A 109,528-nucleotide genomic window follows, 5' to 3' on the forward strand; every position below is an offset into this window, starting at 1 on the left:
GAAGAAGACGGCCATCTCGTACCTGTGGACGCTGGGAGGGACAGCAGTGCTGGTGGCCCTTGGCATTGCGAATGAGAAAAACGGTTTTGGTTTTGTGTGTTGGCTTGGTAGCCTGTTGGGCCTCCTTTTCGTCTTCGTCGTGACGCTCGAGCAGCTTTGCAGGCTGGGTCCTTCCTGGAAGCAGCGTCGGCATCGCAAGAGCCTGTACGACAAGGTGCAGAGGGGAGAGGTCAAGGTGGACTTCCACGTCCCCTACAAGATGCTGCCCTTCGAGAACTACTTCTTCATCAGCTCGAGGGAGGGCATCGTCTGCTTCAAGGACCGGGTGCTGCCGCTGAAGGATCTTTACCGCACCGCGACGAGGGAGAAGAGCGACGGGCAGGTGAGCCACCGTTACTTGCTTTTGCACTTCCGGAACCTGGGCGAGCCGATCCAGGCCGTCTGGTTCAAGAGCAACTTCCAGCTTGAGCAGCAGTATGAACGGCTGATCAACTACCTGGGATGGACTTAGACCTCCGGGCCAAGGGACGAAAAGGGGCGGAGCAGGTTCCCTGCTCCGCCCTTTTTTTGCCCCGCAGGTGGCCCAAGGCGTTGGAAGCCGTGGGCGGGAAGCCCGGCCCGGGCGCGGTTTCCGTGTGCCCGGCTTCAGCCCTCGCGCGGCAGGCCGCCGCGTGCCGGGCGCAGGCTGCGCAGGCCGTCCGCCGTGTACAGCGCCACCCCGGCCCAGATGAGCAGGAAGGTCAGCATGTGCGCGGAGGTGAAGGGCTCGCGGTAGACGAAGACCCCCAGCAGGAACATGCCCGTGGGTGCCAGGTATTGCAGCACGCCCACCGTGGACAGGCGCAGCCTGCGCGCGGCGAAGGCGAAGAGCAGCAGCGGCGTGGCCGTGACCACCCCGGCCCCGGCCAGCAGCAGGTCCGTGCTCCAGCCCAGGTGCCCCAGGGCGCCCAGGCCCTGGGCCTCGCGCAGCCAGAGGTAGCCCGTGGCGGGCAGCCCGAGGACCAGCGTCTCGAAGAGCAGGCCGTTCAGGGATTCCACGGCGGCCACCTTGCGCGCCAGCCCGTAGAGCCCGAAGGTCAGCGCCAGGACCAGCGCCAGCCAGGGCGCGCGCCCGAAGTGCCAGACCATGTTCAGCACCCCCGCCGTGGCCAGCAGGATGGCCATCGTCTGCACCCGGCGCAGCCGGTCGCGGAAGACCAGGAAGCCCAGCAGCACGTTGACCAGCGGGTTGATGTAGTAGCCCAGGCTGGATTCCACGACGTGGTCGTTGTTCACCGCCCAGATGTACAGGAACCAGTTGGCCGACACGAGCATGCTCGACACGGCCAGCAGCAGCACGTCGCGCCGCGAACGCAGGGCGTGGGCCACCCCGGCCCAGCCCCGGCGCAGCGTGACCACCAGCGCCAGGAAGACCAGCGACCAGACGATGCGGTGGCAGAGCAGCTCCAGGGGCGGCACGGCGCCCAGGGCCTTCCAGTACACGGGCAGCAGCCCCCAGATGAGGAACGCGCACAGCCCGGCGGCGATGCCCGTGTGCGAGGGGGAGAGGGGCGAAGGCATGGTGTTTCCGAGGTGGCTGGGGTTGGGCAGGCGCCTGCACTGTAATCCTTCGGGCCGGGGCGTCAAGGCCCGCGCGGGCCGGGAGCCCTGGCGCGGTGGGAGTTTCGTCCGCCGGGGCGGCCTGCGCGGCGCCCTGGGCGCGTGGCGGCGGGGCGGTTCCCGGCGGGGCATGGCTCTGGGCGTTCTTGTTGCCCACGGGCAGGGTGCCTCGGTCCTCTGTTCTGTGGGGAGTGCTCCGCATCGGACAGGGCTGCCGCTCCTTCCCGGGAGGGCGCGGGTGTACCGGAGGATGCAGGGCAGCGTCATCTGCCCGGAAGGCGTTTGCTCTCGCGGGGAACTCCGCCCGCCGGAGAGCTTCCGCCCGGCAGGACCGCCGGGGAAGCCGCCCGGGCGGCCCCTGCGCGCGGCGCTTTCCCGCCGGGGCGCGGTCTGCTATGAGGGCGCCATGCACAGCTTCGCCCGCCCCGGGGCCGCCCACGTCGCCCCGGACTCTTCCGCTCTTTGCGCCCCGCCGCCTTGGGCCGTGGAGGCCCTTGCGGCCTTCGGCCTGGACTGTGCGCGGCTGCGGCCCGGGCTGCCCCTGGCCGCCAGCCCCGAGCGCTGCGCCCTGCGCGCCGCAGTGGAGGACCGCCACGGCGCTCTGTGGGTCCTGGAGCGGCTGCATCCCGGCCAGCAGGCCCGCCGCGAGGCCGTGGCCCGCGTGCAGCAGGCGCTTGCCGCCGCCGGGCTGGCCGGGGTGCCCGCGTGGCTGCCCGCCCGCGCCGGGGGCCAGCTCTGGCAGGTGGCGCCCTTCGTGCACGGCGACCCGCTGCCGCGCCCGGCCTATGTGGAAGACGCCGCGCGGGGCGCGGCCCCGGAGCACACCGCTCCGGCGGCGGACCTGCCCGCCTTCGCCTTTGAGCTGCGCGCCACCGTGGGCCGCACCCGGCCCGCCCTGGGCGCAGCCCTGGACCCCATCCTGGCCGCCCTGGCGCCGCTGTTCGCGGCCTGGGCCGAGTTGCCGCGCACCCTGGTCCACGGCGATCTGCATCCCCTGAACGTGCTTTGGCGCGGGCAGGAGGTGGCCGCGGTGGTGGACTGGGAGTTCGCCGGGCAGGGGCCGGACCTCTACGACGCCGCCAACCTGCTGGGCTGCGTGGGCAGCGAGGACCCTTCGGCCCTGGGCCGGGGGCTGTGCGCGGCGCTGCTGGCCGGGCTGCGCGCGGGCGGCGTGCTGCGCGCGGACAACGCCCCCTGGCTGCACCCGCTGCTGGTGGCCGTGCGCCTGGGCTGGCTGTCGGAATGGCTGCGCAAGAACGACCGCGAGATGCTGGACATGGAACTGGACTACCTGCGCCTGCTCACGCGCAGCCGTGGGGCCCTGGAGCGGGTCTGGGGGCTGGGGTGATGGCGCGGCGCCGTTGCCCTGGGGTTCGCCCGGGCTGCCGCCAGGAGCCCAGCCGGAGTTGCGCCCGGGGGTTTTGTTCCGTGCTTCGTGTGGGGGCTTCCCCGGGGCTGGCGCCCCGCGCGGCCTCTGTCCCTGCCTCCCGTGCCGTCCACGCCGCCGGGGGCGGCGCCCCCCGGCCATGAAGCAGCCCTGGGACGTGATCGTGGCCGGGGCCGGGGCTGCGGGGCTGTTCTTCGCCGCGCGGGCGGCGCGCCGGGGGCTGGCCGTGCTGGTGCTCGACCCGGGGGCGCCCATGGGCGGGGCGGCGCGCAAGGTGCGCGTCAGCGGCGGCGGGCGCTGCAATTTCACCAACCTGGACATGGACCCCGGGCGGTATCTGTGCGCCAACCCGCATTTCACGCGCTCGGCCCTGGCGCGCTTCACGCCGTGGGACGCCGTGGCCTGGCTGGGCGAACACGGCCTGGGCTACGAGGAGAAGGCCCCGGGGCAGCTCTTTTGCGCCCAGGGCGCCGCCGCCGTGGCCACGGCCCTGGAGGCCGACTGCGCCGGGGCCGGGGTGCGCCTGGAGCTGGGCCGCCCGGTGCGCGGCGTGGAGCGCGCGGGCGACGGCTTTTCCGTGGCCACCGAGGGCGGCGCCCTGGCCGCCCGGGCCGTGGCCGTGGCCACGGGGGGCCTGTCCTGGCCTGCGGTGGGCGCCTCGGGCCTGGGCTTCGAGGTCGCGGCGGCGCTGGGGCTGCGCGTGGAGCCGCCGCGCCCGGCCCTGGTACCCCTTGTTTGTGGGAGCCAGGGGGGCAGCAAGGGGGGCAGTTGGCCCTACGCGGACCTCGCCGGGGTGGCCCTGCCCGCGCGCGTGGCCTGCGCGGGCGCGGCCTTCACGGATGACCTGCTCTTCACCCACAAGGGCCTCTCCGGCCCGGTGATCCTGCAAATTTCAACCTATTGGCGGCGCGGCGCGGCACTCTCCATCGACCTGCTGCCCGGCCAGGACGCCGCCGCGCTGCTCGCCGCCGCCCGCAGCGCCAAGGGCCGGGGCCGGGCCCTGGTGCGCAACTTCCTGGCCGCGCACCTGCCCGCCCGCCTTGCCGCGCGCCTCGCCGCCCAGGTGGCGGCCCCGGCGCCCGCGCCCAGGCCCGGGGCCGCGCCGCTTGCCCTGGCCGACACGCCCCTGGCCGACCTCACGGCCCCGCAACTGCACGCCCTGGCCCAGGCCCTGGGCGCCTGGACCGTCCTGCCCACGCGCAGCGAAGGCTGGGCCAAGGCCGAAGTCACCGCCGGAGGCGTGGATACCGCCGTCCTGTCCTCCCAGACCATGGCCGCCCGCCACATCCCCGGCCTGTATTTCCTCGGCGAAGTCCAGGACGTCACCGGCCACCTCGGCGGCTACAACCTCCACTGGGCCTGGGCCAGCGCGCACGCGGCGGCGCTGGCGGTGGGGTGAGGGGGATGCAGCGTTAGTTGAGCAGTATTTCTGCACGGCTCTTGTGAAAATGTGCCTGTGTGCTTTGACTTCCGGGCATGAACAGCATCGCGCCGACTCCATGCGGAATCGGCGCGGTGTTTTTTGACTGCCGTTTTCATCCTTGCTCCGCCGCGTAACCGCTCGGCTTTTTGCTGTGCGGTTGAGCGGCGGCGTATGGGGGGGAGGAGCCGTTGGCCTCTGGGCGGCGCCCAGGCTTTTCCCCTACTCGAAACGCGAGGCGGAGTTGATGTAGACGGGGTCGCCGGGGACGTCCTGGTGGCCGCCGACGGATTTGGTGCGCACCTTGCGGATCTTGTCCACGGTGTCCAGGCCTTCGACGACCTTGCCGAAGACGCAGTAGCCCCAGCCCTGCTCGGTGGGGGCGCTGTGGTCGAGGAAGGCGTTGTCCACGGTGTTGATGAAGAACTGGGCGGTGGCGGAATGCGGGTCCATGGTGCGGGCCATGGCCAGGGTGCCGCGCTCGTTCTTCAGGCCGTTGTTGGCCTCGTTCTCGATGGGCGCGCGGGTGGCCTTTTCCTTCATCATCCCGGTCATGCCGCCGCCCTGGATCATGAAGTTCTCGATGACGCGGTGGAAGATGGTGCCCGCGTAGTGCTCGGCGTCCACGTATTGCAGGAAGTTGGCGACGGTCTTGGGGGCCTTGTCCTCGAAGAGTTCGACGAGGATGTCGCCCTTGGAGGTCTCGATGAGGACCATGGGGTTGGACATGGGGGTCTCCTTGCGGCTGGATTTTTTGGGGCCCGGCCCGTGGGGGCGGGCATTGGCTGCGGTCGGGGCCGCTGGTTGCCGGTGGGCTGGTCATAGGCAAATTCGGCGCGGCTGTCACCCCCGGGGCGGGGCCGGAGCGCCGCTGGCCATGGCCAGGAAGCCCGCGCGCAGGGCGGGCTCGGGCGTGGTTTCGGCGAAGTGCAGGTAGAGCACGCGCAGCACCGAGCGCAGCAGCGCGCTGGCGCTGGCCTGGCGCGCGGCCACCAGGGCCGGGGCGCCGTGCCGGGTGAGCCAGGCGGAGAACTCGCGGGCGCGGTGGGCGGCGCGGTGGGCGGCGTCGATGCGCGCCAGGCCGCTGGCCCCGGCGCGCTCGCGGGCCCCGGGGTCGGCCAGCAGGGCGCGGGCCGTGGCCAGCAGGGCGTCCATGTCGCCGGGCGGGTAGGTGAACAGGTCGCGCCCGGGGGTGAAAAGCATGTCCTGGCCATGGCCGACCTCGGGGGTCAGCAGGCAGGCCCCAGAGCCCAGGGCCTCGAAGACGCGGAAGTTCAGGTCGCCGCGCTCGCAGTAGTTGAGCACCACGCGCGCCTGGGGGAACAATTCGCCGAAGTCGCCCCGGGCGACGTGCAGCCCCGGGCAGCGCGCGCCGAGCTCGCGCAGGAAGGCGTGGCGCCCGGGGGTGGTGGCGGGGTCCACGGTTCCGGCGAAGAGCAGATCCCACTGCCGGGGCCCGGGGCGCGGGCCGGTGTGGTCCGGCGCCCAGGGCGGCAGCCAGAGCACGCGCCCGGGGTCGCTGCGCAGGGCGGCGAAGCGGGGCAGGTGGTCGCGCAGGCTCACGGAGCACAGGTCGAAGGCCCGGGAGTAGAGCGGGTGCCAGGAGTGGATGTGCGTGTCCACGAAATGCATGACCGTGAGGCAGGGCCAGCGCTCCACGCCGAAAAGCACGGGCGGCAGGCTGGCGTCGCCCATGGCCACGGCGTCGGGCGCGCGCCCGCAGGCGGCCACGACCTCGTCCCAGGTCACGAAGCCGGGGCTGCGGCGCTCCAGGAGCGTGACGGCCCAGCCGTGGGCGGCGAGCCCGGCGCTGAAGTAGGGGTGGCCGATCCAGCACAGATGTTTCATTTTGCCAGTCCTGGCGGGAGGTTCCCGCCTGGGCAGCATACACGCTTTGCCCGGGGTGGGGAAGGGCGGGCCGGGGGCGGGGATGCGTGCGGCGGGTTGAGCCCGGGAGCAAAACGGTTTATGCAACTGCTCCACGGGCCGCGCGCCCGGCAACCGTCAAGGAGGCGACAATGAGCGAACTGCAAGTCAAGCCCGTGCAGCCCAAGCCGGCTTTCGATTTCATGTATTTCCTGGAAATCTGTGGCGAGTCGCGCATCGAGGGCGACCTGCTGGACCGCCTGGAGGCGGCCTGGACCGACTGGCGCGACCGGTTGCACGCCTACCATCTGGTGCCCTCCACCGCCGGGCCCGACGAGGGCTTTCTGCTCGTCTGGCTGACCGAGGGCGTGGAGGAGGCCGTGGAGCAGGGCTGGGCCGAGGGCGAGAAGAGCGGCATGTTCTTCCACAACCTGGCCATCACCCTGGTCATGAGCGCGGCGCGCAGCCTGGTGCCCGAGCTGGAGGAGCACTGCACGCCCCTGCCGCGCCCGGGGGCGGAGGTCCTGGACTTCATGGAGAGCATGGACCTGGAATGGAACCCGCAGCTCGGGGCACTGAACCGCCAGTACGCCGTGTACACGCCCATGCCCTACCGGGGCGGCTGCGAGGTCTGCATGCAGGCCAACACCTGCCCCAACTCGACCCTTGGGTCGCAGGTCCGGCAATGACGGCCCAGGGCATGGACGGGCTGCGCGCGCATGTGCGCGCCGTGGTCCTCGGGCGGCTGGAGCGCCTGGGGCGCGAGGAACTGCGCCGCGAGGCGGTGTCGGAATTTTTGGGCGTGACCCTGGGGGCGGACCCGGAAACGGCCCGGCGCACCGCCGCGCTGGTGCCGCCGCTCATGGACGAGCTCTACGCCCGCTGGGTGGACATGTTCGTGGAGCGCTTCTTCGAGACGGTGCCGCCGGACCAGATCGGGCTGCTGTGCGACGGCAGCGAGCACAACGACGCCACGCTGTGCCTGGTCTACGTGATGTTCCTGGAATCGGCGCGCATGGAGCGGCAGATGGACCAGGACCTGCGCGACTACGCGGCGCGCATGAGCGGGACCGACGACACCGGGGACCTCGCGGCCTCGTACATCCGGGCGCGCATGGCGCGGCTGGGGGCGGCGCTCAAGGGCCCGTCCAACAACTAGGCGCGCGCCCCGGCAAGGGAAAGCCCGCCCCGCCTTGCGGCGGGGCGGGCTTTTTTTGCGGGTTCATGCCCTAGGTGGCGCTACCACCGGCGGGGCGCGCGGGGCGCGCGAGGCTTGGCCTCGTTCACCCGCAGGGTGCGCCCGCCGAATTCGGTGCCTTCCAGGGCCTCGATGGCCTTGGCGGCATCGGCGTCTTCCATTTCCACGAAAGCGAAGCCGCGCGGGCGTCCGGTGTCGCGGTCGGAGACGAGCTTGACGGAGGTGACCCCGCCGAACTGGCCGAACAGGTCGCGGAGTTCCTCTTCGGTGGCACTCCAGGGCAGATTGCCGACATAGATGGACTTGGGCATTTCGCAAAAACTCCTTGCAAAAAGAAAAGTCGCGTGTCCTTTTCACACCGGGGCAAACCCTTCCTCGGCGTTTGGACTATGAATTCCTCATGGATGGTCGCCAATCAAATGTCAAACTTTTTTTTGGGGAATTTTGAACGGTATTGCAGTGCTGTCATTGCAGCGTGCACCCTGGCCCGGCCACTGTTGGCTGGCGCGTGCTGCACGCAGCAGGCGGGGCCCCGCCCGGGGCGGAGCAGGGGGGATGCGCAGCCCGCAGCCACGCGGACAGGGCAGGCCGGGCCCCGCAGCGTGGGCCCGGCGTGGCGTCGCACCCTGGTTGCGGGCGTCGTACTGCTGGGCCTGGCGTGCATGGCGGCCCCGGCCCGGGCCGGGGCGGGCGGCGCGCCGGTGCTTGTGCCGCGCGTTGCGGCAACGCTGCCCCACGACCCCGGGGCCTTCACCCAGGGGCTGTTCTTCACTGGGGGGCGGCTGTTCGAGACCACCGGGCTGCGCGGCGCCTCGCGGATCATGGAGCTGGACCCGGCCAGCGGGCGGGTGCTGCGCTCCCGGGCCCTGCCCGACGCGTATTTCGGCGAGGGCGCCACGGCGGTGGGCGAGCTGGCCGTATGGCTGACCTGGACCTCGGGCCGGGCCTTCGTCCTGGGGCTGGACGATTTCGCCCCGCGCGGGGAGTTCAGCTATTCCGGCCAGGGCTGGGGGCTGACGGGCGACGGGCGCGTGCTTTACATGAGCGATGGCTCGGACGTGCTCACCGTGCGCGACGCGCAGACCTTCGCCGTGCTCGGGCGCCTGGAGGTGCGCGACGGGGACGCGCCCGTGGAACTGCTCAACGAGCTGGAATGGGCGGACGGCGAGATCCTGGCCAACGTCTGGCACAGCGCGCGGGTGGCGGCCATCGACCCCGCCACGGGTCGGGTGCGCCGCTGGCTGGACCTGGGCCCCCTGGTGCCCCCCGGGCTGGGCCCCGAGGCCGTGGCCAACGGCCTGGCCTGGGACGCGGGCGCGCGCAGGCTCTACGCCACAGGCAAGCTCTGGCCGGTGCTCTATGTCCTGGACCTTGGCCCGGCTCCGGCCCCCTGACGCGCGCAGACACGACGGCGCGAAAGCCCGCCGGGCCCGCCTGGCGGTCCCGGCTCCCGGGCGCGCGAAGACGCGACCCTGGCCGCCATTTTTTCTAGACAAAGTCTGGATTCCGTGCTCTAAACAGGAAAGCCTCACGATGGATTGAAGCCCGGGGCGGCCCGTCCGGCCCGGGAAAAGGCAAGGGGGACCAGGAATGCCGCAGGTCGCAGCGCGCGTGTCCGACGAACACGAGCAGTGGCTCAAGGAGTACTTCCGCACCAAGAGCGCGGGGGCCGAGTTCGTGGTGCCCTGGGCGGTGGACACCTTTTTCCGCTCCATCAATTCCATCCGCGGCCAGTTCTCCTCCGCCGAGCTCAAGACCATCCTCGAAGCCCACAAGGACGTGAAGCTGCTGCCGGACCAGTCGCGCCTGGCCTACCTCCAGCTGCGCGTGCAGGACGCCTGCGAGCTGGCCATGGTCAACACCAAAATACGGCGCCAGCAAGGCCAACCTGGAGGCCAAGATCAAGCGCCTGAACGACACCCAGGCCGCCGCGCTGATGATCTGGGCCACGGCCTACTGGGTCTCCAAGGAGTGGAAGGACATCGACATGGACGACTACGTGCGCGACGTGAGCTGACGCCCGGCGTCCCCTGCGTCTCTTTCCGCCGCCAGGCCGCGCCCTGCGCGGCTTTTTTTGTCTGCTGGCCGGGGCGGGGCTGGGTCTGGACCCGGGGCTGGAAAAGTCCTTTTGCGGGCCGCTTGAAAATGGTGGGCTGGTGGCGCGCAGCAACACGGCCGCCGCGCTTCGGGGCCGCCGCGAAGGCCCGGATTTCTTGGGCAACGCGGGGGGCCGCCATTTTTCAAAAAGCTGTTAAGTCCCGGGGCGAGGGGGCCGATAAGATCGGTGAGCCCATGGACGGGGCGCGTGCCGCGTGGCGCCGCCTGCCGGACGGGCAAGGAAGCCGACATGATCAAAGCGTTTCTCGCCGTCCTCGGACTGGCGATGCTGGCGGGCTGCCAGTCGCAGCTGCCCTACGCCACGACCTATCCCATGACCGGGCAGCACAAGATGCAGGCCGCGCAGCACTGGAACGTGCTGGCCGCCGATGTGGCCGGTCGCGTCCACGCCGCCCTGGACGACCGGATGGACCTGCGCCAGCTGGCCATCGACGTGGACACGGACCAGGCCCCCGGGCCGTTCCACCAGGTCTTCCGCGAGCTGCTGGTCTCCAACCTCGTGCAGCGCGGGGTGCAGGTGGCCGACCTGGAGGAGAACCAGCTGGAACTGGTCTACAAGGTCCAGGTGCTGCGCCACGGGGCGCGCATCCAGCGGCCCGTGCCCGGGCTGTTGACGCTCATCGGCGCGGGCATCGCCGTCTCGCGCGACGTGACCACCGAGTTCATCTACGGCGCGGCCCCGGCGGGCCTGCTGGCCGACGTGGCCGCCGGGCACCTGGCCAGCCACTCCAACCAGGAGGTGATCATCACCACCCGGCTGGTGTGGAAAAACCGCTACGTCATGCACGCCTCGGACATCTACTACATCAACGACGAGGACTACCTGCACTACGGCAGGCCCCTGCGCGCCGCCGGTTCCGCAGCGCGCGGGCAGACGGGCAGCCTCGAATCCACGCCCATGGGGGTCCGCAATGAATAGGCAGCCCCGCGCAGCGCGCGCCCTGGTGGCGGTCCTGGCCCTGGCCCTGGCCCTGTGCGCCGCCCTGGCCGGATGCATGAGTTTTGGCATGTCCGACCCCGAAAAGCCCAAGGGCTACCGCCAGCCCCTGAGCGCGTCCTGGGAGGGCGACGCCTTCATCGCCGAGAACCACACCGCCGCCGACGGGCTGGTGGAGAACCTGGAAAACCGCCTGCCCGACGAGGCGCGCATCATGTGCGCGACCTTCGTCAGCCTGGACGACTTCGACAAGACCTCGGGCTTCGGACGGCTGGCCGCGGCGCAGTTCGCCTCGCGGCTGGCCCAGGCCGGGTTCTCGGTCATCGAGTTCCGCCTGCGCAGCGAGATGGGCGTGCGCGTGGGCGAGGGCGAGTTCCTGCTTTCGCGCCAGACCGCCCAGTTCATGCGCGAGAGCTACGACGCCCACGCCGTGCTCGTGGGCAGCTATGTGGTGGACCGCTCGGCGGTCTTCGTCTCCGGCCAGGTGGTGCGCCTGGACACGGGGGTGGTGGTGGCGGCCTACGACTACGCCGTGCCCAACCGGGGGCTGGTGGCCCGGCTTTTGCGCGGCGAGGAGCCCGGGCCGGACTTCGAGAACTTCCTGCGCAGGCGGGCGGTGGCCGAGCTGGCCTCGCCCGAGGTCATCAAGGCCGCCAAGGGCGCCCCGGCGGCGGCCCCGGCCAAGGCCAAGGCCGCCCCGGCTGCGGACGCCACCGCGCCCATCCGGCTGTTCCCGCCCACGCGGGTGCAGTAGGCAACGCGTCAAGCCCGGCTGCGCGCCCATCCGGCTGTTCCCGCCCCCGCGGGTGCGGCAGGGGCGCCCGGGGCCGGGTTGGCCGCGCCGTCCCGGAGCCCACGGGCCTGCCGCTCCCCGCGCGGGGCGCGATTGCGGGGAGCGCACAGGAATAAAACACCAGGAATGCTGCCTCCCGCGCGCGGGGCGGCGGCTGTGGGGCTTCCGGCCCGGGCCGGGGCGTGCTAGGCTGGGGGCAGGAGGCCGACATGCCTGAGCGATTCCCCCTGCGGGCCCTGGCGCTGTGCCTGCCGCTGCTGGCGGCGGCGCTGCTGGCCGGGTGCTCCGTGTCCGTCAACGCCTTTCGTGACTACGACACCCCCCTGCGCGAGCACGTGCTCTCGGGCAGCGCCCGGGAGAAGATCCTGGTGCTGCCCGTGCGCGGTTTCATCGACCTGGAGCCCGACCAGGGCCTGGCGGCGCGCCGGCCCAGCGTGGTCCAGGACGCGGTGGCCATGCTGCGCAAGGCCGAGGCCGACCCCGACGTGCGCGCGCTGCTCATCCAGGTGGACAGCCCCGGCGGCACCGTGGTGGCCAGCGACATCCTCTACGCCGAGATCATGCGCCTGCGCGCGGCCCGCGAGCTGCCCGCCGTGACGCTGATGATGACCGTGGCGGCCAGCGGGGGCTATCAGGCCGCCCTGGCCGGGGACCATATCGTGGCCCACGCCTCCACGGTCACGGGGTCCATCGGCACGGTGTTCCTGCGCCCCGACGTGAGCGGGCTGATGGGCAAGATCGGCGTGGGCGCCGAGGTCACGCGCTCGGGCCGCCACAAGGACATCGGCTCGCCCCTGCGCGGCTCGACCCCCGAGGAGCGGGCCATCTTCCAGGCCATGATCGACGACATGAACGGGCGCTTCCTGGCCCTGGTGGCCCAGCGCCGGGGGCTTGACCGCAAGGCCCTGGACGATGTAGCCGATGCGCGGGTGCTTACCGCCACCCAGGCCCAGGCCCTGGGGCTGGTGGACGCGGTGGGCACGGCCCACGACGCCCTGGCCCAGGCCCGTGCCCTGGCCGGGCTGCCCGAGCAGGCGCGGGTGGTGGTCTACCGCCGCCGCGCCATGCAGGACGACACGCTGTACAATCCGCCCCTGGCGGCGGCAGACGCCGCCCCGGGGCTGGACCTGGGGCTTTCGCATCTGCTGGGCGTGCCGCGCGCGGGCTTCTACGCCCTGTGGGCGCCCGAATACGGGGCCGGACCCCGCTAACGCCGCCGCCGCGCGCCGCGGCCCGAGGAGGATCGCATGGACGACTGGAAGGTCGCGGGCACCTACCCCGACTACAACGACGAAGCCTATCACGAGTTCAAGCGCTGGAGCGACGTCTGCGAGGACATCGCCCTGTACCCCGAGGCCAACGTGCGTCTGGTCAAGGACGAGCAGGGCGGCGTGCGCGTGGAGATCAGCCGGGCGCTGATCAGCTATTTCGAGGGCACCCCGGGCGAATTCTAGGCCCGGCGGCGCCGTGGGGCGCCTCGGGAAGTGGGAAAACGAAAAAAGCCGGAGGCTTGCGCCCCCGGCTTTTTGTCATGGTCCGGCCCCCGGCGGGGCGCCCGGGCCTAGTTGGCCAGGGCCAGGATGGGCTTGATGATCTCGCCCAGGGCGCGGGCGGTGGCGTTGTCCTGCCCGAGCTTGGCGATGGGGTAGCCCTCGTCGCCGGAGCGGGCGACCTCGGGGTCCAGGGGGATGCGGCCCAGGAAGCGCACGCCCGTCTCCCGGGCCAGGGCCTCGCCGCCGCCGGTGCTGAAGATGTTCTCCACATGCCCGCACTTGGGGCAGGCGTAGCCGCTCATGTTCTCCACCAGTCCGAAGACCTTGTTGCCCACCTGCTCGCAGAAGGTCACCGAGCGGCGCACATCGTCAACGGCCACGCCCTGGGGCGTGGTGACGATGATGGCCTGGGCCTCGGGGCCGATCTCCTGCAGGGCCGAGAGGGGTTCGTCGCCCGTGCCGGGAGGGCAGTCCAGGATCAGGTAGTCCAGGTCGCCCCAGGCCACGTCGGAGATGAACTGGCGGATGAGGCCGGTCTTCACCGGGCCGCGCCAGATCACGGCGTCCTTGGGGCTGGGCAGCAAAAAGCCCAGGGACATGACCCACAGGTTGTTGTTGTAGGCCACGGGCTCGATGTAGTCGCGCTCGATGTGCGGCTGGGTGCCCGCCAGGGAGAGCAGGCGCGGCACGCTCGGGCCGTGCACGTCCACGTCCAGCAGGCCGACCTGCTTGCCTGCCAGGGCCAGGGCCACGGCGATGTTGGCCGCCACGGTGGACTTGCCCACGCCGCCCTTGCCGGACATGACCACCAGCTTGTTGCGGATGCGGCCCAGGGTTTTCTTGATCTTTTCGTCCTGCGGGTTGGTGCCGCAGGTTTCGGGTGTGCAGCCGCTTCCGGCGGAGGAGCAGCCTGCGCATGCGTCGCTCATGGGATTCTCCTTGATGCGAGGGTCTGTGTCTGCGCGTATGGCGCGGTCTTTGCGCGTCTGGCGCGCAGCGGGCGCCGCGCCCGGCCCCCGCAGGGCCGCGCGCGGCGCCGATCATGCCAGTGAACCGTGGTCCGGGCAATGGCAAACCCGGGCCGTGGTGCGCCGGGGGCGGCAATGAGGCGCTGCCGCCCCCGGCGCGGGCGGGGCCGGGGAGTTCGGCCCCGGGCCTGCGGCCGGAGGCGGGCCGCCTGCCCCGGAAAGTCGCCCGGCGCCTCAGCGGCCCCGGCGTCCTCCGCCGCCGCGCCGCAGGCCAAGGCCGCAAGGGCCCAGGCCCCGCCCGGAGCCCCGGCCCGCCAGGGGGCCCTGGGCCGGGATGGCTCCGCGCCCTGCCGGGCCGCGCCGCAGGCCAAGGCCGCAGGGACCCAGGCCCAGGCCGGGCACCGTGGCCGGGCCCTGGGCCATGGCCGGGCCGTTGCCGCGCCCGCCGCCGCCCGTGCCCCGGCCTGCGCCAGCGCCCATGGGACGCCCGGCGCCGCCGCCCGGGCCCAGGCCCCGGCCTGCGCCGCCGCCCATGCCGCGCCCCAGGCCCTGGCCGCCGCCGCCGCCCATGCCGCGGCCACCGCCACCCATGCCGCGGCCACCGCCACCCATGCCCCGGCCCAGGCCCTGGCCGCCGCCCAGGCCCCGGCCCTGGCCCGGGCCGGTCCCGGCGCAGCGGGCGCCGGGCATGGCCAGGCTGGCCAGGGCGTCGCGGCCCACGGCGTCGAGCACCTCGTCCAGCGTGCCGCTGATCCAGGGCTGCACGGCGATGCCGTGTTGGGCCAGCAGGCGCCGCGAGGCGCCGGAAATGCCGCCGCAGACCAGGGTGTCCGCGCCCTTGGCGGCCATGGCCGCGCCCAGGGCCAGGGCGTCGCCCACGGGAACGTCAAGCTCGCCCAGGGGTTCGGCCCGGTCGGGAGTCACGTCGAACAGCCGGAAGGACGCCGTGTTCTCGAACAGCGACGCCAGCCGGTCCTCGTAGCATGCCAGACAGACGATCATGATGCTTTCCTCCGGTTTCAGGGCGCGGGGGTGCGCCCGGTACAGCCAGGAGAAAGCAAGAACGGGGCCTGGAATGAAAACCTAATGAATTTGGTTTGTTGTGGGCTTCGTCATGCGCAAGGCGGGGCTTTCGGGCGAAAAATTCGCCCTACGTCAGGCCGTGCGGGCTTATTTCAAGCCCAACTCACTGGCCCGGCGCAGCAGGCGGCGCAGGGTGTCCTTGGAGACGGCCAGCTCGCGGCAGGCGGCCATGGTCCGGCCCGCGTTGCGTTCCATGGCCGCCAGGGCGGCCAGGCATTTGGCCTGTTCCATGGTCCTGGGGCCGGGGGCGGGCGGCGCCCCGGGGGCGGGGCGCAGGGTCTCGGGCAGGTGCCCGGGCGCGATGAGCCCGCCCGGGCAGAGGATGAAGGCGAACTCGATGACGTTCTCCAGCTCGCGCACGTTGCCCGGGAAGGGGTGGCGCAGCAGCGCGGCCAGGGCCCGCTGGTCCACGCCCTGGATGTCCTTGCCGCGCAGGGCGTTGAACTTGCGCACGAAATGGGCGGCCAGCAGGGGGATGTCGCCGCTGCGCTCGCGCAGCGGCGGCAGGCGCAGCCGGGCCACGTCCAGGCGGTAGTAGAGGTCGCTGCGGAAGCGCCCCCCGGCCACCAGCCGCTCCAGGTCCTGGTTGGTGGCGGCGACCACGCGCACGTCGGCCCGGCGGGTGGCCGTGTCGCCCAGGGGCTGGTAGGTGCCGTCCTGGAGCACGCGCAGCAGCTTGACCTGCAAGGCCGGGGGCATGTCGCCGATCTCGTCCAGGAACAGGGTGCCCCCGTCGGCGGCGGCGAAGCGGCCCGGCTTGTCGCGCCGGGCGTCGGTGAAGGCCCCGGCCTTGTAGCCGAAGAGTTCGGATTCCAGCAGGGTTTCGGGCAGGGCCCCGCAGTTCACGGCCACGAAAGGCCCGTCCTTGCGCGGCGAGAGGTTGTGCAGGGCGCGGGCGAACAGCTCCTTGCCCGTGCCCGACTCGCCCGTGAGCAGCACCGTGGACGGGCTGGCCGCCACCTGGGGCAGGATGGCGAACAACCGCTCCAGGGCCGGGCTTTTGCCCACGATGTCCTCGAAGGTGTAGGAGGCCTCCATGGCCTTGCGCAGCAGGTGCAGCTCGGTCAGGTCGCGGAAGGTCTCCACCCCGCCGAGCAGGGTGCCGTCCGCCGCCGTGAGGGGCGCGGCGCTGATGGACACGGGCACCCGCTCGCCGTCGGCGCGCACGATGAAGATGGAGCGGTTGACCACCGCCGTGCCGTCCTGGATGCAGGCGCGCAGGGCGCAGCCTCCGTCGCACAGGCTGGAGCGGAAGACCTCCCAGCACTTGCGCCCCAGGGCCTCGGCGGGCTCGATGCCCGTGATGCGCGCGGCGGCCCGGTTGAAGAACGTGACGTTCCACTGCGGGTCCACCGTGAACAGCCCGTCGGCCAGCGAGTCGAGGATGGCCTCGCCGGGGAGGCCCTTGGGGAACGGCATCGGCCCTCCCGGGGTCAGGCGGCCTTCTTCTCCCGCACGCGGGCGCGCAGCCAGTCGTACCAGGCGCCCATGCCCTCGCGGGTCTTGCAGGACACGGGGAACACGGCGATGTCCTTGTTCAGCGCGCGGGCGAAGCGTTCGGCGCGGGCCATGTCGAAGTCCACGTAGGGCAGCAGGTCCGTCTTGTTCAGCAGCATCACGGCGGATTCCGCGAACAGTAGGGGGTATTTCTCGGGCTTGTCGTCGCCCTCGGTCACCGACAGCAGGCTGACCTTGTAGTCCTCGCCGACCTCGAACTCGGCGGGGCAGACCAGGTTGCCCACGTTCTCCACGAACAGGATGTCCAGCCCGTCGATGTCGATGGACTCCAGGGCGACCTGGACCATGGAGCTGTCCAGGTGGCAGGCGCCGTCGGTGTTGATCTGCACGGCCTGGGCGCCGGTGGCGGCCACGCGGCGGGCGTCGTTGTCCGTGCGCAGGTCGCCCTCGATGACGGCCATCTTGAACTCCGGGGCCAGGTCGGTCAGGGTGCGCTCCAGGGTGGAGGTCTTGCCCGAGCCCGGGGAGCTGATGAGGTTGAGCACCAGCACCTTGCGCTCGGCAAAGAGCTTGCGCAACTGGGCCGAGATGCGGTCGTTGGCTTCCAGGATGTTGCGGACGACGGGAACTTCCATGACGGCTCCTTTGCGGGGCTTGGATGTGCGGTGGGCGGGCCGGGCCCGGGGCGGCTATTCGGCCTCGATGTTGTCCAGGTACAGCTCCTTGCCCTGGAGCACCTCGTGCCCCAGGCCCTCGCCGCAGGCGGGGCAGGGCATGAACAGGTCGCCCTGTTCGGGCGAGAACTCCTGCGCGCACTGCGAGCAGCGCAGCACGATGGGGATCTCGGCCAGTTCGAGGCGCACGCCCTGCATGGGCGTGCCCAGGGTGCAGGCCTCGAAGGCGAAGGCCAGGGCGTCGGGCACCAGGGCGGCCAGGCGGCCGTGGCATACGCGCACGGCGTGCAGCCGGGTCAGCCCGTGCTTCTCCATTTCTTCCTTGATGATGGCCACAAGGCTTTGGGCGATGGACATTTCGTGCATGGCTCTGGCTGTGTACTGGAAAAAGGGCCCGGCGTCCAGACGGGTCCGGCCCCGGGGGCGGCGTCCGCGCGCCCTGAGCCCGGAGTGTGCGTTCCGGCCCCCGGGGCGGGCCGTCATTGCGCGCGCAGACGGTTTCCACCCCGGCTGCCGCAGGGCGCCCGGCAACGCCCGGCGCATGCACCGGCGGCGCAAAAGATGCAGAAAGCTCTTGACTTGCGTCCGCACTTCGGGTTTCCTTGGCCCCACACACCACCATGTTTGCCGTCTTCCTACTATAACGTTTTCCCCCCGGGGCCGGCCGCCGTTTACGGCGCGATTCGGTCCGTTGGCGGAAAAACGGCGGCAAATGTCCTGACTTCTTCTTACGCTCCCGACTGAACCATATCCCCCGGGCCGAGCCGGGCAAGGAGACGCGCCATGTACGTCGGGCTCAAGATGCTTACGGATGTCGTGACCATCACTCCCGCGACGCTGGTCAAGGACGCCGACAGGCTCATGGACGAGCATCGGCTGTGGATGCTCATGGTCAAGCAGGGCGAGCACCTCGTCGGCTCCGTCAGCCGCGAGGACGTGCGCAAGGCTCTGCCGTCCAACGCCACCACCCTGGCGCGCCACGAGCTGAACTACCTGCTGGCCAAGCTGACGGTGGACAAGATCATGCAGCGCGAGGTGGTCCGCGTGCCTCCGGAAACGGAAATCGAGGAGGCCGCCGAGATCATGCACCGCAAGAACCTGCACGGCCTGGCCGTGGTGGATGGCCAGGACCGCCTGCTGGGCTACATCAACCGCAACGTGATGCTCGACGTGCTGGTGGAGGAGATGGGCCTGCGCCAGGGCGGCTCGCGCATCGTCATCGACGTGGAGGACCGCACCGGCGTCATCCACGAGGTCTCGGGCATCATCAAGGATATGGGGGTGTCCATCATCGCCACGGGCACCTTCTTCCACGACGGGCGGCGCATCGTGGTCGTGCGCGTGCAGACCGACGACCCCACGCCCATCGCCAAGCGTCTGGTGGAAGTCGGCTACACCCTGGTCGGCCCCGACCACTTCAAGGGGACCTGGTCGTGAGCGCCGCCGCGGCCCCCCCCGCCGAGGACCGCGTGGCCCAGGCCGCGCCGCTGCTCGAAGTCCGCGACGTGACCCTGACCTTCCGGGGCCTGGCCGCGCTGCTGGGCGTGGGCTTCACCGTGCCCGAGGGCGCCATCGTCTCGCTCATCGGCCCCAACGGCGCGGGCAAGACGAGCATGCTCAACTGCATCAGCGGACGCTACCGGCCCGACCAGGGCGCCATTAGCCTGGGCGGGGTGCCCCTGCTGGGCATGAAGACCCACCAGCGCACGGCTCACGGCCTGTCGCGCACCTTCCAGAACATCGCGCTGTTCCGGGGCCTGTCGGTGCTGGACAACCTGATGGTCGGGCGCCACGGGCGCCTGGGCTACGGGCTGCTGGCCGCCATGCTCTACTGCGGCAAGGCCCGCCGCGCCGAGGACGCCCACCGCCGCCGCGTGGAGGAGGTCATCGACTTCCTGGGCCTGTCGCCCTACCGCCACCAGGTGGCCGGGCGGCTGCCCTACGGCGTGCAGAAGCGCGTGGAGCTGGGCCGGGCCCTGGCCGCCGAGCCCCGGCTGATCCTGCTCGACGAACCCATGGCGGGCATGAACCTGGAAGAGACCGAGGAAATGGCCCGCTACATCCTGGATATCAACGAGGAATGGGGCGCCACGGTGCTGCTTGTGGAGCACGACATGGGCGTGGTCATGGACCTCTCCGACCGGGTGGTGGTGCTGGATTTCGGCCAGGTGCTGGCCAGCGGCACGCCCGCCGAGGTCTCCGCCAACCCCGACGTGGTGGCCGCCTATCTGGGCAGCGACGCCGCCTATGCCGGGCGCTAGACAAGGAGCGCGTGTGAGCAAAGCCTACGAGACGACGCTGCCCCGCCTGCTGCTGGACCAGGCCGAGCGCCACGGCGGGCGCACCGCCCTGCGCGAGAAGCAGTGGGGCGTGTGGCAGGCATTCTCCTGGAACGACTGCCTGACGGCCAGCGCCGAATTCGCCGCCGGGCTGCGCGCCCTGGGCCTTGGCCGGGGCGACATCGTGGTGCTCATCGGCGACAACCGCCCCGAGTGGCTGTGGGCCGAGCTGGCCATCCAGGGCCTGGGCGGCGTGGCGCTCGGGCTCTACCAGGACGCCCCGGCCCAGGAGATCCTCTATATCCTGGAGCTTGCGCAGGCAAAGGTTGTTGTCGCCGAGGACCAGGAGCAGGTGGACAAGCTGCTCTCCCTGCGCGCGGAGCTGCCCGGGCTGGCCCACATCGTCTACCACGACCCCAAGGGCCTGGCGGGCTGCCAGCAGCCGGGGCTGGCCAGCTTCGACGCCGTGCGCGACATGGGCCGGGCCCGGGCCGGGGAGTTCGCCGCCTGGGTGGCCGAGGTGCGCCCCGAAGACCCCTGCCTCATCGCCACCACCTCGGGCACCACCGGGCGGCCCAAGCTGGCCATGCTTTCGCACCGCAACATGCTCTCCATGGCCTGGAACCTGGGCCAGGCCGACCCCAAGCGCCCCGGCGACGAGTTCGTGTCCTTCCTGCCCCTGGCCTGGATGGGCGAGCAGATGATGGCCGTGGCCTCGGCGCTGCTCTTCGGCTTCACGGTGAACTTTCCCGAAGAGCCGGACACCGTGCAGCAGGACATCCGCGAGATCGGCCCGCACCTCATCTTCTCGCCGCCGCGCGTGTGGGAAAAGCTGGCGGCCACGGTGCAGGTGCGCATCATGGAGACCACGCCCCTCAAGCGCCTGCTGTACAACACGGTGTTCCCCTGGGCCGAGGCCCGCGCCGACGCCGTGTTCGCCGGGCACAGGCCCGGGCCCTGGGTGGCCCTGAAGTACCGCCTGGCCCAGTGGCTGCTGCTGCGCGCCCTGCGCGACCGGCTGGGATTTTCGCGGCTGCGCAGCGCCTCCACCGGCGGCGCGGCCCTGGGGCCCGACACCTTCCGCTTCTTCCACGCCCTGGGCGTGAACCTCAAGCAGATCTACGGCCAGACGGAAATCGCGGGCATCTCCTGCATCCACCGCGACGGCGCCGTGGACTTCGACTCCGTGGGCGAGCCCATTCCCGAAACGGAAATTCGCATCGCCCCGGACGGCGAGATCCTCTCGCGCAGCCCGGCGGTGTTCCTGGGCTACTACCGCAACGAGCAGGCCACCAGCGAGACCCTGGCCGACGGCTGGCTGCGCTCGGGCGACGCGGGCTACTTCAACGACAAGGGCCAGCTGGTGGTCATCGACCGCGTCAAGGACGTGATGCACCTGGCGGACGGCACGCGCTTCTCGCCGCAGTTCCTGGAAAACAAGCTCAAGTTCTCGCCGTATGTGCGCGAGGCCGTGGTCATCGGCCAGGGGCGCGAGACCGTGGCGGCCATCGTGTGCATCGACGCCAGCATCGTGGGCCGCTGGGCCGAGTCGCGGATGATCACCTACACCACCTACCAGGACCTGGCGGCCAAGGACGAGGTCTACGAGCTGGTGCGCGGGGCCATTGCCGCCATCAACGCGACCCTGCCCGAGGCCGTGCGCATCGCGCGTTTCGCCCTGCTGTTCAAGGAGCTGGACGCCGACGACGGCGAGCTGACCCGCACGCGCAAGGTGCGCCGCTCCGTGGTGGCCGAGCGCTACGCCGAGGTGGTCGAGGCCCTGTACGCAGGCGGCGCCAGCGTGGCCCTGACCACCTGCATCCGCTACCAGGACGGCAGCGCCCGCGAGATGTGCGGCACGCTGAAACTCATGGACGTCTAGCCGGGGGAACCATGGAATACTATCTCCAGCTCGTCATCAACGGCCTCGTGGTCGGCAGCATCTATTCGCTGGTCGCCCTGGGCTTTGTCATCATCTACAAGGCCACCAAGGTCGTGAACTTCGCCCAGGGCGAGCTGGTCATGGCCGGAGCCTACGTGTGCTTCTCGCTCACGGTGCAGTTCCAGGTGCCCTTCCTGGCGGCGTTCCTTATGACCCTGGTCTTCTCCGTGGTCCTTGGCCTGGCCATCGAACGGCTGGTGCTGCGCCCGCTCATCGGCGAGCCCATCATCAGCGTGATCATGGTCACGGTGGGCCTGTCCAGCGTGCTCAAGGCGCTGGTGCAGCTTTTGTGGGGCACGCAGCTGCGGGCCTATCCGCAGGTGCTGCCCCAGGAGCCGGTGTTCATCGCCGGGCTGCCCGTGTCGCCGGTGTACATCGCGGCCTTCGCCCTGTCGGCGGTGCTGTTCCTCGTGTTCTCGGCCTTCTTCAAGTATTCGCGTCTGGGCGTGGCCATGCGCGCCACGGCCCTGGACCAGCAGGCCGCCCAGAGCATGGGCATCGGCATCAAGAACATCTTCGCCCTGTCGTGGTGCATCGCGGCGGTGGTCTCGTCCATCGGCGGCGTGATCCTGGGCAATATCAACGGCATCAACTCCCAGCTCGGGCACCTGGGGCTCAAGGTCTTCCCGGCGGTGATCCTGGGCGGGCTGGACAGCCTGCTGGGCGCGGCCCTGGGCGGGCTGATCATCGGCGTGCTCGAAAACGTGTGCGACGGCGCCGCCAAGGACCTGTTCGGCCTGGGCGGCGTGCGCGAGGTCGCGGCCTTCGTGGTCCTGGTGGTCATCCTGATGATCCGGCCCTACGGCCTGTTCGGCACCAAGCAGATAGAGAGGGTCTAGGGCATGTCCAACGGCAAATGCGGCTTGTTCTTCACCAGCTACCGGGCCGAGGACCAGCTCCTGCCCAGCCGCTTCCAGAAGGGCTCCCTGGCCCTGTTCCTGGCGGCGCTGTGCGCGGCGCCGCTGGTGCTGGGCTCCTACCACGTCTCGGTGCTGTGCCTGATCAACATCGCCGTCATCGGCGCGGTGTCGCTCAATCTGCTCACGGGGTTCTGCGGGCAGATTTCCCTGGGCCACGGGGCCTTCATGGGCGTGGGCGCCTACGCGGCGGCCCAGTTCTCGGCCATGGGGCTGCCGTTCGCCGCGGCTCTGGGCCTGGGCGGGCTGGTGGCCGCCGTGGTGGGCATGTTCTTCGGCATCCCCTCCCTGCGGCTCAAGGGCATCTATCTGGCCATCGCCACCCTGGCGGCGCAGCTGATCCTCGAATACGTCTTTCTGCACTGGGACGGCGCCACCGGCGGTTCCAGCGGCCTGGCCGTTGACCCGCCGGTGATCCTCGGCCTGGCCTTCGACTCCGACACGCGCATGTTCTACCTGACCCTGGCCGTGGCCGCCCTGGCGGTGCTGGCGGTGGCCAACCTGACGCGCACGCGCCCGGGCCGGGCCTTCGTGGCCGTGCGCGACCACTACCTGTCCGCCGAGATCGTGGGCGTGAACCTGTTCGCCACCAAGCTGGCGGCCTTCGGGGTCAGCTCGTTCATGGCCGGGGTGGCCGGGGGGCTGTGGGCCCACTACACCATGTACATCACCCCCGAGCAGTTCAACATCGGGCTGTCCATCAGCACCCTGGCGATGATCATCATCGGCGGGCTGGGCAGCGTGCTGGGCAGCGTGCTCGGCGCGGCCTTCATCGTGCTGCTGCCCGAGGTGCTCAACTCGGCGGCCTCGGCCCTGGGCGGCGTGCTGCCCGGGGTGGCCATGCACCTCATGGCCATGAAGGAAGGCATCTTCGGCCTGGTGCTCGTGCTGTTCCTGCTCTTCGAGCCCGAAGGGCTGGCGCGGCGCTGGCGGCTGACCAAGGCCTACTGGAAGCTGTATCCGTTCGCCCACTAGGCGCTGTGCCGTGGGCGGGGCGATTCGGGAACGGGATCATATCACGGGAGGAACGCGATCATGAAACGCATGGCAACCATCGTGGCGGCGGCGGTGCTGGCCCTGGCCCTGGGCGGCATGGCCCAGGCCCAGGACATCCGTATCGGCGTACTGTCCGACCTGTCCGGGGCGACCTCGGCTGTGGGCGTGCCCTACGCCGAAGGCATCAAGGCCGCCGTGGCCTACATCAACGGCCAGGGCGGCATCGAGGGCAGGCCGCTGGTCATCTCGCAGGTGGACTACGCCTACAACGTGCAGCAGGCCCTGGCGGCCTACAAGCGTTTCAAGGCCGAGGGCATGGTCGCCCTGCAGGGCTGGGGCACCGCCGACACCGAGGCCCTGACCAAGTTCGTTTCCAAGGACGAAATGCCTACCTGGTCGGCGTCCTACTCCGCGCACCTGACCGACCCGGCCATCGCGCCCTACAACTTCTTCGTGTGCGCCGACTACTCCACCCAGATGCGCGCGGCGCTCAAGTTCCTGCGCGACGGCTGGACCGAGGCCCGCGCGCCCAAGGTCGCCTTCATCTTCCCCGACCACCCCTACGGCCTGTCGCCCATCCAGGCGGGCAAGGACTACGCCGCCGAGCTGGGCTTCGAGATCGTCGGCCAGGAAAACGTGGACCTCAAGGCCATGGACGCCACCACCCAGCTGCTGGCCCTGCAGAAGCTGGAACCCGACTTCTGCTGGATCGGCGGCACCACCCCCTCCACCGCCGTGGTCCTCAAGGACGCCCGCAAGCTGGGCATGAAGACGGTCTTTTTCGTCAACATCTGGGGCAACGACGAGAGCCTCATCGACCTGGCCGGGGAGGCCGCCGAGGGCGTGTACGGCCTGCAAGGGGCGGCGGCCTACGGCGATGACGTGCCCGGCGCCGCGCTCATCCGCGAGCTGACGGGCGGCAAGCCGGTCATGACCCACTACCTGCGCGGCTTCGCCTCGACCCTGGTCATGGCCGAGGCCATGCGCCTGGCGGCCCGGGAGGGCAAGCTCGACGGGCCCGGCATCCGCGCCGCCGCCGAGACCATGCGCGACTACGACCCCATGGGCCTGACCCCGCCGGTGAGCTATTTCCCGGGCGACCACCGGGCGACCATGGCCGCGATGATCTACCGCGTGGAGGGCGGGGCCCTGGTCAAGGTCGCCTCGCCCCAGCTGGAGCGCAAGGCCGAATGGCTGGGCAAGTAGCACGACACGACCCCGGGGGCGGCGGCCCCGCCCCCGGGGCGCAGCAGGCGGAGCAGTGCGTGGAACTCCTGAAGGTCGAGAACGTCGAGGTCGTCTACAACGACGTGGTGCTGGTGCTCAAGGGCCTGTCCCTGGGCGTGGAGCAGGGGCGCATCACGGCCCTGCTGGGCGCCAACGGCGCGGGCAAGTCCACCACCCTCAAGGCCATCTCGGGCCTTCTGGCGGGCGAGGACGGCGAAATCACCGCCGGGGCCGTGGTCTACGACGGCCAGCCCGTGCACAAATGGGTCCCCGAGCGCATGGTCCGCGCGGGCATCTTCCAGGTCATGGAAGGGCGGCGCGTGTTCGAGGACCTGACCGTGGAGGAGAACCTGCGCTGCGGGGCCTTCACCCGCCCGCGCAAGGAGTACGCCGCCGGCCTGGAGCGCGTTTACGGCTACTTCCCGCGGCTGGCCGAGCGGCGCAGGCAGCTGGCGGGCTTCATGTCCGGCGGCGAGCAGCAGATGCTGGCCATCGGCCGCGCGCTCATGGCCAGCCCGCGCCTGTTGCTGCTCGACGAGCCCTCCCTGGGCCTGGCGCCGCTGCTGGTGGAGGAAATTTTCACCATCGTGCGCCGGGTCAACGAGGTCGAGGGCGTGACCGTGCTGCTGGTGGAGCAGAACGCCCGCGCCGCCCTGGGCATCGCCGACCGGGGCTACATCATGGAGACCGGGCGCATCGTCATGGAAGGCAGCGCCGCCGAACTGCTGAACAACCCCGACGTGCAGGAATTCTACCTGGGCATGGGCCACGCCGGGCAGAAGCGCAGCTACCGCGACGTCAAGCATTACCGCCGACGCAAACGCTGGCTCGGCTAGCACAGGGCGGGGGGCGGATCTTTTTCCGCGGGGCGGCGTCAGGGCGCCGAGGGGGTTGTGCGGCGTATGGGAATACGCCTCCGCCCCCCTGCGGCCCCCTTCCTTGCCGCGCGAAAAAATCTCCGCCCCCGGCCCTGCGCGTCGTGCGCGTCCTGGGGGAGGGGAGGGGAAGGGGAGTGCTTGGGGCGGTGCTGGTCCCTTTGGGCGGGTTTTCGCGGGGGAGGGGGATTGCGCGGGGCGGCGCTGGGGCCTTGGGGCGGGTGTTTGCGGGCGGGGCTGGGCGCAGAAGTGTTCGTGTCGGCGTGGAGTTTGCCGCTTTGCGGGGCCTGCGCGGGGCGGCGCGTGTGGGCCGGAGGGCAGCGGGCGTAGCAGGCCGCTATGACCTTTTTCCACGGGGCGGCGTCAGGGTGCCGAGGGGTTGTGCGGCGCAGGGAACACGCCTCCGCCCCCGGCCCTGCGCGTCGTGCGCGTCCTGGGAGAGGGGAAGGGAGCGCGCGGGGCGATGGTGGTCCTTTTGGGCGGGTGCGTGTGGGCGGGGCCTGCGCCTTGCCCGTGCCGTCGCGAATATCTTGGATTTTTTGGCGGCCCCGTGCTAGGGGCTGGTGGGGGCCCGCGCCGGGCGCGGGGCCGGGAACGGTGACGCACGCTATGCCTGGAGGAGGGCCCATGACCTTGTTGTCCGAGCGGATGAACGGCCACTGGAGCGCGCTGGAGACCCTGGGCGCGCAGGAGCGCGTCGCCCATGTCTGGGGGCGGCTGGAGCGGCTGCTGGAAACGGCCTGGGAGCACAGCGCCGAGCTGCGCGAGCGCATGGACGGCGCGGGGCTGACCCTGTCGGACATCGGCGCGCTGGACGACTGGGCGCGCATTCCCGTGCTGCGCAAGAAGGACCTCGTGGCCCTGCAAAGCCGGGGGCCGCGCCTGGGCGGGCTGCTGGCCTGCGAGCTGGGCGATCTGGCGCGCATCTACCAGTCGCCCGGGCCCATCCTGGACCCCGAAGGCTCCGGCCCGGACTACTGGGGCTGGACCGAGGGCTTCCACGCCGCCGGATTCCGCCGCCGCGACGTGGTGCAGATGACCTTCTCCTACCACCTGACCCCGGCGGGGCTGATGCTCGAACAGCCCCTGCGCGCCATCGGCTGCGCCGTGATCCCCGCCGGGCCGGGCAACACCGACAAGCAGATCGAGCTGCTGACCACGCTGCCCGTCACCGGGTTCGTGGGCATGGCCAGCTACCTGCGCGTCATTGCCGACAAGGCCGTGGCCCAGGGCCTCGACCTGCGGCGCGATTTCAAGCTCCAGGTGGCCTTCGTGGCCGCCGAGCGGCTGCCCGAGAGCCTGCGCCAGGGCCTGGAGGCCGATTTCGGGATGCTCGTGCGCCAGGGCTACGGCACGGCGGAACTGGGCTGCGTGGCCTACGAATGCCCGGCCCTGGGCGGGATGCACGTCGCCAGCCGCTGCCATGTGGAAATCTGCGACCCGCAGACCCACCAGCCCCTGCCCCCCGGCGAGGTCGGCGAGGTGGTGGTCACGCCGTTCACCGACGCCTACCCCCTGGTGCGCCTGGCCACGGGCGATCTGTCGCGGCTGGTGGCCGAGCCGTGCGCCTGCGGGCGCACCTCGCCCCGGCTGACGGGCATCCTGGGCCGCGTGGACGATACGGCCAAGGTCAAGGGCCAGTTCGTGTACCCGGCCCAGGTGGCCGGGGTGCTGGCGGGCTTCCCGGCGGTGGCCGCGTGGCAGGTGGTGGTCACCAACCCCGGCGGGCGCGACCGGCTGGCCCTGCGCCTGGACATGCGCGCCGAGGTGGACCGCGAGGCCCTGGTCCGGGCCTTCCAGGACGTCATCAAGCTGCGCCCGGAGCTGGAGATCGCCGGGCCCGGGCAGGCCATCGAACCCGGTGCGCCCCCCCTGGTGGACCGCCGGACTTTCGGGTAGAAGGGCCCCATGAGCGACGACACCCCCAAAGCCACCGGCCCTGCCCCTGCCCCCGACCCCATGACCCTGGCCGAGGCCCTGGACCTGCTGGGTGTGGACGCCCTGCCGGGGCTGGACGGTGCCTCGGGGCGGGAATTCCTGGAGAGCATGGCCCGCATGCGCCAGGACGAGGGCGAGGCCTGGATCCGCGACAACCGCGAAGACCTGGTGGCCCTGTGGGCGGCCATGCTCGCCGCCCCGCCCCTGGACGACCCGCAGTAGCCTTTCGGTGCGCCAACACAAAGGGCGACCCCTTGCGGGGCCGCCCTTTGTTGCGTGCGCGAGGGGCGCGGCTCAGCCGCAGCCGCAGCCGCCCGAACCGGCGGAGCCGCACGAGGACGCCGAGGAGCAGCCGCAGCCGCCGCCCAGTTGCAGGCTGGAGTCCACGGTGAAGCCGGTGTAGGTCACGTCCACCTTCACGGGCTTGGCCTCCTCCAGCAGCGCCTTGTTCATGACGAAGGTGATGCCGCCTTCGAAGTCGAAGCTCGCGTCGTCGTCACGTTTTTCGTCCAGCGCCAGGGAGAGGCGCGGGCCGGAGCACCCGCCCGGCGCCAGGAACACGCGCACGGCCTCGGGAGTTTTGTCCTTGAAATAGTTGACGAGTTCGGTGCGGGCCGCGTCGGTCAGTTCGAGCATGGATGCCTCCTGGGTGGGAACCCGGGGTTGGTGTTGAGGCTTCAAACTAACCAGGGTTCGGCGATTGTCAATGCTATTGATAGGAATCATCGATTGGGCCGCCGGGCATAGGGCGGCAACGAAAAAGGCGGCCCCGGGGGGCCGCCTTGATGGCTGGTGCTTGGCCGGGGGCGCCTAGCAGCTGCAACTGCCGCTGGAGCAGGAGCCCGAGGAGCCGCAGCCGCCGCCGCCCAGCTGCAGGCTGGAGTCCACGGTGAAGCCGGTGTAGGTCACATCGACCTTCACGGGCGCGGCGCTTTCCAGCAGCGACTTGTCGATGACGAAGGTGATGCCGCCGTCGAAGTCGAACACGGAGTCGGTTTCTTTTGGCTCATCCAGAGCCAATGACAGGCGCGGGCCAGCTCAGCCGCCCGGGGCGAGGTAGACCCGGATGGGGGAGATGCTCTTGTCGCTGAAATAGGACAGCAGCTCCTCGCGGGCCTTGTCGGTCAGTTCAAACATGGGTCCTCCAGATGGATGGGCAGAGTGGTCGAGGCAGACCGGCGCAGGGCGGGGCCGTTGCCGGGCCAGTGGGCAGATGTAAGGGCCCGGGCCCGGGTTGTCAAGATATATAGATAGAAATAATCCTATTCGATAGATATATCAAATAACACGGCTGCCCGGTTGCGGGCCCGTGTTGCAATGCCCGCAGAGATTCCGTATCGTCCAGGGATGTTGCACCCGGCGCCTTGCGCCGCATTCCACCAGGAGACACGCATATGAGCAAGACCAGGGTCGTGATGAACGCCACGGAGATCGGGCGGACCATGGACCGCCTCGCCACCGAGATCATCGAGCGCCATGCGGACTGCGAGAACCTCGTGATCCTGGGCATCCAGCGGCGCGGGGTGGACCTCGCCCGGCGCCTCAAGGCCGCCCTGGACGCCAAGCTCGGGCGCGACATCCCCCTGGGCCTTCTGGACATCAACCTCTACCGCGACGACTGGACGACCCTGGACGTGCAGCCCCAGATCAACAAGACCGAGATTTTCTTCGACATCGACGACACGCGCATCGTGCTGGTGGACGACGTGCTCTTCACCGGGCGCACCATCCGCGCGGCCCTGGAGGCGGTGCTCGACTTCGGGCGGCCCGAGCGCGTGGAGCTGCTCGTGCTGGTGGACCGGGGCCACCGCGAGCTGCCCATCCACGGCGACTACGTGGGCGCGCGCGTGGAAACCCGGCGCGGCGAGCATGTGGACGTGTTCCTGGACGAGCGCGACGGGCGCGAGGAAGTGGTCCTCGTCGGCTAGGCGCAGCGTTTCCCGCAGCCGGGCCCCGGGCCCGCGACCGGAAGGCACCATGCCCCTGATGGCGGATTGTTCCCTGACGCGCCGGGCCCTGGCGGCGCTGCTGGCCCTGGCCGTGGGCCTGGGCTGCCTGCTGGCGCCTGCCCCGGCCCGGGCGGCCCTGTTCGGCTCCTTCAGCATCGAGGACGAGCGCGAGCTGGGCAAGAAGTACCACACCATGATCCGCGCCCACTACCCGGTGGTGGACGACCCCGAGATCGTGTCCTACGTGCGCTCCCTGGTGGAGCGCATCTACGAGCAGTTGCCGCCCCAGCCCTTTCCGCCCAACACCACGGTCATCCGCAACTCGGCCCTCAACGCCTTCGCCACGCCCGGCGGCTACGTCTACGTGTTCACCGGGCTGATCACCGAGCTGGAGCACGAGTCCGAGCTGGCGGGCGTGCTGGCCCACGAGCTGGCCCACGTTTCCCAGCGCCATGTGGCCAAGCGCATCGAGCAGATGCAAAACGTCCAGCTCGGCATGCTCGCCGGAATGCTGGCGGGCATGTTCCTGGGCACCGCCGGGGGCGGCTCGAACATGGGCGAGGCCAGCGAGGCGCTGATGATCGGCTCCATGGCCGCCGGGCCCACGGCCATGCTCAACTACAGCCGCATCGACGAGCGCGAGGCCGACCAGGTGGGCATGAACTTCCTGGTGGCCTCGGGTTTCCGCCCCGACGGCATGATCGGCTCCTTCGAGAAGATCCGCCGCAAGCAGTACCTGGCGGGCAGCTCCGTGCCGCAGTACCTGTCCACCCACCCCGACGTGGCCGAGCGCATCGGCTACCTGCAGGACCGCGTGAACCGCCTGGAGCCCGAGGTGCGCGACCGGCCCCAGCAGGACGCGCGCTTCACCCGCATCAAGACCCTGGTGCGCGCCCGCCACGCCGACCCCGAAGCCGCCCTGGGGGCCTTCGCCCAGGGCCAGGGCGACCCGGGCCTGTTGGCCATGGGCCGGGGCATCGTCCACTCGCGGCGCAACCGCGTGGCCGAGGCGGCGGCGGCCTTCGACGAGGCCCTGGCCGTCTCCCCCGAAGACGCGCTGGTGCTGCGCGAGGCCGGGGCCTTCCACTACCGCAGCGGCGACGCGGCCAAGGCCGCCCGCTACCTGACCAAGGCCAGCATCCTGAACCCCCAGGACCTCATGGCCCTGTTCTACCTGGGCCGCCTGCAGGCCGACGCGGGCCAGACCGAGCGCGCCGTGGGTTACTTCCGGCGCATCCTGGAGGCCCTGCCCGAGGACTCCGAGGTCCACTTCCACCTTGGGCGGACCCTGGGCGGCGCGGGCGACCCCTTCTCCGGGCATCTGCACCTGGCCTATGCGGCCATCTACGGGCTGGACCGCAAGCAGGCCGAATTCAACCGCAAGAAGGCCCAGGCCCTGGCCAAGACCGACGCGCAGAAGAAGGAGCTCGAAAAGCTCGAAGAGGTCTACAAGTCGCGCGAAGAGTTCTGGAAGCGCGGCTGAGGGCGGCCATGGACACCGTGCTGACCGCGTGCGTTGGCCCCGGGGAGCTGGCCGTGTGCGTGGGCGATCTGGCGGCCTCGCCAGCCGGGGCCGTGGTCAACGCCGCCAATGCGCAGCTGGCTGGCGGCGGCGGGGTGGACGGCGCCTTGCACCGCGCCGCCGGGCCCGGGCTGCTGCTGGCCGGGCGGGCCTGGGTCGCGGCCAACGGCCCGCTGCCCACGGGCGAGGCCATGGTCACCCCGGGGTTCGGGCTGCCTGCCGCGCGGGTCATCCACACCGTGGGGCCCGTGTGGCGCGGCGGCGGCCACGGCGAGGACGGCCTGCTGGCCCGGGCCTACCGCAACTGCCTGCTCGCGGCCCGGGCCTATGGCGTGGGCTGGGTGGATTTTCCCGCCGTGTCCTGCGGGGTGTACGGCTTTCCGGTGCCGCGCGCGGCGGCCATCGCCGTGGCCGAGCTGGAGCGCGGGCTGCGCGGGGGGCTGGTCAAGCGGGCGCGCATGGTTATATTCTCCCCCGGCGCCGCCGGGGCGTGGGCCCTGGCCGCCCGCGAGCACCTCGCCGGCCCCGGGCGCTAGGGCGCACCGGGCCGTTTTTCCCCAACCCCCACGAGGAGTTCCATGGAACTGCGCGGAACCACCATCCTGGCCGTGAAGGACGACCACGGCGTGGCCATGGCCGGCGACGGCCAGGTCACCTTCGGCCAGAACATCGCCCTCAAGCACACGGCGCGCAAGGTGCGCCGCCTGTACAAGGACCGCATCCTGGCCGGGTTCGCCGGGGCCACCGCCGACGCCTTCACCCTCTTCGAGCGCTTCGAGGCCAAGCTGGAGCAGTTCGGCGGCAATATCACCCGCGCCAGCGTGGAGCTGGCCAAGGAGTGGCGCATGGACAAGTACCTGCGCCGCCTGGAGGCCATGCTCGTGGTGGCCGACGCGCAGACCGTGCTGATCCTCTCGGGCACGGGCGACGTCATCGAGCCCGACGACGGGCTGGTGGGCATCGGCTCGGGCGGGCCCTTCGCTCTGGCTGCGGCCCGTGCCCTGCGCCGCGAGACGGCCCTGTCCGCCGAGGAGGTGGCCCGCAAGGCCATGGCCATCGCCGCCGAGATGTGCGTCTACACCAACGAGCACGTCACCCTGGAAAAAATCGAGAAATAAGCAGGCCGCCCGGTGCGGCCCGCCCCAGGGCCGCCGCGCCGCGCCGCCGGGAGCCCCCCGTGCAGCAGTTCACGCCCCGCGAGATCGTCTCCGAACTGGACAAGTTCATCATCGGCCAGCAGGACGCCAAGCGCATGGTGGCCATCGCCATGCGCAACCGCTGGCGCCGCCAGCAGGTGCCGCCCGAGCTGCGCGACGAGATCGCGCCCAAGAACATCATCATGATCGGCCCCACCGGCGTGGGCAAGACCGAGATCGCCCGCCGCCTGGCCAGGCTTTCGGGTTCGCCGTTCTTCAAGGTCGAGGCCTCCAAGTTCACCGAGGTCGGCTACGTGGGCCGCGACGTGGAATCCATGATCCGCGACCTGATGGAGATCGGCGTGGGCATGGTCCGCGCCGAGGAGACCGAGCGCGTCCATGTGCAGGCCCGCAGGAACGCCGAGGAGCGCCTGCTCGACCTGCTCTACCCGCGCAAGGCGCCCGAGCCGGGCCTGGGCTTCATGGCCGGGGCGGGCGGGGCCGCGCCCCAGGAGAGCGCCCCCGACGCCACCCGCGAGAAGCTGCGCAAGCTCTGGCGCGAGGGCGCGCTCAACGAGCGCCAGGTGGAGATGGAAGTCACCGTGCAGGGCGGCGGGCCCGTGGGCATCATGGCCATGCCCGGCATGGAGGACATGGAGATGCAGGTGCGCGACATGATGGGCCGCCTGTTCCCCGGGCAGAAGAAGACGCGCCGGGTGTCCGTGCCCGAGGCCTACGACCTGCTCGTGGAGCAGGAGGCCGCCAAGCTGGTGGACATGGACAAGGTCACCGAGGCCGCGCGCGAGCGGGTGGAGCAGAGCGGCATCGTGTTCCTGGACGAGATCGACAAGATCTGCACCGGCACGGCCAGCCAGGGCAAGGGCGGGGCCGAGGTTTCGCGCGAGGGCGTGCAGCGCGACCTCTTGCCCATCGTCGAGGGCAGCGTGGTCAACACCAAGTACGGCATGGTGCGCACCGACCACATCCTGTTCATCGCCGCCGGAGCCTTCCATCTGACCAAGCCGTCGGACCTGATCCCCGAGCTCCAGGGGCGCTTCCCGCTGCGCGTGGAGCTTTCGCCGCTGGACAAGGCGCAGTTTTTGCGCATCCTCACCGAGCCGCACAACGCGCTGACCGTGCAGTACACGGCGCTTCTGGCCACCGAGGGCGTGACCCTACGCTTCACCCCCGACGCCCTGGACGAGGTGGCCGGGTTCGCCCAGCAGGTCAACGAGGAGACAGAGAACATCGGCGCCCGGCGGCTGTACACCATCATGGAGAAGGTGCTCTCGGACCTGTCCTTCGAGGCGCCGGACAAGGGCGGGGCCACGGTGGTGGTGGACCGTGACTACGTGCGCGCCCACCTGGCGGACGTGACGGCCAACCGCGATTTGTCGCGCTATATTCTTTAACGTTGGACGGCCCGGGAAGGGAATTTTTGCAACAGACAACCAACCCGGCAGCGCCAAGGGAGCCCGCCGTGAAAGATCTGAGACGCGAAAGCAAGGTCGCCAAGCTGCTTCTGGAGTCTTTGCCGTACCTGCGCGAGTTCTACGGGGAGACCATCGTCATCAAGTACGGCGGCCACGCCATGAAGGACGAGGAGCTGAAGAACGCCTTCGCCAAGTGCGTGATCCTGTTGCGCTACATCGGCGTGAACCCGGTCATCGTCCACGGCGGCGGGCCGCAGATCGGGCAGATGCTGGAAAAGCTGGGCATCCGCTGCACCTTCCGCGAGGGCTTGCGCGTCACCGACGAGGCGACCATGGACGTGGTGGAAATGGTCCTGGCGGGCACGGTGAACAAGCAGATCGTGAACCTGGTCAACCAGAACGGCGGGCGGGCCGTGGGCCTGTCCGGCAAGGACGGGCGGACCATCCGCTGCCGCAGGCTGGAGATCGCCGTGACCCCCGAGGACCCGGCCATGGCCCCGGAGATCATCGACATCGGGCAGGTGGGCGAGGTGGTGGAGATCAACCCGGCGCTGATCCGCACCCTGGAGCGCGAGGGCTTCATCCCGGTCATCGCGCCCGTGGGCGTGGACGACGAGGGGCGCACCTACAACATCAACGCCGACTCCGTGGCCGCCGCCGTGGCCGGGGCCCTGGGCGCGCGCAGGCTGATCCTGCTCACCGACGTGGCCGGGGTGCTGGACAAATCCGGCGAGCTGATCTCGACCATGAGCGCCCGCGAGGCCGTGCGGGCCATCGAGGACGGCACGGCCCAGGGCGGCATGATCCCCAAGCTCAAATGCTGCCTGGAGGCCGTGGACGCGGGCGTGGAAAAGGCCCAGATCATCGACGGGCGCATCGAGAACTCGCTGATCCTGGAGCTGTTCACCCGCGAAGGCATCGGCACCCAGATCGTGCGCTAGGCGTTGGCGCGCCGCCTGGGCCGCGAAAGGAGGCCGCCGCCCGGAAGGGCGGCGGCTTTTTCGCGGGCTGCGGGCCGCAGGGGCCGGGCGCGCGGCGCGGTGTGGCGCGCGGGCCCCGGCGCTGGCGGCGGCGCCGGACACGAAAAAGCCGACCCCGGGGGGTCGGCTTTTCGCCCTTGCGGCGCGGGCCGGGGCGCCCGCAAGCGCATCCGGACCGGCCAGCGCGCCCGGGCTGCCGGGCGCGCCGCGCTGCGCGCTACTTGTTCATCATGTCCAGGAAAATCTTGTTGTTCTTGGTGCCCTTCATCTTGGAGAGCAGAAAGTCCATGCTGTCGATGGTGTTCATGGGCGAGAGCAGCTTGCGCAGGATCCAGACGCGGTTCAGCACATCGGGTTCCAGGAGCAGCTCTTCCTTGCGGGTGCCCGAGCGGTTGATGTCGATGGCCGGGAAGACGCGCTTCTCGGACAGGTGGCGGTCGAGCTGGATCTCGCTGTTGCCCGTGCCCTTGAACTCCTCGAAGATGACCTCGTCCATGCGCGAGCCGGTGTCCACCAGGGCGGTGGCGATGATGGACAGGCTGCCGCCTTCCTCGATGTTGCGCGCGGCGCCGAAGAAGCGCTTGGGGCGCTGCAGGGCGTTGGCGTCCAGGCCGCCGGAGAGCACGCGGCCCGACGAGGGCGTCACGGCGTTGTAGGCGCGGCCCAGGCGGGTGATGGAGTCGAGCAGGATGACCACGTCCTTCTTGCGCTCCACCAGGCGCTTGGCCTTCTCGGAGACCATCTCGGCCACCTGCACGTGGCGCGCGGGCGGCTCGTCGAAGGTGGAGGAGACCACCTCGGCCTTGACCGTGCGCTCCATGTCGGTGACTTCCTCGGGCCGCTCGTCGATGAGCAGCACGATGAGGTAGGCGTCGGGATGGTTGGCGTTGATGGAGTTGGCGATGTTTTGCAGGAGCATGGTCTTGCCGGTGCGGGGCGGGGCGACGATCAGGCAGCGTTGGCCTTTGCCGATGGGCACCAGCAGGTCGATGATGCGCGAGGAGTAGTTCTGTTCGCCGTTTTCCAGGCGGAAGCGTTCGTTGGGGTAGATGGGGGTCAGGTTGTCGAAGAGGACCAGGCGCTTGGTGGCTTCGGGCTTTTCCATGCCGATTTCGCTGACGCGTAGCAGGGCGAAGTAGCGTTCGCCTTCCTTGGGCGGGCGGATCTGGCCGGTGATCATGTCGCCCTTGCGCAGCCCGAAGCGGCGGATCTGCGAGGGCGAGACGTAGATGTCGTCGGGCCCGGGCATGTAGCTGTACATGGGGGAGCGCAGGAAGCCGAACCCGTCGGGCAGGATTTCCAGGACCCCTTCGCCGTAGATATTGCCGTTTTGCGAGGCGCAGGCCTTGAGGATGGCGAAGATCAGTTCCTGCTTGCGCAGGCTGCTGGGGTTCTCGATCTTGAATTCCTGGGCCAGCTCCATCAGCTCGGCCATGGACTTCATTTTGAGTTCGGCTTGATTCATGTGTCTCTCCGCAGAAGCGCTGTTCCTGGTCCTGTGCCTGGACATTTGAGGATTGCTTGGATGCGGCCCGGCTCCGGCAGGGCGCACGCCCGGCCCCGGGCCGTCGCCCGGGAGGGTGAGCTGGGATGCAAAAAGAAAGAGCCTTGGATTGGTTGCGGGTACTGGGCACCGCAGGCGTGTTGCCCGCCAGGGATGCAACACGAGCGTACTACGACCGTGGCCGTTCTATCGACTTCGCTGCAATGGGCGAATATGCGGACTTAGGGGTGTTGTCGAAGCGGGTTGCTGTTTTGGAACGGACCCGCAAGAAACCATGCAAACGGTTGCCGACTACTACCGCAGGAAAAAGGCGTTTGCAAGGGCTTTCTAGGGGCCTTCTACTGTTCTTCCCTGGTCCGGATCACGTCGGCGAAAATCGCCTCGACGTCGGCGCGCACGGTATCCTGGTCGCGGCCCAGGGCATGGGCCAGCTCCAGGGTCATCAGCCCCATGGCCTGCTCAAGCAGGCGATGTTCGCCGAAGGACAGTTCCTTGTCCTTGCCGATGAGCAGCAGTTCCTTGAGCACGTAGGCCACGTCGGCCAGGTCCTGGCTCTTGAGTTTTTCGGAATATTCGCGGTAGCGGCGGTTCCAGTTCTGCCCGGAGTAGCCGGTGAAGTCCGCCCGGTCCTGGAGGGTCTTGATGATGGACTGGGCCTTCTTGCGCGAGCACACGGGCCGCAGCCCGACGTTCAGGGCGTTGAGCACCGGAACCATCAGCGTCACGTTGTTGGACAGGATGCGGACGATGTAGAACTCGGCGCTGACTCCGCCGATTTCCTGGATTTCTATGCGTTCGACCTTGCCCACGCCCTGGGCGGGGTAGACTACGAGGTCGCCTATTGCAAAATGGGTCGGCACACTACCACACACCTTGAGAAATTGCACACACAGAGGAACAGCATAGCCCAGGTCCAAGAATTAGTCTAGGTTTCATCGGCCTTTTCACCGGGGCGGGCGTCGAAGGCGTTCAGGTACTGCACGGCAGGGGTGAAGCCCCGGCGCAGATACAGGGTCAGGCCCTTGACCGCCGCCCGGGCCACCTGGGCCACCAGCTCCAGCTCGTCGCGCTCGAAGGGGTCGAGCACGTAGTCGCGCGCGCCGCCCCGGCCCTCGGGCCGCCCGATGCCCAGGCGCAGGCGCAGGAAATCCGGCGTGCCCAGATGCTCGGCGATGGATTTGATGCCGTTGTGGCCCGCGTCGCTGCCGCCCTTCTTGAACTTCATGCGCCCCAGGGGCAGGTCCAGGTCGTCGTGGACCACGATGACCTCGCCGGGGGCCAGGGCGAAGCGCGCGGCCAGCTTGCCCACGGCCAGGCCCGAGAGGTTCATGTAGGTCTGCGGCTTGGCCAGCAGCAGGGGGGCGGCGCTTCGCACCAGGCGGCATTCGCGGGTCACGCAGTCGCCGCGCAGTTGCACGGCGGGGCAGCGGGCCTCGCCCCCGGCCTCGTCCACCAGGGCGTCGATGGCCAGGAATCCGAAATTGTGGCGGGTCAGCTCGTACTCGGGCCCGGGGTTGCCCAGCCCGGCGACGAGGGCGCTGTAGTGTGTCATGCGGGTTCGGGTGTCCGGGGTCGGGGTGCAGGAGCGGGCCGCCGGAGGGCGCCCGGGTGAGCCTACCTGAAGTGGGGCCCGTGGCGCAAGGCGCCGCAGGCGGCAGCGCACAAAGGCCCCGGGGAACGCTCCCCGGGGCCCGGTGTGCAGTCTGCGTGGGAGCCGGGGGCGCTACTCGGCGGCTTCGCCGGCGCCCTCGCCCTCTTCGGCTTCGGCGGTCGGGGCCACCAGGCCCACCACGGCGAAGTTCTCGTCGTACAGCGCCTGGACGCCCTGGGGCATGGCGATGTCCGTGATGTGGATGCTGTCGCCCACGTCCAGGTCCGACACGTCCAGGGTGATCTTGTCCGGGATGTCGGTGGGCAGGCATTCGACGTCCAGGCCGTCGCGGAACACGGCCAGCTTGCCGCCCATCACCGCGCCCTTGGGCTTGCCCACGGTCTCGATGGGCACGCGCACGCGCACGGCCTTCTTCAGGTCAACGCCGAAGAAGTCCACGTGGGTGATCTCGGTCTTGAAGGGGTGGCGCACCAGCTCCTTGATCAGGGCCGGGCGGGTCTCGCCGCCCTCGATGTTCAGGTACACGAGCTGGGAGCTGCCGGCCTTGGCGTAGGCCTTGTTCAGCGGCAGGGGCTCCACCTGGATGAGCACGTTCTCGCCCTTGGCGTAGTAGACGCCGGGAACGAGGCCCTTGCGGTGCAGTTCGCGCATGGCGCCCTTGCCGGTCACTTCGCGCTTCTGGACGGTGAGGGTGATCTGGTCGGACATGGTCGGGTTTCTCCTTGGGCCCCGTTCTTGCCCGGGCGCCGATGCGGCCCGAGGGACGGTGCAGGTGTGTTTAAACGAAAAGTACGCTCACGGAGGATTCCGTGTGGATGTTGTGGATGGCCTTGCCCAGCAGGCTGGCCAGGGAAAGCACCTGCAGCTTGGGGCATTTCTCGGCCTTGTTGCCCACCGGGATGGAGTTGGTGACGATGACCTGGGAGTAGTGGGACTTCTGCAGCCGCTCGGTGGCCGGGCCGGAGAGCACGGCGTGGGTGGCGCAGGCCATCACGTCCTTGGCGCCGCTCTCCATGAGCACGTCGGCGGCGGCGGTGATGGTCCCGGCGGTGTCGATCATGTCATCCAGCACGATGGCAGCCTTGCCCTTCACGTCGCCGATGACGTTCATGGCCCGGGCCTGGTTGGGCGCGTCGCGGCGCTTGTCGATGATGGCCAGGCTGGCGCCCAGGCGCTTGGCATAGGCGCGGGCGCGCTCCACGCCGCCCGCGTCGGGCGAGACCATGACGATGTCGTCGTTGGTCTTGCGCAGGTGCTCGAGCAGCACGGGGGCGGCGTAGATGTTGTCCACCGGCAGGTTGAAGAAGCCCTGGATCTGGCCCGCGTGCAGGTCCACCGTCACCAGGCGGTCGATGCCCGCCACGGTGAGGAAGTCGGCCACGAGCTTGGCGCTGATGGGCGCGCGCGGGGCGACCTTGCGGTCCTGCCGGGCGTAGCCGTAGTAGGGCACCACGGCGGTGACGCGGCCCACGCTGGCGCGCTTGAGGGCGTCGAGCAGGATGCACAGCTCCATGAGGTGGAAGTTCACCGGCGCGCAGGTGGGCTGGACCACGAACACGTCCGCCCCGCGGACGTTGGAGCCGATCTCCACGCGGATCTCGCCGTCACTGAACGTGTCGGTGAGGCATTGGGTCAGCTCGCAGCCCAGGTGGTTGCAGATTTCCTTGGCCAACCCGGGGTTGGCGGAGCCGGTCATGATCTTCAGTTCGCCGATGGCCATTGGCACTTCCTCGAAAAGATGACGTGGCTGGGGCGGTAGGACTCGAACCCACGGATGACGGGACCAAAACCCGTTGCCTTACCAACTTGGCGACACCCCAGCGCTAGAAACAATGCACGAACGCGCGAACCGAGGCCTCCCGGAACCCGCGTGCGCAGTTTTCCGCCTGGAGGGCGTCGCGGAACAGTCCGAGCACACTGGCCCCGCTTCCGCTCATCACCGCCCCGCATGCGCCGTCGAGGAGCAGTTTTTCCTTGTATCGCCGCAGGTTGGGGTGGGCGGGAAAAACGACTTCCTCGAAGCTGTTGTACAGCGGGGGCAAAGAGCAAGGGGAGCTTTTAAACCGCTCCTTGGTCCATGTCAAGGAACAGTGGGGGTCGGCGCCGCCGGGGTGGGCGGCGTCCCACGCGGCGTAGGCCCACGCGGTGCCCACCTGCTCGGGCGGGCACAACACTACCAGGGCCAGCCCGGCCAGGGCAAGCTCCACGGGGGCCAGGGCGTCGCCGATGCCCTCGGCCCAGGCCGGGCCCCGGCCCAGGAAGAAGGGCACGTCCGCGCCGATGGACGCCCCCAGGCGCGCCAGGGCCGCCGGGGCCAGCGCCCGCGCCCCGGCCCGGGCGTTGAGCTCGCGCAGCACCAGGGCCGCGTCGGCGCTGCCGCCGCCCAGGCCCGCACCCGTGGGCACGCCCTTGTCCAGGCGCACGGCCAGGGCCGGGGCCAGGCCCGTGGCGGCGCAAAAGGCCCGCCAGGCCCGGGCCACGGTGTTGGCCTTGCCCTCCAGGGCCGGGTCGCTGCATGTCAGGGCAAAGGGCCCGCCCTGGGGCCCGAAGGTCAGGGTCAGGGTGTCGGTGGGCGCGGCCAGGGGCACGAACAGCGATTCCAGGCTGTGGTAGCCGTTGTCCAGCCGCCCGGTCAGGCGCAGGTGCAGGTTGACCTTGCAGCCTGCGGCCAGGGTCACGGTGTCGGGGGCGCTCATGGGCGGCAGGGTGGCCGAAAACGGCCCCCGAGGCAAGGGCGGGGGCGAAAAAAACGGGGGGCCTGTGGGCCCCCCGTGGTGTCTGCGGCGGGTGCTGCGCCGGGCCTACTGCCCGGGTAGGGTGATGGTGCGGAACACCGTGCGGCCCTGGCGCTGGATGAGCAGCAGCAGGGCACCCTTGTCGCTGGCGTCGCCCGTGTGGATCTTCTCCAGGTCGGCCACGGAGGCCACGTCCTTCTGGTTGGCCTGCAGGATCACGTCGCCGGGGCGGACTTCGCTTTCCTGGGCCGGGGAGCCGTTGTCCACCTCCAGCACCAGCAGGCCCTTGCCCGGGGTCACGCCCAGGGCCTCGGCCTCCTGGGCGGTCACGGCGCGCACGGTCATGCCCAGCAGGGCCTTGGAGCCCTTGGGGGCGCCGGGGGCGTCGCCGCCCTGGCGGGCCTGGAGCTGCTCGCTGCGCTCACCCAGGGTGACCTTGACGCTGCGCTGCTTGCCGTCGCGCCACAGGCCCAGGGTGATGGTCCGCCCCGGGGGCAGGGAGGCCACGGCGCGCACCAGGTCGCCAGCCTCGGCGATGTCGGTGTTGTCCACCTTGAGGATCACGTCGCCGGGCTTGATGCCGGCCTTGGCGGCGGGCTGGTCGGCGATGACCTCGTTGACCAGCGCCCCGCGCGCGGGGGCCAGGCCCAGGGCCTTGGCGGTCTGCTCGTCCACGGGCTGGTAGGTGATGCCCAGCCAGCCGCGGTGCACGGCCTGCTCGGTCTTGAGCTGGTCGATGATCCGCCGGGCCATGTTGCTGGGGATGGCGAAGCCGATGCCCTGGCCCGAGGCGATGATGGCGGTGTTGATGCCCACGACCTCGCCGTCCATGTTGAGCAGCGGGCCGCCGGAGTTGCCGGGGTTGATGGAGGCGTCGGTCTGGATGAAGTCATCGAAGGCGCCGGAGCCGATGATGCGGCCCTTGGCGCTGATGATGCCCGCCGTGACCGAGTGGTCCAGCCCGAAGGGGTTGCCGATGGCGATGACCCACTGGCCGACCTCGGCCTTGTCGGAGTCGCCGAAGGGCAGGGTGGGCAGGGTGCCGTTGGGCGGGGCGATCTTGAGCAGGGCGAGGTCCGTTTCGGGGTCGCGCCCGACGATCTCGGCCTCGATGAAATCCTTGCTGCCGCGCAGCTTGATCTGCACCTGGTCGGCGTTCTGGATCACATGGTTGTTGGTGACGATGTAGCCGTCCTTGGAGATGATGAACCCCGAGCCCAGGGAGCGCTCCTTGCGGGGCTGCTGGTTGGGGTTCTGGTTGAAGAACTGCTCGAACTGGTTGAAGAAATCGTCGAAGGGCGTCCCGCGCTGGTGGAACTTGAAGAACTCGCGCATCTGCTGGGACTGGGCCACGGTCTTCACCGTGCTGATGTTGACCACGGCGTCGCCGGTGCGCCGGGCGAGGTCGGTGAACTCGGGCAGACCCGCAGCGGCCAGGGCGGGGATGGTCCAGGCCAGGGTGAGCAGGGCCGTCAGCAGGGCGGCCTGTGCCTTCTTGTGCAGCATCCGTATCCTCCATGGGGCGGCGCAGGTTTGGGCTGTGCGCCGCCATGGCCAGAACTATAATGCATCCTGGCCGGGTGTAAACCGCTTGTGCCAATATTGGCACAGCTTTTCGCGCCCCCGACACCGCGCCCCTGCGCCCCTGGCGCCGGGCAGGCGGGGAGCGGCGGCGGGCGGCGGCGGCGGGGGAATAACGGTTGCATTTTCGCCCGGCCTTGGCTAGGAATATTGCCCCTCCGGCCCGCAGGGCCGGCCCGTGCGCTCGTAGCTCAGTCGGATAGAGCGATAGCCTCCTAAGCTGTAGGCCGCAGGTTCGATTCCTGCCGGGCGCACCAAATTATCAGCATATGCTGCTGGAATCATTAAGGAACACTTCCTGCGCGGAATGCCCCGGGGAGGGTTCCTTGCGTGGGGGGAGTCCCACGTTCAGGCCTCGTGTGCTTCCTTGGGCTCCAGGAGGTCCACGGCGGCCCTGATGGACGCATCGTCACCCTGCACGCCACAACGCGGCAAGGCTTTGGCCTTGCCGCGTTGTGGCGTTTCATGGCCGCGCGCCCCTGCGCGCCGCCTACCCCGCCAGGGGCAGGGTGATGTCCACGCGCAGGCCGCCGTGGACGGTGTTGCTGGCGGTGATGGTGCCGCCGTGGAGCAGCACGGCGCGCTGGGCGATGGCCAGGCCGATGCCCGAGCCGCCGGATTTGTGCCCGCGGGTGTCGTCCACGCGGTAGAAGGGCAAAAAGAGTTTGTCCAGGGCTTCGTCGGGCACGCCGGGGCCCATGTCGAGGACGGTGACCCGCGCCTGGGGCCCCAGTTCGCCCGGCTCCACGCTCTGGGTGACCTGCACGGTCTTCCCGGCGGGGGTGAAGCGGATGGCGTTGCGGATCACGTTCTCCATGGCCCGGCGCACCAGCTCGGGCACGGCGTCGATCATGGCCGGGGCGCCGGTGTTCACCTGCACGGACACGCCCTTGTACTGCGACTCCAGGTCCGTGTCGCGGACCACGCTCATGAGCAGTGCGCCCAGGTTGACGCGGGTGGTGTCGCGGCATTCCTGCATGTGGTCCAGGCGGGTGTAGGTCAGCATCTGGCCGATGAGCTCGTCCAGGCGGGCGGCGTCGAGCTCGATGCGATCCAGCTCGGCCCGGGCCGTGTGCCCCGCGCGCTTGCGCGCCAGCTCCAGGGCCACGTTGAGGCGCGTCAGCGGCGAGCGCAGCTCGTGGGAGATGTCGCGCAGCAGCCGCCGCTGCGAGAGCACCAGATGCTCCACGCGCTCGGCCATGCGGTCGAAATCCTCGGACAGGGCGTTGATCTCCTCGTAGCCCCGGTCGCTGCTGGTGCCGATGCGGTGGGTCAGGTCGCCCCCGGCCACGCGGCGCGTGGCCTCGCGCAGGCGGCGCACCGGGCCGCTCAGGTGCCGGGCCAGCAGCAGCGCCAGCACCCCGCCCGCCACGAGCATGGGCACCAGCCGCTTCCAGAACATCCACGAGCCCAGCAGGCTGGGCGGCGGGGGCAGGCGCGGGAACTCCAGGGCCAGGTAGAGCGGGCTGCCGTCGGCCAGGGTCCGCGAGGCCAGGAAGAACGGCGGCAGGGAGCCTTCGGCGTGGTCTCCCGGGCTGGGCGGGGCGGCCAGGGCGGCCCGCATGGCATCGAAAAACTCCTCGCCGATCTCCGGGTGCGGCCCGAAGCCGGTCAGCTCGCGGCCCTGGGCGTCGAACAGGCGCAGGGAAAAGCGCAGGCCCGGGGCGATGTCCACGCAGCGGCGCAGGCCCGCCTCGCCCTCGTGGATGTAGGCGTCCAGCAGCAGCTGGCCTTGCAGGGCGAACATCCCCCGCGCCTCGGGATGGTCGGGAACCCGGATGTGGCGCGTGTCCAGCAGGTCCATGAGCAGCACGTTGCCCAGGGTGCCCGCGGCCAGGGCCAGGCAGAACCACAGGAATATCTTGCCGAAGAGCGAGTTGGAGAGCCGCCTCACGCGGGGAGCCCCTGGCCGTTGTCGGCGTGCTCGGGGCGGCAGAAGATGTAGCCCTCGCCGCGCACGGCCTTGATCACCGGGTGGGCCCCGGCCTCGGAGAGCTTGCGGCGCAGGTTGGAGACATGCACGGCCAGGCTGCGGTCCTCGGGCGCCGCCTCGCGGCCCAGGGCCACGCGGCACAGCTCCTCGCGCGGGACCACGCGCCCGGCCCCGGCCAGCAGGGCGTGCAGGATGGAGAACTCGGCGTCGGTCAGGTGGACCTGGGCGCCGCGCACGCGCAGGGCGCGGCTGTCGGGCACCAGGGTCACGTCGCCCAGGGTCAGGGGCGCGGCCTGGGCCGGGGCCGGGGCGTCGGCCCGGGCCCGGCGCAGCACCGCACGCATGCGCGCCACCAGCTCGCGCGGCAAAAAGGGCTTGGCCAGGTAGTCGTCGGCGCCGATCTCCAGGCCCACGATGCGGTCCACGTCGTCGCCGCGCGCGGTGAGCATGATCACCGGCAGGGGCGAGGCCTCGCGGATGCGGTGCAGCACCTCGAAGCCGTTGGCCCCGGGCAGCATCACGTCGAGAATCGCCAGGGCGTAGCGGCCCGACAGGGCCTCGGTGAGCCCCGTGGCCCCGTCGTGCACGGCGCGGACCACGAACCCCTCCGGCCCCAGGTATTCCGCCAGAAGTCCGCACAGTTCCTCGTCGTCGTCCACCACGAGAATCAGCTTGTCGTCCATGCCGTCTGGTTCCTCCGGTCTGATTCCTAGCCCATGTCGGGGAGTTTGGGAACACGACGGGGCTTTGCTGCGCGTAAAGAAATATTAAGGAACATTTTGCCTCTTTATAAAAGATAACGTGCGCTGACATTGCGAAGGTATTCTTGACCGTGCTGAACGGTAATGAGCCGACTGCGCATTGTTTCGGTTAAGGTGTCTGAATAGATTCCAGTCATAAAAAAATTCCAGGCGCCATGGATGAACGCACGGATGCCGCTCGTATAACGAATCACAATGCGAGCGGGCCGGGCGAAAGCCAGCCTGGAAGGCGAGTTCGGATCTTGAGGGGAGTCAAACCGAATGCAGCTCGACTGGAGTCACGATGCGCGGTTCATGCAGCACTTTCGTCGATGTGGATTCCTGCATCTGCGGAAACAACCAGACCTGGAGAGATTTTGTTGAGAAGTATGCCGGGGTCGTCCATGCGGCAGTGCGCAAGGTGATCCAGGCCAAGGTGTTCAGGGCGAGCCAGGATGACATCCAGGAGGTGGCGCAGAACGTCTTCGTGCGGCTGGTGAAGAAGGACTTCAACCTGCTGCGGCGCTACGACCCCACGCGCTGCTCCATGGCGACCTACCTGACCATCATCGCCAGGAGCACGGCGCTGGACTACCTGCGCTACGGGTTCTTCAACTCCATCCCGCTGGACGATTTCGACCGCGACGCGCGGGTGGAGGCCTTCGAGCCCGACGACTCGCTGGACCTGCCCGAGGGCGTGCTCACCGAGCGGCAGACGACCATCCTGCGCCTGCTCTTTTACAAGGACTACGACGTGTCCATGGCGGCGGAGGCCCTGGGCGTGAAGGCCCAGACGGTACGATCCATCAAGCACCAGGCCCTGGCCAGGCTGCGCGAGCATTACGAGCAGGCCCGGGCCTCGTAGGGACCAGGTTGGGGAGACGACAATGGCCGGACAAGTAATCTGGGGAGATTTCGAAAGCGCCCTGGGGCGGAGGGAAACCGCGCTGCTGAACAAGAGCGGGGAGGCCTTCGGGGAGCGGTGTCCGGGAACGCTTGAACTGGGCGGCTACCTGGACGGCACCGTGCGCGGCGCCGCCAAGGACGCCGTGGAGGAGCATCTGGTGGAGTGCCCGCTGTGCCGCCGGCTGGTGGTGGAACTCTACCTGCTGCTCAAGGACCGCCGCCAGCCGCCGCCCGAGGGGCTCAAGAATTTCGCCAGGGGCCTGGTGCCTGGCGGAGCGGACCTCGCCGGGGTGTAGGGAGACGCCCCGCAGCGGCCAGCGAACGCACGCAACAGCCTTGAACGCCGGGCGGAGGGCCACCTCCGCCCCGGCCCGAACCTTCCGACCGGCACGGCCTGCTCGCAACAACCGTCCGCCGGAACCAGGCGGCCCATGGGGGGCCACCGTCCGGCAGACCATCCCGCAAGGGAGGCCAGCCGCCATGTACGTTGACGTCACCTCGTATCTGAACTCGACCTACGACTCCACGCTCACCGACACCACGGCGTCCAGCGAGCTGGGCAAGGACGCCTTCCTCGAACTGCTCATCGCCCAGCTCCAGTGGCAGGACCCGCTGGACCCCCTGGACGACACGGAGATGGTCGCCCAGCTTGCGCAGTTCTCCAGCCTGGAGTCGCTCCAGGAGATGAACACCCAGCTCGATTCGCTGACCGAGCTGCTCACCAGCCAGATTTCCCTGAGCGCCGCGAGCTACATCGGCAAGGAGGTCGAGGCTGCGGGCTCGTCCATGAGCAAAAGCGGCGATTCCATCAGCACCGTGACCTACACCCTGGGCGCCGACTCGGCCAGCACCTACGCCTACGTCTTCGACACGACGGGCAACATCGTTGCCAGCGTGGACCTCGGCGCCCAGACCAGCGGCGACCACACCTTCGTCTGGGACGGCAAGGACTCCGACGGCGACGAGGCCGCCGACGGCCAGTACGCCATCGCCTTCCTGGCCGAAACCGAGGACGGCGAGAGCTTCTATGCCAGCGCCCAGGTCTCGGGCCTGGTCACCTCGGTCTACCAGGAGAACGGCACGGTCATGCTCGGCCTGTCCGACGGGCGCACCGTGGCCCTGTCCAACGTGACCAAGGTCGTGGATTCGAGCCTCGTGGCCTCGTTGTCCGACGACGGCGACGACGAATAACGCACCAGCCGCCACCAGCAAGGAGCACTTCCATGAGCGTCATGAGCACCATGTACACCGGCATCGCCGGCATGCTCACTTCGAGCACGGGCATGTCCGTGGTCAGCAACAACCTGGCCAACACCAGCACCGTGGGCTTCAAGGGGTCCAAGATCACCTTCGAGGACACCTTCTACCAGGCCATCAACTCCGCCCAGGGCGTGAGCCAGGTGGGCACGGGCGTCACCGTGTCGGCCATCTACGGCGACTTCTCCCAGGGCGCCTACGAGACCACCACCAGCGCCACGGATTTGGCCATCAACGGCAACGGCTATTTCCAGCTCATCAACCCGGTCAACGGCGCGGTGTACTACACCCGCGCGGGCGACTTCACCTTCGACAGCAGCGGCTACCTGGTGGACGCCCACGGCTACAACGTCCAGGGCTGGGTGGTGGACGACGAGGGCAACCCCGTTGGCGCCACCACGAACGTCCGGATCGACAGCTCCCAGTCGCCGCCCAGCGCCACCAGCAGCGTGAGCATGCTCTTTAACCTCGACTCCACCGCCGAAGACTGCTGCGTGGACACCGACAACCCGTTCTTCGCCATGTTCTCGGCCTGGAACGGCACGCAGGACACCCCCCTGGGCTCCGCGCTGTATTCCTACCAGAACTCCATCACCGTCTACGACGAGAACGGCGCCTCGCACACCCTGACCATCTACTTCGACAAGGTCGGCGACGACACCTACACCGACGGCACGGCTGGCACCAGCGTGTGGGAATTCATCGTCACCTGCGACCCCTCCGAGGACGGGCGGACCATCGACGGCACGGCCCTGTCCACGACCTCGGCGGCGGGCCTGCTGATGACGGGCACCATGACCTTCAGCTCCTCGGGCGAGATGAAGGGCATGACCGCCTACACCCTGGCCAGCGGCGCCTCGGGCAACATGAGCAACCTGGCCAACTGGACCCCGGCGGACTTCTCCGACGACGGCTTCCCCGTTTTCACCGCCAACTTCACGGGCGCGGAGAACGCCAGCGCCACCGGCGAGGCCAACGCCCAGCCCATCGAGCTGAACCTGGGCATGGGTACCAAGAACATCACCGGCACGGGCTGGAGCGCGACCATGGCCGCCACGGCGGCAGCCGTGGGCACCAGCTACGCCAACGTGGGCAACTACCTGGAGCCCGACCTGCAAACCTCGTCCACCACCAGCTACGACTCGTCCACCACCACGCGCACCCAGGCCCAGGACGGCTACACCTCGGGCTACCTGCTGGAGATCAGCGTGGACACCAACGGCGTCATCACCGGGCGCTACTCCAACGGGCAGATCGAGGACCTGTGGGTCGTGGCCCTGTGCAGCTTCGCCAACCAGGACGGCTTGCAGCGCCAGGGCGGCAACCTCTTCTCCCAGACCCGCGACTCCGGCGAGGCCATCATGGGCACCCCCGGCACGTCCAGCCTGGGCACCATCAGCTCCAACACCCTGGAACAGTCCAACGTGGATATGGCCACCCAGATGGTCCAGATGATTACCCTGCAGCGCGTCTACGACGGCAGCAGCAAAATCATCACCACGGCCAACGAGATGCTCCAGACGGTGATCGGGCTCAAGCGCTAGCAACACCCCGCGCGCCCGCCCCCCGCCGCGCGCGGCGGGGGCGCGGGCCCCGGGCCGGAGGGCACGACCATGGCCGACAGCCTGCTGACCATCGGCGGCAACACGCTCAGCGTGGCCCAGTACGCCCTGAGCGTCTATTCCAACAACGTCGCCAACGCGAGCACCGAGGGCTACCGCCGCCAGACGGTGAGCCTTGCCGATACCCAGTACCTGACCACCAGCGGCGGGCTGGTGGGCACCGGGGTCAGCGTCGCGGAGCTGCAACGCTGCTTCGACACCTATGTGGAGCGCCAGTTCCTGGCCCAGAGCGCCAGCGCCGCGCGCTGGGAAACGGCTTCGAGCTGGCTGACCAGCATCGAGAACGTCTTCAACCAGTCCTCGGAGTCGGGGCTGGACGCGGCCCTGACCAACTGGTTCTCCGCCTGGGAAACCGTGACCCAGTATCCGTCCGACCTGGCCGTGCGCGAGGCGCTCAACGCCGCCACCAGTACCCTGACCACCGTGCTCTGCGACATGAGCGGCGACCTGGCCCGCCAGGAGGAGCTCATCAACGAGGCCATCGAACAGGGCGTGGACGAGGCCAACGCCCTGATCACGCGCCTGGGCGAGGTCAACAAGAGCCTCATCGCCAGCCCCGGCGACAACGGCCTGCTCAACGAGCGCGACGCGCTGGTGCGCAGCCTCGCCGAGCTGGTGGACGTGAACGTCGTCTACAAGGGCAACGGGCAGGTCACGGTGTTCCTGGGCTCGGGGCAGACCCTGGTGGACGGCGCGTCCACCTTCGAGCTGCGCTACGAGGGACCCAAGGCGTGGTCGTCGCTGACCGCGGCCTCGACCTTCGACGGCGCCGTGTATTTCGACGGCTCCTCGTCCAACGAGATCACCTTGCAGGTGGTCAGCGCGGGCAGCGCCGACGGCGGCGCGGGTGCGGCCACCTATCGCGTGTCCTACGACGGCGGCAAGACCTGGCTCACCGACGCGAGCGGCAACGTGCAGCTGTTCACCGCCGACGACGCCAGCGGCGCCGTGACCGTGGACGGCGTGCAGATCTGGTTCGGCGCCACGGGCGACTCCGGCGCGGCGGCCTCGGGGGCCCTGGCCAAGGGCGACACCTTCACCGTCATGGCCAAGAGCGGGGTCTACTGGTACGAGAACACCTCGTCCTTCATGAACGTGACCAGCGTGTCCAGCGCGGGCACGGACAACACCTCGCGCCTGACCGGCGGCAGCCTGGCCGGGCTGCTGACCACGCGCGACCAGTCCCTGGGCACCTGGCAGAGCGAGCTGGACGCCCTGGCCGCCTCGATCATCTGGGAGACCAACTTCGCCCACAGCCAGGGCGCGGGGCTGACGAACTTCACTTCCGTCACCGGCACCTACGCCGCCACGGATTCCTCCGCAGTCCTGGCCGACAGCGGCCTGGCCTTCGCGGGCCGGGTCCAGTCCGGCGCGCTGTCCATCGCCCTGTACGACGCCGCCAGCGGTGAGGCCCTGGGCGTGACGGACCTGGACTTCTCCTCCATCGTGCCTCCGGGTGTGGCCGTGTTCGACCCGGCGGTGCACTCCCTGGACGACGTGGCCGCCGCCGTCAACGCCAGCTTCCCGGGCCAGCTCACGGCCACGGTGACCAACGGCGTACTGAGCCTTTCCGCCGCCGACGGCGTGGAGTTCCAGTTCGCCGGGGATTCCAGCGGGCTTCTGGCCGCCCTGGGCATCAATACCTACTTCACGGGCTCCGACGCCTCGAACATCGCCCTGAACCCGCTGGTCTCCGACCCCTCGCGGGTCAACGCCACGACGGTGGACGCCACGGGCGACGCCAACGCGGGCGGCAACGCCACGGCCACGGCCATCGCGGCCCTGGCCGACAAGAGCGTGACCGTGACCACCAGCGCGGGCGCCTCGCGCACCTCCTCGCTTCAGGACTATTTCGGCACCCTGGTCTCCAAGGCCGGCTCCGGAGCCTCTACGGCGAAGTTCAACACCACCTACTACACCGCCCTGGCCGATGCCCTCTACGACCAGCAGGAGTCCATCGGCGGCGTAAACCTCGACGAGGAGCTGATCCGCATCGAGCAGTTCCAGCGCATGTACCAGGTGGCATCGACCATGATCCAGACATCCATGGAAATGTTCGAAACGCTCATCGCGTTGAAGTCCTAGGAGGATTGCCCGTGCGTATCACCAACAGCATGGTCTACACGTCGGTCATCCGCAACACCAACGCCGCCCTGGCGCGCTACTATGCCCTGAACGAGCAGAACGCCTCGGAGAAGCGCATCAACCGCCCCAGCGACGACCCGGCGGGCACCGCCACGGTGCTTTCACTGCGCAATCATCTGGCCGTCCTGGAGCAGTACCAGAAGAACATCGACATGGCCTCGGCGGCCCTGGCCGCCGCAGACGACGCCCTGGGCACCGTCAGCGAGCTGATCACCAGCGCCAAGGAGTTGGCCGAGCAGGGCGCCACGGGCACCCTTTCCGCCTCCCAGCGCGAGATACTCGCCGAGGAGGTCCGCCAGCTCATGGAGCAGATGCTGACCCAGGCCAACACCGAGTATCTGGGCGACAGCATCTTCGCGGGCCAGCGCACCGACGGTTCGGCGTATGTGCTGACCCTGGCGGCGGACGTAGCGGGGCCGACCCTGGCCGGGGCCGACGTGCTGGCGGTTTCCGGCGACGCCACGCACACGGTGCAGGTGGAATTCCTGGATTCGGGCACCGTGGGCGGCGCGGCAGACCTTGGATACCGCTGGTCCGCTGACGGCGGCACCACCTGGACCACCGCCACCCTGGCCGCCGGGGACACGACCCTGACCCTGGGCTCCTGTTCCGTGACCCTGGCCTCGGGCGCCGCCGTCAGCGGCGAGGCCGACGCCGCCGGGCAGAGCACGCTCACCGTGCGCCCCGCCGCCCTGTACCAGGGCGACGCCAAGGACGGCGCCGTGGTGCGCCATGCGGGCAGCTCTCCGGTGAATGCCACGGCCAGCGGCGTCTTCGCCTCCAAGGTCGTGGTGCGCATCGACGCCGACGCGGACCTGGGCTCAGCCATCGCCTATTCCTACAGCACCGACGGCGGCGCCTCGTGGGTCACGGGCAACTCGGCCACCGGGGGCGTGCTCACCGTGCCCGGCGGCACCCTGACCCTGACCGCTGGCGGCGGCACCGACCTCTACGCGGGCGACCAGTTCACCCTGGTGCCCGAAGAGGCGGACATTGCCGTGGCCGTGTCCGACGGCACTTCGGTGGTCGTCAACAACGTGGGCAAGGACATCTTCGGCGGGCTCTACCAGGCCGTGGGCAGCACCCAGGCCAGCGCCGTGTCCGGCGGCAACCTCTTCGAGACCATGGGCAGGCTCGTGGCCGCCCTGGAGACCAACGACATGGATGCCGTGGCCCAGTGCCTGGTGGATCTGGACACAGCCCAGGAGACGGTTTTGCGCGGCGCGGCAAGCGTTGGCGCCCGCGAGTCCCGCCTGGCGAGCATCGAGGCCGCTTTAGTCCTGCGCAAGGAGTCCGATACCCAGCTCATGAGCGCCATCGAGGACGCCGACCTGGTGACGCTGATGACCAAGCTCCAGGCGGCCCAGACTGCCTATACCTCGGTGGTGGAAACCTCCGCCGAGATCATGACCCTGTCCATGGTGGACCTGCTCTAGGCCCACCCGGTCCATCGGGCCGCCCGGGCGGCCCAGCGGAGGCGACAATGGCCGAATACTCCTCGGGAGCCATCTATTTCACGGGCCTTGGCAACGGCACGGACTTCGATTCCATCATCGAAGCGACCATGACCGCCGAGAGCTTCCGGCTGACGCAGCTCGAGAGCTGGCGCGACACCTGGGCCGAGAAGGTCGAGGTGCTCCAGGAACTGAACACGGAGCTGCTTGCCCTGCGCACGGCCCTCAAGGCCATGGACACCAAGGCCGAGTTCGTGACCATGGACGTGTCGGTCTCCGACTCCAGCGCGCTGACGGTGACGGCCACGGGCGACGCCGACGTGGCCAACCACACCGTGGTCGTCGGGCAGTTGGCCTGCAACGACATCTGGGTCAACTCAGCCACCGGCGAGGCGTCCTCTTCGGACTCCATCACCGACACCGACGCGACCATGACCTATTCCTACGGCGGGCAGGAGTACACCATCGACGTGCCCGCGGGCACCACCCTGTCCGGGCTGGTGAACATCATCAACAACAACACCCTGTCCAACTCCGGGGTGCGCGCGGCGGTGCTCAACGACGGCAGCGCCTACCATCTGCAACTCTACGGCATGGACCAGGGCGCGGACAACGCCGTGGCCATCACCGACTGCTCCATCGAGGGCTACGCCCCCGAGGACTTCGAGAACACCCAGGTCGCCAAGAACGCCTGGCTCAAGGTGGACGGCTACCCCTCGGGCGAGGACCAGTGGATCGAGCGCGCCACCAACACCGTGACCGACCTGCTGGACGGGCTGACGCTCAACCTGCGCGGGGTGTCCAGCTCCGGCGGGGTCAGCGTGTCCGTGGCCGTGGACACCGACGCCATGTACGAGACCATCGTCTCGTTCATGGACTCGCTCAACACCATCTACGCGCTCATCGACGAACTCACCGCCGTGAGCGACGAAGGCGAAAGCGTGGAAGGCTCGATCATGACCGGCAACTACGGCGTGGACATGATCAAGCAGAACCTCAAGAGCATCACGGCCTCCAGGGCCCTGGGCTTCAGCTACTACGACGAGGCCACCGGCAGCGGCGATCTGTTCACCAGCCTGGCGCAGATCGGCATCGTCACCGACACCGACGAGAGTTCCGAGACCTTCGGCATGCTCGTCCTGGACACCGACCCCGGGGCGGGCCTGACCCTGATCCAGGCCCTGGCCGAGGACCCCCTGGCCGTGGCCGACCTGTTCGTGGCCGACAACGAGGGCGTGTCCATGTCTTCGGACTTCGGGCATGTGTCCAATATCTCGGGCATCACCGAGCCCGGGGACCACGAGGTGGCCTACGAGATTTCGGGCGGGGCCATCATCGCGGCGACCATCAACGGCGAGGCCGCGACGGTCAGCGGCAATAGCATTACCGGCGCCGCGGGCACCGCCGCCGCAGGCATGGTCCTGCAGGTCCACACCATGGATGACGGCAGCTATACGGGCACGGTGCGCATCAAGCAGGGTACCATTGCCGAGATGGTGGCCTCCCTGGCCAACATCACCGATTCCGAAAGCGGCATCCTGAACATCATCGCCGACAACTACCAGACCATCGTTGACAACACCGAAAAGCGTATTGCCGAGGAGGAGGCCCGCCTGGAACTCAAGGAGCGCACCCTGCGCACCATGTATGCCAAGCTGGAGGCGACCCTGTCGTCCTACGAGAGTCTGGACACCTCCCTGGATTCGCTCATCGACCAGTTGCCGAGCACCAGCAGTTGAGCCGCCCCGGGGCGGAGTCTGCGCCAGACAGTTGATCGGCCCCGGCGCGCGCCGGGGTTGCGCCACAATTCCCTCCTGCGCGCCGGGGCCGATCTTCCCTGTGCTCCCTGTGGAAGGGAGCCGGGAGCACGACCGCCCGGCGGGTTTGCCCGCCGGGCGGTTTCGTGTGGCGTGCGGAGGGGGGTGGGGCCGTCAGGAGCGCGGCCCCGGGGTTGCGCCCCGGGCGGCGCCGGACGGCCCGGCGCCCTCGCGCACGTCGAGCACCCGGCCCGTGTCGGCCTCGGGCACAGGGTCCGGCGCGGGCAGGGCCAGGGGCGGCAGGGCTCGGACGTGCGCCACGCGCGGCCCGCCCAGGCCCAGCAGGCGCAGCACGGCGCGCAGGGCCAGGGTCAACCGCAGGGGCGGCAGCCCTGGGGGCGGCCCCGGGGGCAGCCCCGGGGGCGGGCAGGGCGGCAGGGCGGTGGAGGGGGCGCGGCGCAATGCGGCGCGGCGCAGGGCCTGGCGCAGGGCCGCCAGGCGGACGAGGCGTTCGTCCGCCCCGGCGCGGACCATGCGCAGCAGGCGGGGGAAATCGAAGGTCGGCATGGCGCAGGCAGGGCGCGGGCCCGCGCCGCCGCCGGGCGTCCGGGGCTCCGGCGGCGGCGGCGGCGCGCGGGCGGGTTAGCCGCCCAGCAACTGCAGGGCCAGCTGCGGCAGGCTGTTGGCCTGGGCCAGCATGGCCGTGGCCGACTGGGTGATGATCTGCTGGCGCGTGAACTCGGTCATCTCCGTGGCCACGTCCACGTCGGAGATGCGCGATTCGGCGGCCTGGAGGTTTTCGGCCTGGATTTCCAGGTTGGAGATGGTGTTGGACAGCCGGTTCTGCATGGCGCCCAGGTGGGCGCGGATGTTGTCCTTGGAGATGATGGCTTCGTTGATGGCGTCCAGGGTCAGCTGGGCGGACTCCTGGGTGGAGATGGTGTACCCGGCGCTGGCGGGGTCGGCGGAGTTGCCCAGGCCGAAGGCCGAGGCCGTGCACTCGCCGATGCGCACATAGTAGTAGTCCTCGCTGGAATCGTTGCCCGTGCCGAAGTGGATCTTCAGCGGGCCCACGGAGGACAGCCCCGAGCCGTCGTGGTTGGCCTCCATGCCCGAGAGGGTGCCGTCCAGCAGCTGGATGCCGTTGAAGTCCGTGGCCATGGCGATGCGCGTGATTTCCGAGGCCATGGCCTGGTATTCGGAGTCGATGATCAGGCGTTGGTCGGAATTGTAGGTGCCCGTGGCCGCCTGTTCGGCCAGCTCCTTCATGCGGATCAGCTTCTCGTCGATGACCTGCAGTGCGCCGTCGGCGGTCTGGATCATGGAGATGGCGTCGTTGGCGTTGCGCACGCCCTGGTTCAGGGTCGAGATGTCCGCGCGCATCAGCTCGCGGATGGCCAGACCTGCGGCGTCGTCTGCGGCGGTGCCGATGCGCAGGCCCGAGGACAGGCGGCGGGTGGACGTACTGAGCTTGCCGTAGGCCTGGTCGAGGTTTCTGGCCGCGTTCATGGCCATGAGGTTATGGTTGATGACGAGCGACATGGTGCAACCTCCTTGTTGTGCGCGCCCGCCGGAGGGCGGGAGCGTGCGCCGTGGTGTCGTGTCCTTGGGTCGGGCCGGGCCACGGCCCGGGCGCGCCGGAAAGTCCGGCGTCTGTTTGGTGATACGGGCGGCGCGGGGCGGTTCATCCATGGGCCGGGAAAATTTCCTGCCCGCAAGAGGAGCGCCCCCCGCTCGTCAGGCTGAGCAGGGGGCGCGGCTGAAGGTGTGCATGTGCGGTTCGGTTGCGGGCGGCGGCGAGGGCGAATCGCCGCCGTCCTGCATGGATATACGCGCCGGGGGGCGCCCGGCATCCATGCGGCGCGGAAAAAAATCCGCCCCGCCCCCGGGCGGGGGGCGGGGCGGTCCTGGCCGGAAGGCCGGAGCCGGGAGCCCGGATCACGCGGTGGCCGCTCCCGGCAGGGCTACCCCAGCAACTGCAGGGCCAGCTGCGACATGCTGTTGGCCTGGGCCAGCATGGCCGTGGCCGACTGGGTGATGATCTGCTGGCGCGTGAACTCGGTCATCTCCGTGGCCACGTCCACGTCGGAGATGCGCGACTCGGCCGCCTGGAGGTTTTCGGCCTGGATGGACAGGTTGGAGACGGTGTTCTCCAGGCGGTTCTGGACGGCGCCCAGGTTGGCGCGGATGTTGTCCTTGGAAACGATGGCCTCGTTGATGGCGTCCAGGGCCTTCTGCGCGCCCTCCTGGGTGGAGATGCTGTAGCCGTCGCTGGTGGGGTCCGCAGCGTTGCCCACGCCCAGGGCCGAGGCCGTGGCCGAGTTGATCTGCACGTAGTAGTAGTCCTCGGCGCTGTCGTTGGAGGTGCCGAAGTGGACCTTGAGCGGGCCGGAGGACACCAGACCCGAGCCGTCGAAGCTGCTGGCGGAGCCGGAGAGGTTGCCGTTGAGCAGGTAGATGCCGTTGAAGTCCGTGGCGTTGGCGATACGGGTGATTTCCGAGGCCATAGCCTGGTACTCGGAGTCGATGATCAGGCGCTGGTCGGAGTTGTAGGTACCCGTGGCCGCCTGCTCGGCCAGCTCCTTCATGCGGATCAGCTTTTCGTCGATGACGCCCAGGGCGCCGTCGGCGGTCTGGATCAGCGAGATGGCGTCGTTGGCGTTGCGCACGCCCTGGTTCAGCGACGCGATGTCCGAGCGCATCAACTCGCGGATGGCCAGGCCGGCGGCGTCGTCGGCGGCCTCGCCGATGCGCAGACCCGAAGACAGCTTGCGGGTGGAGACGGAAAGGGCCGAATAGGCCGTGCCGAGGTTGCGGGCCGCCGTCATGGCGTTCAGGTTGTGGTTGATGACCAGTGACATACTCTCTTCCCTCCATTGAATGATTGAAGTGCGTCCATGCCTTGTGCCGTCCAGGCGCCGGGGGGAGAGCTGCGCGGGTTTCCCCCGAGGCCTGTGCCAGACCATTCGTCGTGATTGCCAAAGGCTTGAACCGGGGCCTTGAGGGGCCTTGGGGCGGGAATGTGTGTTTTGTTTGCAATCGTCTGGAATGATTGATTGAAAATCTTGATTTTCCCCTGACGGGGGGCGGCGTTGCCCGGCCGGAGCATCCATGGCCGCATGGCCGGAACGGGCCGCAGGGGGGCGAAGCGGGGCAGGGCCAGGGCGGGAGCCGGGCGGCGGAGCAAGGGCGCCCTGCGGGGCGCAGGGCGGACGCAGGGCCAGGGCGGGAGCGTGAGCCAGGCGGGAGCCGGGCGGAGGCGCAAGGGCGCCCGGCGGGGGCGCAGGCCGGGGCGCAGGCCCCGGCGGGGGTGGCGCCGGACGTGCGCGCGTCCGGGTTCAGGGCGCGGGATATTTCTTGGGGTATCTTAACTTGCCCCGGGGCGGCGGGGATGATTCAAGGGAGGTGCGGGCGGCGCGTGGCGCATCACGTTGCACTCCTGATGGCACGGCCCGGTCGCCGCGCGCCGCCCGCCTCCTGCCGCCCCGCCTCCGGGAGCATGGCCCTGCCCGAAACCTCCCCCTCAAGCCCCCACTTGCTGGAAGAACCAAGGCCAGGGCCATGCCCCCGGGGGCGGGGCGCCCGGCGTTCCGAATGCGGTCGGCCGGGCCGGGGAGCGCGGGGCCTCGGCGCCGCCGCCCCGCAGGGTGCGCGCCCCGCCCCGGGGGCCGGGTCGCCCCATGAAGGAAGGGCCCCCACGCTGCGACCGCGCAAGGGCCCTTCCCGGGGAGGAGGAGGCAGGAGCCCCGGCGGACCGTCCGCCGGGTGTCAGTTGCGTACCGTACCTACGTCCAGTCGAGGATCACCTTTCCGGACCTGCCGGAACGCATGACCTCGAATGCCTTGGCGAACTCGTCCGCCGTAAAACGGTGGGTGATGGCCGGGGCCACGTCCAGCCCGCTCTGGAGCATGGTCGCCATCTTGTACCAGGTCTCGAACATCTCGCGGCCGTAGATGCCCTTGAGCAAGAGGCCCTTGAAGACCACCTGGTCCCAGTCGATGGCCGTCTCGCCGGGCAGGATGCCCAGCAGGGCGACCTTGCCGCCGTGGTTCATCAGCGCCAGCAGGCTCTTGAAGGCCGCCGGGCTGCCGCTCATCTCCAGGCCCACGTCGAAGCCCTCGGTCATGCCCAGCTCGGCCATGACGGCGCCCAGGTCCTCGCGGCCGACGTCCACGGCGCGCGTGGCGCCCATGCTACGCGCCAGGTCGAGGCGGTAGGGGTTCAGATCGGTGACGACCACGTGGCGCGCGCCTACATGGCGGCAGACGGCCACGGCCATGGCCCCGATGGGCCCGGCGCCGGTGATGAGCACGTCCTCGCCCACGAGGTCGAAGGACAGGGCCGTGTGCACCGCGTTGCCCAGCGGGTCGAGGATGGCCGCCACCTCGTCGGGCACGCTGTCGGGCAGGCGGAAGATGTTGGCGGCGGGCACGCAGACCAGCTCGGCGAAGCAGCCCGGGCGGTTCACGCCGATGCCCACGGCGTTGCGGCACAGGTGGCGTCTGCCCGCGCGGCAGTTGCGGCAGTGCCCGCAGGTGACGTGCCCCTCGGCGGACACGCGGTCCCCCGGGGCCACGCCGCGCACCTCGGCGCCCACGGCCTGCACCGTGCCCATGAACTCGTGGCCCACGACCATGGGCACGGGAATGGTCTTTTGCGCCCACTGGTCCCAGTTGAAGATGTGCACGTCCGTGCCGCAGATGGCGGTTTTCTTCACGCGCACCAGCACGTCGTTGGGTCCGATCTCGGGTACGGGCACGTCCTGCATCCAGATGCCGGGCCGGGCCTCGGCCTTGACCAGGGCTTTCATGGTCGTCATGGCGTTGTGCTCCTGTTCCTAGCTGACGACGCCCAGCTCGCGCCCCACGCGGGTGAAGGCGTCCACGGCGCGGTCCACGTGCTCGTCGGTATGCGCGGCGCAGAGCTGCACGCGGATGCGCGCCGCGCCCTGGGGTACCACCGGGTAGGCGAAGCCCACCACGTAGATGCCCTCGTCCAGCAGCCGCGCGGCCATGCGCTGGGCCAGCACCGCGTCGCCCAGCATCACCGGGACGATGGGGTGGACCCCGGGCGGCACGCGGAACCCGGCCCCCGTCATGCCCGCGCGAAACCGCGCGGCGGCGGCGTGCAGCCGCGCGCGCAGGGCCCCGGAGTCGGCCAGGATGTCCAGCACCGCCAGCGACGTGGCCGCGATGACCGGGGCCAGGGTGTTGGAGAAGAGATAGGGCCGCGAACGCTGGCGCAGCCAGTCCACCACCTCGGCCCGGCCCGAGACGTAGCCGCCCGAGGCCCCGCCCAGGGCCTTGCCCAGGGTGCCGGTGATCACGTCCACCCGGCCCAGGACCCCGCAGTGCTCGTGGGTGCCGCGCCCGCCCGCGCCCAGCACGCCCACGCCGTGGGAGTCGTCCACCATGGTTAGGGCCCCGAACTCGGCGGCCAGGTCGCACAGGGCGCCCAGGTCGGCCAGGGTGCCGTCCATGGAGAACACGCCGTCGGTGGCCACCAGCACATGCCGGGCGCCCTGGTCGCGGGCCTGGGCCAGCCGGGCGCGCAGGTCGGCCATGTCGTTGTTGGCGTAGCGCAGGCGCGCGGCCTTGCACAGCCGGATGCCGTCGATGATGGAGGCGTGGTTGAGCGCGTCGCTGGCCACGGCGTCCTCCGGGCCGAGCAGGGCCTCGAACAGCCCGCCGTTGGCGTCGAAGCACGAGCCGTAGAGGATGGTGTCCTCGGTGCCCAGAAAAGCGGAGATACGTCCTTCCAGCTCGCGGTGCACGTCCTGGGTGCCGCAGATGAAGCGCACCGAGGACATGCCGAAGCCGTAACGGTCCAGCGCGGCCTTGGCCGCCGCCACCAGCCGGGGGTCGTTGGCCAGCCCGAGGTAGTTGTTGGCGCAGAAGTTCAGCACCTCGCGGCCTCCGGCCAGGGTGATGGCCGCCTGCTGGGGCGAGGCGATGACCCGCTCGCGCTTGTACAGGCCCTGGTCGCGCAGGGCGGCGGCCTGCCGGGCCAGGGAGTCGAGCAGGGGGTGTGGCATGGGCGTTCTCCGGTTGAAGGGCTGTTCGCAAAGCAAGAAATACCGGCTTTGAAAATTCGTTGTCAAGAAATTGTTAGCCATGTTATTGCGCAAAACGCAAGGCCAAGGCGGGGCGGCCCGGGGCCGGGCGCGGAGCAAATTGACGCCGGGCGGCTGCGGAGGATACGGTGGCCCCTTGCGCAAGGGACCACAGCCCCAAGGAGGGTGCGAGTTGAACGGCAAGACCCTGACCCTGGATGCCACGGACTACGGCATCATTGCCGAATTGCAGAGGAATGGGCGCGAGTCCTACAAGCGCATCGCCCAGCGGCTGGGGGTGTCCGACGGCACGGTGCGCCTGCGCACCGAACGCATGATGCGCGCCGGATACCTGCGCGTCACGGCCTCGGTGGACCCGCTGTTCTTCGAAAGCCAGATTTCGGCCATGGTCGGCATCTGCCTGGACCATCCGGCCAACGAGGAGATCATCCGGCGCATCGCCGCCATGTCCGGGGTGCAGTCGGTGATCAACGTCACCGGGCGCTTCGATCTGCTGGTGGAGGTGTCCGTGGGTTCGCGCAAGGCCCTGCGCCATTTCCTGGTGGACGACCTGGCCGCCGTGGGCGGGGTGACGTCCACCGAGAGCTTCGTGTACCTGGAGGCCGATGGCAAATGGGTGGAGCTGCGCGAGCACGCCCTGGCCGGAGTGGTGCCCGAGTGAGCGCGCCCGGCGCCGGGGCCGCGCGGTGACGTTTTCGCGCCGGGGGGTTGCCAAGCCCGGGGCCGATGCGTATCAGCCCGCCATGTTCTGCAATACCGATATCTGCAAGCGCTGCGGCGCGTGCGTGGCCGAATGCCCCTTCGAGGTCGTCGTTCCCGACGCCCAGGGCTTTCCCGGGCTGCGCCGCGCGGCGCGCAAGATGTGCATCGGCTGCGGGCACTGCGTGGCCGTGTGCCCCGTGGGCGCCCTGACCCTGCCCGAGCTGCCCGTGACCCCCGGGCTGGCCCCGGCCGACTGCCCGCCGCTGCCCGCCAGCCAGCGCCTGGCCCCCGAGCGGGCCGAACTGTTCCTGACCTCGCGCCGCTCGGTGCGCACCTACCGGCCCGAGCCCCTGGAGCGCGCGGTTCTGGCGGGCCTGCTGGCCGTGGCCGCCCACGCCCCCAGCGCCCACAACCGCCAGCCCGTGCGCTGGGTGGTCAGCGCCACGCCCGGGCGCACCCGCGCCCTGGCCGGGATGGTGGTGGAGCACATGGCCGCGCGCGGCCTGTTCCCGGGCATCCAGCGCCACTGGGCCGCCGGGGAGGACCGCGTGCTGCGCGGCGCCCCCCACGTGGCCGTGGCCACCGCGCCCCTGGACGGGCTGAACCCCGCCGAGGACTGCTGCGCCGCCGCCGCCTACCTGGAGCTGGCGGCCCATGCCCGGGGCCTGGGCGCCTGCTGGGCCGGGTTCCTCATGGAGGCCGCGCGCGAGCATCCGCCCCTGGCCCGGGCCCTGGGCGTGGCCCCCGGGCACGGCGTGTTCGCGGCCATCATGCTCGGCAAGCCGCGCTTCCGTTACCGCCGGGTGCCCCTGCGCCGGGCCCCGCTGGTGGACTGGCTGGAGTAGAGCGGGGTGGATTCCGACGGCGCATGTTTTTCGAAAGAGAAATTCAAGGAGTAAAAATTTTCGTATTGCCAAAAATCATGGCGTCGATTATGCCAATTGTGCCTTTTGTGTGACATGCGCCGCGCGCCGCGCGCAAGGCCGCCCCAAGGAGGAGCCCGCACCGTGACCGTCCTCGACCTGACGCACTCCTGCGACATGCAGTTCGTGGCCGAGGTTGCCCGCGAGAGCGGCCAGAACCTCACCTTGTGCTACCAGTGCGGCAACTGCACCGCCGGGTGCCCCTTCACCTTCGCCTACGACCTGCCGGCCTCCAGCGTCATGCGCGCCCTGCAATGGGGCCAGCGCGAGACGGTACTCGCGTGCAGCTCCATCTGGATCTGCGCCACCTGCAAGACCTGCACGACCCGCTGCCCCAACAACATCGACGTGGCCCGCATCATGGAAGTGCTGCGCCACATCTCGCGCCGCGAGGGCTACGCCCCCGAAAAGCAGATCAAGCAGTTTCAGGACAGCTTCCTGCAGTCGGTGATGCGCCATGGCCGGGTGTTCGAGCTGGGCACCATGATGAGCTTCATCGCCCGCTCGCGCCGCCTGGCGGACATGGACCTCGGCCCCAAGGCCCTGACCCGGGGCAAGCTGGCCCTGCGCGCGCGCGACATCCATGGCCGGGACGAGGTCGAGAAGATCTTCCGCCGCTACCGGGAGGGCCTGGAGAAATGAGCCCCGCCTTCGCCTACTACCCCGGTTGCTCCCTGGAAGGCACCGCAGTGGAATACGACCGTTCGGGGCGCGCCTGCTGCGCGGTCCTGGGCATCGAGCTGACCGAGATCCCCGACTGGAGCTGCTGCGGCTCCTCCCCGGCCCACGCGGTGGATACGGTGCTTTCCGGAGCCCTGGCCGCGCGCAACCTGGGCCTGGCCCGCCAGGGCGGCTTCGGCGGCGTGGTCACCCCGTGCCCCAACTGCCTGGTCAACCTGCGCACGGCCTCGCGCGACCTGGACGACCCCGACCGGCGCGCGCGCATCAACGCGCTGCTGTCCACGCCCTGCGAAGGCGGGCTGCCCGCCGTGTCGCTGCTCCAGGCGCTGCATGAGCAGGCCGGGCCCGCGGCCCTGGCCGCTGCCGTGGTCCGGCCCCTGGCCGGGCTCAAGGTCGCGCCGTACTATGGCTGCATCCTGCACCGCCCGCCGGGGCTGATGGCCTTCGACGACCCCGAGAACCCCGTGGCCATGGACCAGCTCCTGGAAGCCGCCGGGGCCGAGGTGGTGGCCTTCCCCTTCAAGACCGAATGCTGCGGCGCGTCCTACGGCGTGCCGCGCAAGGATCTGGTCATGGAGCTGTCGGGCCGGCTGCTGGAGGCCGCCGCAGACCTGGGCGCCGACGCCCTGGCCGTGGCCTGTCCGCTGTGCCAGATGAACCTGGACCTGCGCCAGGACCAGATCGCCGCCAGCCGCCGCCGGGCTTTCGGCATTCCGGTGTTCTATTTCACGCAGCTTTTGGGCCTGGCCCTGGGGCTGGGCCGGGCCGACCTGGGCCTGGACCGGCTGGTGGTGGACCCCGGCCCGGCCCTGCGCAAGCTCGGGACGGGGGGCTGACCATGCGCCTGGGCGTCTTCGTCTGCCACTGCGGCAGCAACATCGCCGCCACCGTGGACTGCGCCGCCGTGGCCGAGGCCGCCCGCGCCATGCCCGACGTGGCCTTTGCCGCCGATTCCATCTACACCTGCTCCGAGCCCGGCCAGGAGGCCATCGTGGCCGCCGTGGCCGAGCACGGGCTGGACGGCGTGGTGGTGGCCTCGTGCAGCCCCCGGATGCACGAGCGGACCTTCCGGCGCACCGTGGCCCGCGCGGGCCTGAACCCCTACATGTTCGAAATGGCCAACATCCGCGAGCACGTCTCGTGGGTCGGGCGCGACAAGGAGCGCAACACGGCCAAGGCCACGGACCTGGTGCGCATGGCCGTGGAGAAGCTGCGCCGCAACCGGCCGCTGACGCCCCGGGAGTTCCCGGCCACGCGCCGCGTGCTGGTCATCGGCGGGGGCGTGGCGGGCATCCAGGCCGCCCTGGACTGCGCCGACGGCGGGCTGGAGGTGGTGCTCGTGGAGCGCACCGCGTCCATCGGCGGCAAGATGGCCCAGCTGGACAAGACCTTTCCTACCGTGGACTGCTCGTCGTGCGTGCTCGGCCCGCGCATGGTGGACGTGGCCCAGCACCCGGACATCACGCTGTACGCCTACAGCGAGGTGGCCGCCGTGTCCGGCTGGGTGGGCAATTTCGAGGTCAGCATCCGCCGCAAGGCCACCTATGTGGACTGGAATAAATGCACCGGCTGCGGCGAATGCATAAAGAAATGCCCGGCCAAGGACGCGCCCGACCCCTTCAACGCGGGGCTGGCCCCGGCGCGGGCCATCAACATTCCCTTCCCCCAGGCCATTCCCAAGAAGGCCGTCATCAACGCCGCGCACTGCAAGCAGCTGACCACGGGCAAGTGCGGGGTCTGCGCCAAGGTCTGCCCCTCGGGGGCCATCGACTACGCCATGACTGACACCACCGTCACCGAGAAGGTCGGGGCGGTCATCGTGGCCACGGGCTACGAGCTGTTCGACCCCACGGTCTACGGCCAGTACGGCGGCGGGCGCTACCCCGACGTGATCACCTCCATGCAGTACGAGCGGATGCTCTCGGCCAGCGGGCCCACGGGCGGGCACGTCGTGCGCCCCTCGGACGGGCGCGAGCCGCAAAGCGTGGTCTTCATCCAGTGCGTGGGCTCGCGCGACCGGCACATCGGCCGGCCCTACTGCTCGGGGTTTTGCTGCATGTACACGGCCAAGCAGGCCATCCTGACCCGCGACCACGTGCCCGGGGCCCAGACCTACGTCTTCTACATGGACATCCGCTCCCCCGGAAAGGGCTACGACGAGTTCATCCGCCGGGCCATGGAGGAATACGGCGTGCGCTACGTCCGGGGCCGCGTCTCGCGCATCTTCCCCAAGGGCGACCGGCTGGTGGTGCGCGGGGCGGACACGCTCATGGCCGCCCAGGTGCAGGTGGAGGCGGACCTCGTGGTCCTGGCCGTGGGCGCCGAGCACGCCCCGGGCGCCCAGGAGCTGGCCGCCACCCTGCGCGTGTCCATCGACGAGCACGGCTTCTTCCTGGAAGGCCACCCCAAGCTCAAACCCGTGGAGACCAACACGGCGGGCGTGTATCTGGCCGGGGCCTGCCAGGGGCCCAAGGACATTCCGGCCTCCGTGTCCCAGGCCAGCGCGGCGGCGGCCAAGGTGCTCGGGCTGTTCGCCCGGGGCACGCTGGCCAGCGACCCGCAGGTGGCCCTGGTGGACCCGCGCCGCTGCGTGGGCTGCCTCAAATGCCTGAAGACCTGCCCCTTCGGCGCCATCCGCGAGGAGCAGGGCCGGGACGGGGCCGTGCGCGCCCTGGTGGTGGAGACGGTCTGCCAGGGCTGCGGCGTGTGCTGCGTGACCTGCCCCCAGGGCGCCGTGCAGCTCCAGCATTTCACCGACGACCAGATCCTCGCCGAGGTGGAGGCCCTATGCCGGACCCCGTTGCCGACCTGCGGATAGTCGGCTTTCTGTGCAACTGGTGCTCCTACGGCGGGGCCGACACCGCCGGGGTCGCCCGGCTGGCCCAGCCTACGGACCTGCGCATCGTGCGCGTGCCCTGCTCGGGGCGCATCGACCCGCTGTTCATCGCCAAGGCCTTCTACGGCGGGGCCGACGGGGTGCTGGTCTCCGGCTGCCACCCGCGCGACTGCCACTACTCCGAGGGCAACTACCACGCCCGGCGGCGCCTGGAACTCTTCCTGCGCCTGCTGCCCGCCCTGGGCATCGACCCGGGCCGCTTCCTGTACACCTGGGTCTCGGCCTCCGAGGGCCAGCGCTGGCAGCGGGTGGTGGCCGATTTCACGGCGCGCATCCACGCCCTGGGGCCCATGCCCCGGCTGCGTGAAACCGATCTTGCTGCTGCGGCCTGCCATCCGGTGGCCCCCGGGGAGGGCGCATGAGCGGCCAGCCCGGCATCACGAACTCCGACGCCCTGCGCGAGGCCCTGCGCCGCGCGGCGCGCGAGGCCCTGGCCGGGGGCGCCGAGCTGGTGCTCGGCTGGGGCCCGGGGCCCGGCCCCGCGACCCTGGCGCCCCTGTTCGCCGCCAGCCCCGAGGAGTGCGACCGCCTGGACTTCGGCCCCGGCGCCGTGCAGAACCTGGCGGGCTCCCTGCGCGGGCTGGCCGGGCGCAAGGTGGCCGTGTGCGTCAAGGGCTGTGACAGCCGCAGCGTGGTGCAGCTGCTGGCCGAGGGGCTCCTGCGCCGCGAGGAGCTGTTCCTCATCGGCCTGCCCTGCGCCGGGGTGCTGGACCGGGCCAGGCTGGCCCCCGGCGCCGCCGCACCCGGCGACTGGGCCGCCGGGGCGCCCGACGAACTGCTGGACGCCCGCTGCCTGCGCTGCCGCTTCCCCAACCCCGTGCTGGCCGACGTGACCATCGGCCCCGCGCGCGCCCCGCGCGCGCCCGAGGGCGGGCCGGACGCCGACCTGGACGCCTTCCTGGCCCGGCCCGCGCTGGAACGCTTCCGCCACTGGGAGCACGAGCTGGGGCGCTGCCTGCGCTGCTACGCCTGCCGCAACGCCTGCCCGCTGTGCGTGTGCCGCGACCATTGCCTGGCCGAGACGCGCCGCCCGGGCTGGCTCAGCCAGTCGTCGTCGGTGCGCGAGAAACTGCTGTTCCAGGTCATCCACGCCGTGCACACCGCCGGGCGCTGCACCGAGTGCGGCGAGTGCCAGCGGGCCTGTCCCATGGGCATTCCGCTGCTGACCATGAAGCGCGTGCTGGCCCGCGAAGCCGAGGCCCTGTTCGGCCACGTGGCGGGTACGGACCCGGGTCAGGTGCCGCCGCTGCTGACCTTCCGGGCCGAGGAGCCGACCATCCCCGACCACGGGACCGAGGAGGGCCGATGAGCGCGAGCGAACTGCTGTTCCTGCCCCGGGAGGCCGTGGGCCCGTGGCTGCGGGCCCTGGCCGGGGCGCGGCGCGTGCTGGCCCCGGTGCGGCGCGGCCCCGTGGTGCTTTTCGGCCCGCCGGATTTCGAGGCCCCGGAAGGGGGGCAGGGCGCCCTGGTGCTGGACCGGCTTGCCGCCCAGTCGCCCCGGGGCGCCGTGCTGCCGCAGACCGAGGACCTGTTGCACCTGCATTTCACCCGCGACCCCGAGACCGGGCAGGCGCGCACCGAGGTGCGCGTGCCTCCGGGCCCGCAGCCCGCCGTGCTCTTCGCCGCGCGGCCCTGCGACGTGCGCGGGCTGGCGGAGCTGGACCGCGTGTTCACCGCCGGGCCGGTGGCGGACCCGTACTACGCCGCGCGGCGCGCGGCCACGGCGGTGGTGGCCCTGGCCTGCGCCGGGCCGCAGGACGCGGCCTGCTTCTGCCACTGGTCCGGCGGGCCCTGCGCGGCCCCGGGGGCCGACGTGTGGCTGTTCCCCCTGGCGGACGGCTTCGCGGCCCGGGCCCAGACGCCCCTGGGCGCCGAGTTGCTGGCGGCCAGCGCCGCCGTCCCCGCCCCCGGGCGCGAGGCGGAGGTGGACGCCCTGGCCCTGGCCGCCCGCGAGGCCATGGGCCCGGCGCCCGACCTGACGCGCCTGCCCGAAGCCTTCCAGGCGCGCTTCGGCGACGCGGCCTTCTGGGAGGGCCTGAGCCGCGCCTGCGTGGGCTGCGGAGTCTGCGCCTACGTCTGCCCCACCTGCCAGTGTTTCAATATCACCGACGAGCGCCACGGCGCCACGGGCCGCCGCCTGCGCACCTGGGACCACTGCATGGCCCACGGCTTCACCCTGGAAGCCAGCGGCCACAACCCCCGCGCGGGCAAGGGCCTGCGCTACCGCCAGCGCCTGGGCCACAAATTCGTCTATAACCGCGACCAGCGCCCGGACGGCGTGCCGGGCTGCACGGGCTGCGGGCGTTGCGTGCGCCTGTGCCCGGGGTGCATGGACATCCGCCGGGCGGCCCTGGCCGTGCTGGGAGGCAGCAGTGACTGACGCCGCGAACCCCTATCTGCCCCTGGCGGCCACCGTGGTGGAGGTGGTGGACGAAACCCCGGCCATCAAGACCCTGCGCATGACCCTGGACGACCCGGCGGCCCGCGCGGCCTTCACCTACCGCCCCGGGCAGGTGGTCCAGCTTTCGGTCTACGGCGTGGGCGAGGCGACCTTCGTGCTCAATTCCACGCCCACGCGCCCGGAGTTCTTGCAATGCTCGGTCATGCGCGCCGGGGAGGTCACCGAGGCGCTGCACGCCCTGCGCACGGGCGATCAGGTCGGCCTGCGCGGGCCGCTGGGCAACGCCTTCCCCCTGGACGCCCTGCGCGGGCGCGACGTGCTGCTGGTGGCCGGGGGCATCGGCATGGCCCCGCTGCGCACGCTGCTGCTCTACATGCTCGACAACCGCGCGGATTTCGGGACCATCCGCCTGCTGTACGGCGCGCGCGGCCCGCGCGACATGGCCTATGGCGCCGAGCTGGAGCAGTGGGCCGCCGCCCCGGGCCTGGAGCTGACCCTGACCGTGGACGCGCCCGACCCCGGCTGGCCGCACCGCACCGGGCTCATCCCCAACGTGCTGCGCGAGCTGGCGCCATCCCCCGAGGGCGCCGTGGCCGTAACCTGCGGCCCGCCGATCATGATCCGCTTCACCGTGCAGGCCCTGCGCGAGCTGGGCTTTGCCGACGCGGCCATCGTGACCACCCTGGAGCGGCGCATGAAGTGCGGCATCGGCCTGTGCGGGCGCTGCAACATCGGCCCGCGCTATGTCTGCGTGGACGGCCCGGTGTTCACCATGGCCGAGCTGGGCGAGCTGCCCGCCGAGTTGTAGCCGGGGCGCGTTGCGTCCACTTCCGCTGGGCAAATTGTCCAGCCCGGGCTGACATGGCGCGGGTCCGGCGCCCCGCCCGGGCGGGAGCCGTCCGGCCCCGGGGCGCGGGGTGCGACGGGAAACTTCATGGTTTCCGGCAGGCTGGCGTTGCCCGGCTTCGGGGCGGTGGCGGGCCTGCGGCCCTGGCACGGTTCCTGCTTCATTCCCCCTGTCGGAAGCGCGCCATCCACCTTTTCTGGACGCGCCCTCTCCTGCGGCGGGATGCCTCGGCACCATGTTGTCACGCTCCTGGTCTTCGCCCGCCGAACCGTGTCTTCCGGCTTTGCCTTCAGGTCCTTCCTCCTCCCCCAAGGACACCGAGCGGCCCGCCCCTGGCGGGCCGCTCCCGTTGCGGGCTCCGCCAGGGGCAAGAAGTATCCAACTACGCAGAATGGAAGGTGAATCCTGCCCTGGTTTTCCTTGCCGCAGGGCAGGATTTGGGGCATAGAGAAACATCCCTGCGGGAACCCCGCGCGGGGGCGCCGGGCGCCCCTGGCGTTTCTTCACCGTCTTTCGAGGAGGTTTTTCATGACCGTCGCCAAACGCTTCATGACCCTGGCCTGTGCCCTGACCCTGGCCCTGACCTGCTCCGTGGCCTCGGCCAAGGTGCTCACCGTGGCCACCGACACCAACTTCCCGCCCTTCGAGTTCAAGGACCCCGACACCGGCAAGCACACCGGCTTCGACGTGGAACTGTGGGACGCCATCGCCAAGAAGCTCGGCCTGGAGTACAACCTCCAGCCCATGGACTTCAACGGCATCATCCCCGGCCTGCAGTCCGGCCAGATCGACGTGGGCATCGCGGGCATGACCATCAAGCCCGAGCGCGCCGAGGTGGTGGACTTCTCCGACGGCTACTACAACGCGGGCCTGCTGGTGCTGGTCAAGGCCGCCGACGAGTCCGTCAAGGGCATCGAGGACCTCAAGGGCAAGGTCGTGTCCACCAAGCTGGGCACCACCTCCGAGGACTTCGTGAAGGCCAACGCGGGCGCCAAGGACGTGAAGCTGTTCCCCAACAACGACGCCATGTTCATGGAGCTGCTCTCGGGCGGCGCCGACGCCGTGGTCTTCGACTCCCCGGTCATCGCCGACTTCATGCGCAAGGCCGGCCAGGGGCAGGTCAAGGTGGTCGGCCCGCTGTACCAGGGCCAGTCCTACGGCATCGCCTTCCCCAAGGGCAGCGAGCTGGTGGCCAAGGTCAACGAGGCCCTGGCGGCCCTGCGCGCCGAGGGCGCCTACGCCGACCTGTACATGAAGTGGTTCGGCACCGAGCCCAAGTAGGCCCGGCGGCACGTTTTGCGGTTTGACGACGGGGGCGGCCGCGTGCCGCCCCCGTGTTTCCAAGGACGGGGCAAATGGCTTTCAATTTCGATCCGGGCGTCATGCTCGACACCGTGCCCATGCTCATGCGCGGGCTGAAATGGACGGCGCTGATCACCGTGGGCGGGCTGCTGTTCGGTTTCATCCTCGGGACCGGGGCGGGGCTGATGAAGCTCTCGCGCAACTGGGCCGCGCGCAAGATCGCCGGGGTCTACGTGGAGACCATCCGCGGCACGCCCATGCTGGTGCAGGCCATGTTCCTGTATTTCGGCGTGCCCATGGCCCTGGGGGTGCGCATTCCTCCGCTGGTGGCGGGCACCATCGTCATCGCCATCAACTCCGGGGCCTACATCGCCGAGATCGTGCGCGGCGCCGTGCAGTCCATCAACATCGGCCAGTTCGAGGCCGGGCGCTCCATCGGCCTGACGCGCGTGCAGACCATGCGCTACGTCATCTGGCCCCAGGCCTTCCGGCGCATGATCCCGCCCCTGGGCAACCAGTTCATCATCAGCCTGAAGGACACCTCGCTTTTGGCCGTCATCGGCGTGGGCGAGCTGCTGCGCACCGGGCAGGAGATCGTGGCCGTGAACTTCCGGGCCTTCGAGGTCTACCTCACCGTGGGCCTGGTCTACCTGTGCATGACCATGACCATCGCCCACCTGCTGCGCCGGCTGGAAAAGCGCCTGGCCGCGCGGGTGGCGCGCTAGGAGGGGCCCGTGATCACCATCGAGAACCTGCACAAGAGCTTCGGCAGCCTCAAGGTCCTGCGCGGCATCTCCCTGCATGTGGACAAGGGCCAGGTGGTGTGCATCATCGGCCCCTCGGGCTCGGGCAAGTCCACGGTGCTGCGCTGCATCAACCGCCTGGAGCGCCCGACCTCGGGCCGCGTGGTGGTGGACGGCCACGACATCACCGACCCGGCCACGGACATCAACCTCGTGCGCACCGAGGCCGGGATGGTCTTCCAGCAGTTCAACCTGTTCCCGCACATGTCGGTGCTGGAGAACGTGACCCTGGGGCCGCGCAAGGTGCGCGGCGTGCCGCGCGACAAGGCCGAGGCCCTGGGCCGCGAGCTGCTGGCCAAGGTCGGGCTGGCCGACAAGGCCGCCAACTACCCCGAGCAGCTCTCGGGCGGCCAGAAGCAGCGCGTGGCCATCGCCCGCGCCCTGGCCCTGCAACCCAAGGTCATCCTCTTCGACGAGCCCACCAGCGCCCTGGACCCCGAACTGGTGGGCGAAGTGCTGGAAGTCATGAAACGCCTGGCCCGCGAGGGCATGACCATGGTCGTGGTCACCCACGAGATGGGCTTCGCCAAGGAGGTGGCCGACCGGGTCATCTTCGTGGACCAGGGCGTCATCCAGGAGGACGGCCCGCCCCACGAATTCTTCTCCAACCCCCGCAACCCCCGGCTGCGCGACTTCCTGGGCAAGGTCGTGGCCCACGCGTAAGGGCGCGCCGGGACTGCCCGGCCCACCCCAGGCCCGAGCGCCCGGACTACGAGGCCCCCGCACGGAGCACTTCCGCGCGGGGGCCTTGTTGCTGGCGAAAGGAGGAGGGTGGGGGCCGAAAGAGCGCTTAGACCCGTGCCCCGGCCAGGCGTTCCAGGCGCCGGAGCAGCAGGGGCAGGCGCTGCTGGCTGGCCGCATCCCCGGGCAGGTGGCCGGACAGGGCGTCCAGGAAATCCTCGTTACGCAGCAGGGTGGCGAACTGTTCCGCGAGATAGGCCCGGACATTCCCTGCCGCTGCGGCGACCTCCGCGACGAGTTCCAGACGGCCGTCCAGCACGGCGACGATGTCTTCCATGTCGTGGCTGGCCATGAAATCCCCGCGCCCACGCCCGTGGAAGGCTTCCAGCTTCATGGCCAGGAAATGGGCTGGCGTTGCGGCCCGCAGCCGGACGCCGTCGATTTCCAGTGTCTGGGCGCTACGGGCCGTGTCCGCGCTCCAGCGGTTGGCGAAGCCCAGGATATGCGGGTCCGTAGGCATGACATCGAGGACGATGCGGCCATGGTGGAAGCGGCACAGGACGGTTTCGCCCAGGGCTTCCCGGAAGCCTTTTGCGCGAAGTCGTTCCTGGAGCCGGTAGTAGTCGCCCCGGGTGCCGATTTCCACGATGACGTCGATGTCGAGGGTCGGGCGGACCTCGGGAATCGCCGGGTCGTTGATGAGCAACCCCGCTGCGGCGCCCCCCACGAAGACCACCTCGTCGGCCAGTTCGCCCAGCAGGGCCGCGACCTCAAGCACGCGCTCGACGCACTGGTATCTATGGCGCCGCACGGTCCAGCACCTCCCGCAGCAGTGTCGCGGCCAAGTCGCGCTCGCGGGCGCGCCCGATGCGGATGGCGTCGAGCAGCCCCAGGGCCGCGTACAGCGTCTCGTCGCGCCCGGCGACACTCGGCACGGACCTGTGCAGCGGCGAGAGGGCGACGCCCCGGGCCGCTCCCTGCGGGTGCGGCCAGACGTGGATATCCGCAGCGTCGTCCCCGTGCGCGAACCTGTCGCGGAGCAGGGGCGAGGCCAGTGCCGTGGGCACCCCCCGCGTCACCGGGCCGAGGTCCGCAGGGTAGGCGTACTTCACGCCGTGGACGAGGAATTCCTCCAATGCCTTGCGCCTGGGGCGCCTGAGCTGGCCGTCGAAAAGCCGGGCCTGGGTCGCCCGCCGGACCGCGCTGTGGACCATGGAGGGGCTCAGGCCGAGCTCATGCGCGACCCGGTCATAGGTCCACGTTTGCGGGGCCGCCAGGGCCAGCTTGAGCATGACGAGAACGTCCTGGGGCAGCAGGTTCATGGCTGTTCTGTATTCTAGATTCTAGAACGTAGCAAGAAACTTTTGCGTGCCGGGGGCGGATGGTCTTGTCACGGCAGTCGGGAATACCAGGCGTCACCTTTGCTGGTTATTATTTGGCTGTTTTATTTGTGAATCTCAAGTGAACGGGGACTCGCATAGAAAGTGTCAGGGCCGTCCTTAGGGGAAATATTTCGGGCTGTCCCAACTTTCATCCCCCGCGCTCCCTCACGGCAGGGCGCCCTCGCGGCGCAGCAGGGCGGCGACGGCGCGGGCCAGTTGGTCGTAGCCGCGGGCGTTGGGGTGGAGCATGTCGGACTTCAGGGCCCCGTTGGCCAGGATGGCGGCCAGGGTCTCGTTGTCCAGGGGAGCGCCGGTGTCGGCGGCCACGTCGGCGTACAGCCGGGCGGAGGAGAGCAGGATGTTGGGGTTGGGCACGCCCAGCAGCACCACGTCGGCCCCGGCCTCGCGGCACAGGGCGACCATGGCCCGCAGCTCGTCGCCCAGGACCTCGCGCGAGGAGCCGTGCAGCAGGTCGTTGCCGCCGTGGCACAGGATCACCAGCGCCGGGGCGTGGGCCTTGAGCAGGTGCGGCAGCCGGGCCAGGCCCTGGCGGGCGCGTTCGCCGGGCACCCCCGCGTTGACCACCCGCAGGCCCGTCAGCTCGGCCAGGCGCTCGGGGTAGCCCTGGCCGGGGGCGCCGGTGCCGTAGGTCAGGCTGTCGCCCAGGGCCAGGATCACGGCGCCGGGTGCCAGGGGCCGCAGGGCCGGGGCGGGCCCGGAGCAGGCCCACAACGCGCAGCAAAACGCCACGAGCGCCGCCAGGGCCCTGGCGGGCCCTGGCGGGTGCGTCGCGTTGCCCGGGGCGGGGAGGGGGGTGCGCATGGGTGGAAACCCTCGGGCGGGCCGTGGGCATGGCAGCCGGGCCGGGCCGGGCGCCCGGCGGGCCGAAAGGCCGGGAGCCGCCCGCCGGGGCCCCCGGGATGCGCGCGGCCCGCGCACTGCGCGTCGCGCGCCGCGCGCCACGGGCGCTGTGCGCGCTAGTAGACGAGCCTCTCGTAGCGGCCGCTGGCCACCAGCACGCCGTCGCGGAAGACCAGCGGGGTGCAGTCCTGACGGGTCACGGTGTAGTAGCTCACCGACCCGGCAAAGGCCTTGCCGCCCATCTCGTTGGTGAAGTACCACCAGGTCTGCCGGTTCATGTCGCCAGCCTGGAAGAGGTCCTTGAACGCGGGCTGGCCCATGACCTCGACCACCTGGGCCTCGGTCATGCCCAGGGAAATCTGCTGCATGTGCAGGCGGTTGGTTTTGGAGGACATGGGGCCCGTGCAGGCCGCAAGGCCGAAGGCCAGGATCACAGCCGCAGCGACCAAGAGGTGCTTCTTCATGGAACACTCCTGCGAGATAAGGATGATGGGTGCATTCCCGTGCTGGCCCCCCCAGGCGCGAATGCTGGATGCATCATGCCCTGAACCCGGGCCTTCCATCCATAATGAACCATGTACGCCCGCGCAACAAAAAATTCAAGAGTCTTGTGGCTCTTGGCCTGCCCCGTGCGCCTCTGCGGGCTGACGCCCGAATCATGCGATGATGCATTGCGTTTTGCGCGCCGCCATGGCATGATCCGGTCATCGGACAAACTCCAGGGACAAGAGAGAAGACCATGCCAGCCATCTCCATGCAGGCACCCAGCGTGAACTCCGAGTCGGTGGTCACCAACAGCGGCCCCCGGCTGACCAAGGCCGCGCTTCAGGACAAGGCCCAGAACGGGATGCAGTTCACCGTGGCCGACGCCACCGCCGCGTCCTACATGTGGTCCACCCAGGTGGGCGGGCAGTACCCGACCATCCTCGACCTGCCCCGGCGCAGCATGATCGCCTCTGAGCATCTGCTGGGCCTGGTGCGCAGCCTCCAGGTCTAGTCCGCCCCGCATCCCCCCACGCCCCGACGGAGCCCCATGTTCTCCCCCCTCGTGCTCGAACGCTACGCCGACGTGCTGGTCTGGGCGCTGGACGCCTCGCGCCCCGCCCCCCTGCGCCGGGGCGACATCGCCCTGGTGCGCTTCGACATCGCCGCGCTGGATCTGGCCCGCGCCGTGGCCGCGCGGCTGGTGGACCGGGGCCTGCACACCCTGCACCGCCTGAACCGCACCCCGGGCATGGAGCTGGATTTCTTCGAAGCCGCCGACGACGCCCAGCTGGGCTTCGTGGCCCCGGGCAGCGCCGAGCTGCACGCGGCCCTGGGCGCCTCGGTGCACCTGCTGGCGCCCGACGCGCTGACCCATCTGGCGGGCATCGACCCCGCGCGCATCGCCTCGGTGTCGCGGGCGAAAAAGCCCCTGCGCGACATCCTGGAGCGGCGCGAGCAGCAGGGCGTCTTTTCCTGGACGCTGTGCCTGTGGCCCACCGCCGAGCTGGCCGCCAGGGCGGGCCTGAGCCTTGAGGACTACGCCGCCCAGATCGTCCGGGCCTGCCACCTGGACGACCCCGACCCCGTGGCCCGCTGGCAGGAGGCCCTGGAGCGCATGCGCGAGCTGCGCGCCTGGCTGGACGGCCTGGAGGCCACGCAGCTGCACGTGGAGTCCGCCGGGGTCGATCTCGTGGTCACGCCCGGGCAGTCCCGGCGCTGGTTGGGCCTGACGGGCCACAACATCCCCAGCTTCGAGCTGTATCTTTCGCCCGACTGGCGCGGCACGCGCGGGGTCTACTACGCCGACCAGCCCACGTTTCGCAGCGGCAACCTCGTGCGCGGCGCGCGGTTGTGGTTCGAGGGCGGGCGGGTGGTGCGCGCCCAGGCCGAGGAAGGCGAGCGCTTTTTGCGCGACCAGATCGCCATGGACGACGGCTCGGACAAGCTCGGCGAATTCTCGCTGACGGACCGGCGCTTCTCGGCCATCGACCGCTTCATGGCCATGACCCTGTTCGACGAGAACTACGGCGGCGCCAACGGCAACTGCCACGTGGCCCTGGGCGCCTCGTATCCTTCCACCTACGCGGGCGACCAGGACGATCTGACCCCGGAGCGCCGCCGCGACCTGGGCTTCAACACCTCGGCCCTGCACTGGGACCTGGTGAACACCGGGCCCAAGACCGTCACCGCCCACCTGAGCGGCGGGCGGCGGCGCGTGATCTACGAAAACGGCGAGTTCACCTGCTAGGGCCGTCGCGGGCCGCTTTTCGGCGCGGTGCGGCACGGGGCTTTTTTCGCCTAGGGAGCGGGGTTCGGTTTTTCCGTGAAAGGGCTTGATTCGGCAAGGGTTTCCCCGTAGACTTCTCCACTGTCCAGCAATGGCGGCGGGCTTGCCGGTCGTCGCCGGACACATCCGGGCCTCAACCAAGGACATGAGCGAACACAGCACGGCCTCCGGCGGCAATGCCGCCCTCTCGACCCTCGTCGATGCCGCCGCCGCGACGATGCGCACCCTGGGCAAACGCCTCGACTCCCTCATCCAGAGCCGTGAGGAGGAGTTCCTGGCGCTGGGTGCACGGCTCATGGAATACACCACCCAATCTTCCGCCATTTCCGACAGCGCCGCCGAGCTGGCCGCCCTGTGCGCCGGGGACGATATCGCCCAGGGCACGCAGCGCCTGGAGTCCGAGCTCGCGGGCCTGGGCGCGGCCACCGGCGCCGAGGCCGTCGCCCAGGACGCCCTGGCCCTGGCCCGCACCGGCGAGCTCATCGCCAGCCTGGACCAGCAGATCGGCGAATTCGGGCGCATCATCCGCACCTTGCAGATGCTGGGTGTGTCCACGCGCATCGAGAGCGCGCGCCTGGGCGACCAGGGCCTGGGCTTCAGCACCCTGGCCGACGACGTGGAAGCCCTGGCCGGGAAGATCGTCCAGGATTCCGGGATGATCGCCGAGAAATCGCGGGGGCTGGCCACCCTGGTGCAGACCGCGCGCGGGCGCACCATGGCCCTGGGCCAGGAGCAGGCCCGCGAGGCCCAGGCCATGGGCGAGGACATCGCCGAGGCCTTCCAGACCCTGACCACGCTCATGGAAAAGGCCCGTGAGGTGACGGAGGGCATCACCCGCCGTTCGCGGGCCGTGGGCGCCAGCGTGGCCGAGGTCGTGGCCTCGCTCCAGTTCCACGACATCGTCCGCCAGCAGGTGGAGCATGTGGAGGAAGCCCTGCGCGACATGGTCGCGCAGGCCGGGCAGCGCGCCTGCCCCGAGCCCGAAGACGGCCCCGGCGAGGCGCCCGGCGATGGGGCGCAGGCGGGGCAGGCCCGGGCCTGCTGGCGCGACCTGGTGGGCTGGATGGCCGACGTGTCCGAGCTCCAGGTGTCGCAGCTCGAAAACGCCTCGCGGCGTTTCGGCTCCGCCGTGCAGGGCCTGCGCGACGGGCTTGCCGGCATTTCCGGCCAGGCCGGGGAGCTTTTGTCCGACCTGGAGAGCATCACCGCCGCCGGGGACCAGGGCGAGGGCACGGTGTTCGCCCGCGTGGCCCGCAGCACGGGCCGCGTGGTCCGGGCCATGGAGCGCTCCGGCGGCCAGGCCCGCGAGATCGCCGCGCTCATCGGCGAGGTGGCGGCCACGGTGGCGGACATGTCGCGGTTTGTCAGCAGCATCGAGGAGGTGGGCTCGGAGATCGAGCTCATCGCCATCAACGCCAGCATCAAGGCCGCGCATACCGGCGACGAGGGCAAGGCCCTGGGCGTGCTGGCCCAGGCCATCCAGCGCCTGTCGGTGGAGGCGCGCGACCGTACCCGGGGCGTGGCCGACGTGTTGCGCGCGGTGGCCGATGTTTCCCGCGACCTGGAAGGCCGGGCCACGGACACCCGCCAGGCCGAACTGCTGGCCAGCTATTCCGAAAGCCAGGAGGAACTGAGCGCGGTGCTCGCCGCCCTGGACCGCGACCTGGCCGCGCGCATGGGCGACCTGGCCCGGCGCTGCCGCGCCCTGGGCGCCGATGTGGACGCCCTGGCACGCTCGGTGGACCTGGACCGGCGCATCTGCCCCGGGCTGGACGCCGCCGGGCAGGATCTGGCCGGGGTCGTGGCCCGCTGCCGCGAGGCCGTGCCCGTGGCCGACGACGCCGGGCGCCCCGAGCGCCTGAAGCAGCTTTTGTCGCGCTACACCATGGAGGTGGAGCGCGTGGTGCACGAGTCGGCCTTCGGCACGGGCTCCGGCGTCCGGGCCCTGCGCCACGAGGACGAGGGCGGGGTGGAGCTGTTCGACGACGGCCCCGGCGCCCCGGCCCAGGACGGCGAGGACTGGGACAACATCGAACTGTTCTGACCCCCCGGCGCGGGGGGGACGGCGGGCTTTGCCGCCGGGAGGACCCATGGCCTCATACGAACTGCACGGCACCGGCACCTCGGGCACCCTGGCCTTCGCGGGCCAGTGCACCATCGAGCACGCCGGGGTCATGAAGAAGGCGCTGGCCGAGGCCCTGGAGCGCTACGAGGAGCTGGACCTGGACATGACCGCCGTGGAAAGCGCGGACCTGACCTTCCTTCAGCTCATCGTGGCGGCGCAGGCGGAAATGGCAAAGGGCGGCAGGAGCCTGTCGGCCAGCCGGGGCACGCCCCCGGTGGTGGCCGATCTGGCCGACGAGGCGGGCATGTCGCTTGGCAGTTACGAGCAGTGTTTCTGGAAAAAGGGGTAGCCCATGTCGCAGTTGATCATGACGGTGGACGATTCCGCCAGCGTCCGGCAGATGGTGAGCTTCACGCTGAAGAACGCCGGGTACGACGTCATCGAGGCCACGGACGGCAAGGACGCCCTGGCCAAGCTCTCCGGGCCCATCAAGATGGTCATCACCGACCTGAACATGCCCAACATGGACGGCATCACGCTGATCAAGAACATCCGGGCCAACGCGGCCTACAAGTTCATCCCCATCGTCATGCTGACCACCGAGTCGCAGGCCACCAAGAAGCAGGACGGCAAGACCGCCGGGGCCACGGGCTGGATCGTCAAGCCCTTCAAGCCCGATCAGCTGCTGGCCGTGGTCAAGAAGGTGCTGCGCTAGCATTTTTGCGCGCGCCCGGCCCGGGCGCGCCGAGCAGGCAGGGAGGTCCGCCGCATGCCCCAGGACGACATCAACCGCCAGGCGTTCAAGGAGGAGGCCTACGACCTCCTGGGCGAGCTGGAGTCCGCGCTCCTCGAACTGGAGGAGAACCCGCAGGACCAGGAGCTCATCGACCGCGTGTTCCGGGCCATGCACACCGTCAAGGGCTCGGGCGCCATGTTCGGCTTCGACGACATCGCGACCTTCACCCACGACGTGGAGACGGCCTTCGACAAGGTCCGGGGCGGCGAGATCCCCGTGACGCGCGAGCTGCTGGACCTGACGCTTCGCGCGCGCGACCATATCCTGGAGCTTCTGGACGACACCACCGGCACCCGCGCCGGGTCTGCCTCGGCCAAGGAGATCATCGCCGGGCTGCGCAGGCTCTCGGGTGCGCCGTGCGCTGCCGTGGCCGCCCCCGCGGGCGCGGCGCCGCTGCCCGCCGAGCCCGGGGAGCCCACCGATGACACGACCCCCGGCGACGCCGACGCCGTGACCTACCGCATCCGCTTCCGCCCCGGGCGCGACATCCTGCACTGCGGGGCCAGCCCCCTGGCCCTTTTGGCCGAGCTGCGCGAGCTGGGCATGAGCCAGGTGGCGGCGCATATCGGCGAGGTGCCGCCCCTGTCGGAGCTGGACCCCGAGGGCTGCTACGTGTGGTGGGACGTGATCCTGTCCACCGACAAGGGCGAGGACGCCATCCGCGACGTGTTCATCTTCGTTGAGGATGACTGCGAGGTGACCATCCAGGTCATCGACACCCTGGGCGCCCTGGAGGGCGACACGACCTACAAGCGCCTGGGCGAGATTCTGGTTGAGCGCGGCGACATCGCCGCCGACGACCTGCGCCGCGTGCTGGGCGAGCAGCCGCGCCTGGGCGACCTGCTGACCGAGGCCGGGGTCGTCTCGCGCGAGCAGGTGGAGTCGGCCCTGGCCGAGCAGACCGCCGTGCGCCGCATCCGCAAGGACCGCGACGAGCAGGCCACGGCGTCGAGCATCCGCGTGGCCGCCGACAAGCTCGACGACCTGGTGGACCTCGTGGGCGAGCTGGTCATCGTCCAGGCCCAGATTTCTCAGATGGTCAGCACCCGGGGCGACCAGGCGCTGACCGCCCTGGCCGAGGAGCTGGAGCGCCTGTCCGACGAGCTGCGCGACTCGACCCTGTCGGTGCGCATGCTGCCCATCGGCACGACCTTCTCCAAGTTCCGCCGCCTGGTGCGCGACCTGTCCGCCGAGCTGGGCAAGCAGATCGAGCTGAGGACCAAAGGCGCCGAGACCGAGCTGGACAAGACGGTCATCGAACGCCTGAACGACCCGCTGGTGCACCTCTTGCGCAACAGCATCGACCACGGCGTGGAGCCGCCCGACGCGCGCCGCGCTGCGGGCAAGGACCCCTGCGGCGAGATTCTCCTGTCCGCCGAGCATTCCGGCGGCGAGGTGGTCATCACCATCCGCGACGACGGCAAGGGCATGGACCCCGCCGCCCTGCGCGCCAAGGGCGTGGAGCGCGGGCTCATCGCCAAGGACGCCGACCTCTCGGACAAGGAACTGTTCGCCCTGATCTTCGCCCCGGGCTTTTCCACGGCCCACAAGGTCACCAGCGTGTCCGGCCGCGGGGTGGGCATGGACGTGGTCAAGCGCGGCATCGACGCCCTGCGCGGCTCCATCGACGTGGACAGCAAAAAGGGCGAGGGCACGACCATCACCGTGCGCCTGCCGCTGACCCTGGCCATCATCGACGGCCTCCAGGTCCAGGTGCAGGACGAGTTCTACGTGGTGCCCCTGACCCTGGTGGAAGAGTGCGTGGAGCTGATCCAGACCCCCGAGGAGCGCCGCCGCGAGCAGCAGGTGATGAACCTGCGCGGGTCCATCGTGCCCTACCTGCGGCTGCGCGACTGGTTCGACATCCCCGGCGACCCGCCGGAGATCGAGCAGATCGTGGTCACGGGCGTGGAGGGCCAGCGCGTGGGCATCGTGGTCGATCACGTCATCGGCGAGCACCAGACGGTCATCAAGACCCTGGGCCGCGTGTACCGCGACGTGCAGGGCCTTTCGGGCGCGACCATCAAGGGCGACGGCTCCATGGCGCTGATCCTGGACGTGCCCCGGCTGGTGCGCATCGCCGCCGAGGCCCGGGCGTGACGGCGGGGGAAGGGGCCGCGCGCGGCGGCGCGGCCACGCACCGCGAGGCGCCCGAGGCCCCGGGCAGGCCCCGGGCCATGTCCGACAAGGACTTCCAGCGCTTTGCCGAATTCATCGGCAAGGAGTGCGGCATCAAGCTGCCGCCCACCAAGAAGGTCATGCTCGAAGCCCGGCTGCACAAGCGCCTGCGGGCCCTGGGCTTTGCCGACTACGCCCAGTACAGCGAGTTCCTGTTCAGCCCCCAGGGGCTGGAGTCCGAGCTGGGGCACCTCATCGACCAGGTGACCACCAACACCACGGATTTCTTCCGCGAGCCCAGGCATTTCGAGTTCCTGCGCACGCGGGTGCTGCCCGAGTGGCACGCCCGGCACCGGGGCAGGCCGCTGCGCGTGTGGAGCGCGGGCTGCTCCATCGGCGCCGAGCCCTACACCCTGGCCATGGTGCTGTGCGAGTTCCGCGAGGAGCGGCCCGATTTCCGCTTCGAGATCGTGGCCACGGACATCTCGCGCCAGGTGCTGCAAAAGGCCCACGGCGCCGTGTACACCGAGGACCAGGCCCGGGGCGTGCCCGAGGCGCTCATGCGCAAGTATTTCCTGCGCAGCAAGGACCGCACGCGCAGGCTCGTGCGCCTGGTGCCCGAGGTGCGCCGCTGTGTGGAGTTCCGCTGGCTGAACTTCATGGAGGAGTTCGGCTTCCGCGAGCCGCACGACATCATCTTCTGCCGCAACGTCATCATCTACTTCGACAAGCCCACCCAGCACGACCTGCTCTCGCGCTTCTGCCGCAACCTGCGCTCCGGCGGGCACCTGTTCATCGGGCATTCCGAAAGCCTGGCGGGCATGGCCCTGCCCCTGGCCCAGGCCGCGCCCACCATCTACCGCAAACCCTAGGCGCGGAGGAGCAGCATGGCCGACAAGATCAAGGTGCTCGTGGTGGACGATTCCGCCGTGGTGCGCAGCACCATGGCCGAAATCCTGGGGGCGGACCCGGATATCGAGGTGGTGGGCACGGCGGGCGACCCCTTCGCCGCCGCCAAGCGCATGGAGCAGGTCACGCCCGACGTCATCACCCTGGACGTGGAAATGCCGCGCATGGACGGGCTGACCTTCCTGCGCAAGATCATGACCCAGCACCCCATCCCGGTGGTCATGTGCTCGACCCTGACCGAGCAGGGCACCGAGACCCTGCTGCGCGCCCTGGAATACGGCGCCGTGGACATCATCCAGAAGCCGCGCCTGGGCACGCGCCAGTTCCTGGAAGAGTCGCGCATCCGCATCACCGACGCCGTGAAGGCCGCCGCCCGGGCCAACCTGCGCAAGCTCGCGGCCCCGCGCATGACCGTGCAACCCAAGCTCTCGGCGGACGCGGTGCTCTCCGGCCCGGCCCCCCGGCCCATGACCCTGCAAACCACCGAGAAGGTGGTGGCCGTGGGTGCCTCCACGGGCGGCACCGAGGCCCTGCGCGAGTTCCTGGAGGCCATGCCCATGGACTGCCCGGGCATCGTCATCGTCCAGCACATGCCCGAGATGTTCACCGCCGCCTTCGCCAAGCGCCTGGACGGCATCTGCCGCATCACCGTCAAGGAGGCGGCGGACAACGACACCGTGTTGCGCGGTCAGGCGCTCATCGCCCCGGGCAACCGGCACATGCTGCTCAAGCGCAGCGGGGCGCGCTACTACGTGGAGCTCAAGGACGGGCCGCTGGTGCGCCGCCACCGCCCCAGCGTGGACGTGCTCTTCCGCTCCGCCGCGCGCTACGCGGGGCCCAACGTCATCGGCGTGATCATGACCGGCATGGGCGACGACGGCGCGGCGGGCATGAAGGAGATGAAGGACGCCGGAGCCCAGACCCTGGCCCAGGACGAGGCCACCTGCGTGGTCTACGGCATGCCCGGCGAGGCCGTGAAGGCGGGCGGGGTGGACAAGATCCTGCCCCTGGAGCGCATCGCCCCCGAGGTGGTGCGCCGCGCGGCCAGCTAGCGGGCCGCCCCGCACTGGCGGCCTGCCGCATTGCGCAAAAATCCAACCCTCGCATATGCCCTGATACGCGAGGGTTGGATTTTTTGCGTGTCTTGTCTCTCAGCTTTTTTGAACGGCCCGGAAAAAGGATTTTTTCAACAGTCAGCCAGGCCCGGCGGGCCTATTTCCTGCCGTTGTTGTGGCGGTACACCAGCACCTGCACCTGCTCGCGCACCACGAGCCCCTCGCGGATCAGCCCGTCCAGCAGCGGCAGGAAAGCGTCGATCTTCTCCGGGGCGTCCACGATTTCCGTGACCATGGGCAGGTCTTCGGACAGGCGCAGGATTTTTGCCGTATGCACCCGGCTGTTGGCGCCAAAACCCGACACCCCGCGCAGCACCGTGGCCCCGGCCAGCCCGGCCCGGCGGGCCTCCTCGACGATGATCTCGTGCAGCGGGCGGCCGTTCGCCGTGTCGCTCTCGCCGGTGTAGATGCGCAGGCGCTCGGCCTGGGTGGGCAGTTTCATGGCGTTCTCCTTGCGCAGCCTACGGCACCAGCCGGGCCAGGGCCAGCCCGGCCAGCAGGCAGGCCAGGCCGATGAGGTTCTGCCCGCCGATGTTCAGCAGGGCGTAGGCCCATTGGCTGGAGCGCAGCAGCGCCGCGCTTTCGAACATGAAGGTGGAAAAGGTGGTGAAGGCGCCCAGAAAGCCCGTGAGCACCACGGCCCGGGCCTGGGGCCCGAGGCCCGCGCGGTCTTCCGCGAGGCCCCAGACCAGCCCGAAGAGCAGGCAGCCGACCATGTTGACCACGAAGGTGCCCGCCGGGAACGAGCCTCCGGCCAGGCGCTGCACCAGCCCGGCCAGCCCGTAGCGCGACAGGGCGCCCAGGGCCCCGGCCAGGCCGAGCAGGACGAGTTTTTCCACGACGTGGGCCCTCCGGGGGCGTTTGCGGTTTCGCGGCGGGCGGTATACTTTCGGCGGGAGCCCGCGCGGCGGGCCGCAAGGAGCGCACACATGCCGCTGGAAACCGAGCTCAAGTACCTGGGCGCCGATCTGGACGCCGTGGCCCGCAGGCTGCGCGAGGCCGGGGCGCGCCCGCAGCCCGGCCGCCGGGAGCGCAACGAGGTCTACGACGACCCCGAGCGCAGCCTGCGCGCGCGCGGGATACTCATACGCCTGCGCGAAGACGGGCGCAACCTGCTGACCGTGAAGCTGCCGCCCGGGGCCGGGGCCCCGGCGGGGCTCAAGGCCCTGCGCGAGCACGAGACCGAGGTCGCCGACCTGGGGCCCCTGCGCACCGCCCTGGCCGCCCTGGGGCTGGAGGTGGCCTGCGTGTACGAGAAGCTGCGCCAGCAGTGGACCCTGGGCGACTGCCACATCTGCCTGGACCGTCTGCCCTTCGGGGCGTTCGTGGAGATCGAGGGCCCGCCGCAGGCCATCGCCGCCACGGCCACGGCCCTGGGCCTGGACGGCCTGCCCACCTCCGCCGCCAGCTACCACGAACTCAACCGCGCCCACCGCGCCGCCCACGGCCTGTCCGCCGACGACAGCTTCGTCTTCGGGCCCGGGGAGCCCGGCGACCCGCCCGCTGGACAAGACCCGCACAAGCCTTAACTCTTGTGCCGGACCCGAGCCCCTTTACCCCGGGGCGGTTTTCTCGTAATTGTATATCAACGCAGAGGTGTCTTCGACGCCCGGAGCCCTGGCGGCCCCGGGCGCGGACCCGAGGGAGGCCACGACGTGACGACGCCGTTTTCGCGGCCCGGCGAGCCCGGGGTGTATCTGGACGACGAGGTCCGCGAGCCCAGGAAATGCAAGGTGCTTCTGCACAACGACGACTACACGACCATGGAATTCGTCGTGCATATCCTGCGCGACGTGTTCCGCAAGACCGAGGCCGAGGCCACGGAAATCATGCTCAGGGTCCACAACGACGGGATCGGCGTATGCGGCGTCTACACCGTCGAGGTGGCGGAAACCAAGGTGGCCGTTGTGCGCCAGCGCGCGGCCCGCGAGGGCTTCCCCCTGAAATGTACCATGGAAGAGGTGTAAATGCTCTCCAAGCAGCTTGAGACAGTGCTCAGTTCCGCCGTCAAGGAAGTGAAGCGCCGCAGCCATGAATACCTGACCCTGGAACACCTGCTCTATGCGGTGCTCCTGGAGGAGAGCGGGCGCGACATCCTCGTCAATTGCGGGGTCAACGTCATCCGCCTGAAGCATCAGCTGGAGCGGTTCTTCATCGACCACATGGAAACCCTGCCCGAAGACGCCGCCGTGGACGTGGTGCAGACCCTGGGCGTGCAGCGCGTGCTCCAGCGGGCCATCTTGCAGATCCAGTCCGCCGGGCGCGACGAGGTGCGCGTGGGCGACGTGCTGGCCGCGCTGTTCGAGGAGGACGACTCCTACGCCGTGTATTTCCTGAAGTCCCACGGCGTGTCGCGCCTGGACATCCTGGAATACATCGCCCACGGCGCGGGTGGGGCCCCGGGCCCCGGCCCGGGCTGGGAGCGGCCCTCCGGCGCGCCCCTGCCGGGCCAGCCCGGCCCGGGCAAGGCCGCCGAGGCCCCCGAGGGCGGGTCCATGCTCGACCAGTTCACCGTGGACCTCTCCGCCCGCGCCCAGCGCGGCGAGATCGACCCGCTCATCGGCCGCGAGGCGGAAATCCGCCGCACGGTGCAGGTGCTTTCGCGCCGGCGCAAGAACAACCCGCTCTTCGTGGGCGACCCCGGCGTGGGCAAGACCGCCCTGGCCGAGGGCCTGGCCCTGCGCATCCACCAGGGCGACGTGCCCGAAAGTTTCAAGGACACCCGCGTCTTCTCCCTGGACATGGGCTCCCTGCTGGCGGGCACCAAGTACCGCGGCGACTTCGAGGCCCGGCTCAAGGGCGTCATCAAGGAACTGCTGGCCATCCCGGGCTCCATCCTCTTCGCCGACGAGATCCACACCATGGTCGGCGCCGGGGCCACCACCGGCGGCACCATGGACGCCTCGAACATCTTGAAGCCCGTGCTGGCCTCGGGCAAGCTGCGCTGCATCGGCTCCACGACCTACGAGGAATACAAGAACCACTTCGAGAAGGACCGCGCCCTGTCGCGCCGCTTCCAGAAGATCGACGTGGCCGAGCCCGGCGTGGCCGATACGGTGGAGATCTTGAAGGGCCTGCGGCCCTACTACGAGGAACACCACGGCGTGCACTACACCATGGGCGCCCTGCGGGCCGCCGCCGAGCTGTCGGACCGCCACCTGGCCGACCGCTACCTGCCCGACAAGGCCATCGACGTCATCGACGAGGCGGGCGCGGCCTACACCCTGCGGGCCCGGCGCCGCAAGGGCGACGCCATCCGCCCCGAGGACATCGAGGAGGTCATCGCGCGCATGGCGCGCATCCCCTCCGAGCGCATCTCCACCTCGGACCGCGAACGCCTGCGCAACCTGGACGCCGACCTGAAGGCCGTGGTCTTCGGGCAGGACGAGGCCGTGACCGCCCTGGCGCGGTCCATCAAGCGCTCGCGCGCGGGCATGCGCCCCGTGGGGCGGCCCGTGGGCAGCTTCCTGCTCGTGGGCCCCACGGGCGTGGGCAAGACCGAGCTGGCCCGCCAGCTCGCCGCCTGCCTGGGGGTCAACTTCCTGCGCTTCGACATGAGCGAGTACATGGAGAAGCACGCAGTGTCGCGGCTCATCGGCGCGCCCCCGGGCTACGTGGGCTTCGACCAGGGCGGCCTGCTCACCGACGCCGTGCGCAAGAACCCGCACACCGTTTTGCTGCTCGACGAAATCGAGAAGGCCCACCCCGACGTGTTCAACATCCTGCTCCAGGTGATGGACTACGCCACGCTCACCGACAACAACGGGCGCAAGGCCGACTTCTCCCACGTCATCGTGCTCATGACCTCCAACGCGGGGGCCTGGGAGATGAGCGGCAAGACCATGGGCTTCGGCGCCCAGGCCGGGGAGGACCGCAGCGACCTGAGCCTCAAGGCCGTGGAGAAGATCTTCTCCCCCGAGTTCCGCAACCGCCTGGACGCCGTGGTGCCCTTCCGCAACCTGACGCCGGAGGTCATGGAACGCGTGGTGGACAAGTTCATGGCCGAGCTGAACCAGCGCATGGCCGAGCGGCGCGTGCATATCCGCCTCACGGCGGGCGCCCGGGCCTGGCTGGCGCGCCAGGGCTACGACAGCCAGTTCGGCGCGCGGCCCCTGGGGCGGCTGATCCAGAAGGAAGTGGAAGACCCCCTGGCCGACGAGGTGCTCTTCGGCGCCCTGCGCTCGGGCGGCGAGGCCGTGGTGGAGGCCCCGCGACGGGGCGCGGCGGCGGACGGCGGCGCACTGCGCTTCCGCCTGCCCGGCTAGGCGCGGGGCGTCGGGGTGTTTGCGCGGCCTGCGGCGGACGGAGCGGGCGCGCGGCGGCCCGAGAGCCACGGGCCGGGCCGGGAGCGGGCGCGCGCCTGTGGCGCGCCCGGGGCCCTGGCCGGGCGTGGCGGGGACGCTGCATCGCCTTGCGGCGCCCGGGCGTGCTCCATGCGGACCCCGGGGCCGCCGGGGGGCGCGCCGTGACCATCGACTTCATTCCCCCGGGGGCGGACTGGTTCCCGGACCCGGCGCGCGCCGGGGCCGACGGCCTGCTGGCCTTCGGCGGCGACCTGGCCCCCGAGCGCCTGGTGCGGGCCTACGCCCTGGGCATCTTCCCCTGGTACGGCCCTGGCGACCCCATCCTGTGGTGGTCGCCGGACCCGCGCTGCGTGCTGCCGCCCCAGGCGCTGCACGTGCCGCGCTCCCTGCGCCGCACCCTGCGGCGGCGGACCTACGCCGTGACCCTGGACCGGGCCTTTTCCCGCGTCATCCACGCCTGCGCCAGCGTCCCGCGCCCCGAGGGCCAGGGCACCTGGCTGGTGCCCGAGATGATCGAGGCCTACACGCGCCTGCACGCCATGGGCCTGGCCCACAGCGCCGAGGCCTGGGCCGCCGACGGTACCCTGGCGGGCGGCGTCTACGGCGTGGCCCTGGGCCGGATGTTCTTCGGCGAATCCATGTTCCACACCGCGCCCGACGCCTCCAAGGCCGCCTTCGCGGTCCTGGCGCGCCTGCTGGCCCGCTGGGGCTACGGCCTCATCGACTGCCAGCAGACCACCCGCCACATGCTGCGCTTCGGCGCCTACGAGATGCCCCGCCCCCGCTTCCTGGCCCACCTCGCCACCCTGCGCACAACCCGCCCCGCCCCCGACGCCTGGACCCTGCCCGAAGGGTTCGACCCGCTGGGGTGAGGGCTGGGGCGGCGAGGGGGGCTACTAGGACGCGAGGCGGCGGATTGCGATGACGAGGTTCCGGAAGCTGGCAGAACGTGTGTTTTCGAGGTCCAGGTGCGGCCCTATGGCCCGGGAGCCGCTTTTCTTCTGGTAGGCGCCGCGGGTCAGGGCCTGGAGTTCTTTCGAAGGCGAGCCCGTGGCGTCGGGAGCGCGGAATTTCTTTTTCTCTTGCTCTTTGCTGAGGTTCCTGACCCCCAAACCCTGCTCCACGGCTCGTAGGTCGGCGAGGTAGAAGCTTTCCAGTTCGCGGCAGGCGATGCGGACGAGGGTGGTCTCCCGGCGCCCGGATCGCTCGACCAGTTCCAGCAGGCCCGCCTTGAGGGCCATGCAGTCCGGATGGGCGTCTTGGTCGCGCATGACCAGGAACCGAGCCTCGGGGTTGCGGTAGCCCTGAAGCCTGCGGTGCAGTTGTTTTTCCAGGTCCTGCTTTCCGTCGAAGACGACGAACCGCGGGGTCACGTCGGCTGGCAGAAGCCGGGGCAGGAGCCCCCGGAGCATGGCTGCCGCGGACTCCTCCTCCAGCAGGAAGACCAGTTCCCTCATTGCGGGTCCGCCCCAAGGAAGAAACCCTGCTTCCAGAGGTAGCCCATCTTGTCGCCCAGAGCCATGTAGTCGGCGATCTGCGGGTCGTCTTTGGCTCGGCGCACGGTGGTGTAGCCGTTCTCCTTGACGAGCCAGAAGACCTCCTCCAGTTCGCAGGCATTGAGGAAGTCCGGGGAATGGGTGGACACCATGACCTGCCCGCCAGCATTGGCGTAGAGCCTGAATTCCTCGGCCAGTTCGGACATGAGGGTCGGGTAGAGCTGGTTTTCCGGTTCTTCGACGCACAGCAACGGGTGCGGCTTGGGGTCGCGCAGCAGCACGAGATAGGCGAACATCTTGATGGTGCCGTCGGAGACGTAGCGGTCCAGGAAGGGTGTCTTGAAGGAGCCGTCCCGGAATTTGAGCGTCAGGTAGCCGTCGTCCATGAGCAGGGGTTCGACGGCCTCCACCCCCGGAACCCTGCGCGCCATGCGCGCCAGGATGTCGTCGAATACTTCCCGGTGCTGCTCATAGATATATTGGGCCACGCGTGGCAGGTTGTCGCCGCTGGCGGAGAGGTGCTCGGTTTCCCCAACGGCTTCCTTGCGGCCCCGGGCCAGGTTGATGTGGAAGTTGGAGACGTGCCAAGCCTCGATGAGGCGGCGTAGGGCGTTGGCCGCCTTGAAGCGCTCGAACTGCCCCAGGCCCTTGATGGCCAGGATGTCCGGGGAGTCCAGATCCTGGTATTCGCGATCGAGTTCTTCGTCGGGCTTGCTGAAGTCCTCTGCGTTCTTGATGACGAATCCGGAGCCCTTGGCAAAGTCGAGGAAGTGGAACGGGGCGCCGTGGCGTCCCCGCTTGTAGCGCAGGATTTCCCGCGTGACGACGGGGGTTCCGTCCGTCTCACCGATTTCCAGGGAGTAGGTGACGAGCCGGTCCACGCCCAGGATGTCCATGCGGTACTTGATCTCGATGAGGATGGTCTGGTCCTCGGCATCCCGGCTCAGCACTTCCTTGAAGCGCCCCCGGGCGCTCAGCGCCTGCCTGACGTTGCCCTTGAGGGCGTCGTGCAGGAACCCGAACACGTCGAACAGGGTGGTTTTCCCCGAGCCGTTGGCGCCGACGAAGACGCAGAAACGGGGAACGTCCTCAATGAGAACATCCTTGAAGACCTTGAAGTTCTTCAGGCGGATGGATTCGATTCGCACTGGGGCCCTCCCGGGGCTGACGTTGCGGCGCCCGCGCTACCCCTCTTCCAGCAGCGGTTCGTGCTGGGAGAGGTCGTAGAGGCCGTGCATGGGGAAGGGCAGGGGGTAGTTGGGCAGGTCGGAGAAGCGGACCAGGCCGATGCTCTTGCCCTCGGGGATGGCCGAGAGCGGGGTCAGGCCCTTGGGGATGGGGAAGCTCATGGGTCGCGCGGTGGCCTCGGACACGCGGTCGGCGTAGCGCTCCTGGATGTAGGCCAGCACCTGGTCGCGCTCGGCCTTGGTGAAGGCCTCCAGCAGCACGCGCTTGCTGCCCTCGGGGTCGTCCTGGCCGGGCTCGATGGCGTCGCCCAGCAGGTTGTTCCAGGCGTAGGCCGCGTATTCGGCCTCGCCGGCGCCGGGGCGGAAGAGGTGGACCTTCACGTTGCGGCGGCCCTTGAAGGTCTTGATGGTCATGGTCATCACGTAGGCCCGGTCGGCGGGCAGGGGGCGTTCGGAGGCAACGCTGTGGATCTGCATGTCGGCACCTCGGGGGTCGCAGGTGGCGGGGCGGGGGCGCGCGGCGCCCGGCACGGCCCGGAAGTGCCCCTTGCTTACGCCACAACGGCGCCGCTGTGAAGCCCCGGGGCGGGCCTCAACGCAGGCTCAGATTGGCGCGCACCCGGCCCAGCAGGCCCATGAGCGCCTTGCGCTCCTCGCTGGAGAAGCCCTCCAGGGCCAGCTCGGTCAGCTCGCGGGAGATGCGTTCGTAGGCCGGGCGCAGGGCGCGGCCCTTGGGGGTCAGGGAGATGAGCGTCTTGCGCGCGTCGCCCGGCGCCTTGCGCCGCGATACGTAGCCCAGGGCTTCGAGCTTGCGCACCAGGGTGGTGACGGTGGATTTGTCGCGCCGGATGGCGGCGGCGATCTCGGCCATGGCCATGTCGCCGTTCTGGAACAGGCGGCCCAGGATGCCCGCGTGGGAGGGCCCGAGCCCCTCCAGCCCCAGGTCGGACAGTTGCCTGAGCATGTATTCGTTGGCCCGGCGCCGGATGGCCGCGACCATGCTCACGACTGTGGGATGGATCATGTTCCCATGATAGTTTGATATCAAAGCGTCCGTCAAGAGGAAATCCTGCTGCGCGCCTTGCAGGCCTCCCCGGGCGCCCCGGGCCCGGGGAAACGGTTTACCTCCGGCCCCGGGCGGCGTATGTTCGGCCCCATGCCCGCGCGCGACAACGTCTCCCACGACATTCCCTTCCGCATCCAGAGCCCCTTTGCGCCCTGCGGCGACCAGCCCCGGGCCATCGAAGAGCTGGTGACCAACCTCGGCCAGGGCGTGCACGACCAGGTGCTGCTGGGCGTCACTGGCTCGGGCAAGACCTTCACCATGGCCAAGGTGGTGGAGGCCGTGCAGCGCCCGGCCCTGGTCCTGGCGCCCAACAAGACCCTGGCCGCCCAGCTTTTCAATGAGTTCCGCCAGCTGTTCCCCGACAACGCCGTGGAATATTTCGTCAGCTATTACGACTACTACCAGCCCGAAGCCTACCTGCCGCACTCCGACCTCTACATCGAGAAGGACTCGTCCATCAACGACGAGATCGAGAAGCTGCGCCACAGCGCCACCCACGCGCTCTTGACCCGGCGTGACGTGCTCATCGTGGCCTCGGTGTCGTGCATCTACGGCCTGGGCTCGCCGGAATACTACTCGCGCATGGTCGTGCCCCTGGAGCCCGGCCAGCGCATGTCGCGCGACCGGCTGGTGGACCGGCTGGTGGAAATCCACTACGAGCGCAACGACTACGACTTCCACCGCGGCACCTTCCGCATCCGGGGCGACGTGCTGGAGCTTTTGCCCGCCTACAGCAGCCAGAAGGCCCTGCGCATCGAGTTCTTCGGTGACGAGATCGACCGCGTCACCGAGACCGACCCCGTGACCGGCGAAATCCTCGGCGCGGTGCCCAAGACGCTGATCTTCCCCGCCAGCCACTACGTGTCCGACCGCGCCAACCTCAAGCGCGCCATGGGCGATATCCGCGACGAATTGCGTGAACGCCTGGTCTGGTTCCAGGAGCGCAACATGCTCGTGGAGGCCCAGCGCCTGGACCAGCGCACCCAGCTCGACCTGGAGATGATCGACGAGCTGGGCTACTGCAACGGCATCGAGAACTATTCGCGCTTCCTGGACGGGCGCGCCCCCGGCGAGCCGCCGCATACGCTGCTGGACTACCTGCCCGACGACGCGCTGATGTTCATCGACGAATCCCACGTGGCCGTGCCGCAGATCGGGGGCATGTCCAACGGCGACCGCTCGCGCAAGACGACCCTGGTGGACTTCGGCTTCCGCCTGCCCTCGGCCCTGGACAACCGGCCCCTGACCTTCGAGGAGTTCCTGGCCCGCCAGCACCAGACGGTCTACGTTTCGGCCACCCCGGGGCCCTGGGAGCTGGAGCGCGCCCAGGGGCTGGTGGTGGAGCAGATCATCCGCCCCACCGGGCTGGTGGACCCCGAGGTGGAGGTGCGCCCCACGCGCGGCCAGGTGGACGACCTGATGGCCGAGTGCCGCGCCCGGCGCGACGCGGGCGAGCGCGTGCTGGTCACCACCCTGACCAAGCGCATGGCCGAGGACCTCACGGAATATCTCCAGAAAATGGGCGTGGCCACGCGCTACCTGCATTCGGACATCGACACCCTGGAACGCGTGGCCATCATCCAGGCCCTGCGCCAGGGCGCCTTCGACGTGCTGGTGGGCATCAACCTGCTGCGCGAGGGGCTGGACATCCCCGAAGTGACCCTGGTGGCCATTCTGGACGCGGACAAGGAAGGCTTTTTGCGCAGCACGCGCTCGCTGGTGCAGACTTTCGGGCGCGCTGCGCGCAACACCAGGGGCCGGGTCATCCTCTACGCCGACAGCGTGACCCGCTCCATGCGCGAAGCCATGGACGAGACCGCCCGGCGCCGCGCGGTGCAGGCGCAGTTCAACCAGGAGCACGGCATCACCCCGCGCACCATCCACAAGGACCTGGAAAACATCCTGGAATCGCTGTACGCCAGCCAGCAGGAGCAGCAGGCCGCCAAGGCCGCCCCGGCGGCCCCCGGCGACGCCAAGGCCCTGGCCGCGGAAATCAAGCGCCTGGAGCGCGACATGCGCGCCGCCGCCCGCGAGCTGGAATTCGAAACCGCCGCCCGCCTGCGCGATCGCATCGGCGAGCTGCGGGAACTCATGAGGGCACTGTGATGCCGAAGCCTTCCGCCGCAAGGCCCGCCGCCCGCCAACGCGCCGCCATCCGCCGCAACAGACCCGGGGGAGTCGCCTCACGGATCCTGCGGCTCCAGCGCCGCTACGGCGCCCTGTGGCCGCTGGTCACGGGGCTGTTTTCCCTGCTGGTGCTCTTCTTCGGCGGCGTCTACGGCTACATGGTCGTGGAGGGCTGGAGCTACCTCGAAAGCTTCTACATGGTGCTCATCACCCTGGCCACCGTGGGCTTCGAGGAGGTCCGGCCCCTGTCCGACCAGGGCATGGTGCTGACCAGCGTGCTCATCCTGCTCGGGGTGGGCAACTTCGCGTTTCTCATCGGCTCCTTCACGCAGATTCTCGTGGAGGGGCGCATCCAGACCGTCTGGGGGAGGCACAGATTGCAACGCTCCATCGACAAACTGCACCGCCATACCATCGTCTGCGGCTATGGCCGCATCGGCTCCATCGCCGTGCGCGAGATCGTGCGCGAGGGGCTGCCCGTGGTCTGTGTGGAGAAGGACGACGCCCTGGCCCGCAAGATGGAGGACGACGACGTGCTCTTCGTCCACGGCGACGCCACCGACGACGAGATGCTGCGCCGCGCGGGCATCGAGCGCGCCAAATCGCTCATCGCGGCCCTGTCCTCCGAGGCGGCCAACGTCTACGTCACGCTCACCGCGCGGCAGATGAACCCCGATCTGCACATCGTGGCCCGGGCCAACGAGGAGTCGCACATCCACCGCCTGGAGCGCGCCGGGGCCGACCGCGTCATGCTGCCGCACACCCTGGGTGGCGTGCGCATGGCCCAGTCCGTGATCCGGCCCACGGTGACGAGCTTCCTGGAGCTGACGGGCTCGGACAACGGGCTGGACCTGGCCATGGAGGAACTGGCCATCTCCGACCGCTCGGAACTGGCGGGCCTGAACCTCATCGACTCCAAGATCCGCCACCGCTTCAACGTCATCGTCATCGCCATCAAGCGCCCGGACGGCCAGATGCTTTTCAACCCCCCGGCCCAGACGGTGATGCAGGCGGGCGACATGCTGCTGGTGGTCGGCGGCGACGAGGGCCTGCAAGGGCTGTGGGATATCACCAGCTAGCCGCGCGGGCGGGGCGGACGGGCAGGGCATGACGGAGCAGGCGACCGTGGAGCTGGCGCAGTTCGCGCCCGGGGCGGAGCCGGTGGTCTCGGCCATCGTCTCGGTCTACAACTGCGAGCGCTTCATCCAGGGCTGCCTGGACGACCTGCTGGAACAGACCCTGGGCCCGCGCCTGGAAATCGTGGCCGTCATTTCCGGCACGCAGCAGGGCGAGGCGGCCATCATCGACGCCTGCCGCGAGGAGCACGGGAACGTTTCGGTGGTTCGCACCCAGGCCCGCGAGAGCATCTACGCCGCCTGGACCCGGGGCTGCAAGGCCGCCCGGGGCCGCTACCTGACCAACGCCAACGCCGACGACCGCCACCGGCCCGACGCCCTGGAGCGCATGGCCGCCGCCCTGGACGCCCACCCCGATGCGGCCCTGGTCTACGCCAACTCGCTCATCACCGCCACGCCCAACCAGCGGTTCGACGAAGCCACGCCCATCGGGCGCACGGACTGGCCCGCCTTTGACCGCAAGGCCCTGTTCACCTACAACTACGTCGGGCCGCAGCCCATGTGGCGCGCCAGCCTGCACGCGCGCCACGGCTGGTTCGACCGCGATTTCCAGGTGGCCGGAGACTACGAGTTCTGGCTGCGCGTGGCGCGGACCGAGAATTTCCTGTTGCTGCCCGAGGTGCTCGGCCTGTATTACCTGGCCCCCGACACCGCCGAGCGCCGCGACAAACCCCTGGCGCGCAGCGAGACCCTGGCGGCGCGGCGGCGCTACGCCCCGCCCCGGTAGCCCCGCCGCGCCCGGCCAGACGAGGACGATCCGCCCATGACCGACGCTTCCGACGCCCCCGGGGCCCCCGGCCCCGCCGCCCGTGTGGCGGAGCTGCGCGGCCTGCTGGAATACCACAACCACCGCTACTATGTGCTGGACGACCCGGAGATCACCGACGCCCAGTACGACGCGCTGCTGCGCGAGTTGCAGGCCCTGGAGCGCGAGCACCCCGAACTGGACGACCCCAACTCGCCCACCCGGCGCGTGGGTGGCGCCCCGCGCGAGGGCTTCGAGAAGCGCGCGCACTCCCTGGGCATGTTCAGCCTGGACAACGGCTTTTCCCTGGACGACTGGCAGGCCTGGGTGGAGCGCCTGCGCCGCCTGGAGCCCGACGCCGAACTGGCCTTCTGGGCCGACCCCAAGATGGACGGGCTGGCCGTGGAGGTCATCTACGAAAACGGCGCCCTCACGGCGGCGCTGACCCGTGGCGACGGCGAGACCGGCGAGGTGGTTACGGCCAACATGCGCACCGTGCGCAACCTGCCCCTGACCCTGCGCACGGCCCCGGGCGAGGCGCCGCCGGAGCTGCTGGAAGTGCGCGGCGAGGTGGTCATCGCCAAGGCCGACTTCCACGCCCTGAACCAGGCCCAGGAGGAGGAGGGCGGCAAGGTCTTCGCCAACCCGCGCAACGCCGCCGCCGGGTCGCTGCGCCAGCTCGATTCGCGGATCACCGCCGCGCGGCCCCTGCGCTTTCTGGCCTATGGCGTGGGCCTGGCGCGCTGGGCCGGGGGCGCGCGCTCGGCCTTTGAACGCTGGGCCACCCAGGGCGAGGCCATGGCCGAGCTGGAGCGCCTGGGCCTGGGCGTGCCGCCCCGGGCCGGGCGCTGCGAGAGCCCCGAGGCTGTGGCCGCGCGCTACGAGGAAATGGCCGCCGCGCGCGACGAGCTGCCCTTCGAGATCGACGGGCTGGTGGCCAAGGTGGACGACCTGGCCCTGCAACAGGCCCTGGGCTTCACGGCGCGGGCCCCGCGCTGGGCCCTGGCCCTCAAGTTCCCCCCGCGCCAGGCGCGCACGGTGCTCGAAACCATCGAGATCCAGGTGGGCCGCACCGGGGTGCTCACGCCCGTGGCGTACCTGCGGCCGGTGAGCGTGGGCGGGGTCACGGTGGCGCGCGCGACCCTGCACAACGAGGACGAAATCCGCGCCAAGGGCGTGCTGGTGGGCGATACGGTGCTGGTGCAGCGCGCGGGCGACGTGATCCCCGAGGTCGTCGGCCCGGTGGTCGAGGCGCGCACGGGGGCGGAGCGGGAATTCGTCTTCCCCCGGGAGTGCCCGGTGTGCCGGAGCGCGGTGGTCCGCCTGGAAGGCGAGGTCGCCTGGCGCTGCGTCAACGTGTCCTGCCCGGCCGTTTTGCGCCAGGGCATCGTGCATTTCGTGTCCAAGGCCGGGCTGGACATCCAGGGCGTGGGCCGCAAGCTGGTGGAGCAGCTGGTGGCCCAGGGCATGGTCCAGTCCCCGGCGGACCTGTTCGCCCTGCGCCCGGGCGTGCTGGCGCAGATGGAGCGCATGGGCGTCAAATCCGCCGAGAACGTGGTGGCGGCCATTGCGCGCGCGCGCGAGGCCGCGAGCCTGGAGGCGCTCATCGCCGCCCTGGGCATCCGCCATGTGGGCGAGCGCACGGCGCGGACCCTGGCGGCGGCCTTCACGGACCTGGACGCCCTGGGCCGGGCCACGGTGGAGGACCTGACCGCCCTGGACGACATCGGCCCCGAGGTGGCCGGGGCCATCCGCGCCTTTTTCCGCAACGAGAACAACCAGCGCCTGCTGGGGCGGCTGCGCGAGGCCGGGCTGTGGCCCGTGGCCGCGCCCCGGCCCGAGGCCGACCCGGCCAGCCAGCCCCTGGCGGGGCGCACGCTGCTGTTCACCGGGGCGCTGCCCGTGGCGCGCGGGCAGGCCCAGGCCCTGGCCGAGGCCGCCGGGGCGCGCGTGGTCAGCGCCATATCGAAGAAGGTGGACTGGCTGGTGGCCGGGGAGAAGGCGGGCAGCAAGCTGGACAAGGCCCAGACCCTGGGCGTCGCCGTGACGGACTACGCGGGCTTCCTGGCCCTGCTGGAAGGGCGCGGGGCGCAGGCGCCGGGCGGGGCGGGCGGCCCGGGCGCCGCGCAGGGGTCTTTGCTGGATATTTCCTAGAAAATCAACCGTGAAAGGAGCGAGGGCATGAGCATTTCGATCATTGTCATGGGCGCCAAGGGGCGCATGGGCTCGACCATTGCCGGGCTGGTGCGCGCCGACCCGGAGCTGACCCTGGTGGGCGTCGTGGAGCGCGAGGGCTGCGAGGACGGGCTGGACGTCTACGGCTGCCTGTGCGGTACGGAGCTGGCGGCCATGCTGCCCGAGTTCCCCGGGGCCGTGGTCATCGACTTCACCGCGCCGCAGGTCAGCCTGGCCAACGCGCGGACCTGCGCCCGGCACGGCAACCCCATCGTCATCGGCACCACGGGCCTGTCCGCCGAGGAGCAGGCCGAGCTGCGCGCCGTGGCCGCACAGGGTCCGGTGTTCTGGTCGCCGAACATGAGCGTGGGCGTGAACGTGCTGCTCAAGGTGCTGCCCGAGCTGACGCGCGCCCTGGGCGAGAGCTACGACATCGAAATGGTCGAGCTGCACCACAACCAGAAGAAGGACGCCCCCAGCGGCACGGCGCTCAAGCTCGCCGAATGCCTGGCCGGGGCGCGGGACTGGGACCTGGCCGAGGTCGGCGCCTACTGCCGCGAGGGTATCATCGGCGCGCGGCCCAAGAAGGAAATCGGCGTGCAGACCATTCGCGGCGGCGACGTGGTCGGCGTGCACACCGTGTACTTCATGGGCCCCGGCGAGCGCATCGAGGTCACGCATCAGGCCCATTCGCGCGAGAACTTCGCCCGGGGCAGCCTGCGCGCCGCCAAGTGGATGGCGGGCCGTGGGGCCGGGCAGCTGTACTCCATGCAGGACATGTTCTAGGGGCGCGCAAACGGCGAGTTGCCGCGTTGCTCAAAAAGTCCAAGCCCGCGCGCTGCCTTGTTGCGCGTCGGGCTTGGATTTTTTTTGCGTCTGGCGGTGCATGGCTGTTGTGCGGTTGGGGGAGGGGAATATGCCGTGCCGTTCGCGTGGGGTGCGCTGTGCCGCGCGGAGCGGTGCCCCTGGCCGGGGGGGCGGGCAGCTTTTTCAACAGACAGCCAGGGGCGGGCCCTGCGGGCGGCGGGGATTTCAGGCTCCGGGGCGCCGGATGGCGCGCGCCCGGGGCGGGCAGGGTGCGCCTGGCGGGGGGGCACGCGCGGCGGTGGGTTTTCATGGGCGCTGCCGACAACGGCGCGTGGCCCGGGGAGGCGCCGCGCGTATGCGTTGCGCCCGGTCAGCCGGGCCTGCGGCTGCGTGATCGACGAGGATGCGCCGCGCGTGCGGTTGCGCCTGGGGCGCGAGGCAGCTATGCTGGGCGCGGCGCCCGCCGCCGTCCGCGCGGGGCAGGGCGCTGCTGCCAGGGCATGGAACGGCCACAACCGCCGCAAGGCGCGGGGAGGACGACATGGGCCGCAAGGCGCACAGGGAGCCGGTGGACGCGCCGGAGTTGCGGGAGGCCGCCCGGGGCTGGGGCACCACGGTGCTGCGTGTGGCCGACACGGCGCGGCTGGCAGGGCTGGAAACGGAGCCCGCCGACCTGCTGGCGGCCTTCCCGCGCGCGGTGAGCATCGCCGTGCGCCTGTCCGACCCCATGCTCGACGCCATTGTGGACCGGCCCACGCCGCTGTATTCGTCGCATTATACGCGGGTCAACGCCGTGCTGGACGACATCGCCGTGCGCGTGACGAACCTGCTCCAGTCCGGCGGCGCGCAGGCCCTGCCCATCCCGGCCAGCCAGATTCTCGACTCCGAACGCTGGACCTCCTACCTCTCGCACAAGGCCGTGGCCATCGCCGCCGGGGTCGGCTGGCAGGGCAAGAGCCTGCTGGTGGTCAGCCCCGACCACGGCCCGCGCCTGCGCCTGACCACAGTGCTCACCGACGCCCCCCTGCGTCCCGACGCCCCGCTCAAGAACCGCTGCGGCCGCTGCACCAAATGCCGCGACGCCTGCCCCGCCGGAGCCATCCGCGGCGCAAACACCACCACCCACTTTTCCACCCGCGACGAAGCCCTGGACTTCGCAAAATGCGTCACCCAGGTCAGGGATGTTTTCGGGGGATTGCCGCACGTCGCGGGGCTGCTTTGCGGCGTTTGCGTGTCGGTGTGTCCGTGGGGGCGGGGGTGAATTATTGAGTGGGTAATGAGTTGTTATCAGAAAGTGTTGTTCATGGTGTCTTTTTTATTACATATTACATTGAGTGATGACCTCTTATCCGGAGCTGCTGATGTCTGGTCTTGGAGAAGTATGGATGTGGAATGTTGACCCCGTGTGGAGTCATCATGCCTCAATGATTAAGGAGAGTATCCTTTCAACAGAATCTTGTGATGATTTTTCTAGGCATCACCATTTAATGGGGTGCTTGTATTTTGGTATTGGTGTTATTGAGTCATTTCTTAATAAAATGATGCGAAATGTAATGGAAAATGAACTAACTAGTGAGGACGAAATATTTAAGCATCTAAGGAAAACGAGTTTTAATGTAAAAAAAATGAAATGGCCATCGGTTATATGTGGTAGAGAAGTGCATATCCCAGATATGTATATGTCTACAATAGATAGTTGTAACGTCTTGAGAGGAGAGATTACGCATCCAAAAAGGAGAGATCATTCAATATATAGAGATCTTGAGGAAGTTGGTCCTGCTGCTTTTGCCGAGGCTGTTACATGTTTCATTGTATATATTTATCAAGAGAAAGAAGAGGTGTTCCCCTATTGGCTTTTGGGGTGGAATTGTGTTGGGATGAATGGAGATGTGGCTTGCATGGAATTGTCAAATAATTTGAATGGGTTTGTATGGTCTCTTGCCAGGATGGGCCTTCTTGAAGTCCCTGCAGGCGGGCATTTATCAGAAATTTGGGAGAAGGAATACATGACCTCTATTTCTGGTTATTCGGCTATAAAATCACGGCTTGATTCATACCCTGAAGACATAGAGCCATTTAATTCAATTGGGAATATTCCTTTTCCCCGGCTTACAAAGAGGTGGTGGGACAGGAATTACATTTTAAGTAAAACTCCAGATGCTTTTAGGTCAAGAAGGGTGTTCTCATAGTTCGTATTCTTGTAGTTGTGTGGGCGAACTCTCTCGGCTGCTCATATCCCTGTCTTGACAAACGTGCCCCCATGAATAAACTTAGTCCTGGACTTAGTCCACTCCGGGAGGCTCCCCATGCAGCAGGTCAATATCCATGAAGCCAAGACGAATCTCTCCAGGCTGATCGAGAAGGCGGTTGGCGGGGAGGCGTTTGTTATTGCCAAGTCCGGCAAGCCTATGGTGACGGTGAGCGCTTATGCGCCGCCGCCGGACCCGGCCCGGCGGGTCGGGTTTCTCAAGGGGCGGGTGGAGGTGCCGGACGACTTCGATTCCATGGGCGGCGAGGAAATTCGGGGCCTGTTCGAGGGGGCGGAATGAAGCTGCTCCTGGATACGCACATGCTGCTGTGGGCGGCGGCGGGGACGTTGCCGCCCCAGGCCGAGGCGCTGGTGGTGGACGGCGGCAACACGCTGTATTTCAGCCCGGCCAGCATCTGGGAAATCGGCATAAAGAAGGGGCTGGGCAGGAGCGATTTCAGGGTCGAACCCGAAGTGCTCAGGCGCGGGCTCCTGGACAGCGGGTATCAGGAATTGCCCATCACCAGCCTGCACGCCCTGGCGGTCGCCGACCTGCCGCCGCTCCACAAGGACCCCTTCGACAGGATGCTCCTGGCCCAGGCCAAGGCCGAGGGCATCCACCTGCTCACGTCCGACAGCGCCCTGCGCGAGTATCCGGGGCCCATTCTCTTTGTGGGGCGACCCTAGCCTTTCGGGGCTTTCGCCTGCACCCGCTCCGGCACTGCCGGGGCAGCGGCGCCAGCCCGCCGTGTAGCCCCTTGGGCGCCGCAGTGTCGTCCTTGCCCCGTTGGCTTATGGCAACCGTTCCCTCGCCGCCCCCTCACCGCAACCGCGCGTAGCAGATCCACGTATACGACTGCGCCTCGTCCAGGAAAACCTGCTGGGCGGGGGTGCCTGGCGTGGTGAGCAGGGGGGCTGGGGTGGGGGGCCAGGGGGTGTTCCAGCGCGTGGCGGCGGTCTGGAAGACCGGGGGGAATTCGGCGTAGATGTCGAACTGCCCGGCCAGGGCTTCCGCCGCCGCGCCGCCCTGGGCGAAGGCCTGCTTCAGGCTGCGGCAGTCGCCCTGGCCGGGGGGGTAGTTGTCCTCGAAGATCAGGTGCCGCAGCCCTGCCCGGCGGCACTGGTCCAGCCGCGCCACGGCGTCCTGGTGGTCGTCGAAGAAGACCAGGGAGCGGGCGGTGGCCTGGGGCCAGTGCTGGGTGGCGAAATCCTGGTCGGAGTAGGTGGCCCGGGGGGAGATGTAGGCGCGGTTGCGCAGGTTCACGTCGATGCAGACCAGGCGCGCCCCGGGACAGGCCTGCTCCAGCAGCCAAGTGCCCTGGCCGCGCCAGACTCCGCTCTCGATGATCAGGTCCGGCGCCAGCCTGCGGACCATGCACCAGGTCGCGAACATGTGCGGGGCCTTCATGCCGCCCTGGTTGTCGCGGACCGGGCGGCGGGCATAGAGCGCGGCGAAGGCGTCCAGCTCGGCCAGCAGGTCGTCGCGCGTCCAGGGCGGGGTGCCGATTGCCGTAGGCGTCTGCATGGAAGGCCTCCTGGCCCCTGGGGTCCGGGTGGCGGCGCGGGTGCGTGGCGTGGCCTGCCAGCTCCGAACGGCCCGCGAAAGGGCGCCTTTGCGCGCCCCTGCCCCTAGGGCCGCCTGCCGCCCTGCAACTGCTCGATCTTCTTGTCCGTCCTGTATTCGCCCAGGGCGTAGACGGCCCAGAAGGCCGCCGGAATCCAGCCCAGCAGCGTGATCTGCAAAAGCAGGCAGATGATGCCCGCGATGGGCCTGCCGATGGTGAAGAACACCGCGAAGGGAAGGAATATGGCCAGCAGGAGGCGCATGGTGGACCTGCCTTGGGTTGGGGGTGGCGTGGAACGGGCGCGCGCCCGTGGGCGATCGTCTGCCTTTAAAACATGACTGCGGCGGCTTCTGCAACGGGGAAATGCAGCGCTGCGGGATTTCGCGGGCGCGGCGCCGGTGCCGCGCCCGTGTTGCGTCGGCGGCTGTGGCGCTGGCGGTGCCGGGCGGGGTTTCCTGCGGGGTGCTGGCGTCCGGCGCTCCCGGGCGGCTGCCCGGCCCTGGCGCCCCGGCTCCGGGCCCGGGCTACTGCGCGCAGCGCACGCACAGCGTGCTTTCGGGCATGGCCAGCAGCCGGGCCACGGGGATGGGCTCGCCGCAGTCCTCGCACAGGCCGAAATCCGCCTCGTCCACCCGGCGGACCGCCAGCTCCAGGCGCAGCAGGCGGCGGCGCGAGTTGGTCAGCGAGGCCCCCGCGATGGCCTGGCTCTGCATGGTGTCCAGGCGCGAGAGCCGCCCCACGGCGGCGTCGGGCGCCACGGGATCGACCTGGGTTTCCAGGGCGGCGATGGTCTCGCGCAGGGTGGTGATTTCCTCTTCCATGCGGCGGCGCAGTCCGGCGCGTTCCTTGGCGTTCATGGCGGGCCTCCGGGGGCGTGGCGGGCCGGGCGCGGCAAGGAAAAGCCGGGCCCTTGCGGCCCGGCTTCGGGGTGTCTCGTTGCGGGGTCGCGGCGCTACATCGTGTACAGCACGTCGCCGGGGATGATCTTCAGGCCGCCCTTGGTCAGGATCTCGATGGCCTGATCCGTGCGGTCGAAGCGGAAGATCATCACCGCGTTCTTCCCGCTCTGCTGCACGAAGGCGTACATGTATTCCACGTTGACGCCCTGGCCGGAGAGCAGGCCGAGGATGTTGTGCAGCCCGCCGGGCTGGTCGGGCACTTCCACGGCGACTACGGTGGTGCGGCCCACGGTGAAGCCGTTGTCCTTGAGCACCTGCTTGGCCTTCTCGAAGTCCGAGACGATGAGCCGCAGGATGCCGAAGTCGGACGTGTCCGCCAGGGACAGGGCGCGGATGTTGATCTGGGACTCGGCCAGCACGCGGGTGACTTCCGAGAGCCGCCCGGCACGGTTTTCCAGGAAAATGGAAATTTGTTCGCACTTCATGGGAGCCGGTCTCCTTGCTTGCGGTGGCGAAGGGGCGGGCCCGGCCAAGGCCGGGCCTATTGCCCCAGGTGTACTGGATATCCGCCCGGGTGGCAACCGGGCCATGTCAAACGATTATTGCTTGTTGCGCCGGTCCACGATGCGCTGGGCCTTGCCCACGCTGCGCTCGATGCCCTTGGGCTCCACCAGCGTGACCTTGGTGGACACGCCCAGGAATTCCTTGATGGACTTCTTGATCTTGCCTTCCATGCGTTGCAGGCCCTTGATTTCGTCGGTGAAGAACTTCTCGTTGACCTCCACGCGCACCTCCAGGGTGTCCAGGTTGCCCGTGCGGTCCACGATGAGCTGGTAGTGGGGCGCGGTGCCCTCGGTTTCCAGCAGGATGGACTCGATCTGCGAGGGGAACACGTTCACGCCGCGGATGATGAGCATGTCGTCGCTGCGGCCCGTGACGCGCTGCATGCGCACATGGGTGCGCCCGCACTTGCAGGGCACATAGTTCAGCGAGGTGATGTCGCGCGTGCGGTAGCGGATGAGCGGCTGGGCTTCCTTGGTCAGGGTCGTCAGCACCAGCTCGCCCGTGGCGCCGGGGGGCAGGGGCTCGCCGGTCTCGGGGTCGATGATCTCGGGCAGGAAGTGGTCCTCGAACAGGTGCAGGCCGCACTGGGCCTCGTGGCAGCCGATGGCCACGCCCGGGCCCATGATCTCCGACAGGCCGTAGATGTCGATGGCCGTGAGCCCGGCGCGCTCCTCGATCTCGCGGCGCATCTCGTCGGTCCAGGGCTCGGCGCCGAAGATGCCGATGCGCAGCGGCAGTTTGCGGATGTCGATGCCCGCCTGCTCGGCGGCCTCGATGAGCACCAGCATGTACGACGGCGTGCAGCAGATTACCGTGGGCTCGAAGTCGCGCAACAGCTGCACCTGACGGTTGGTGCCGCCGCCGGAGATGGGCACGATGGTCGCGCCCAGCTCCTCGGCGCCGTAGTGCGCGCCCAGGCCCCCGGTGAACAGGCCGTAGCCGTAGGCGTTGTGCACGGTGTCCAGCGAGGTGGCCCCGGCGGCCATGAGGCTGCGGGCCATGAGCCGGGCCCAGTTGCGCACGTCGCGCCTGGTGTAGCCGACCACGGTGGACTTGCCCGTGGTGCCCGACGAGGCGTGGATGCGCACCACGTTGTCCTTGGGCACGGCGAACAGGCCGAAGGGGTAGTGGTCGCGCATGTCCTGTTTCATGGTGAAGGGCAGGCGCGAAAGATCCTTCAGGCTCTTGATGTCTGCGGGGGTGATGCCCGCTTCGTCGAACTTGCGGCGGTAGAAGCGCACGTTGTGGTACACGCGCGAAACCAGCGACTGCAGGCGCTTGAGCTGGAGCGCCTCCAGCTCCTCCCGGGGCAGGGTTTCCAGTTCGACATCGAAGATCATGACGGGGCTCCTTGCTGTGATGTTGCGGGGGCTGCTCCTGCGGCGGCCCGGGCGTTGTCGCATCCTGGCCGCGCGTGATCGATTACATTGCCCGGGGCGGGGCGCGGCGTCAAGCCCGGGGGCGGGGCCGGGGCGGCTGCCCGCGCGCCGGGCGCCCGGGCTGCGCCGGGAGAGGGGGCCCCGCCGACGCTTACGCCGGGGCAGGGGGGCTGTGCGGGCCGCGACCCTGGCCCCGCGCCCGCCCCGGGCGGGAAAAGCCTGCCCGCCGGGGGTTGCTTTTCCCGTCGCCGGAGGTAGAGTGTGCAGCACTGCGGGGCGTGGGCCGTTTCGCCCGTTGCGGGCCCCGCCAAAGCCCGCCCCCGTTGTCCCCAAAGGAGCATGCGCGCATGGATCTGCTTGAATTCGACGACCTGGAAGCCCTGTCGGCCCACGCGGCGGCCCTGGTGGGCACGCTGGCGGCGCAGGCCGTGGCCGCGCGCGGGCTCTTCAGCCTGGCCCTGGCGGGCGGGGCCACCCCCCGGCGAACCTACGAGCTGCTGGCCGCCGACCCGGCCATGCCCTGGGAACACACGCACATCTTCTTCTCCGACGAGCGCGCCGTGCCCGCCGACGACCCGGACAGCAACCTGCGCATGGCCCGCGAGGCGCTGCTCTCCCGGGTGCCCGTGCCCGCGGCCAACGTCCACCCCGTGGTCATCGGCGGCTTCTCCCCGGGCATCGACGCCGCCGGGTACGAGCGCGCCGTGCGCGATTTCTTCCTGCGCCACTGCCCCGGCGAGCCCCAGGACAAGGCCCTGGACTGCGTGCTGCTGGGCATGGGCGCCGACGGGCACGTGGCCTCGCTGTTTCCCGGCGGCCAGGCCCTGACGGCCCGCACGCAGTTCATCCATGCCGTGGAGCCTGCGGGCGACCCCGAGCTGCCCCGCGTGACCATGACCCTGCCGCTCATCAACGCCGCCCGCAACGTGGTGGTGCTCATCCAGGGCCCGGCCAAGCGCGCCGTGCTGGACGCCATCCTGGCCGACCGCGAGGCCGCCGGCGCCGTGTATCCCGCCGCCCGGCTGGACCCGGCGGGCACCCTCACCTGGCTGGCGGCCCGCTGATTTGCCCCCGCCCCGGAAATGGGGTAGGGAACGCCCCGGCCCGCACGGGCCCGAGGAGGAATCAATGCCTTTTGCCGATATCGTCAAGCGCAACCGCAGCTACCGCCGCTTCGACCAGTCCCGCGAGGTGCCCATGGCCGTGCTGGAAGAGCTGGCGGGTCTGACGCGCCACTGCGCCTCGGGCATGAACCAGCAGCCCCTGCGCTATGCCCTGGTGGCGGAGCGCGACAAGAACGCCGAGATCTTCCCGGCCCTGGGCTGGGCGGGCTATCTCAAGGACTGGCCCGGCCCCGCCGAGGGCGAGCGCCCGGCGGCCTACGTGGTCGTGATGAGCGTGGGCAAGTCCGGCCCCTGGACCCGCGCCGATGTGGGCATCGCCGCCCAGACCATCCTGCTGGGCGCCGCCGAGCTGGGCCTTGGCGGTTGCATGATCGCCACCGTCAACCGCGACGTGGTGGCCCGGGCCCTGGACCTGCCGCAGGACTGCGAGATCCAGCTCGTGCTGGCCCTGGGCGCCCCCGCCGAGACGGTGGTGGTGGATGACCAGGAGCCGGACGGCGACTGCAAATACTGGCGCGACGACCAGGGCGTGCATCATGTGCCCAAGCTGCGCACCGCCGACGTGGTGGTGCGCCGTTTCCCCTCCGGCGCCTAGCCGGTTTTTTCGCAGCGGAGTGACCCGATGACCGACAAGAAGATCAAGCCCACCCGCCCCACCGGGCCGGAAACCGAGGCCCGGATGCGCGAAGTGGCCGCCTGGCTGCACGAGAAGCAGGCCCGCAACATCGTGGCCCTGGACGTGGCCGGGCTGTGCGACATCGCCGAGGGCGTCGTGCTGGCCACGGCGGGCAGCGTGCGCCACGCCCAGGCCCTGGCCGACCACGTGCTGGACATGTGCGGCAAGGAGAAGACCGGCTACCTGGGCATGGAGGGCTACCAGGCGGGATCGTGGATCCTGCTGGACCTCAACGACGTGCTGGTGCACGTGTTCCAGGACGGCTCGCGCTCCTTCTACAACCTCGAAGGCCTGTGGGCCGAGGCCCGGGAAGTGGCCCTGGCCCTGCCCGCCGACGCCCTCAGCGACGGCCTGGACGGGCTGGACGCCTAGCCCGGCGCCGCCCGAACCCCGAACCCGGATACGCCCATGACCACCCCGACCCCGACCCTGCTGCTGATCCTCGACGGCTGGGGCGACGCCCCGGCCTCGCCGGGCAACGCCGTGGCCCAGGCCGCGACGCCGACCCTGGACGCCCTACGCGCCACCTGCCCGCAGACGCTTTTGACCTGCTCGGGCCGCGCCGTGGGCCTGCCCGAGGGCTTCATGGGCAACTCCGAGGTCGGGCACATGAACATCGGCGCCGGGCGCATCGTCTACCAGGACATGACGCGCATCGACATGGCCATCGAGCAGGATGGGCTGGCGGGCAACGCCGCGCTGGCCCAGGTCTTCGCCGGGGCCCGGGCGCGCGGGGCCCGGGTGCACCTCATGGGCCTGCTCTCCGACGGCGGGGTCCACAGCCATACCGGGCACCTGTTCGCCCTGCTGGAGCTGGCCCGCGCCCACGGCGCGCCGACCTTCGTCCATGCCTTCCTGGACGGGCGCGATACCGCGCCCACCAGCGGCGTCGGCTTCCTGGTCGAACTGGCCGCGCGGCTGGAGGCCCTGGGCCACGGGCGCATCGCCACGGTCATGGGCCGCTACTGGGCCATGGACCGCGACAAGCGCTGGGAGCGCAACAAGCTGGCCTACGACGCCATGACCCTGGGCCTGGGCCAGGCCGTGGCCGACCCGGTGGCCGCTGTGGCCGAGGCCTACGCCGCCGGGGAGACCGACGAGTTCGTCAAGCCGCGCGTGGTGGTGGACGCCGCCGGGAAGCCCGTGGCCACCCTGGACGACGGCGACGCCGTGCTGTTCTTCAACTTCCGGGCCGACCGCGCCCGGCAGATCGTGCGCGCCCTGTTCGACGAGGGCTTCGAGGGCTTCGAGCGCCAGCGCTTCCCCCGCCTGGACGTGACGACCATGACGCGCTACGAGGCGGCCTTCCCGCTGCCCGTGGCCTTCCCGCCCGTGCCTCTGGACGGGGTGCTGGGCGAGGTCGTCTCCGGCCTGGGGCTTGCGCAGCTGCGCATCGCCGAGACCGAGAAGTACGCCCACGTCACCTATTTCATGAACTGCGGGCGCGAGGAGCCCTTCCCCGGCGAGGAGCGCATCCTCGTGCCCTCGCCGCGCGAGGTCGCCACCTACGACCAGAAGCCCGAGATGAGCGTGCACGAGGTCACGGACAAATTGTGCGCGGCCCTGGCCGGGGGGACGTATCCCTTCGTGGCCTGCAACCTGGCCAACCTGGACATGGTCGGCCACACCGGGGTCATTCCCGCCGTGTGCGCGGCGGCCCGCGCCGTGGACGGCTGCGTGGCGCGAATCCTGGAGGCCGCCCGCGCCGCCGGATACCGGGTCATGGTCACTGCCGACCACGGCAATGCCGAGGAAATGCTCGACGAACATGGCGGCCCGCAGACGGCCCACAGCCGCAACAAGGTGCCCTTCGTGCTGGTGGAGCCGGGGCAGCCGGGGGCGCGGCCCGCCGTGCGGCTGCGCGCGGGCGGGGTGCTGGGCGACATCGCCCCGACCATCCTCGGCCTGTGGGGCGTGGCACGCCCGGCGGGCATGACCGGCACAAGCCTCATCCAGGAGCAGGAGTAGCCCATGGGCGAGAAACGCAAGCCGCTGACCCCGGTCAAGCCCTCGGGCATGGAGATCATCTGCTTCTATCCCTGCCCGTTCTGCTCGCGCGAGGTGCCCCTGGTGTCGCCCACGCAGCCAGCCATGGTCCGCTGCGATGCCTGCGGCAAGGATTTTCCCATCGTGCCCGTGGACGAGCGCGGGGTGCGCTTCTTCAAGGTGATGACTGCCAACGGCCGCGCCGCCGTGGACCCGGATTTCCTCTAGGTGACTGTTGAACCATTCCTTTTTCCAGGCCGTTCAGACATGGTGAGCTGCAAGGCGCGAAAAGAGTCCAGGGCCGACGCGTGGCAAGACCGGCGCGCGGGCCTGGGTTTTTCGCCCGACGCGGCAGGCGCCATTTCGGGGCGGCCTGCGAGCGGGCCAGCGCCGTGCCGCAACTGCTCTTCCTGACCCAGGCCGGGCCCACCCTGCCCAGCGTGCGCTTCCGGGTGCTGCCCTTCGTGGAGGCCGCCCGGGCCGTGGGCGTGGACGCCGCCTGGCGGCGCTACCCCAAGACGGCCCTGGCCCGCGCGGCGTTTTTCGCGGGGCTGCGGCGCACGCCGGTGGTGGTGCTGCAAAAAAAGCTCGTTTCGCCCCTGGAGCTGGGGCTGTTGCGCCGCCGGGCCGGGCGGCTGGTCTTCGACTTCGACGACGCCCTGTGGGCCGCGCACCCGGGGCAGGGCGCCTGCGGCGGCGGCGAGGCCCCCGGGGAGCTGGAGCGCCTGCTGCGCGTGTGCGCCGGGGTGGACGCCGTGGTGGCGGGCAACACGTTTCTGGCCGACAAGGTCCGCGCCGTGGCCCGGCGGGTGGCCGTGCTGCCCACGCCCCTGGACAGCGACGCCTACGTCCCCGGCCCGCAGCGCGCGCCCGGCCCGCCGGTGGTGGGCTGGATGGGCACCTCGTGCAACCTGTTCTTCCTGCCGCCCATCTTCGAGGCCCTGGCGCCCCTGGCCGGGGAGCTGCGCCTGTCGGTGGTGTCCGACGGGAGCATCGACCTGCCGCCGGGGCTGGCGGGAAGCTGCGAGCGCTGGACCCCGGAGACGGAAATCCCCCGCCTCCAGGCCATGGACATCGGCCTGATGCCGCTGACCGACGACGAATACACCCGCGGCAAATGCGGCTTCAAGCTGCTGCAATACATGGCCTGCGGGGCCGTGCCCGTGGCCTCGGACGTGGGCTTCAACCGCGAGATCGTGACCCATGGCCGCGACGGCTTCCTGGCCGGGAATGCGGCGGATTTCGCGCGCTACGTGGCCGACCTGGTGCGCGATCCGGCCCTGCGCGCGCGCATGGCTGCCCGGGCCCGGGCCAAGGTGGTGGAGCGCTTCGGGCTGGCGGCGGCGGCGGCCAGGCTGTGGCCCGTGCTGGGCCTGGGGGGCGGGCCGGTCTAGAAATTTTCTCGGCTGCGAATTTGTTGCGCTTTTTTTGCCGCCCCCGGCCCCGGGGGCGGTTTTCTTTCGGAACGGAAAACGCCCGCCGCCCCTGCTGCGGCATCGGAAAGGGTGACGGGCCGCCGTTTTTCCCGGTCCGTTTTGACAGCCTGCGGCGATCTGCTATGGATCATCTCGGGCCGCGCTGCGGCCCGGGGACCATGCAGCACCAGAAGGAGGCGCCATGCAGACCGCCAAGGTGAAAGAGAAGGCCCGGGGCTCTGCGCCCGCAGGGCAGCGTCCCGGCAAGCCCATTGCGTCCGTGCCCTGCCCGTACTGCGGGGGCCGGGCCTGGTTCAGCTCGCCGGTGCCCGACGAGGCTCCGTGCTCCTGCCAGGCTTGCGGCGGCA

Annotated in this window: 112 protein-coding genes, 2 tRNA genes and 1 pseudogene (2 of these 115 only partly in view); 74 read left to right on the top strand and 41 right to left on the bottom strand. The window is 69.9% G+C overall.

Annotated features, from left to right (window positions below; translation table 11 throughout):
* Positions 1–511, top strand: the 3' portion of a protein-coding gene (locus G495_RS0105690; RefSeq protein ID WP_028587010.1) for a hypothetical protein. The gene continues 158 nt to the left of window position 1, outside the view; the window shows 511 of its 669 coding nt (coding positions 159–669); its start codon lies off the left edge, out of view; it ends in the stop codon at positions 509–511.
* A 134-nt stretch (positions 512–645) separates the two neighbouring features.
* Here the strand turns inward: G495_RS0105690 and rarD are convergent, their stop codons facing one another.
* Positions 646–1,560, bottom strand: a complete 915-nt coding sequence (gene rarD / locus G495_RS0105695; protein ID WP_028587011.1) for an EamA family transporter RarD — start codon at positions 1,558–1,560, stop codon at positions 646–648.
* Between the two features lie 445 nt (positions 1,561–2,005).
* On the opposite strand from rarD, the gene G495_RS17850 reads away from it, so the two are divergent.
* The gene (locus tag G495_RS17850) at positions 2,006–2,947 is read left to right on the top strand and encodes a phosphotransferase (protein WP_084457920.1); all 942 of its coding nucleotides are present in this window, start codon (positions 2,006–2,008) and stop codon (positions 2,945–2,947) included.
* A gap of 178 nt (positions 2,948–3,125) precedes the next feature.
* The gene (locus G495_RS0105705; RefSeq protein ID WP_028587012.1) at positions 3,126–4,385 is read left to right on the top strand and encodes an aminoacetone oxidase family FAD-binding enzyme; all 1,260 of its coding nucleotides are present in this window, start codon (positions 3,126–3,128) and stop codon (positions 4,383–4,385) included.
* A 243-nt stretch (positions 4,386–4,628) separates the two neighbouring features.
* Here G495_RS0105705 and G495_RS0105710 read toward each other — a convergent pair whose 3' ends face one another.
* Both G495_RS0105710 and G495_RS0105715 read right to left on the bottom strand, forming a co-directional pair.
* Positions 4,629–5,135 (bottom strand): peptidylprolyl isomerase, encoded by a 507-nt coding sequence (locus G495_RS0105710; protein WP_028587013.1) that lies wholly within the window; start codon positions 5,133–5,135, stop codon positions 4,629–4,631.
* Positions 5,136–5,249: 114 nt separating this feature from the next.
* Positions 5,250–6,254, bottom strand: a complete 1,005-nt coding sequence (locus tag G495_RS0105715; RefSeq protein WP_028587014.1) for a glycosyltransferase family protein — start codon at positions 6,252–6,254, stop codon at positions 5,250–5,252.
* Between the two features lie 170 nt (positions 6,255–6,424).
* Here G495_RS0105715 and G495_RS0105720 point away from each other — a divergent pair, with 170 nt between their 5' ends.
* Both G495_RS0105720 and G495_RS0105725 read left to right on the top strand, forming a co-directional pair.
* Positions 6,425–6,961 (top strand): hypothetical protein, encoded by a 537-nt coding sequence (locus G495_RS0105720; RefSeq protein WP_028587015.1) that lies wholly within the window; start codon positions 6,425–6,427, stop codon positions 6,959–6,961.
* On the top strand, positions 6,958–7,431 hold the full coding sequence (locus G495_RS0105725) for a hypothetical protein (RefSeq protein ID WP_035251136.1): 474 nt from the start codon (positions 6,958–6,960) through the stop codon (positions 7,429–7,431). The genes G495_RS0105720 and G495_RS0105725 overlap by 4 nt, the downstream gene beginning before the upstream one ends.
* An 80-nt stretch (positions 7,432–7,511) precedes the next feature.
* Here G495_RS0105725 and G495_RS0105730 read toward each other — a convergent pair whose 3' ends face one another.
* The gene (locus G495_RS0105730) at positions 7,512–7,781 is read right to left on the bottom strand and encodes an RNA recognition motif domain-containing protein (protein ID WP_028587017.1); all 270 of its coding nucleotides are present in this window, start codon (positions 7,779–7,781) and stop codon (positions 7,512–7,514) included.
* 291 nt (positions 7,782–8,072) lie between these two features.
* On the opposite strand from G495_RS0105730, the gene G495_RS0105735 reads away from it, so the two are divergent.
* From G495_RS0105735 to G495_RS0105760, 6 genes and pseudogenes are all read left to right on the top strand, one after another.
* The gene (locus G495_RS0105735) at positions 8,073–8,864 is read left to right on the top strand and encodes a glutaminyl-peptide cyclotransferase (RefSeq protein ID WP_169734357.1); all 792 of its coding nucleotides are present in this window, start codon (positions 8,073–8,075) and stop codon (positions 8,862–8,864) included.
* 196 nt (positions 8,865–9,060) lie between these two features.
* Positions 9,061–9,487: pseudogene (locus tag G495_RS22415) on the top strand (hypothetical protein).
* Between the two features lie 330 nt (positions 9,488–9,817).
* Positions 9,818–10,507 carry a hypothetical protein gene (locus G495_RS0105745; protein WP_028587019.1) on the top strand — a complete coding sequence of 230 codons (690 nt, stop codon included), beginning with the start codon at positions 9,818–9,820 and terminating at the stop codon, positions 10,505–10,507.
* A complete protein-coding gene (locus G495_RS20245; protein ID WP_051445111.1) occupies positions 10,500–11,279 on the top strand; it encodes a FlgO family outer membrane protein in 780 nt (259 codons plus the stop codon). Before G495_RS0105745 ends, G495_RS20245 begins: the two co-directional genes overlap by 8 nt.
* 248 nt (positions 11,280–11,527) lie before the next feature.
* The gene (gene sppA / locus G495_RS0105755) at positions 11,528–12,529 is read left to right on the top strand and encodes a signal peptide peptidase SppA (RefSeq protein ID WP_051445112.1); all 1,002 of its coding nucleotides are present in this window, start codon (positions 11,528–11,530) and stop codon (positions 12,527–12,529) included.
* 36 nt (positions 12,530–12,565) lie between these two features.
* Positions 12,566–12,772: a hypothetical protein gene (locus G495_RS0105760; protein WP_028587021.1), complete on the top strand. Its 207-nt coding sequence runs from the start codon at positions 12,566–12,568 to the stop codon at positions 12,770–12,772.
* 107 nt (positions 12,773–12,879) lie between these two features.
* On the opposite strand, the gene G495_RS0105765 is transcribed toward G495_RS0105760, so the two are convergent.
* The 5 genes from G495_RS0105765 to G495_RS0105790 form a co-directional block, all read right to left on the bottom strand.
* Positions 12,880–13,740, bottom strand: coding sequence for an Mrp/NBP35 family ATP-binding protein (locus G495_RS0105765; RefSeq protein ID WP_028587022.1), 861 nt, complete (start codon positions 13,738–13,740; stop codon positions 12,880–12,882).
* 273 nt (positions 13,741–14,013) lie between these two features.
* Positions 14,014–14,781: a NifB/NifX family molybdenum-iron cluster-binding protein gene (locus G495_RS20250; RefSeq protein WP_051445113.1), complete on the bottom strand. Its 768-nt coding sequence runs from the start codon at positions 14,779–14,781 to the stop codon at positions 14,014–14,016.
* Between the two features lie 168 nt (positions 14,782–14,949).
* Positions 14,950–16,281 (bottom strand): sigma-54 interaction domain-containing protein, encoded by a 1,332-nt coding sequence (locus tag G495_RS0105780; RefSeq protein ID WP_035251138.1) that lies wholly within the window; start codon positions 16,279–16,281, stop codon positions 14,950–14,952.
* A 14-nt stretch (positions 16,282–16,295) separates the two neighbouring features.
* Positions 16,296–16,955 (bottom strand): hydrogenase nickel incorporation protein HypB, encoded by a 660-nt coding sequence (hypB, locus tag G495_RS0105785; RefSeq protein WP_028587023.1) that lies wholly within the window; start codon positions 16,953–16,955, stop codon positions 16,296–16,298.
* 54 nt (positions 16,956–17,009) lie between these two features.
* Positions 17,010–17,360, bottom strand: a complete 351-nt coding sequence (locus G495_RS0105790) for a hydrogenase maturation nickel metallochaperone HypA/HybF (RefSeq protein WP_028587024.1) — start codon at positions 17,358–17,360, stop codon at positions 17,010–17,012.
* A 417-nt stretch (positions 17,361–17,777) separates the two neighbouring features.
* Between G495_RS0105790 and G495_RS0105795 the strand changes: the two genes are divergently transcribed.
* The 9 genes from G495_RS0105795 to G495_RS0105835 all read left to right on the top strand — a co-directional run bounded on the left by G495_RS0105795 (position 17,778) and on the right by G495_RS0105835 (position 27,390).
* The gene (locus G495_RS0105795) at positions 17,778–18,431 is read left to right on the top strand and encodes a CBS domain-containing protein (RefSeq protein WP_028587025.1); all 654 of its coding nucleotides are present in this window, start codon (positions 17,778–17,780) and stop codon (positions 18,429–18,431) included.
* Positions 18,428–19,255 (top strand): ABC transporter ATP-binding protein, encoded by an 828-nt coding sequence (locus G495_RS0105800; RefSeq protein WP_245588378.1) that lies wholly within the window; start codon positions 18,428–18,430, stop codon positions 19,253–19,255. Before G495_RS0105795 ends, G495_RS0105800 begins: the two co-directional genes overlap by 4 nt.
* Positions 19,256–19,268: 13 nt before the next feature.
* Entirely contained in the window at positions 19,269–21,155 is a 1,887-nt protein-coding gene (locus G495_RS0105805; protein ID WP_028587027.1) for an AMP-binding protein, read from the top strand.
* 11 nt (positions 21,156–21,166) lie between these two features.
* The gene (locus G495_RS0105810; RefSeq protein ID WP_028587028.1) at positions 21,167–22,054 is read left to right on the top strand and encodes a branched-chain amino acid ABC transporter permease; all 888 of its coding nucleotides are present in this window, start codon (positions 21,167–21,169) and stop codon (positions 22,052–22,054) included.
* Positions 22,055–22,057: 3 nt separating this feature from the next.
* Positions 22,058–23,107, top strand: coding sequence for a branched-chain amino acid ABC transporter permease (locus G495_RS0105815; RefSeq protein WP_028587029.1), 1,050 nt, complete (start codon positions 22,058–22,060; stop codon positions 23,105–23,107).
* 60 nt (positions 23,108–23,167) lie between these two features.
* The gene (locus tag G495_RS0105820; RefSeq protein WP_028587030.1) at positions 23,168–24,334 is read left to right on the top strand and encodes an ABC transporter substrate-binding protein; all 1,167 of its coding nucleotides are present in this window, start codon (positions 23,168–23,170) and stop codon (positions 24,332–24,334) included.
* A 59-nt stretch (positions 24,335–24,393) separates the two neighbouring features.
* Positions 24,394–25,191, top strand: coding sequence for an ABC transporter ATP-binding protein (locus G495_RS0105825; protein ID WP_028587031.1), 798 nt, complete (start codon positions 24,394–24,396; stop codon positions 25,189–25,191).
* 666 nt (positions 25,192–25,857) lie between these two features.
* Entirely contained in the window at positions 25,858–27,129 is a 1,272-nt protein-coding gene (locus G495_RS0105830) for a phenylacetate--CoA ligase family protein (RefSeq protein ID WP_028587032.1), read from the top strand.
* A gap of 9 nt (positions 27,130–27,138) precedes the next feature.
* A complete protein-coding gene (locus G495_RS0105835) occupies positions 27,139–27,390 on the top strand; it encodes a hypothetical protein (RefSeq protein WP_028587033.1) in 252 nt (83 codons plus the stop codon).
* A gap of 72 nt (positions 27,391–27,462) precedes the next feature.
* On the opposite strand, the gene G495_RS0105840 is transcribed toward G495_RS0105835, so the two are convergent.
* Complete coding sequence (locus tag G495_RS0105840; protein ID WP_028587034.1) at positions 27,463–27,804, bottom strand: IscA/HesB family protein; 342 nt, start codon at positions 27,802–27,804, stop codon at positions 27,463–27,465.
* Between the two features lie 174 nt (positions 27,805–27,978).
* Positions 27,979–28,305, bottom strand: coding sequence for an IscA/HesB family protein (locus tag G495_RS17875; protein WP_084457924.1), 327 nt, complete (start codon positions 28,303–28,305; stop codon positions 27,979–27,981).
* A gap of 257 nt (positions 28,306–28,562) precedes the next feature.
* On the opposite strand from G495_RS17875, the gene pyrR reads away from it, so the two are divergent.
* The 6 genes from pyrR to argB all read left to right on the top strand — a co-directional run bounded on the left by pyrR (position 28,563) and on the right by argB (position 34,149).
* Entirely contained in the window at positions 28,563–29,096 is a 534-nt protein-coding gene (pyrR, locus tag G495_RS0105850; protein ID WP_028587035.1) for a bifunctional pyr operon transcriptional regulator/uracil phosphoribosyltransferase PyrR, read from the top strand.
* A 58-nt stretch (positions 29,097–29,154) separates the two neighbouring features.
* On the top strand, positions 29,155–30,600 hold the full coding sequence (locus G495_RS0105855) for a M48 family metallopeptidase (protein WP_035251210.1): 1,446 nt from the start codon (positions 29,155–29,157) through the stop codon (positions 30,598–30,600).
* An 8-nt stretch (positions 30,601–30,608) separates the two neighbouring features.
* Positions 30,609–31,175, top strand: a complete 567-nt coding sequence (locus tag G495_RS17880; RefSeq protein ID WP_035251141.1) for a macro domain-containing protein — start codon at positions 30,609–30,611, stop codon at positions 31,173–31,175.
* A gap of 42 nt (positions 31,176–31,217) precedes the next feature.
* Positions 31,218–31,757 (top strand): ATP-dependent protease subunit HslV, encoded by a 540-nt coding sequence (hslV, locus tag G495_RS21635; protein WP_028587037.1) that lies wholly within the window; start codon positions 31,218–31,220, stop codon positions 31,755–31,757.
* 59 nt (positions 31,758–31,816) lie between these two features.
* Positions 31,817–33,187, top strand: a complete 1,371-nt coding sequence (hslU, locus tag G495_RS0105870; protein ID WP_028587038.1) for an ATP-dependent protease ATPase subunit HslU — start codon at positions 31,817–31,819, stop codon at positions 33,185–33,187.
* A 68-nt stretch (positions 33,188–33,255) separates the two neighbouring features.
* On the top strand, positions 33,256–34,149 hold the full coding sequence (argB, locus tag G495_RS0105875; RefSeq protein WP_245588379.1) for an acetylglutamate kinase: 894 nt from the start codon (positions 33,256–33,258) through the stop codon (positions 34,147–34,149).
* A 256-nt stretch (positions 34,150–34,405) separates the two neighbouring features.
* Here argB and rho read toward each other — a convergent pair whose 3' ends face one another.
* The 8 genes from rho to G495_RS0105915 form a co-directional block, all read right to left on the bottom strand.
* Entirely contained in the window at positions 34,406–35,653 is a 1,248-nt protein-coding gene (gene rho, locus G495_RS0105880; RefSeq protein ID WP_028587040.1) for a transcription termination factor Rho, read from the bottom strand.
* A 377-nt stretch (positions 35,654–36,030) separates the two neighbouring features.
* Complete coding sequence (locus tag G495_RS0105885; RefSeq protein ID WP_028587041.1) at positions 36,031–36,552, bottom strand: CarD family transcriptional regulator; 522 nt, start codon at positions 36,550–36,552, stop codon at positions 36,031–36,033.
* Between the two features lie 65 nt (positions 36,553–36,617).
* Positions 36,618–37,244 (bottom strand): aminoacyl-tRNA hydrolase, encoded by a 627-nt coding sequence (pth, locus tag G495_RS0105890; RefSeq protein WP_028587042.1) that lies wholly within the window; start codon positions 37,242–37,244, stop codon positions 36,618–36,620.
* A gap of 171 nt (positions 37,245–37,415) precedes the next feature.
* Positions 37,416–38,012 (bottom strand): 50S ribosomal protein L25, encoded by a 597-nt coding sequence (locus G495_RS0105895; protein ID WP_028587043.1) that lies wholly within the window; start codon positions 38,010–38,012, stop codon positions 37,416–37,418.
* A gap of 70 nt (positions 38,013–38,082) precedes the next feature.
* Complete coding sequence (locus tag G495_RS0105900) at positions 38,083–39,024, bottom strand: ribose-phosphate diphosphokinase (protein WP_028587044.1); 942 nt, start codon at positions 39,022–39,024, stop codon at positions 38,083–38,085.
* 24 nt (positions 39,025–39,048) lie between these two features.
* Positions 39,049–39,124: transfer RNA gene (locus G495_RS0105905), tRNA-Gln, on the bottom strand.
* Positions 39,125–39,127: 3 nt separating this feature from the next.
* Complete coding sequence (locus G495_RS0105910) at positions 39,128–40,000, bottom strand: 4-(cytidine 5'-diphospho)-2-C-methyl-D-erythritol kinase (RefSeq protein WP_028587045.1); 873 nt, start codon at positions 39,998–40,000, stop codon at positions 39,128–39,130.
* 105 nt (positions 40,001–40,105) lie between these two features.
* A complete protein-coding gene (locus tag G495_RS0105915; RefSeq protein ID WP_028587046.1) occupies positions 40,106–41,545 on the bottom strand; it encodes a Do family serine endopeptidase in 1,440 nt (479 codons plus the stop codon).
* Between the two features lie 255 nt (positions 41,546–41,800).
* Between G495_RS0105915 and G495_RS0105920 the strand changes: the two genes are divergently transcribed.
* A tRNA-Arg gene (locus G495_RS0105920) sits at positions 41,801–41,877 on the top strand.
* Between the two features lie 233 nt (positions 41,878–42,110).
* Here the strand turns inward: G495_RS0105920 and G495_RS20255 are convergent.
* Both G495_RS20255 and G495_RS0105930 read right to left on the bottom strand, forming a co-directional pair.
* Complete coding sequence (locus G495_RS20255) at positions 42,111–43,514, bottom strand: ATP-binding protein (protein ID WP_051445114.1); 1,404 nt, start codon at positions 43,512–43,514, stop codon at positions 42,111–42,113.
* Positions 43,511–44,236, bottom strand: coding sequence for a response regulator transcription factor (locus tag G495_RS0105930; RefSeq protein ID WP_028587047.1), 726 nt, complete (start codon positions 44,234–44,236; stop codon positions 43,511–43,513). The genes G495_RS20255 and G495_RS0105930 overlap by 4 nt, the downstream gene beginning before the upstream one ends.
* A gap of 361 nt (positions 44,237–44,597) precedes the next feature.
* Between G495_RS0105930 and G495_RS0105935 the strand changes: the two genes are divergently transcribed.
* The 7 genes from G495_RS0105935 to fliD all read left to right on the top strand — a co-directional run bounded on the left by G495_RS0105935 (position 44,598) and on the right by fliD (position 53,416).
* On the top strand, positions 44,598–45,158 hold the full coding sequence (locus G495_RS0105935; protein ID WP_028587048.1) for an RNA polymerase sigma factor: 561 nt from the start codon (positions 44,598–44,600) through the stop codon (positions 45,156–45,158).
* Positions 45,159–45,180: 22 nt separating this feature from the next.
* Positions 45,181–45,495: a zf-HC2 domain-containing protein gene (locus G495_RS0105940; protein WP_028587049.1), complete on the top strand. Its 315-nt coding sequence runs from the start codon at positions 45,181–45,183 to the stop codon at positions 45,493–45,495.
* 184 nt (positions 45,496–45,679) lie between these two features.
* Positions 45,680–46,390 (top strand): flagellar hook assembly protein FlgD, encoded by a 711-nt coding sequence (locus G495_RS17890; protein ID WP_035251144.1) that lies wholly within the window; start codon positions 45,680–45,682, stop codon positions 46,388–46,390.
* A 32-nt stretch (positions 46,391–46,422) separates the two neighbouring features.
* Positions 46,423–48,000 carry a flagellar hook protein FlgE gene (locus G495_RS0105950; RefSeq protein WP_028587050.1) on the top strand — a complete coding sequence of 526 codons (1,578 nt, stop codon included), beginning with the start codon at positions 46,423–46,425 and terminating at the stop codon, positions 47,998–48,000.
* A gap of 69 nt (positions 48,001–48,069) precedes the next feature.
* Entirely contained in the window at positions 48,070–50,163 is a 2,094-nt protein-coding gene (flgK, locus tag G495_RS0105955) for a flagellar hook-associated protein FlgK (protein WP_028587051.1), read from the top strand.
* An 11-nt stretch (positions 50,164–50,174) separates the two neighbouring features.
* The gene (gene flgL, locus G495_RS0105960; RefSeq protein ID WP_028587052.1) at positions 50,175–51,659 is read left to right on the top strand and encodes a flagellar hook-associated protein FlgL; all 1,485 of its coding nucleotides are present in this window, start codon (positions 50,175–50,177) and stop codon (positions 51,657–51,659) included.
* Positions 51,660–51,706: 47 nt separating this feature from the next.
* Positions 51,707–53,416: a flagellar filament capping protein FliD gene (gene fliD, locus G495_RS0105965; RefSeq protein ID WP_028587053.1), complete on the top strand. Its 1,710-nt coding sequence runs from the start codon at positions 51,707–51,709 to the stop codon at positions 53,414–53,416.
* Positions 53,417–53,608: 192 nt separating this feature from the next.
* On the opposite strand, the gene G495_RS0105970 is transcribed toward fliD, so the two are convergent.
* The 5 genes from G495_RS0105970 to G495_RS0105990 form a co-directional block, all read right to left on the bottom strand.
* Complete coding sequence (locus G495_RS0105970; RefSeq protein WP_028587054.1) at positions 53,609–54,001, bottom strand: hypothetical protein; 393 nt, start codon at positions 53,999–54,001, stop codon at positions 53,609–53,611.
* A gap of 75 nt (positions 54,002–54,076) precedes the next feature.
* On the bottom strand, positions 54,077–54,976 hold the full coding sequence (locus G495_RS0105975) for a flagellin N-terminal helical domain-containing protein (RefSeq protein ID WP_028587055.1): 900 nt from the start codon (positions 54,974–54,976) through the stop codon (positions 54,077–54,079).
* Positions 54,977–55,398: 422 nt separating this feature from the next.
* Positions 55,399–56,295 (bottom strand): flagellin N-terminal helical domain-containing protein, encoded by an 897-nt coding sequence (locus G495_RS0105980; protein WP_028587056.1) that lies wholly within the window; start codon positions 56,293–56,295, stop codon positions 55,399–55,401.
* A 924-nt stretch (positions 56,296–57,219) separates the two neighbouring features.
* Positions 57,220–58,254 (bottom strand): L-threonine 3-dehydrogenase, encoded by a 1,035-nt coding sequence (gene tdh, locus G495_RS0105985; protein ID WP_211234131.1) that lies wholly within the window; start codon positions 58,252–58,254, stop codon positions 57,220–57,222.
* An 18-nt stretch (positions 58,255–58,272) separates the two neighbouring features.
* Positions 58,273–59,469, bottom strand: a complete 1,197-nt coding sequence (locus G495_RS0105990; protein WP_051445116.1) for a glycine C-acetyltransferase — start codon at positions 59,467–59,469, stop codon at positions 58,273–58,275.
* Between the two features lie 211 nt (positions 59,470–59,680).
* Between G495_RS0105990 and G495_RS0105995 the strand changes: the two genes are divergently transcribed.
* From G495_RS0105995 to G495_RS0106050, 12 genes are all read left to right on the top strand, one after another.
* Entirely contained in the window at positions 59,681–60,169 is a 489-nt protein-coding gene (locus G495_RS0105995; RefSeq protein WP_028587059.1) for an Lrp/AsnC family transcriptional regulator, read from the top strand.
* A gap of 82 nt (positions 60,170–60,251) precedes the next feature.
* A complete protein-coding gene (locus tag G495_RS0106000; RefSeq protein WP_028587060.1) occupies positions 60,252–61,055 on the top strand; it encodes a nitroreductase family protein in 804 nt (267 codons plus the stop codon).
* A gap of 162 nt (positions 61,056–61,217) precedes the next feature.
* Entirely contained in the window at positions 61,218–61,775 is a 558-nt protein-coding gene (locus G495_RS0106005) for a 4Fe-4S dicluster domain-containing protein (RefSeq protein WP_028587061.1), read from the top strand.
* A complete protein-coding gene (locus G495_RS0106010; protein ID WP_028587062.1) occupies positions 61,772–62,650 on the top strand; it encodes a CoB--CoM heterodisulfide reductase iron-sulfur subunit B family protein in 879 nt (292 codons plus the stop codon). Before G495_RS0106005 ends, G495_RS0106010 begins: the two co-directional genes overlap by 4 nt.
* Positions 62,651–62,652: 2 nt before the next feature.
* Positions 62,653–64,632 carry a CoB--CoM heterodisulfide reductase iron-sulfur subunit A family protein gene (locus G495_RS0106015; protein ID WP_028587063.1) on the top strand — a complete coding sequence of 660 codons (1,980 nt, stop codon included), beginning with the start codon at positions 62,653–62,655 and terminating at the stop codon, positions 64,630–64,632.
* Positions 64,602–65,072: a hydrogenase iron-sulfur subunit gene (locus tag G495_RS0106020; protein WP_028587064.1), complete on the top strand. Its 471-nt coding sequence runs from the start codon at positions 64,602–64,604 to the stop codon at positions 65,070–65,072. Before G495_RS0106015 ends, G495_RS0106020 begins: the two co-directional genes overlap by 31 nt.
* A complete protein-coding gene (locus G495_RS0106025; RefSeq protein WP_051445117.1) occupies positions 65,069–66,019 on the top strand; it encodes a 4Fe-4S dicluster domain-containing protein in 951 nt (316 codons plus the stop codon). The genes G495_RS0106020 and G495_RS0106025 overlap by 4 nt, the downstream gene beginning before the upstream one ends.
* Positions 66,016–67,089 (top strand): 4Fe-4S dicluster domain-containing protein, encoded by a 1,074-nt coding sequence (locus tag G495_RS17895; protein WP_035251147.1) that lies wholly within the window; start codon positions 66,016–66,018, stop codon positions 67,087–67,089. Before G495_RS0106025 ends, G495_RS17895 begins: the two co-directional genes overlap by 4 nt.
* Positions 67,082–67,918 (top strand): FAD/NAD(P)-binding protein, encoded by an 837-nt coding sequence (locus tag G495_RS0106035; RefSeq protein WP_028587066.1) that lies wholly within the window; start codon positions 67,082–67,084, stop codon positions 67,916–67,918. Before G495_RS17895 ends, G495_RS0106035 begins: the two co-directional genes overlap by 8 nt.
* 567 nt (positions 67,919–68,485) lie before the next feature.
* The gene (gene glnH / locus G495_RS0106040; protein ID WP_035251149.1) at positions 68,486–69,238 is read left to right on the top strand and encodes a glutamine ABC transporter substrate-binding protein GlnH; all 753 of its coding nucleotides are present in this window, start codon (positions 68,486–68,488) and stop codon (positions 69,236–69,238) included.
* 74 nt (positions 69,239–69,312) lie between these two features.
* Entirely contained in the window at positions 69,313–69,984 is a 672-nt protein-coding gene (locus tag G495_RS0106045) for an amino acid ABC transporter permease (RefSeq protein ID WP_028587068.1), read from the top strand.
* Between the two features lie 9 nt (positions 69,985–69,993).
* Positions 69,994–70,725 (top strand): amino acid ABC transporter ATP-binding protein, encoded by a 732-nt coding sequence (locus tag G495_RS0106050; RefSeq protein WP_028587069.1) that lies wholly within the window; start codon positions 69,994–69,996, stop codon positions 70,723–70,725.
* 127 nt (positions 70,726–70,852) lie between these two features.
* Here G495_RS0106050 and G495_RS0106055 read toward each other — a convergent pair whose 3' ends face one another.
* The 4 genes from G495_RS0106055 to G495_RS0106070 all read right to left on the bottom strand — a co-directional run bounded on the left by G495_RS0106055 (position 70,853) and on the right by G495_RS0106070 (position 73,450).
* Positions 70,853–71,554, bottom strand: a complete 702-nt coding sequence (locus G495_RS0106055) for a hypothetical protein (protein ID WP_051445118.1) — start codon at positions 71,552–71,554, stop codon at positions 70,853–70,855.
* A complete protein-coding gene (locus G495_RS0106060; RefSeq protein ID WP_028587071.1) occupies positions 71,541–72,065 on the bottom strand; it encodes a hypothetical protein in 525 nt (174 codons plus the stop codon). The genes G495_RS0106055 and G495_RS0106060 overlap by 14 nt, the downstream gene beginning before the upstream one ends.
* Positions 72,066–72,290: 225 nt before the next feature.
* Positions 72,291–72,947, bottom strand: coding sequence for a GDSL-type esterase/lipase family protein (locus G495_RS0106065; RefSeq protein WP_084457929.1), 657 nt, complete (start codon positions 72,945–72,947; stop codon positions 72,291–72,293).
* Positions 72,948–73,102: 155 nt separating this feature from the next.
* On the bottom strand, positions 73,103–73,450 hold the full coding sequence (locus G495_RS0106070) for a DUF3192 domain-containing protein (protein ID WP_028587073.1): 348 nt from the start codon (positions 73,448–73,450) through the stop codon (positions 73,103–73,105).
* A gap of 275 nt (positions 73,451–73,725) precedes the next feature.
* Between G495_RS0106070 and G495_RS0106075 the strand changes: the two genes are divergently transcribed.
* The 8 genes from G495_RS0106075 (at position 73,726) to G495_RS0106110 (ending at position 82,198) form a co-directional block, all read left to right on the top strand.
* A complete protein-coding gene (locus G495_RS0106075; protein WP_028587074.1) occupies positions 73,726–73,983 on the top strand; it encodes a hypothetical protein in 258 nt (85 codons plus the stop codon).
* Between the two features lie 36 nt (positions 73,984–74,019).
* Positions 74,020–75,219 (top strand): aminopeptidase, encoded by a 1,200-nt coding sequence (locus G495_RS0106080; protein WP_028587075.1) that lies wholly within the window; start codon positions 74,020–74,022, stop codon positions 75,217–75,219.
* Positions 75,220–75,403: 184 nt separating this feature from the next.
* On the top strand, positions 75,404–77,302 hold the full coding sequence (locus G495_RS0106085) for a methyl-accepting chemotaxis protein (RefSeq protein ID WP_028587076.1): 1,899 nt from the start codon (positions 75,404–75,406) through the stop codon (positions 77,300–77,302).
* Between the two features lie 46 nt (positions 77,303–77,348).
* On the top strand, positions 77,349–77,672 hold the full coding sequence (locus G495_RS20260) for an STAS domain-containing protein (protein WP_051445119.1): 324 nt from the start codon (positions 77,349–77,351) through the stop codon (positions 77,670–77,672).
* A gap of 3 nt (positions 77,673–77,675) precedes the next feature.
* On the top strand, positions 77,676–78,038 hold the full coding sequence (locus tag G495_RS0106095; protein WP_028587077.1) for a response regulator: 363 nt from the start codon (positions 77,676–77,678) through the stop codon (positions 78,036–78,038).
* Between the two features lie 54 nt (positions 78,039–78,092).
* Positions 78,093–80,219, top strand: a complete 2,127-nt coding sequence (locus G495_RS0106100; RefSeq protein WP_028587078.1) for a chemotaxis protein CheA — start codon at positions 78,093–78,095, stop codon at positions 80,217–80,219.
* A gap of 77 nt (positions 80,220–80,296) precedes the next feature.
* On the top strand, positions 80,297–81,109 hold the full coding sequence (locus G495_RS17905) for a CheR family methyltransferase (protein ID WP_051445152.1): 813 nt from the start codon (positions 80,297–80,299) through the stop codon (positions 81,107–81,109).
* 15 nt (positions 81,110–81,124) lie between these two features.
* Positions 81,125–82,198 carry a protein-glutamate methylesterase/protein-glutamine glutaminase gene (locus G495_RS0106110; RefSeq protein ID WP_028587079.1) on the top strand — a complete coding sequence of 358 codons (1,074 nt, stop codon included), beginning with the start codon at positions 81,125–81,127 and terminating at the stop codon, positions 82,196–82,198.
* A gap of 160 nt (positions 82,199–82,358) precedes the next feature.
* On the opposite strand, the gene G495_RS0106115 is transcribed toward G495_RS0106110, so the two are convergent.
* Both G495_RS0106115 and crcB read right to left on the bottom strand, forming a co-directional pair.
* On the bottom strand, positions 82,359–82,703 hold the full coding sequence (locus G495_RS0106115) for a DUF190 domain-containing protein (RefSeq protein ID WP_028587080.1): 345 nt from the start codon (positions 82,701–82,703) through the stop codon (positions 82,359–82,361).
* A 19-nt stretch (positions 82,704–82,722) separates the two neighbouring features.
* On the bottom strand, positions 82,723–83,100 hold the full coding sequence (gene crcB, locus G495_RS0106120) for a fluoride efflux transporter CrcB (protein ID WP_028587081.1): 378 nt from the start codon (positions 83,098–83,100) through the stop codon (positions 82,723–82,725).
* 90 nt (positions 83,101–83,190) lie between these two features.
* On the opposite strand from crcB, the gene G495_RS17910 reads away from it, so the two are divergent.
* The 4 genes from G495_RS17910 (at position 83,191) to aat (ending at position 87,437) form a co-directional block, all read left to right on the top strand.
* Positions 83,191–83,790 (top strand): class IV adenylate cyclase, encoded by a 600-nt coding sequence (locus G495_RS17910; protein ID WP_051445120.1) that lies wholly within the window; start codon positions 83,191–83,193, stop codon positions 83,788–83,790.
* Between the two features lie 126 nt (positions 83,791–83,916).
* Entirely contained in the window at positions 83,917–84,228 is a 312-nt protein-coding gene (locus tag G495_RS0106130; protein ID WP_028587082.1) for an ATP-dependent Clp protease adaptor ClpS, read from the top strand.
* Entirely contained in the window at positions 84,229–86,526 is a 2,298-nt protein-coding gene (gene clpA / locus G495_RS0106135) for an ATP-dependent Clp protease ATP-binding subunit ClpA (protein WP_028587083.1), read from the top strand. It begins immediately after the preceding gene.
* Between the two features lie 200 nt (positions 86,527–86,726).
* The gene (aat, locus tag G495_RS0106140) at positions 86,727–87,437 is read left to right on the top strand and encodes a leucyl/phenylalanyl-tRNA--protein transferase (RefSeq protein ID WP_035251225.1); all 711 of its coding nucleotides are present in this window, start codon (positions 86,727–86,729) and stop codon (positions 87,435–87,437) included.
* Between the two features lie 24 nt (positions 87,438–87,461).
* On the opposite strand, the gene G495_RS0106145 is transcribed toward aat, so the two are convergent.
* The 4 genes from G495_RS0106145 to G495_RS0106160 all read right to left on the bottom strand — a co-directional run bounded on the left by G495_RS0106145 (position 87,462) and on the right by G495_RS0106160 (position 90,272).
* Positions 87,462–88,022: a DUF4276 family protein gene (locus G495_RS0106145; protein ID WP_028587085.1), complete on the bottom strand. Its 561-nt coding sequence runs from the start codon at positions 88,020–88,022 to the stop codon at positions 87,462–87,464.
* Entirely contained in the window at positions 88,019–89,209 is a 1,191-nt protein-coding gene (locus tag G495_RS0106150; RefSeq protein WP_028587086.1) for an AAA family ATPase, read from the bottom strand. The genes G495_RS0106145 and G495_RS0106150 overlap by 4 nt, the downstream gene beginning before the upstream one ends.
* A 36-nt stretch (positions 89,210–89,245) precedes the next feature.
* Positions 89,246–89,725 carry a hypothetical protein gene (locus tag G495_RS0106155; protein WP_028587087.1) on the bottom strand — a complete coding sequence of 160 codons (480 nt, stop codon included), beginning with the start codon at positions 89,723–89,725 and terminating at the stop codon, positions 89,246–89,248.
* A 115-nt stretch (positions 89,726–89,840) separates the two neighbouring features.
* Positions 89,841–90,272, bottom strand: coding sequence for a MarR family winged helix-turn-helix transcriptional regulator (locus tag G495_RS0106160; protein ID WP_028587088.1), 432 nt, complete (start codon positions 90,270–90,272; stop codon positions 89,841–89,843).
* Between the two features lie 132 nt (positions 90,273–90,404).
* Between G495_RS0106160 and uvrB the strand changes: the two genes are divergently transcribed.
* From uvrB to G495_RS0106200, 9 genes are all read left to right on the top strand, one after another.
* Positions 90,405–92,420 carry an excinuclease ABC subunit UvrB gene (gene uvrB / locus G495_RS0106165; protein WP_035251227.1) on the top strand — a complete coding sequence of 672 codons (2,016 nt, stop codon included), beginning with the start codon at positions 90,405–90,407 and terminating at the stop codon, positions 92,418–92,420.
* Complete coding sequence (locus tag G495_RS0106170; protein ID WP_084457933.1) at positions 92,420–93,520, top strand: potassium channel family protein; 1,101 nt, start codon at positions 92,420–92,422, stop codon at positions 93,518–93,520. The genes uvrB and G495_RS0106170 overlap by 1 nt, the downstream gene beginning before the upstream one ends.
* Positions 93,521–93,548: 28 nt before the next feature.
* Positions 93,549–94,304, top strand: a complete 756-nt coding sequence (locus G495_RS0106175) for a glycosyltransferase (RefSeq protein WP_051445121.1) — start codon at positions 93,549–93,551, stop codon at positions 94,302–94,304.
* Positions 94,305–94,340: 36 nt separating this feature from the next.
* Positions 94,341–96,476: an NAD-dependent DNA ligase LigA gene (gene ligA / locus G495_RS17915; RefSeq protein WP_051445122.1), complete on the top strand. Its 2,136-nt coding sequence runs from the start codon at positions 94,341–94,343 to the stop codon at positions 96,474–96,476.
* Between the two features lie 27 nt (positions 96,477–96,503).
* Complete coding sequence (gene dapB, locus G495_RS0106185; protein ID WP_028587092.1) at positions 96,504–97,283, top strand: 4-hydroxy-tetrahydrodipicolinate reductase; 780 nt, start codon at positions 96,504–96,506, stop codon at positions 97,281–97,283.
* Positions 97,284–97,845: 562 nt separating this feature from the next.
* Entirely contained in the window at positions 97,846–98,565 is a 720-nt protein-coding gene (locus G495_RS0106190) for a 4Fe-4S double cluster binding domain-containing protein (RefSeq protein ID WP_051445123.1), read from the top strand.
* Between the two features lie 100 nt (positions 98,566–98,665).
* Entirely contained in the window at positions 98,666–99,493 is an 828-nt protein-coding gene (locus tag G495_RS21640) for a hypothetical protein (RefSeq protein WP_156939598.1), read from the top strand.
* Positions 99,494–99,610: 117 nt separating this feature from the next.
* On the top strand, positions 99,611–99,853 hold the full coding sequence (locus G495_RS0106195) for a type II toxin-antitoxin system Phd/YefM family antitoxin (RefSeq protein ID WP_028587094.1): 243 nt from the start codon (positions 99,611–99,613) through the stop codon (positions 99,851–99,853).
* Entirely contained in the window at positions 99,850–100,239 is a 390-nt protein-coding gene (locus G495_RS0106200; protein WP_028587095.1) for a type II toxin-antitoxin system VapC family toxin, read from the top strand. Before G495_RS0106195 ends, G495_RS0106200 begins: the two co-directional genes overlap by 4 nt.
* A gap of 133 nt (positions 100,240–100,372) precedes the next feature.
* On the opposite strand, the gene G495_RS20265 is transcribed toward G495_RS0106200, so the two are convergent.
* From G495_RS20265 to G495_RS0106225, 5 genes are all read right to left on the bottom strand, one after another.
* Positions 100,373–101,077, bottom strand: coding sequence for a hypothetical protein (locus G495_RS20265; RefSeq protein ID WP_028587096.1), 705 nt, complete (start codon positions 101,075–101,077; stop codon positions 100,373–100,375).
* A gap of 104 nt (positions 101,078–101,181) precedes the next feature.
* Positions 101,182–101,379 (bottom strand): YqaE/Pmp3 family membrane protein, encoded by a 198-nt coding sequence (locus G495_RS0106210; RefSeq protein WP_028587097.1) that lies wholly within the window; start codon positions 101,377–101,379, stop codon positions 101,182–101,184.
* Positions 101,380–101,641: 262 nt separating this feature from the next.
* Positions 101,642–101,974, bottom strand: a complete 333-nt coding sequence (locus G495_RS0106215) for a TraR/DksA family transcriptional regulator (RefSeq protein WP_028587098.1) — start codon at positions 101,972–101,974, stop codon at positions 101,642–101,644.
* Positions 101,975–102,069: 95 nt separating this feature from the next.
* The gene (locus G495_RS0106220) at positions 102,070–102,501 is read right to left on the bottom strand and encodes an ACT domain-containing protein (RefSeq protein ID WP_028587099.1); all 432 of its coding nucleotides are present in this window, start codon (positions 102,499–102,501) and stop codon (positions 102,070–102,072) included.
* 114 nt (positions 102,502–102,615) lie between these two features.
* Positions 102,616–103,920, bottom strand: a complete 1,305-nt coding sequence (locus tag G495_RS0106225; protein WP_028587100.1) for a phenylacetate--CoA ligase family protein — start codon at positions 103,918–103,920, stop codon at positions 102,616–102,618.
* A gap of 386 nt (positions 103,921–104,306) precedes the next feature.
* On the opposite strand from G495_RS0106225, the gene pgl reads away from it, so the two are divergent.
* From pgl to G495_RS0106260, 7 genes are all read left to right on the top strand, one after another.
* Positions 104,307–105,023, top strand: coding sequence for a 6-phosphogluconolactonase (gene pgl / locus G495_RS0106230; RefSeq protein ID WP_028587101.1), 717 nt, complete (start codon positions 104,307–104,309; stop codon positions 105,021–105,023).
* A gap of 64 nt (positions 105,024–105,087) precedes the next feature.
* Positions 105,088–105,678 carry a nitroreductase family protein gene (locus G495_RS0106235; RefSeq protein ID WP_028587102.1) on the top strand — a complete coding sequence of 197 codons (591 nt, stop codon included), beginning with the start codon at positions 105,088–105,090 and terminating at the stop codon, positions 105,676–105,678.
* 27 nt (positions 105,679–105,705) lie between these two features.
* On the top strand, positions 105,706–106,131 hold the full coding sequence (gene rsfS / locus G495_RS17925) for a ribosome silencing factor (RefSeq protein WP_051445124.1): 426 nt from the start codon (positions 105,706–105,708) through the stop codon (positions 106,129–106,131).
* Positions 106,132–106,167: 36 nt separating this feature from the next.
* Positions 106,168–107,727 (top strand): 2,3-bisphosphoglycerate-independent phosphoglycerate mutase, encoded by a 1,560-nt coding sequence (gene gpmI / locus G495_RS0106245; protein WP_028587103.1) that lies wholly within the window; start codon positions 106,168–106,170, stop codon positions 107,725–107,727.
* A gap of 3 nt (positions 107,728–107,730) precedes the next feature.
* Positions 107,731–107,973, top strand: a complete 243-nt coding sequence (locus G495_RS0106250; RefSeq protein ID WP_028587104.1) for a hypothetical protein — start codon at positions 107,731–107,733, stop codon at positions 107,971–107,973.
* A gap of 164 nt (positions 107,974–108,137) precedes the next feature.
* A complete protein-coding gene (locus G495_RS17930; protein WP_035251153.1) occupies positions 108,138–109,139 on the top strand; it encodes a glycosyltransferase in 1,002 nt (333 codons plus the stop codon).
* A 223-nt stretch (positions 109,140–109,362) separates the two neighbouring features.
* Positions 109,363–109,528 carry the 5' portion of a hypothetical protein gene (locus tag G495_RS0106260; RefSeq protein ID WP_028587105.1) on the top strand. The gene runs 38 nt beyond the window's last position, so the window shows 166 of its 204 coding nt (coding positions 1–166); it begins with the start codon at positions 109,363–109,365; the stop codon falls past the right edge of the window.

The organism is Desulfocurvus vexinensis DSM 17965 (assembly GCF_000519125.1).
Lineage (GTDB): Bacteria > Desulfobacterota > Desulfovibrionia > Desulfovibrionales > Desulfovibrionaceae > Desulfocurvus > Desulfocurvus vexinensis.

Excerpts from the sequence above, each read along its gene's own strand:
- rarD (WP_028587011.1), bottom strand. The coding sequence starts at position 1,560 with ATGCCTTCGCCCCTCTCCCCCTCGCACACGGGCATCGCCGCCGGGCTG.
- G495_RS17850 (WP_084457920.1), top strand. The coding sequence starts at position 2,006 with ATGCACAGCTTCGCCCGCCCCGGGGCCGCCCACGTCGCCCCGGACTCT.
- G495_RS0105705 (WP_028587012.1), top strand. The coding sequence starts at position 3,126 with ATGAAGCAGCCCTGGGACGTGATCGTGGCCGGGGCCGGGGCTGCGGGG.
- G495_RS0105710 (WP_028587013.1), bottom strand. The coding sequence starts at position 5,135 with ATGTCCAACCCCATGGTCCTCATCGAGACCTCCAAGGGCGACATCCTC.
- G495_RS0105715 (WP_028587014.1), bottom strand. The coding sequence starts at position 6,254 with ATGAAACATCTGTGCTGGATCGGCCACCCCTACTTCAGCGCCGGGCTC.
- G495_RS0105720 (WP_028587015.1), top strand. The coding sequence starts at position 6,425 with ATGAGCGAACTGCAAGTCAAGCCCGTGCAGCCCAAGCCGGCTTTCGAT.
- G495_RS0105725 (WP_035251136.1), top strand. The coding sequence starts at position 6,958 with ATGACGGCCCAGGGCATGGACGGGCTGCGCGCGCATGTGCGCGCCGTG.
- G495_RS0105730 (WP_028587017.1), bottom strand. The coding sequence starts at position 7,781 with ATGCCCAAGTCCATCTATGTCGGCAATCTGCCCTGGAGTGCCACCGAA.
- G495_RS0105745 (WP_028587019.1), top strand. The coding sequence starts at position 9,818 with ATGATCAAAGCGTTTCTCGCCGTCCTCGGACTGGCGATGCTGGCGGGC.
- G495_RS20245 (WP_051445111.1), top strand. The coding sequence starts at position 10,500 with ATGAATAGGCAGCCCCGCGCAGCGCGCGCCCTGGTGGCGGTCCTGGCC.
- sppA (WP_051445112.1), top strand. The coding sequence starts at position 11,528 with ATGCCTGAGCGATTCCCCCTGCGGGCCCTGGCGCTGTGCCTGCCGCTG.
- G495_RS0105760 (WP_028587021.1), top strand. The coding sequence starts at position 12,566 with ATGGACGACTGGAAGGTCGCGGGCACCTACCCCGACTACAACGACGAA.
- G495_RS0105765 (WP_028587022.1), bottom strand. The coding sequence starts at position 13,740 with ATGAGCGACGCATGCGCAGGCTGCTCCTCCGCCGGAAGCGGCTGCACA.
- G495_RS20250 (WP_051445113.1), bottom strand. The coding sequence starts at position 14,781 with ATGATCGTCTGTCTGGCATGCTACGAGGACCGGCTGGCGTCGCTGTTC.
- G495_RS0105780 (WP_035251138.1), bottom strand. The coding sequence starts at position 16,281 with ATGCCGTTCCCCAAGGGCCTCCCCGGCGAGGCCATCCTCGACTCGCTG.
- hypB (WP_028587023.1), bottom strand. The coding sequence starts at position 16,955 with ATGGAAGTTCCCGTCGTCCGCAACATCCTGGAAGCCAACGACCGCATC.
- G495_RS0105790 (WP_028587024.1), bottom strand. The coding sequence starts at position 17,360 with ATGCACGAAATGTCCATCGCCCAAAGCCTTGTGGCCATCATCAAGGAA.
- G495_RS0105795 (WP_028587025.1), top strand. The coding sequence starts at position 17,778 with ATGTACGTCGGGCTCAAGATGCTTACGGATGTCGTGACCATCACTCCC.
- G495_RS0105810 (WP_028587028.1), top strand. The coding sequence starts at position 21,167 with ATGGAATACTATCTCCAGCTCGTCATCAACGGCCTCGTGGTCGGCAGC.
- G495_RS0105815 (WP_028587029.1), top strand. The coding sequence starts at position 22,058 with ATGTCCAACGGCAAATGCGGCTTGTTCTTCACCAGCTACCGGGCCGAG.
- G495_RS0105820 (WP_028587030.1), top strand. The coding sequence starts at position 23,168 with ATGAAACGCATGGCAACCATCGTGGCGGCGGCGGTGCTGGCCCTGGCC.
- G495_RS0105830 (WP_028587032.1), top strand. The coding sequence starts at position 25,858 with ATGACCTTGTTGTCCGAGCGGATGAACGGCCACTGGAGCGCGCTGGAG.
- G495_RS0105835 (WP_028587033.1), top strand. The coding sequence starts at position 27,139 with ATGAGCGACGACACCCCCAAAGCCACCGGCCCTGCCCCTGCCCCCGAC.
- G495_RS0105840 (WP_028587034.1), bottom strand. The coding sequence starts at position 27,804 with ATGCTCGAACTGACCGACGCGGCCCGCACCGAACTCGTCAACTATTTC.
- pyrR (WP_028587035.1), top strand. The coding sequence starts at position 28,563 with ATGAGCAAGACCAGGGTCGTGATGAACGCCACGGAGATCGGGCGGACC.
- G495_RS0105855 (WP_035251210.1), top strand. The coding sequence starts at position 29,155 with ATGGCGGATTGTTCCCTGACGCGCCGGGCCCTGGCGGCGCTGCTGGCC.
- G495_RS17880 (WP_035251141.1), top strand. The coding sequence starts at position 30,609 with ATGGACACCGTGCTGACCGCGTGCGTTGGCCCCGGGGAGCTGGCCGTG.
- hslV (WP_028587037.1), top strand. The coding sequence starts at position 31,218 with ATGGAACTGCGCGGAACCACCATCCTGGCCGTGAAGGACGACCACGGC.
- rho (WP_028587040.1), bottom strand. The coding sequence starts at position 35,653 with ATGAATCAAGCCGAACTCAAAATGAAGTCCATGGCCGAGCTGATGGAG.
- pth (WP_028587042.1), bottom strand. The coding sequence starts at position 37,244 with ATGACACACTACAGCGCCCTCGTCGCCGGGCTGGGCAACCCCGGGCCC.
- G495_RS0105895 (WP_028587043.1), bottom strand. The coding sequence starts at position 38,012 with ATGTCCGACCAGATCACCCTCACCGTCCAGAAGCGCGAAGTGACCGGC.
- G495_RS0105900 (WP_028587044.1), bottom strand. The coding sequence starts at position 39,024 with ATGGCCATCGGCGAACTGAAGATCATGACCGGCTCCGCCAACCCCGGG.
- G495_RS0105910 (WP_028587045.1), bottom strand. The coding sequence starts at position 40,000 with ATGAGCGCCCCCGACACCGTGACCCTGGCCGCAGGCTGCAAGGTCAAC.
- G495_RS0105915 (WP_028587046.1), bottom strand. The coding sequence starts at position 41,545 with ATGCTGCACAAGAAGGCACAGGCCGCCCTGCTGACGGCCCTGCTCACC.
- G495_RS0105930 (WP_028587047.1), bottom strand. The coding sequence starts at position 44,236 with ATGGACGACAAGCTGATTCTCGTGGTGGACGACGACGAGGAACTGTGC.
- G495_RS0105935 (WP_028587048.1), top strand. The coding sequence starts at position 44,598 with ATGCGCGGTTCATGCAGCACTTTCGTCGATGTGGATTCCTGCATCTGC.
- G495_RS0105940 (WP_028587049.1), top strand. The coding sequence starts at position 45,181 with ATGGCCGGACAAGTAATCTGGGGAGATTTCGAAAGCGCCCTGGGGCGG.
- G495_RS17890 (WP_035251144.1), top strand. The coding sequence starts at position 45,680 with ATGTACGTTGACGTCACCTCGTATCTGAACTCGACCTACGACTCCACG.
- G495_RS0105950 (WP_028587050.1), top strand. The coding sequence starts at position 46,423 with ATGAGCGTCATGAGCACCATGTACACCGGCATCGCCGGCATGCTCACT.
- flgK (WP_028587051.1), top strand. The coding sequence starts at position 48,070 with ATGGCCGACAGCCTGCTGACCATCGGCGGCAACACGCTCAGCGTGGCC.
- fliD (WP_028587053.1), top strand. The coding sequence starts at position 51,707 with ATGGCCGAATACTCCTCGGGAGCCATCTATTTCACGGGCCTTGGCAAC.
- G495_RS0105970 (WP_028587054.1), bottom strand. The coding sequence starts at position 54,001 with ATGCCGACCTTCGATTTCCCCCGCCTGCTGCGCATGGTCCGCGCCGGG.
- G495_RS0105975 (WP_028587055.1), bottom strand. The coding sequence starts at position 54,976 with ATGTCGCTCGTCATCAACCATAACCTCATGGCCATGAACGCGGCCAGA.
- G495_RS0105980 (WP_028587056.1), bottom strand. The coding sequence starts at position 56,295 with ATGTCACTGGTCATCAACCACAACCTGAACGCCATGACGGCGGCCCGC.
- tdh (WP_211234131.1), bottom strand. The coding sequence starts at position 58,254 with ATGACGACCATGAAAGCCCTGGTCAAGGCCGAGGCCCGGCCCGGCATC.
- G495_RS0105990 (WP_051445116.1), bottom strand. The coding sequence starts at position 59,469 with ATGCCACACCCCCTGCTCGACTCCCTGGCCCGGCAGGCCGCCGCCCTG.
- G495_RS0106000 (WP_028587060.1), top strand. The coding sequence starts at position 60,252 with ATGTTCTGCAATACCGATATCTGCAAGCGCTGCGGCGCGTGCGTGGCC.
- G495_RS0106010 (WP_028587062.1), top strand. The coding sequence starts at position 61,772 with ATGAGCCCCGCCTTCGCCTACTACCCCGGTTGCTCCCTGGAAGGCACC.
- G495_RS0106015 (WP_028587063.1), top strand. The coding sequence starts at position 62,653 with ATGCGCCTGGGCGTCTTCGTCTGCCACTGCGGCAGCAACATCGCCGCC.
- G495_RS0106020 (WP_028587064.1), top strand. The coding sequence starts at position 64,602 with ATGCCGGACCCCGTTGCCGACCTGCGGATAGTCGGCTTTCTGTGCAAC.
- G495_RS0106025 (WP_051445117.1), top strand. The coding sequence starts at position 65,069 with ATGAGCGGCCAGCCCGGCATCACGAACTCCGACGCCCTGCGCGAGGCC.
- G495_RS17895 (WP_035251147.1), top strand. The coding sequence starts at position 66,016 with ATGAGCGCGAGCGAACTGCTGTTCCTGCCCCGGGAGGCCGTGGGCCCG.
- glnH (WP_035251149.1), top strand. The coding sequence starts at position 68,486 with ATGACCGTCGCCAAACGCTTCATGACCCTGGCCTGTGCCCTGACCCTG.
- G495_RS0106045 (WP_028587068.1), top strand. The coding sequence starts at position 69,313 with ATGGCTTTCAATTTCGATCCGGGCGTCATGCTCGACACCGTGCCCATG.
- G495_RS0106060 (WP_028587071.1), bottom strand. The coding sequence starts at position 72,065 with ATGAACCTGCTGCCCCAGGACGTTCTCGTCATGCTCAAGCTGGCCCTG.
- G495_RS0106065 (WP_084457929.1), bottom strand. The coding sequence starts at position 72,947 with ATGCGCACCCCCCTCCCCGCCCCGGGCAACGCGACGCACCCGCCAGGG.
- G495_RS0106070 (WP_028587073.1), bottom strand. The coding sequence starts at position 73,450 with ATGAAGAAGCACCTCTTGGTCGCTGCGGCTGTGATCCTGGCCTTCGGC.
- G495_RS0106075 (WP_028587074.1), top strand. The coding sequence starts at position 73,726 with ATGCCAGCCATCTCCATGCAGGCACCCAGCGTGAACTCCGAGTCGGTG.
- G495_RS0106080 (WP_028587075.1), top strand. The coding sequence starts at position 74,020 with ATGTTCTCCCCCCTCGTGCTCGAACGCTACGCCGACGTGCTGGTCTGG.
- G495_RS0106085 (WP_028587076.1), top strand. The coding sequence starts at position 75,404 with ATGAGCGAACACAGCACGGCCTCCGGCGGCAATGCCGCCCTCTCGACC.
- G495_RS20260 (WP_051445119.1), top strand. The coding sequence starts at position 77,349 with ATGGCCTCATACGAACTGCACGGCACCGGCACCTCGGGCACCCTGGCC.
- G495_RS0106095 (WP_028587077.1), top strand. The coding sequence starts at position 77,676 with ATGTCGCAGTTGATCATGACGGTGGACGATTCCGCCAGCGTCCGGCAG.
- G495_RS0106100 (WP_028587078.1), top strand. The coding sequence starts at position 78,093 with ATGCCCCAGGACGACATCAACCGCCAGGCGTTCAAGGAGGAGGCCTAC.
- G495_RS17905 (WP_051445152.1), top strand. The coding sequence starts at position 80,297 with ATGTCCGACAAGGACTTCCAGCGCTTTGCCGAATTCATCGGCAAGGAG.
- G495_RS0106110 (WP_028587079.1), top strand. The coding sequence starts at position 81,125 with ATGGCCGACAAGATCAAGGTGCTCGTGGTGGACGATTCCGCCGTGGTG.
- G495_RS0106115 (WP_028587080.1), bottom strand. The coding sequence starts at position 82,703 with ATGAAACTGCCCACCCAGGCCGAGCGCCTGCGCATCTACACCGGCGAG.
- G495_RS17910 (WP_051445120.1), top strand. The coding sequence starts at position 83,191 with ATGCCGCTGGAAACCGAGCTCAAGTACCTGGGCGCCGATCTGGACGCC.
- clpA (WP_028587083.1), top strand. The coding sequence starts at position 84,229 with ATGCTCTCCAAGCAGCTTGAGACAGTGCTCAGTTCCGCCGTCAAGGAA.
- G495_RS0106145 (WP_028587085.1), bottom strand. The coding sequence starts at position 88,022 with ATGAGGGAACTGGTCTTCCTGCTGGAGGAGGAGTCCGCGGCAGCCATG.
- G495_RS0106155 (WP_028587087.1), bottom strand. The coding sequence starts at position 89,725 with ATGCAGATCCACAGCGTTGCCTCCGAACGCCCCCTGCCCGCCGACCGG.
- G495_RS0106160 (WP_028587088.1), bottom strand. The coding sequence starts at position 90,272 with ATGATCCATCCCACAGTCGTGAGCATGGTCGCGGCCATCCGGCGCCGG.
- uvrB (WP_035251227.1), top strand. The coding sequence starts at position 90,405 with ATGCCCGCGCGCGACAACGTCTCCCACGACATTCCCTTCCGCATCCAG.
- G495_RS0106170 (WP_084457933.1), top strand. The coding sequence starts at position 92,420 with ATGCCGAAGCCTTCCGCCGCAAGGCCCGCCGCCCGCCAACGCGCCGCC.
- G495_RS0106175 (WP_051445121.1), top strand. The coding sequence starts at position 93,549 with ATGACGGAGCAGGCGACCGTGGAGCTGGCGCAGTTCGCGCCCGGGGCG.
- ligA (WP_051445122.1), top strand. The coding sequence starts at position 94,341 with ATGACCGACGCTTCCGACGCCCCCGGGGCCCCCGGCCCCGCCGCCCGT.
- dapB (WP_028587092.1), top strand. The coding sequence starts at position 96,504 with ATGAGCATTTCGATCATTGTCATGGGCGCCAAGGGGCGCATGGGCTCG.
- G495_RS0106190 (WP_051445123.1), top strand. The coding sequence starts at position 97,846 with ATGGGCCGCAAGGCGCACAGGGAGCCGGTGGACGCGCCGGAGTTGCGG.
- G495_RS21640 (WP_156939598.1), top strand. The coding sequence starts at position 98,666 with ATGTCTGGTCTTGGAGAAGTATGGATGTGGAATGTTGACCCCGTGTGG.
- G495_RS0106195 (WP_028587094.1), top strand. The coding sequence starts at position 99,611 with ATGCAGCAGGTCAATATCCATGAAGCCAAGACGAATCTCTCCAGGCTG.
- G495_RS0106200 (WP_028587095.1), top strand. The coding sequence starts at position 99,850 with ATGAAGCTGCTCCTGGATACGCACATGCTGCTGTGGGCGGCGGCGGGG.
- G495_RS20265 (WP_028587096.1), bottom strand. The coding sequence starts at position 101,077 with ATGCAGACGCCTACGGCAATCGGCACCCCGCCCTGGACGCGCGACGAC.
- G495_RS0106210 (WP_028587097.1), bottom strand. The coding sequence starts at position 101,379 with ATGCGCCTCCTGCTGGCCATATTCCTTCCCTTCGCGGTGTTCTTCACC.
- G495_RS0106215 (WP_028587098.1), bottom strand. The coding sequence starts at position 101,974 with ATGAACGCCAAGGAACGCGCCGGACTGCGCCGCCGCATGGAAGAGGAA.
- G495_RS0106220 (WP_028587099.1), bottom strand. The coding sequence starts at position 102,501 with ATGAAGTGCGAACAAATTTCCATTTTCCTGGAAAACCGTGCCGGGCGG.
- G495_RS0106225 (WP_028587100.1), bottom strand. The coding sequence starts at position 103,920 with ATGATCTTCGATGTCGAACTGGAAACCCTGCCCCGGGAGGAGCTGGAG.
- pgl (WP_028587101.1), top strand. The coding sequence starts at position 104,307 with ATGGATCTGCTTGAATTCGACGACCTGGAAGCCCTGTCGGCCCACGCG.
- G495_RS0106235 (WP_028587102.1), top strand. The coding sequence starts at position 105,088 with ATGCCTTTTGCCGATATCGTCAAGCGCAACCGCAGCTACCGCCGCTTC.
- rsfS (WP_051445124.1), top strand. The coding sequence starts at position 105,706 with ATGACCGACAAGAAGATCAAGCCCACCCGCCCCACCGGGCCGGAAACC.
- gpmI (WP_028587103.1), top strand. The coding sequence starts at position 106,168 with ATGACCACCCCGACCCCGACCCTGCTGCTGATCCTCGACGGCTGGGGC.
- G495_RS0106250 (WP_028587104.1), top strand. The coding sequence starts at position 107,731 with ATGGGCGAGAAACGCAAGCCGCTGACCCCGGTCAAGCCCTCGGGCATG.